The 109,237-nt window shown below is 67.6% G+C and carries 116 protein-coding genes and 3 tRNA genes (1 of these 119 only partly in view); 67 read left to right on the top strand and 52 right to left on the bottom strand.

Annotation, left to right across the window (positions count from 1 at the left end):
• Positions 1–165: 165 nt before the first annotated feature.
• From FCF25_RS04170 to FCF25_RS04155, 4 genes are all read right to left on the bottom strand, one after another.
• The gene (locus tag FCF25_RS04170; RefSeq protein ID WP_137047419.1) at positions 166–369 is read right to left on the bottom strand and encodes a hypothetical protein; all 204 of its coding nucleotides are present in this window, start codon (positions 367–369) and stop codon (positions 166–168) included.
• A 406-nt stretch (positions 370–775) separates the two neighbouring features.
• Positions 776–1,495 (bottom strand): twin-arginine translocase subunit TatC, encoded by a 720-nt coding sequence (locus FCF25_RS04165; protein WP_117594913.1) that lies wholly within the window; start codon positions 1,493–1,495, stop codon positions 776–778.
• A gap of 101 nt (positions 1,496–1,596) precedes the next feature.
• Positions 1,597–2,253, bottom strand: coding sequence for a serine O-acetyltransferase (gene cysE / locus FCF25_RS04160; RefSeq protein WP_137047418.1), 657 nt, complete (start codon positions 2,251–2,253; stop codon positions 1,597–1,599).
• A 62-nt stretch (positions 2,254–2,315) separates the two neighbouring features.
• Complete coding sequence (locus FCF25_RS04155) at positions 2,316–2,948, bottom strand: reverse transcriptase-like protein (protein ID WP_137047417.1); 633 nt, start codon at positions 2,946–2,948, stop codon at positions 2,316–2,318.
• 125 nt (positions 2,949–3,073) lie between these two features.
• Here FCF25_RS04155 and FCF25_RS04150 point away from each other — a divergent pair, with 125 nt between their 5' ends.
• The 6 genes from FCF25_RS04150 to FCF25_RS04125 all read left to right on the top strand — a co-directional run bounded on the left by FCF25_RS04150 (position 3,074) and on the right by FCF25_RS04125 (position 10,427).
• Complete coding sequence (locus FCF25_RS04150) at positions 3,074–4,732, top strand: ABC transporter substrate-binding protein (protein ID WP_137047416.1); 1,659 nt, start codon at positions 3,074–3,076, stop codon at positions 4,730–4,732.
• A 34-nt stretch (positions 4,733–4,766) separates the two neighbouring features.
• The gene (locus FCF25_RS04145) at positions 4,767–5,753 is read left to right on the top strand and encodes an ABC transporter permease (protein WP_137047415.1); all 987 of its coding nucleotides are present in this window, start codon (positions 4,767–4,769) and stop codon (positions 5,751–5,753) included.
• The gene (locus tag FCF25_RS04140) at positions 5,753–6,766 is read left to right on the top strand and encodes an ABC transporter permease (RefSeq protein WP_137047414.1); all 1,014 of its coding nucleotides are present in this window, start codon (positions 5,753–5,755) and stop codon (positions 6,764–6,766) included. The genes FCF25_RS04145 and FCF25_RS04140 overlap by 1 nt, the downstream gene beginning before the upstream one ends.
• Positions 6,767–8,029: an ABC transporter ATP-binding protein gene (locus FCF25_RS04135; protein WP_117594907.1), complete on the top strand. Its 1,263-nt coding sequence runs from the start codon at positions 6,767–6,769 to the stop codon at positions 8,027–8,029.
• Positions 8,022–9,419, top strand: coding sequence for an ABC transporter ATP-binding protein (locus tag FCF25_RS04130; protein WP_137047413.1), 1,398 nt, complete (start codon positions 8,022–8,024; stop codon positions 9,417–9,419). Before FCF25_RS04135 ends, FCF25_RS04130 begins: the two co-directional genes overlap by 8 nt.
• Before the next feature lie 87 nt (positions 9,420–9,506).
• Positions 9,507–10,427, top strand: a complete 921-nt coding sequence (locus FCF25_RS04125) for a DMT family transporter (RefSeq protein ID WP_117594905.1) — start codon at positions 9,507–9,509, stop codon at positions 10,425–10,427.
• A gap of 25 nt (positions 10,428–10,452) precedes the next feature.
• Here FCF25_RS04125 and FCF25_RS04120 read toward each other — a convergent pair whose 3' ends face one another.
• Positions 10,453–10,740, bottom strand: a complete 288-nt coding sequence (locus FCF25_RS04120; RefSeq protein ID WP_137047412.1) for a transcriptional regulator — start codon at positions 10,738–10,740, stop codon at positions 10,453–10,455.
• A 56-nt stretch (positions 10,741–10,796) separates the two neighbouring features.
• On the bottom strand, positions 10,797–11,762 hold the full coding sequence (locus tag FCF25_RS04115; protein WP_137047411.1) for an asparaginase: 966 nt from the start codon (positions 11,760–11,762) through the stop codon (positions 10,797–10,799).
• A gap of 375 nt (positions 11,763–12,137) precedes the next feature.
• Here FCF25_RS04115 and FCF25_RS04110 point away from each other — a divergent pair, with 375 nt between their 5' ends.
• From FCF25_RS04110 to FCF25_RS04095, 4 genes are all read left to right on the top strand, one after another.
• Positions 12,138–12,398, top strand: a complete 261-nt coding sequence (locus FCF25_RS04110; RefSeq protein ID WP_117594902.1) for a hypothetical protein — start codon at positions 12,138–12,140, stop codon at positions 12,396–12,398.
• Positions 12,399–12,720: 322 nt separating this feature from the next.
• Positions 12,721–13,695, top strand: a complete 975-nt coding sequence (locus tag FCF25_RS04105) for an aldo/keto reductase (RefSeq protein WP_117594901.1) — start codon at positions 12,721–12,723, stop codon at positions 13,693–13,695.
• Positions 13,696–13,761: 66 nt separating this feature from the next.
• Positions 13,762–14,334: a DUF1684 domain-containing protein gene (locus FCF25_RS04100; protein ID WP_137047410.1), complete on the top strand. Its 573-nt coding sequence runs from the start codon at positions 13,762–13,764 to the stop codon at positions 14,332–14,334.
• 120 nt (positions 14,335–14,454) lie between these two features.
• A complete protein-coding gene (locus FCF25_RS04095; RefSeq protein WP_117594899.1) occupies positions 14,455–14,646 on the top strand; it encodes a hypothetical protein in 192 nt (63 codons plus the stop codon).
• Positions 14,647–14,694: 48 nt separating this feature from the next.
• Here the strand turns inward: FCF25_RS04095 and FCF25_RS04090 are convergent, their stop codons facing one another.
• The 3 genes from FCF25_RS04090 to FCF25_RS04080 form a co-directional block, all read right to left on the bottom strand.
• A complete protein-coding gene (locus FCF25_RS04090; RefSeq protein ID WP_137047409.1) occupies positions 14,695–15,672 on the bottom strand; it encodes a lamin tail domain-containing protein in 978 nt (325 codons plus the stop codon).
• Between the two features lie 138 nt (positions 15,673–15,810).
• Positions 15,811–16,095, bottom strand: coding sequence for a hypothetical protein (locus FCF25_RS04085; protein WP_232819742.1), 285 nt, complete (start codon positions 16,093–16,095; stop codon positions 15,811–15,813).
• A 615-nt stretch (positions 16,096–16,710) separates the two neighbouring features.
• Positions 16,711–16,860, bottom strand: a tRNA-Met gene (locus FCF25_RS04080).
• A 131-nt stretch (positions 16,861–16,991) separates the two neighbouring features.
• Between FCF25_RS04080 and FCF25_RS04075 the strand changes: the two genes are divergently transcribed.
• Positions 16,992–18,137, top strand: coding sequence for a hypothetical protein (locus FCF25_RS04075; protein ID WP_137047408.1), 1,146 nt, complete (start codon positions 16,992–16,994; stop codon positions 18,135–18,137).
• Positions 18,138–18,182: 45 nt separating this feature from the next.
• Here the strand turns inward: FCF25_RS04075 and FCF25_RS04070 are convergent, their stop codons facing one another.
• Complete coding sequence (locus tag FCF25_RS04070; RefSeq protein WP_232819741.1) at positions 18,183–18,584, bottom strand: DUF5830 family protein; 402 nt, start codon at positions 18,582–18,584, stop codon at positions 18,183–18,185.
• Between the two features lie 161 nt (positions 18,585–18,745).
• On the opposite strand from FCF25_RS04070, the gene FCF25_RS04065 reads away from it, so the two are divergent.
• A complete protein-coding gene (locus FCF25_RS04065; RefSeq protein WP_117594896.1) occupies positions 18,746–19,393 on the top strand; it encodes a TVP38/TMEM64 family protein in 648 nt (215 codons plus the stop codon).
• Positions 19,394–19,531: 138 nt separating this feature from the next.
• Here FCF25_RS04065 and gpmI read toward each other — a convergent pair whose 3' ends face one another.
• The gene (gene gpmI, locus FCF25_RS04060) at positions 19,532–21,046 is read right to left on the bottom strand and encodes a 2,3-bisphosphoglycerate-independent phosphoglycerate mutase (protein WP_137047407.1); all 1,515 of its coding nucleotides are present in this window, start codon (positions 21,044–21,046) and stop codon (positions 19,532–19,534) included.
• 188 nt (positions 21,047–21,234) lie between these two features.
• Between gpmI and FCF25_RS04055 the strand changes: the two genes are divergently transcribed.
• The 3 genes from FCF25_RS04055 (at position 21,235) to FCF25_RS04045 (ending at position 23,612) form a co-directional block, all read left to right on the top strand.
• Positions 21,235–21,888 carry a DUF1405 domain-containing protein gene (locus FCF25_RS04055; protein ID WP_117594894.1) on the top strand — a complete coding sequence of 218 codons (654 nt, stop codon included), beginning with the start codon at positions 21,235–21,237 and terminating at the stop codon, positions 21,886–21,888.
• 146 nt (positions 21,889–22,034) lie between these two features.
• Positions 22,035–22,826, top strand: coding sequence for a hypothetical protein (locus FCF25_RS04050; protein WP_137047406.1), 792 nt, complete (start codon positions 22,035–22,037; stop codon positions 22,824–22,826).
• Positions 22,827–22,955: 129 nt separating this feature from the next.
• Positions 22,956–23,612: a metalloregulator ArsR/SmtB family transcription factor gene (locus tag FCF25_RS04045; RefSeq protein ID WP_117594892.1), complete on the top strand. Its 657-nt coding sequence runs from the start codon at positions 22,956–22,958 to the stop codon at positions 23,610–23,612.
• Positions 23,613–23,631: 19 nt separating this feature from the next.
• On the opposite strand, the gene FCF25_RS04040 is transcribed toward FCF25_RS04045, so the two are convergent.
• Positions 23,632–24,075: a hypothetical protein gene (locus tag FCF25_RS04040; protein WP_117594891.1), complete on the bottom strand. Its 444-nt coding sequence runs from the start codon at positions 24,073–24,075 to the stop codon at positions 23,632–23,634.
• 172 nt (positions 24,076–24,247) lie between these two features.
• Here FCF25_RS04040 and gatD point away from each other — a divergent pair, with 172 nt between their 5' ends.
• A complete protein-coding gene (gatD, locus tag FCF25_RS04035) occupies positions 24,248–25,495 on the top strand; it encodes a Glu-tRNA(Gln) amidotransferase subunit GatD (RefSeq protein ID WP_137047405.1) in 1,248 nt (415 codons plus the stop codon).
• Positions 25,492–26,427, top strand: a complete 936-nt coding sequence (locus FCF25_RS04030) for a GNAT family N-acetyltransferase (RefSeq protein WP_137049352.1) — start codon at positions 25,492–25,494, stop codon at positions 26,425–26,427. The genes gatD and FCF25_RS04030 overlap by 4 nt, the downstream gene beginning before the upstream one ends.
• Positions 26,428–26,457: 30 nt before the next feature.
• Here the strand turns inward: FCF25_RS04030 and FCF25_RS04025 are convergent, their stop codons facing one another.
• From FCF25_RS04025 to FCF25_RS04015, 3 genes are all read right to left on the bottom strand, one after another.
• Positions 26,458–28,686 (bottom strand): amino acid permease, encoded by a 2,229-nt coding sequence (locus tag FCF25_RS04025; RefSeq protein ID WP_137047404.1) that lies wholly within the window; start codon positions 28,684–28,686, stop codon positions 26,458–26,460.
• 144 nt (positions 28,687–28,830) lie between these two features.
• The gene (locus FCF25_RS04020) at positions 28,831–29,283 is read right to left on the bottom strand and encodes a universal stress protein (RefSeq protein ID WP_137047403.1); all 453 of its coding nucleotides are present in this window, start codon (positions 29,281–29,283) and stop codon (positions 28,831–28,833) included.
• Positions 29,284–29,375: 92 nt separating this feature from the next.
• Positions 29,376–29,783, bottom strand: coding sequence for a hypothetical protein (locus tag FCF25_RS04015; RefSeq protein ID WP_137047402.1), 408 nt, complete (start codon positions 29,781–29,783; stop codon positions 29,376–29,378).
• Between the two features lie 111 nt (positions 29,784–29,894).
• On the opposite strand from FCF25_RS04015, the gene FCF25_RS04010 reads away from it, so the two are divergent.
• The 4 genes from FCF25_RS04010 to FCF25_RS03995 all read left to right on the top strand — a co-directional run bounded on the left by FCF25_RS04010 (position 29,895) and on the right by FCF25_RS03995 (position 33,205).
• Positions 29,895–30,512 carry an adenylate kinase gene (locus tag FCF25_RS04010; protein ID WP_117594887.1) on the top strand — a complete coding sequence of 206 codons (618 nt, stop codon included), beginning with the start codon at positions 29,895–29,897 and terminating at the stop codon, positions 30,510–30,512.
• Positions 30,513–30,588: 76 nt separating this feature from the next.
• Complete coding sequence (locus FCF25_RS04005) at positions 30,589–31,515, top strand: DUF106 domain-containing protein (RefSeq protein WP_117594886.1); 927 nt, start codon at positions 30,589–30,591, stop codon at positions 31,513–31,515.
• 237 nt (positions 31,516–31,752) lie between these two features.
• The gene (gene cmk / locus FCF25_RS04000) at positions 31,753–32,331 is read left to right on the top strand and encodes a (d)CMP kinase (protein ID WP_137047401.1); all 579 of its coding nucleotides are present in this window, start codon (positions 31,753–31,755) and stop codon (positions 32,329–32,331) included.
• Position 32,332: 1 nt separating this feature from the next.
• Positions 32,333–33,205: an RNA-guided pseudouridylation complex pseudouridine synthase subunit Cbf5 gene (locus FCF25_RS03995; protein WP_117594884.1), complete on the top strand. Its 873-nt coding sequence runs from the start codon at positions 32,333–32,335 to the stop codon at positions 33,203–33,205.
• Positions 33,206–33,226: 21 nt separating this feature from the next.
• Here the strand turns inward: FCF25_RS03995 and FCF25_RS03990 are convergent, their stop codons facing one another.
• A complete protein-coding gene (locus FCF25_RS03990) occupies positions 33,227–33,754 on the bottom strand; it encodes an NUDIX hydrolase (RefSeq protein ID WP_137047400.1) in 528 nt (175 codons plus the stop codon).
• Positions 33,755–33,917: 163 nt separating this feature from the next.
• Here FCF25_RS03990 and FCF25_RS03985 point away from each other — a divergent pair, with 163 nt between their 5' ends.
• Both FCF25_RS03985 and FCF25_RS03980 read left to right on the top strand, forming a co-directional pair.
• Positions 33,918–34,991 carry a succinylglutamate desuccinylase/aspartoacylase family protein gene (locus FCF25_RS03985; RefSeq protein ID WP_117594882.1) on the top strand — a complete coding sequence of 358 codons (1,074 nt, stop codon included), beginning with the start codon at positions 33,918–33,920 and terminating at the stop codon, positions 34,989–34,991.
• A gap of 117 nt (positions 34,992–35,108) precedes the next feature.
• Positions 35,109–35,179: transfer RNA gene (locus FCF25_RS03980), tRNA-Pro, on the top strand.
• A 301-nt stretch (positions 35,180–35,480) separates the two neighbouring features.
• Here FCF25_RS03980 and FCF25_RS03975 read toward each other — a convergent pair.
• Complete coding sequence (locus FCF25_RS03975; protein WP_117594881.1) at positions 35,481–35,732, bottom strand: hypothetical protein; 252 nt, start codon at positions 35,730–35,732, stop codon at positions 35,481–35,483.
• 425 nt (positions 35,733–36,157) lie between these two features.
• Between FCF25_RS03975 and FCF25_RS03970 the strand changes: the two genes are divergently transcribed.
• From FCF25_RS03970 to FCF25_RS15495, 5 genes are all read left to right on the top strand, one after another.
• Positions 36,158–36,940, top strand: a complete 783-nt coding sequence (locus FCF25_RS03970) for a DUF4129 domain-containing protein (RefSeq protein ID WP_137047399.1) — start codon at positions 36,158–36,160, stop codon at positions 36,938–36,940.
• Positions 36,937–37,518, top strand: a complete 582-nt coding sequence (locus FCF25_RS03965; protein ID WP_137047398.1) for a hypothetical protein — start codon at positions 36,937–36,939, stop codon at positions 37,516–37,518. Before FCF25_RS03970 ends, FCF25_RS03965 begins: the two co-directional genes overlap by 4 nt.
• Positions 37,515–38,768 carry a DUF58 domain-containing protein gene (locus FCF25_RS03960; protein ID WP_117594878.1) on the top strand — a complete coding sequence of 418 codons (1,254 nt, stop codon included), beginning with the start codon at positions 37,515–37,517 and terminating at the stop codon, positions 38,766–38,768. Before FCF25_RS03965 ends, FCF25_RS03960 begins: the two co-directional genes overlap by 4 nt.
• Positions 38,765–39,448 carry a hypothetical protein gene (locus tag FCF25_RS03955; protein ID WP_117594877.1) on the top strand — a complete coding sequence of 228 codons (684 nt, stop codon included), beginning with the start codon at positions 38,765–38,767 and terminating at the stop codon, positions 39,446–39,448. The genes FCF25_RS03960 and FCF25_RS03955 overlap by 4 nt, the downstream gene beginning before the upstream one ends.
• Before the next feature lie 98 nt (positions 39,449–39,546).
• Positions 39,547–39,705: a hypothetical protein gene (locus FCF25_RS15495; protein ID WP_168191202.1), complete on the top strand. Its 159-nt coding sequence runs from the start codon at positions 39,547–39,549 to the stop codon at positions 39,703–39,705.
• A 26-nt stretch (positions 39,706–39,731) separates the two neighbouring features.
• Here FCF25_RS15495 and ilvD read toward each other — a convergent pair whose 3' ends face one another.
• On the bottom strand, positions 39,732–41,501 hold the full coding sequence (gene ilvD / locus FCF25_RS03950; protein WP_137047397.1) for a dihydroxy-acid dehydratase: 1,770 nt from the start codon (positions 41,499–41,501) through the stop codon (positions 39,732–39,734).
• A gap of 129 nt (positions 41,502–41,630) precedes the next feature.
• Between ilvD and FCF25_RS03945 the strand changes: the two genes are divergently transcribed.
• The gene (locus tag FCF25_RS03945) at positions 41,631–43,712 is read left to right on the top strand and encodes a S9 family peptidase (RefSeq protein WP_137047396.1); all 2,082 of its coding nucleotides are present in this window, start codon (positions 41,631–41,633) and stop codon (positions 43,710–43,712) included.
• A gap of 6 nt (positions 43,713–43,718) precedes the next feature.
• Here the strand turns inward: FCF25_RS03945 and FCF25_RS03940 are convergent, their stop codons facing one another.
• A complete protein-coding gene (locus tag FCF25_RS03940) occupies positions 43,719–44,459 on the bottom strand; it encodes a molybdenum cofactor biosynthesis protein B (RefSeq protein WP_137047395.1) in 741 nt (246 codons plus the stop codon).
• A gap of 160 nt (positions 44,460–44,619) precedes the next feature.
• Here FCF25_RS03940 and FCF25_RS03935 point away from each other — a divergent pair, with 160 nt between their 5' ends.
• From FCF25_RS03935 to FCF25_RS03920, 4 genes are read left to right on the top strand one after another with little or no spacing between them, the layout of a single operon-like run.
• Positions 44,620–45,663, top strand: a complete 1,044-nt coding sequence (locus tag FCF25_RS03935; RefSeq protein ID WP_137047394.1) for a zinc-binding dehydrogenase — start codon at positions 44,620–44,622, stop codon at positions 45,661–45,663.
• The gene (locus FCF25_RS16010) at positions 45,650–46,051 is read left to right on the top strand and encodes a hypothetical protein (RefSeq protein WP_394347881.1); all 402 of its coding nucleotides are present in this window, start codon (positions 45,650–45,652) and stop codon (positions 46,049–46,051) included. Before FCF25_RS03935 ends, FCF25_RS16010 begins: the two co-directional genes overlap by 14 nt.
• Before the next feature lie 47 nt (positions 46,052–46,098).
• Entirely contained in the window at positions 46,099–46,503 is a 405-nt protein-coding gene (locus FCF25_RS03925; protein WP_137047393.1) for a DUF4864 domain-containing protein, read from the top strand.
• Positions 46,504–46,505: 2 nt separating this feature from the next.
• Positions 46,506–47,402: an alpha/beta fold hydrolase gene (locus FCF25_RS03920; RefSeq protein WP_137047392.1), complete on the top strand. Its 897-nt coding sequence runs from the start codon at positions 46,506–46,508 to the stop codon at positions 47,400–47,402.
• Positions 47,403–47,427: 25 nt separating this feature from the next.
• Here the strand turns inward: FCF25_RS03920 and FCF25_RS03915 are convergent, their stop codons facing one another.
• From FCF25_RS03915 to FCF25_RS03905, 3 genes are all read right to left on the bottom strand, one after another.
• On the bottom strand, positions 47,428–48,132 hold the full coding sequence (locus FCF25_RS03915) for an SDR family NAD(P)-dependent oxidoreductase (RefSeq protein WP_137047391.1): 705 nt from the start codon (positions 48,130–48,132) through the stop codon (positions 47,428–47,430).
• Positions 48,133–48,241: 109 nt separating this feature from the next.
• The gene (locus FCF25_RS03910) at positions 48,242–48,679 is read right to left on the bottom strand and encodes a desampylase (protein WP_137047390.1); all 438 of its coding nucleotides are present in this window, start codon (positions 48,677–48,679) and stop codon (positions 48,242–48,244) included.
• Positions 48,680–48,685: 6 nt separating this feature from the next.
• A complete protein-coding gene (locus FCF25_RS03905; protein ID WP_117594868.1) occupies positions 48,686–49,288 on the bottom strand; it encodes an NUDIX domain-containing protein in 603 nt (200 codons plus the stop codon).
• A 174-nt stretch (positions 49,289–49,462) separates the two neighbouring features.
• Here FCF25_RS03905 and FCF25_RS03900 point away from each other — a divergent pair, with 174 nt between their 5' ends.
• Complete coding sequence (locus FCF25_RS03900) at positions 49,463–50,158, top strand: PHP-associated domain-containing protein (protein WP_137047389.1); 696 nt, start codon at positions 49,463–49,465, stop codon at positions 50,156–50,158.
• A gap of 30 nt (positions 50,159–50,188) precedes the next feature.
• Here the strand turns inward: FCF25_RS03900 and FCF25_RS03895 are convergent, their stop codons facing one another.
• Both FCF25_RS03895 and FCF25_RS03890 read right to left on the bottom strand, forming a co-directional pair.
• A complete protein-coding gene (locus FCF25_RS03895; RefSeq protein ID WP_254425884.1) occupies positions 50,189–51,166 on the bottom strand; it encodes a diacylglycerol kinase family protein in 978 nt (325 codons plus the stop codon).
• Positions 51,167–51,501: 335 nt separating this feature from the next.
• Positions 51,502–51,921 (bottom strand): Lrp/AsnC family transcriptional regulator, encoded by a 420-nt coding sequence (locus FCF25_RS03890; RefSeq protein WP_117594865.1) that lies wholly within the window; start codon positions 51,919–51,921, stop codon positions 51,502–51,504.
• A 97-nt stretch (positions 51,922–52,018) separates the two neighbouring features.
• Here FCF25_RS03890 and carA point away from each other — a divergent pair, with 97 nt between their 5' ends.
• Together carA and FCF25_RS03880 are read left to right on the top strand one after the other, a co-directional pair.
• Positions 52,019–53,089 carry a glutamine-hydrolyzing carbamoyl-phosphate synthase small subunit gene (gene carA / locus FCF25_RS03885; protein ID WP_137047387.1) on the top strand — a complete coding sequence of 357 codons (1,071 nt, stop codon included), beginning with the start codon at positions 52,019–52,021 and terminating at the stop codon, positions 53,087–53,089.
• Between the two features lie 106 nt (positions 53,090–53,195).
• A complete protein-coding gene (locus FCF25_RS03880) occupies positions 53,196–53,465 on the top strand; it encodes a hypothetical protein (RefSeq protein WP_137047386.1) in 270 nt (89 codons plus the stop codon).
• 81 nt (positions 53,466–53,546) lie between these two features.
• On the opposite strand, the gene FCF25_RS03875 is transcribed toward FCF25_RS03880, so the two are convergent.
• Positions 53,547–54,566, bottom strand: coding sequence for a PHP domain-containing protein (locus FCF25_RS03875; RefSeq protein ID WP_137047385.1), 1,020 nt, complete (start codon positions 54,564–54,566; stop codon positions 53,547–53,549).
• A gap of 159 nt (positions 54,567–54,725) precedes the next feature.
• On the opposite strand from FCF25_RS03875, the gene FCF25_RS03870 reads away from it, so the two are divergent.
• On the top strand, positions 54,726–56,495 hold the full coding sequence (locus FCF25_RS03870) for a Rieske (2Fe-2S) protein (protein WP_137047384.1): 1,770 nt from the start codon (positions 54,726–54,728) through the stop codon (positions 56,493–56,495).
• Positions 56,496–56,510: 15 nt separating this feature from the next.
• Here the strand turns inward: FCF25_RS03870 and FCF25_RS03865 are convergent, their stop codons facing one another.
• Positions 56,511–57,575, bottom strand: coding sequence for an NAD(P)/FAD-dependent oxidoreductase (locus FCF25_RS03865; protein ID WP_137047383.1), 1,065 nt, complete (start codon positions 57,573–57,575; stop codon positions 56,511–56,513).
• A gap of 159 nt (positions 57,576–57,734) precedes the next feature.
• Between FCF25_RS03865 and FCF25_RS03860 the strand changes: the two genes are divergently transcribed.
• From FCF25_RS03860 to msrB, 4 genes are read left to right on the top strand one after another with little or no spacing between them, the layout of a single operon-like run.
• Positions 57,735–58,445 (top strand): HAD family hydrolase, encoded by a 711-nt coding sequence (locus tag FCF25_RS03860; protein WP_137047382.1) that lies wholly within the window; start codon positions 57,735–57,737, stop codon positions 58,443–58,445.
• Positions 58,446–58,492: 47 nt separating this feature from the next.
• A complete protein-coding gene (locus FCF25_RS03855) occupies positions 58,493–59,236 on the top strand; it encodes an aldo/keto reductase (RefSeq protein ID WP_137049351.1) in 744 nt (247 codons plus the stop codon).
• A gap of 4 nt (positions 59,237–59,240) precedes the next feature.
• Positions 59,241–59,624 (top strand): nucleoside triphosphate pyrophosphohydrolase, encoded by a 384-nt coding sequence (locus FCF25_RS03850; RefSeq protein ID WP_137047381.1) that lies wholly within the window; start codon positions 59,241–59,243, stop codon positions 59,622–59,624.
• A 25-nt stretch (positions 59,625–59,649) separates the two neighbouring features.
• On the top strand, positions 59,650–60,054 hold the full coding sequence (gene msrB / locus FCF25_RS03845; RefSeq protein WP_137047380.1) for a peptide-methionine (R)-S-oxide reductase MsrB: 405 nt from the start codon (positions 59,650–59,652) through the stop codon (positions 60,052–60,054).
• Positions 60,055–60,063: 9 nt separating this feature from the next.
• Here the strand turns inward: msrB and FCF25_RS03840 are convergent, their stop codons facing one another.
• Complete coding sequence (locus tag FCF25_RS03840) at positions 60,064–61,077, bottom strand: glycoside hydrolase family 5 protein (RefSeq protein ID WP_137047379.1); 1,014 nt, start codon at positions 61,075–61,077, stop codon at positions 60,064–60,066.
• 72 nt (positions 61,078–61,149) lie between these two features.
• Here FCF25_RS03840 and FCF25_RS03835 point away from each other — a divergent pair, with 72 nt between their 5' ends.
• The 3 genes from FCF25_RS03835 (at position 61,150) to FCF25_RS03825 (ending at position 64,017) form a co-directional block, all read left to right on the top strand.
• Positions 61,150–62,289: an AI-2E family transporter gene (locus FCF25_RS03835; RefSeq protein WP_137047378.1), complete on the top strand. Its 1,140-nt coding sequence runs from the start codon at positions 61,150–61,152 to the stop codon at positions 62,287–62,289.
• 126 nt (positions 62,290–62,415) lie between these two features.
• A complete protein-coding gene (locus FCF25_RS03830) occupies positions 62,416–63,720 on the top strand; it encodes a sodium:proton antiporter (RefSeq protein ID WP_137047377.1) in 1,305 nt (434 codons plus the stop codon).
• A 72-nt stretch (positions 63,721–63,792) separates the two neighbouring features.
• Complete coding sequence (locus FCF25_RS03825) at positions 63,793–64,017, top strand: hypothetical protein (RefSeq protein WP_117594853.1); 225 nt, start codon at positions 63,793–63,795, stop codon at positions 64,015–64,017.
• Between the two features lie 199 nt (positions 64,018–64,216).
• On the opposite strand, the gene FCF25_RS03820 is transcribed toward FCF25_RS03825, so the two are convergent.
• Positions 64,217–64,564, bottom strand: a complete 348-nt coding sequence (locus tag FCF25_RS03820; protein ID WP_117594852.1) for a KTSC domain-containing protein — start codon at positions 64,562–64,564, stop codon at positions 64,217–64,219.
• 124 nt (positions 64,565–64,688) lie between these two features.
• Between FCF25_RS03820 and FCF25_RS03815 the strand changes: the two genes are divergently transcribed.
• The 7 genes from FCF25_RS03815 (at position 64,689) to FCF25_RS03785 (ending at position 70,392) form a co-directional block, all read left to right on the top strand.
• The gene (locus FCF25_RS03815; RefSeq protein ID WP_137047376.1) at positions 64,689–65,354 is read left to right on the top strand and encodes a helix-turn-helix domain-containing protein; all 666 of its coding nucleotides are present in this window, start codon (positions 64,689–64,691) and stop codon (positions 65,352–65,354) included.
• A 96-nt stretch (positions 65,355–65,450) separates the two neighbouring features.
• A complete protein-coding gene (locus FCF25_RS03810; protein WP_137047375.1) occupies positions 65,451–65,846 on the top strand; it encodes a HalOD1 output domain-containing protein in 396 nt (131 codons plus the stop codon).
• Between the two features lie 91 nt (positions 65,847–65,937).
• Entirely contained in the window at positions 65,938–66,261 is a 324-nt protein-coding gene (locus FCF25_RS03805) for a multidrug efflux SMR transporter (protein WP_117594849.1), read from the top strand.
• Positions 66,262–66,325: 64 nt separating this feature from the next.
• Entirely contained in the window at positions 66,326–67,387 is a 1,062-nt protein-coding gene (locus tag FCF25_RS03800) for a nitrous oxide reductase family maturation protein NosD (RefSeq protein WP_137047374.1), read from the top strand.
• Positions 67,388–67,482: 95 nt separating this feature from the next.
• Positions 67,483–67,872 carry a pyridoxamine 5'-phosphate oxidase family protein gene (locus tag FCF25_RS03795; RefSeq protein ID WP_117594847.1) on the top strand — a complete coding sequence of 130 codons (390 nt, stop codon included), beginning with the start codon at positions 67,483–67,485 and terminating at the stop codon, positions 67,870–67,872.
• A gap of 231 nt (positions 67,873–68,103) precedes the next feature.
• Positions 68,104–69,336 (top strand): low temperature requirement protein A, encoded by a 1,233-nt coding sequence (locus FCF25_RS03790; protein WP_137047373.1) that lies wholly within the window; start codon positions 68,104–68,106, stop codon positions 69,334–69,336.
• Between the two features lie 96 nt (positions 69,337–69,432).
• Positions 69,433–70,392, top strand: coding sequence for a QueT transporter family protein (locus FCF25_RS03785; protein WP_217353091.1), 960 nt, complete (start codon positions 69,433–69,435; stop codon positions 70,390–70,392).
• Positions 70,393–70,428: 36 nt separating this feature from the next.
• Here the strand turns inward: FCF25_RS03785 and FCF25_RS03780 are convergent, their stop codons facing one another.
• Positions 70,429–71,640 (bottom strand): S9 family peptidase, encoded by a 1,212-nt coding sequence (locus tag FCF25_RS03780; protein WP_137047372.1) that lies wholly within the window; start codon positions 71,638–71,640, stop codon positions 70,429–70,431.
• 307 nt (positions 71,641–71,947) lie between these two features.
• On the opposite strand from FCF25_RS03780, the gene FCF25_RS03775 reads away from it, so the two are divergent.
• The gene (locus FCF25_RS03775; protein WP_168191201.1) at positions 71,948–72,916 is read left to right on the top strand and encodes an ROK family protein; all 969 of its coding nucleotides are present in this window, start codon (positions 71,948–71,950) and stop codon (positions 72,914–72,916) included.
• Positions 72,917–72,936: 20 nt separating this feature from the next.
• Here FCF25_RS03775 and FCF25_RS03770 read toward each other — a convergent pair whose 3' ends face one another.
• A complete protein-coding gene (locus FCF25_RS03770; RefSeq protein WP_137047370.1) occupies positions 72,937–73,977 on the bottom strand; it encodes a hypothetical protein in 1,041 nt (346 codons plus the stop codon).
• Positions 73,978–74,126: 149 nt separating this feature from the next.
• On the opposite strand from FCF25_RS03770, the gene FCF25_RS03765 reads away from it, so the two are divergent.
• Positions 74,127–75,779, top strand: coding sequence for a spermidine synthase (locus tag FCF25_RS03765; protein WP_137047369.1), 1,653 nt, complete (start codon positions 74,127–74,129; stop codon positions 75,777–75,779).
• 37 nt (positions 75,780–75,816) lie between these two features.
• Here the strand turns inward: FCF25_RS03765 and FCF25_RS03760 are convergent, their stop codons facing one another.
• The 4 genes from FCF25_RS03760 to FCF25_RS03745 form a co-directional block, all read right to left on the bottom strand.
• Positions 75,817–76,095, bottom strand: coding sequence for a hypothetical protein (locus FCF25_RS03760; RefSeq protein ID WP_117594841.1), 279 nt, complete (start codon positions 76,093–76,095; stop codon positions 75,817–75,819).
• 153 nt (positions 76,096–76,248) lie between these two features.
• The gene (locus FCF25_RS03755) at positions 76,249–76,443 is read right to left on the bottom strand and encodes a cold-shock protein (protein WP_117594840.1); all 195 of its coding nucleotides are present in this window, start codon (positions 76,441–76,443) and stop codon (positions 76,249–76,251) included.
• 409 nt (positions 76,444–76,852) lie between these two features.
• Complete coding sequence (gene katG, locus FCF25_RS03750; protein WP_137047368.1) at positions 76,853–79,045, bottom strand: catalase/peroxidase HPI; 2,193 nt, start codon at positions 79,043–79,045, stop codon at positions 76,853–76,855.
• A gap of 262 nt (positions 79,046–79,307) precedes the next feature.
• On the bottom strand, positions 79,308–80,156 hold the full coding sequence (locus FCF25_RS03745; RefSeq protein WP_137047367.1) for a fructosamine kinase family protein: 849 nt from the start codon (positions 80,154–80,156) through the stop codon (positions 79,308–79,310).
• Positions 80,157–80,206: 50 nt separating this feature from the next.
• Between FCF25_RS03745 and FCF25_RS03740 the strand changes: the two genes are divergently transcribed.
• Complete coding sequence (locus tag FCF25_RS03740; RefSeq protein ID WP_137047366.1) at positions 80,207–81,163, top strand: nucleoside hydrolase; 957 nt, start codon at positions 80,207–80,209, stop codon at positions 81,161–81,163.
• 61 nt (positions 81,164–81,224) lie between these two features.
• On the opposite strand, the gene FCF25_RS03735 is transcribed toward FCF25_RS03740, so the two are convergent.
• Entirely contained in the window at positions 81,225–81,830 is a 606-nt protein-coding gene (locus tag FCF25_RS03735; RefSeq protein WP_117594832.1) for a translation initiation factor IF-2 subunit beta, read from the bottom strand.
• Between the two features lie 204 nt (positions 81,831–82,034).
• Here FCF25_RS03735 and FCF25_RS03730 point away from each other — a divergent pair, with 204 nt between their 5' ends.
• Both FCF25_RS03730 and FCF25_RS03725 read left to right on the top strand, forming a co-directional pair.
• The gene (locus FCF25_RS03730) at positions 82,035–83,663 is read left to right on the top strand and encodes a galactose oxidase (protein WP_137047365.1); all 1,629 of its coding nucleotides are present in this window, start codon (positions 82,035–82,037) and stop codon (positions 83,661–83,663) included.
• Positions 83,664–83,774: 111 nt separating this feature from the next.
• Positions 83,775–85,559 carry a galactose oxidase gene (locus FCF25_RS03725; RefSeq protein ID WP_137047364.1) on the top strand — a complete coding sequence of 595 codons (1,785 nt, stop codon included), beginning with the start codon at positions 83,775–83,777 and terminating at the stop codon, positions 85,557–85,559.
• A gap of 30 nt (positions 85,560–85,589) precedes the next feature.
• Here the strand turns inward: FCF25_RS03725 and FCF25_RS03720 are convergent, their stop codons facing one another.
• Positions 85,590–86,054, bottom strand: a complete 465-nt coding sequence (locus FCF25_RS03720) for a hypothetical protein (RefSeq protein WP_137047363.1) — start codon at positions 86,052–86,054, stop codon at positions 85,590–85,592.
• A 96-nt stretch (positions 86,055–86,150) separates the two neighbouring features.
• Positions 86,151–87,239, bottom strand: coding sequence for a deoxyhypusine synthase (locus tag FCF25_RS03715; RefSeq protein WP_137047362.1), 1,089 nt, complete (start codon positions 87,237–87,239; stop codon positions 86,151–86,153).
• A 206-nt stretch (positions 87,240–87,445) separates the two neighbouring features.
• Here FCF25_RS03715 and FCF25_RS03710 point away from each other — a divergent pair, with 206 nt between their 5' ends.
• Both FCF25_RS03710 and FCF25_RS03705 read left to right on the top strand, forming a co-directional pair.
• Entirely contained in the window at positions 87,446–87,919 is a 474-nt protein-coding gene (locus tag FCF25_RS03710) for a hypothetical protein (RefSeq protein WP_137047361.1), read from the top strand.
• Positions 87,920–87,974: 55 nt separating this feature from the next.
• Entirely contained in the window at positions 87,975–88,685 is a 711-nt protein-coding gene (locus FCF25_RS03705) for a DICT sensory domain-containing protein (protein WP_168191200.1), read from the top strand.
• A 168-nt stretch (positions 88,686–88,853) separates the two neighbouring features.
• Here the strand turns inward: FCF25_RS03705 and FCF25_RS03700 are convergent, their stop codons facing one another.
• From FCF25_RS03700 to FCF25_RS03680, 5 genes are all read right to left on the bottom strand, one after another.
• Positions 88,854–89,621, bottom strand: coding sequence for a Nif3-like dinuclear metal center hexameric protein (locus tag FCF25_RS03700; RefSeq protein WP_137047359.1), 768 nt, complete (start codon positions 89,619–89,621; stop codon positions 88,854–88,856).
• Positions 89,622–89,973: 352 nt separating this feature from the next.
• Positions 89,974–90,783 carry an agmatinase gene (speB, locus tag FCF25_RS03695; protein WP_117594824.1) on the bottom strand — a complete coding sequence of 270 codons (810 nt, stop codon included), beginning with the start codon at positions 90,781–90,783 and terminating at the stop codon, positions 89,974–89,976.
• On the bottom strand, positions 90,783–91,157 hold the full coding sequence (locus tag FCF25_RS03690) for a translation initiation factor IF-5A (RefSeq protein WP_117594823.1): 375 nt from the start codon (positions 91,155–91,157) through the stop codon (positions 90,783–90,785). The genes speB and FCF25_RS03690 overlap by 1 nt, the downstream gene beginning before the upstream one ends.
• A gap of 144 nt (positions 91,158–91,301) precedes the next feature.
• Positions 91,302–92,978: an AarF/ABC1/UbiB kinase family protein gene (locus tag FCF25_RS03685; RefSeq protein ID WP_117594822.1), complete on the bottom strand. Its 1,677-nt coding sequence runs from the start codon at positions 92,976–92,978 to the stop codon at positions 91,302–91,304.
• Complete coding sequence (locus FCF25_RS03680) at positions 92,979–93,344, bottom strand: Hsp20/alpha crystallin family protein (protein ID WP_117594821.1); 366 nt, start codon at positions 93,342–93,344, stop codon at positions 92,979–92,981. It abuts the gene before it with no gap.
• Between the two features lie 155 nt (positions 93,345–93,499).
• Between FCF25_RS03680 and glp the strand changes: the two genes are divergently transcribed.
• The 3 genes from glp (at position 93,500) to FCF25_RS03665 (ending at position 97,495) form a co-directional block, all read left to right on the top strand.
• The gene (glp, locus tag FCF25_RS03675) at positions 93,500–94,759 is read left to right on the top strand and encodes a gephyrin-like molybdotransferase Glp (protein ID WP_137047358.1); all 1,260 of its coding nucleotides are present in this window, start codon (positions 93,500–93,502) and stop codon (positions 94,757–94,759) included.
• 79 nt (positions 94,760–94,838) lie between these two features.
• On the top strand, positions 94,839–96,728 hold the full coding sequence (locus FCF25_RS03670; RefSeq protein WP_137047357.1) for a molybdopterin biosynthesis protein: 1,890 nt from the start codon (positions 94,839–94,841) through the stop codon (positions 96,726–96,728).
• 119 nt (positions 96,729–96,847) lie between these two features.
• The gene (locus FCF25_RS03665) at positions 96,848–97,495 is read left to right on the top strand and encodes a HalOD1 output domain-containing protein (protein ID WP_117594818.1); all 648 of its coding nucleotides are present in this window, start codon (positions 96,848–96,850) and stop codon (positions 97,493–97,495) included.
• An 11-nt stretch (positions 97,496–97,506) separates the two neighbouring features.
• Here the strand turns inward: FCF25_RS03665 and FCF25_RS03660 are convergent, their stop codons facing one another.
• The 6 genes from FCF25_RS03660 to FCF25_RS03635 all read right to left on the bottom strand — a co-directional run bounded on the left by FCF25_RS03660 (position 97,507) and on the right by FCF25_RS03635 (position 102,217).
• Positions 97,507–98,142, bottom strand: a complete 636-nt coding sequence (locus tag FCF25_RS03660; protein ID WP_137047356.1) for an HAD family hydrolase — start codon at positions 98,140–98,142, stop codon at positions 97,507–97,509.
• Between the two features lie 215 nt (positions 98,143–98,357).
• Complete coding sequence (lwrS, locus tag FCF25_RS03655) at positions 98,358–98,720, bottom strand: LWR-salt protein (RefSeq protein WP_137047355.1); 363 nt, start codon at positions 98,718–98,720, stop codon at positions 98,358–98,360.
• Positions 98,720–98,995, bottom strand: a complete 276-nt coding sequence (locus FCF25_RS03650) for a 4a-hydroxytetrahydrobiopterin dehydratase (protein WP_117594815.1) — start codon at positions 98,993–98,995, stop codon at positions 98,720–98,722. Before FCF25_RS03650 ends, lwrS begins: the two co-directional genes overlap by 1 nt.
• A 70-nt stretch (positions 98,996–99,065) precedes the next feature.
• Positions 99,066–100,406, bottom strand: coding sequence for a glutamyl-tRNA reductase (hemA, locus tag FCF25_RS03645; protein WP_137049349.1), 1,341 nt, complete (start codon positions 100,404–100,406; stop codon positions 99,066–99,068).
• Entirely contained in the window at positions 100,406–101,077 is a 672-nt protein-coding gene (locus tag FCF25_RS03640) for a bifunctional precorrin-2 dehydrogenase/sirohydrochlorin ferrochelatase (RefSeq protein ID WP_137049348.1), read from the bottom strand. Before FCF25_RS03640 ends, hemA begins: the two co-directional genes overlap by 1 nt.
• A gap of 69 nt (positions 101,078–101,146) precedes the next feature.
• Positions 101,147–102,217: an Lrp/AsnC family transcriptional regulator gene (locus FCF25_RS03635; protein WP_137047354.1), complete on the bottom strand. Its 1,071-nt coding sequence runs from the start codon at positions 102,215–102,217 to the stop codon at positions 101,147–101,149.
• A gap of 127 nt (positions 102,218–102,344) precedes the next feature.
• Between FCF25_RS03635 and FCF25_RS03630 the strand changes: the two genes are divergently transcribed.
• The gene (locus tag FCF25_RS03630) at positions 102,345–103,067 is read left to right on the top strand and encodes a rhodanese-like domain-containing protein (RefSeq protein WP_168191199.1); all 723 of its coding nucleotides are present in this window, start codon (positions 102,345–102,347) and stop codon (positions 103,065–103,067) included.
• A 22-nt stretch (positions 103,068–103,089) separates the two neighbouring features.
• Here FCF25_RS03630 and FCF25_RS03625 read toward each other — a convergent pair whose 3' ends face one another.
• A complete protein-coding gene (locus FCF25_RS03625; protein ID WP_137047352.1) occupies positions 103,090–103,488 on the bottom strand; it encodes a DUF5778 family protein in 399 nt (132 codons plus the stop codon).
• A 154-nt stretch (positions 103,489–103,642) separates the two neighbouring features.
• Between FCF25_RS03625 and uppS the strand changes: the two genes are divergently transcribed.
• Positions 103,643–104,572 (top strand): polyprenyl diphosphate synthase, encoded by a 930-nt coding sequence (gene uppS, locus FCF25_RS03620; RefSeq protein WP_117595314.1) that lies wholly within the window; start codon positions 103,643–103,645, stop codon positions 104,570–104,572.
• A 52-nt stretch (positions 104,573–104,624) separates the two neighbouring features.
• On the opposite strand, the gene FCF25_RS03615 is transcribed toward uppS, so the two are convergent.
• A complete protein-coding gene (locus tag FCF25_RS03615; RefSeq protein ID WP_117594811.1) occupies positions 104,625–105,233 on the bottom strand; it encodes an undecaprenyl diphosphate synthase family protein in 609 nt (202 codons plus the stop codon).
• A gap of 162 nt (positions 105,234–105,395) precedes the next feature.
• Here FCF25_RS03615 and FCF25_RS03610 point away from each other — a divergent pair, with 162 nt between their 5' ends.
• The 4 genes from FCF25_RS03610 (at position 105,396) to FCF25_RS03595 (ending at position 107,914) form a co-directional block, all read left to right on the top strand.
• The gene (locus FCF25_RS03610) at positions 105,396–106,709 is read left to right on the top strand and encodes a DUF92 domain-containing protein (protein WP_137047351.1); all 1,314 of its coding nucleotides are present in this window, start codon (positions 105,396–105,398) and stop codon (positions 106,707–106,709) included.
• Entirely contained in the window at positions 106,706–107,116 is a 411-nt protein-coding gene (locus tag FCF25_RS03605; RefSeq protein ID WP_137047350.1) for an N-acetyltransferase, read from the top strand. The genes FCF25_RS03610 and FCF25_RS03605 overlap by 4 nt, the downstream gene beginning before the upstream one ends.
• Before the next feature lie 87 nt (positions 107,117–107,203).
• Positions 107,204–107,713 (top strand): FxsA family protein, encoded by a 510-nt coding sequence (locus tag FCF25_RS03600; RefSeq protein WP_117594808.1) that lies wholly within the window; start codon positions 107,204–107,206, stop codon positions 107,711–107,713.
• 127 nt (positions 107,714–107,840) lie between these two features.
• Positions 107,841–107,914 (top strand) — tRNA-Ile (locus FCF25_RS03595).
• A 143-nt stretch (positions 107,915–108,057) separates the two neighbouring features.
• Here the strand turns inward: FCF25_RS03595 and FCF25_RS03590 are convergent.
• A complete protein-coding gene (locus FCF25_RS03590) occupies positions 108,058–109,092 on the bottom strand; it encodes a zinc-dependent alcohol dehydrogenase family protein (RefSeq protein WP_137047349.1) in 1,035 nt (344 codons plus the stop codon).
• A 59-nt stretch (positions 109,093–109,151) separates the two neighbouring features.
• On the bottom strand, positions 109,152–109,237 hold the final stretch of the coding sequence (locus FCF25_RS03585) for an amidohydrolase (RefSeq protein WP_137047348.1). 1,330 nt of this gene lie beyond the right edge of the window; 86 of the gene's 1,416 nt are visible here — the last part of the coding sequence; the start codon falls outside the window, past its right edge; the stop codon is at positions 109,152–109,154.

Here is a 109,237-nt window from a genome sequence, read left to right as displayed (position 1 = left end):
GCGGGCGTGGCGGTCGCGGACGCGCAGGAAGAGTAGTAATCGGCCGATAGCGACCGTCGACTCTGGTTTCTTTTCGTTTCTAAACTCCGTCAGACACCGCCGAAACGAGGGGAAGGCTCCGAGTGTCACTGGTGGGATACTACAATCCCGGTCACCGGAAGGCGGTCACTCGGGGCAGTACTTGTAGGTGAAGTGTGTCGAGATGGCCTCCTCGCCGACGGTGAAGACGGCGATACCGCTGTTGTCTCGCTCGCCTTCCCACTTCAGTCGCGCCTCCATCTTCTGGGCTGCGACGGTTATCGTCGGGGTCGCGCCATCGTCGACGATATCCCGTGAAACCCACCGCTCTTCTTCGGGAAGCTCTATCACCCGACGGCTGTCTCCCACGGTCAGCGCGACGGTGACGGCTCCGGGATAGGCAGCATTGCTGATGACGATGTCCGCCGCGCTGTCGAAGTCGAACCACGGTGGCGCTGCACCTCGGTTCCCTCCAGTTCGTGGTCGACAGTACCGGTCTCGGTGGGCATGTCCATCACTCTCGGTAGCAGTCGCGCTTTCGGAGACTGCCGCACCGTCTTCGTTCGAACTCGCAGTGCACCCCGCGAGTGCAGCGCCGCCGGTCGCAGCTACGGACAACAGGCGACGCCGAGAGAGGGAGGGCATCGTTTCCTGTCGTCGTTCCGACTATATAAGCGTCTTCGGTGGTCGACGGTCGGGTGGTGCCCTGTGTCGTTTTCACACCGTGAGACGTGGAGGACTCGCCTTCCGCTACTGATTATCCGAACGTCAGCACGGCCAATCCGGCGACGTAGCCGGCGAAGAGTACGCCGCCGTAGACGACGAACGTCACCGAGTCCGGCGGCGAGTACACCGACGCGTAGCCGAGCACGCCGAGGAGGACGAACCCCCAGTCGCGGTGCAGTACCGACGAGGAGACGATGCCGTCGCCGACGAGCGCGACCATCAGCGGAGGTAGCGAGAGGGCGACGCCGACGGCGACGGGCAGAAACAGCGCCACCTCCGCCAGCCAGTACGGTCGGTACGCCGGGACGAACCCGCTTCTGAGGATGCCGAACTTGAGCAGTTCCAGCAGTGCGGGAACGACGAGCACCGCACCGAGGACGACGCCGAGCAGACAGAGTCCCGCCGACAGGAGATACAGCCGTCTCGTTCGCGTGCCGTGTGGACGAATCTCCGCGCGTGCCTGCCAGAGGAGCGCCGTTCCGGCGACGCCGACGCCCGCGAGCGCTGCGACCTGCAGTTCGACGCCGAGCGAGACCAGCGGGTCGGTCGGGAGCGTCGTCCCCGCGGGCGCGTAGACGCCGAGCGCGGCCTTCTGGAGGTCGACCCCGGTCGCTCGAAACGCGGCGAGCGTCAGCGCGACGGCGACGGAAAACAGGAGGGTGAGTTCGCGTGCCTGCGTGCGGGCAATCCGCAGAAGAACGCCACTCCCTCTGGGTCCGAGCTCCCGCACGCGATCTGCTTCGAGGACCATGCGAGGGGTATGCCCAACCGTGTTATCAATTTTCTCCCCCCGAATCCGCCTCCGCGACTCCCTCCGTCGACATCGTCGACGTCCGCGACTGACCCGGGCTGTCAGGTGTCGTCGGCGTCTGTCACCGAGTCGGAGCGTCGATTTTCGGCTCCGTCCTCGTCGCCCCCTTCGCCGGCGTTCGTCCCGTCGCCCCCTTCGCCGGCGTTCGTCCCGTCACCCCCTTCGCCAGCGTCTGTCCCGTCTCCGAGCGCTCGGGCGGGGTTCCCGACGACGGACGTCTCGGGGGGAACGTCGTCGACGACGACGGAGCCCGCCCCGACGCGGGCGTTCTCGCCGACGGTGAGCGGCCCGATGAGGGTCGCGTTCGCGCCCAAGACGGCGCCGTCCTCGACGGTTGGGTGGCGCTTCGTCCGCTGCATCGAGTTGCCGCCGAGCGTGACGCCGTGGTAGAGTACGACGTCGTCGCCTATCTCGGCCGTCTCGCCGACGACGACGCCCATTCCGTGGTCGATGAACACCCGACGGCCCACCGTCGCCGCCGGGTGGAGTTCGACGCCGGTGAGAAACCGCGAGAGATGAGAGAGCAGTCGAGCGGGGAGGTGCAGCTGTGCGTTCCACAGCGCGTGCGCTAACCGGTGCATCCAGAGCGCGTGGACCCCTGGGTACGTCAACAGAACTTCAGTGTAACTCAGCGCGGCCGGGTCGTTCTCCAGTGCGGCGCGCAGGTCTTCCCGGAGTCGTGTCCACGGTGACGGCATCGCTCGAACTGTCGTCGTCGCGGACGGATAGCTGTGTGCGTTTCGCCCCGGACTCGCCTGTCTCAGTCGCCCGCGGTCCGTTCGGTCCGCGACGGCGGGAGAACGCCGTCGCCGGCGCCGTTCGAGGCTCCCGGCGGTTCGGGGAGCACGCAGCGGTCGGGTTCGCGGTTCACGTGAGCGTACTCGGTGGGCGTGTTCGCCAGCACGTGGGCGGGATTCTCGCGGCTGTCGATGCGCGCCGCGCGGAGGTCGCCGAACCCCGAGATGCGCGCGAGGATGCCGCGCCAGTGGTTCTCGCTCCCGTCCGGGACCGGCGGCGTTCCGGCGGGGTTCCACGACGGGTCGGCGGCCGCGAGCGTCGCGGCGTTGACGTTCGCCGCCAGGTCGTCGTGGTCGACGAGGACGCCGACGCTCGCGGACCTGGGTGCGCGCGCGGCCAGCACGTCCAAGCCGAGGTGAAGCGCACGGTACTCGGCGACGTTGTTGTTCGGGACGGCGTCGGGGAGGGAGACGCGGGCGACCCGTACGCCGTCGCGCGTCTCGATGACGGCCCCGAGTCCGCCCCTGCCGGGACGGTACGACCCGTCGGTCGCGACGTAGAACTGGCGGTGGTGGGTTCGCGGCGGATGCGCGATGTGCGGGGTGGGCGATTGGTCGAACAGATTTCTCAGCGATGACCGGCGGTGTGCGGCCATATCGCACGCTTGGTAATTCCGATACTTAACTGTATGGTCGACGTGTCATACCAGTAGTAACTCGACCACGTGTTGCGATTGGTCATACCATAGCATATATATCGGGGTAACGCCCATGTGCGTTCATGACTGAAGACAGGCAGTCACGTGTTAGCAGACGCCGTTACCTCCAGTTGGCAGGCGGTGCCGCCGCGACGGCAGCACTCGCCGGTTGTTCCGGCGACTCCGACGAGATAAACACCGAGACGCCCGCGGACACCGGGGGCGACGGCGGTGGAAACGACACCGGTAACGACACCGGGAGCTCCGACGGGGAGGACAACCAGGACGGCGGAGAGTTCGCCGTCACCATCACGCAGGGGCAGATGGACTCCGGTCTCGACCCTCACGACCACCGTGAGACGACGACGGACATCATCACCATGCAGATGTACGAGGGGGCGCTCGACCGGAACCGCGAGGGGCAGGTCATCGAGGGCCTCGCCGAGAACTACGAACAGGCGGAACCGGACCGCGTTCGTCTCACGCTCCGCGAGGGCGTCACGTTCCACAACGGCGACGAACTCACCCCCGCGGACGTCGCGTTCAGCATCAACCGCATCGTCAACCCCGACGTCGGCAACCTCGCCAGCCCGCAGAGCGACCAGTTGGCGGGTATCACGGACGCGCAGCCGGTCGAGGGCGAGAACGCGGTCGACGTCGTCTCCGACGGCGTCAACCCGATGGCCGTCGGGCTGCTCGCCAGCTACGGTGACATCATGCAGCAGTCGTGGGTCGAATCGAACGACAACAGCTACATCAACAGCCACGCAAACGGCACCGGACCGTTCCAGCTGTCGAACTACACCCAAGACGAGAGCGTCGAGTACACGAAGTACGAAGGGTACTGGCGCGAACCGGCGGCCGTCGACGCGCTGACCATCACCTCGGCGTCAGAGTCGAGCACCCGCGTCAACCAGCTCGTCAGCGGCGAGACGGACATCGTCGTCAACGTCCCACCACAGGAGGTCAGCCGCATCAACGGCAACGACAACACGAGCGTCGAAGCCGTACCGAGTACGCGCGTCATCTACAACGGAATGCGGTACGACGTCGAGCCGTTCTCGAACCGCGACTTCCGGCGAGCGATGAACCTCGCCATCGACCTCGACACTATCGTCGCGGAGGTGCTCGCGGACTTCTCGGACCCGACGGGTCAGCCGACGCTCGAAGGGTTCGTCGGCTACAACCCCGACATCGACCCGTACCCGTACGACGTCGAGCAGGCCGAACAGCTCGTCGAGGAGAGCGGGTTCGCCGGCGCGACGCTCGAACTGCACACGCCGGTCGGTCGCTACCTGAAAGACCTCGAGATCGCGCAGGCGGTCGTCGGCTACATCAACGAGCTCTCGAACGTCGAAGCCGAGGTGACCCAGCGCGACTTCGGTGACCTCGCCGCGCAGCTCACCACCGGCAACATCGAGGACATGCCCGACTGGTACCTCATCGGCTGGGGCAACGAGACGTTCGACGCGAGTCAGACGCTCATCCCGCTGCTGTCGACCGACGGCGCGCTGTCGAGTTGGAGCAACGAGGAGTTCGACAGCCTACTCGACGAGGCGGGGCAGACCGCCGACGCCGACCAGCGCGAACAGCTGCTTCGGGAGGCGAACCAACTCGCCCACGACGAGGCGCCGTGGATCTTCCTCAACCGGCAGTACAGCGTCTACGGAGCGAGTTCGCGTATCGACTGGCAGCCACGTCGCGACGAGTCCATCAAGGCGTACGAAATCGCCCAGCCGTAACGGACGACTCACGCGGCCTTCTCTCCACTCAATCATGTCATTTGCACGATTCATAATCAAGCGGAGCCTGCAGGGAATCTTCGTCGTCTGGGGTGTCGTGACGGTCGTATTCCTCCTGCGGTTCTCTACGCCGGGCGACCCCGTCAACTTCATCGCCCCGTTAGACGCCAGTCCCGAACTTCGGCAGCGTATCGCCGAGGAACTCGGGTTGAACCAACCACTGTACGTCCAGTACCTCGACTATCTCGCGGGGTTGCTCACCGGCGATATGGGCTACTCGTACATCTCGGGGACGGAAGCGGCGACGCGTATCTTCGCTCGCATCCCGGCGACCGTCGAACTCGCCGTCGCCGCCACCGTCGTCGCGATCATCATCTCGATTCCGCTGGGCGTCGTCAGCGCGACGCGACGGCACGAACCGGCCGACTACGCCGCGACGACGTTCTCGCTCGCGGGTATCAGCACGCCGAACTTCTGGCTCGGCATCATGCTCGTGCTCGTCTTCGCGGTGCAGTTGAACTTCCTGCCGACGAGCCGCCGACCTATCGGATTCACCCCCGCGATGGGGTATCTCGTCGCGGGCAACCCCGCCGGAATCGTCCTCTGGTTGCAGCACATCACGCTCCCGGCCATCACGCTGGGGACGTACTTCACGGCGCTCGTGACGCGCCTGACGCGCAGCGGGATGCTCGACGAGCTCGGCAAGAGCTACGTCGACGCCGCCCGCGCCAAGGGGCTTCCGGAGACGCTCGTCCGGTACAAGCACGCGCTCCGGAACACGCTCATCCCGGTCATCACCGTTCTCGGCCTCCAGCTGGGGACGCTCATCGGCGGCGCGGTCATCACCGAGGCGGTGTTCGCGTGGCCCGGACTGGGAACGCTCGTCATCAACAGCATCAACACCCGTGACTGGCCGCTCATCCAGGGCAGTCTCATCATCATCGGGTCGAGTTTCGTCTTCGTGAACATCGTCGTCGACGCGCTGTACGCGTACGTCAACCCACAGGTGGTGTACGACTGATGGTCGCTCCACGCACGTGGCGGAATCTCCGCCGCGAACTCCGCGGGAGCGCGCTCGCCAAGATCGGCATCGTGCTGGTGTTGGCCATCATCTTCGTGGCGATGTTCGCGCCGTTCATCGCGCCGTACGACCCGTATCAGCAGGATCTACAGAATTCGCAGGTGCCGCCGCTCGGGTTCAGCACGACCGAGAACGAGACGCGCTCGGAGATGGTCAACGGGAGCATCCAGGTCATCGAGGAGGAGGTGACGGTGAACGCGACGATGGCCCACCCGCTCGGCACCGACGCGCTCGGCCGCGACATGCTCTCGCGGACCATCTACGGGGCGCGTACGTCGCTGCTCGTCGGCGTCCTCGGGACGCTGTTGGCGGTGCTCATCGGCGTCACCGTCGGCCTCACCGCCGGCTACTACGGCGGCCGCGTCGACGACGGCCTGATGCGGATGTCCGACATCATGTTGGCGTTCCCGTCGCTCGTCCTGGCTATCGCGCTCATCGGCCTGTTCGGCGGGGTGACGATACGGATACCCGACCCGTTCGTCGCCGTCGGACTCGCGCCCGACATGCCGTCGAACATCGTGTTACCGGGCACCGTCGTGCTCGTCGTGGCACTGGTCAACTGGGTGTGGTTCGCTCGCGTCGCCCGCGGCGAGGCGCTCAGCCTCCGCAGCGAGGAGTACGTGAAAGCCGCCCGCGCGCTCGGCGCGAGCGACGGCTCTATCGTGGCGCGACACATCTTCCCGAACAGCATCACTCCCATCCTGGTGTTGGCGACGATTCAGGTCGCCGCCATCATCCTCCTGGAGAGCTCGCTGTCGTACCTCGGCTTCTCGGGGGCGAACCTCTCGTGGGGGCTCGACATCGCACAGGGCCGTGACTATCTGGCGTCGGCGTGGTGGATCGCGTCGATTCCCGGCGTCGCCATCGTCTTCGCCGTCATCGGGGTCAACCTCGTCGGCGACTGGCTGCGCGACGCGCTCGACCCCGGCATCGAGGGGGAAGGAGGCGTTTAGATGGACGAGATACTCAAAGTCAGAGATCTGAAGACGCGGTTCTTCACGGAGGAGGGACAGGTCAACGCCGTCGAGGGCGTCAGTTTCGACGTTCGAGACGGCGAGATATTCGGCATCGTCGGCGAGTCCGGCAGCGGCAAGTCGGTGACGGCGCTGTCGGTCATCGACCTCATCGAGTCGCCCGGCAGGGTGACCGCCGGCGAGGTCTGGTACCGAAACGAGGCGCTCGCCGACGAGTTCCGCGAACAGAAGCCGGACGCCGTCGACGGCGCGTTCGTCGACCTGCGGCAGTTACCCAAGGGCGTCCGCCGGTCGCTTCGCGGTCCCTCGTTCAGCATGGTGTTTCAGGACCCGATGAGCAGTCTCAACCCCTCCATCACGGTGGGCGAACAGATCGCCGAAGCGGTCGAGGTCCAGCGCCGCGCCCGCGCGAACCCGCGGAGCACCCGCTCGCGGACCCAAGGGTACGGTCTCGCGCAGTACCTCGTCGACAGCGTCGTCCCCGGTCGGGAGTACACGAGCGACGAGAGCAAAGAGCGAGCCATCGAACTGCTCGAACAGGTCGGCATCCCCGACCCGGAGGCGCGCGCCGAGGAGTACCCCCACCAGTTCTCCGGCGGGATGCTCCAGCGGGCGATGATCGCGCAGGCGCTCGCGGGCGAACCCGACGTCCTCGTCGCCGACGAACCGACGACGGCGCTCGACGTGACGATTCAGGCGCAGATTCTGAACCTGCTCAGAGAGCTACAGCGCGAACAGGATATGAGCATCATCATGATAACGCACGACCTCGGCGTCATCGCGCGGATGTGCGACCGCGTCGGCGTCATGTACGCCGGACAGGTCGTCGAACGCGGCACGCTCGAAGACATCTTCGAACGGCCGGTACACCCGTACACGGAGGGGCTGTTGGGGTCGATTCCGGACCTCGAAGACCCGTCACCGCGGCTGTCGCCCATCGAAGGCAACGTGCCGAGTCTGCTCGACTCGGAGATGGGCGGCCGCTGTTACTTCGCGGACCGCTGCCCGAAGGCGATGGAGACGTGTCTCAACCCCATCCCCGAGTACGACACCGACAGCGGCGACGTCGTCGGCGACGGCGCGAACGCGGAGGCGGTTCACACCGCCCGCTGCGTGCTCGCGACCCGCGAGTTCGACCCCGCGGAGGCGCTCGCCGACGACTACTTCCGCGGCGCGGACGAGGCGGCGGACCCGGAGACGCCGGAGGACGCCGCCGAACAGGAGGTGGTGAGCGATGACTGAGAACCGCCGACCGACGGCGACCGACGGCGACCCGCTCCTTCGGGTCACCGACCTGAAGAAGTACTACGGCGAGGAGAGTTCGCTGTTCGACACGCTGCTCGGCCGCGAGTCCGAGAGCGTCAAGGCCGTCGACGGTATCAGTTTCGACGTTCACAAAGGCGAGACGCTGGGGCTCGTCGGCGAGTCCGGATGCGGGAAGTCGACCACCGGCGAGACGCTGCTTCGCCTGCGAGAGGCGACCGACGGCCGCGTCGAGTTCGCCGGCGACGACGTCTACGAGATGGAGGGCGACGAACTGACCGAGTTCCGCCGCCGCGCCCAGATCGTCTTCCAGGACCCCTTCTCCAGTCTCGACCCCCGGATGACCATCGGCGAGATAATCTCGGAGCCGTACCGAATCCACGGACTGCCCGAGGAGTCGCCCGACGACGGGCGCTCGAAGCGCGAGTGGCGCATCGACCGGGCCGCCGAACTGCTCGAACGCGTCGGGCTCTCGGCGAACCACGTCGAGCGCTACCCGCACGAGTTCTCCGGCGGGCAGCGCCAGCGGGTCGGTATCGCTCGCGCGCTCGCGCTCGAACCGGAGTTCATCGTGCTCGACGAACCCGTCTCCGCGCTCGACGTGAGCGTGCAGGCGCAGGTGTTGAACCTGCTGGACGACCTCCAGGAGGAGTTCGGCCTCACATACCTGTTCATCGCGCACGACCTCTCGGTGGTCCGCCACATCTGCGACCGAGTCGCCGTGATGTACCTCGGCAACATCGTCGAACTCGGGCCGACCGACGACCTGTTCGACGACCCGCAGCACCCCTACACGCGAGCGCTGTTGGAGAGCGTCCCGCGGGCCGCAGTCGCAGAGAGCGGCCGCCACGTCGAACCGCTCGCGGGCGACGTGCCGAGCCCGCGGAACCCGCCGAGCGGCTGTCGGTTCCGCACGCGCTGTCCGCGGGTCATCCCGCCCGCCGACGTGACGCTCTCGCAGCGGGCGTACCGCGAGGTGATGGACCTCAGAGACCGCCTCGAACGCGGCGAGTTGAGCGCGGAGTCGGTGTGGAACAACGTCGACGACGAGACCGACAAACCGGGGTTCAAGCGCCACCTCCGAGAGGAGTTCTTCAGTCACGACCTGAGCGGCGACGACGAAGCGGCCGTCGAACGGGCGCTGGAGGCGTTGTCGAACGGCGACACGGAGGAAGCGATCGCCATCCTCCGCGAACGCTTCGAGAGCGTCTGTGAGACCACTCGACCGCTGTTGCAGGAGCGCGAGCACCCGTCGGCGTGCCACCTGTACGAGCAACCGGCGGACGCACCGGTCGACCGCGACCCGGTGCGCGCGCACCCGGAAGCCGACGTCGTCGGCGACGACGAGACGGGCGCGGAGGCCGACTGAGTCGCACGTCGGTCCCGCGGGCGCGTCGCAACCGGCCTCCTCCGCCGCAAACGAAAACTACACGCCCCCCGACCGACCAGTTTCGACGTGACTCAAACACGGGACGCACTGCTGTTTCTCCTCCTGGCCGCCGTCTGGGGTTCGGCGTTCATGGCCATCAACGCCGGATTGGCGTCGTTTCCGCCGGTGCTGTTCGCGGCGCTGCGCTACGACATCGCGGGCGTGTTGATGCTCGGCTACGCCGCGTACGCCGTCGACGACCCGATACCCCGAACCCGCCAGCAGTGGGCCGCCGTCGCCGTCGGCGCGGTCTTTCTCATCGCGGCCTACCACGTCCTGTTGTTCGTCGGCCAGAGCGGGCCGGTGACGAGCGCCGCCGCGGCGGTTCTCGTCAGCCTCAGCCCCGTCTTGACGTCGGTGTTCGCGCGGATGTTCCTCCCGAGCGAGCGACTCACCGCCGCCGGCGCCGCGGGCCTCCTGTTGGGTCTGGTGGGCGTCGCCGTCCTCTCGGACCTGGACCCCACCAACCTGCTCGCGGGCGCGACGGTGTCGAAACTGCTCGTCTTCGGCGCAGCGGCGGCGTTCGCGCTCGGAAGCGTCCTCTCTCAGCGCATCGACGACGGGCTCCCCATCGAGACGATGGAGGCGTGGGCGATGCTCGGCGGCGCGGCGCTGATGCACGTCGTCTCGCTCGGGATGGGCGAGACGCTCGCCGACATCACCTGGACGACGCGAGGTGTCGCGGCGCTGCTGTACCTCTCGCTGGCGGCGAGCGCGCTCGGTTTCCTCGTCTACTTCGACCTCCTGGACCGACTGGGGGCCATCGAGATCAACCTCGTCTCCTACGTCGCGCCCGTCTTCGCCGCGATTTCGGGCTATCTCGTCCTCCAAGAACCGCTGAGCACGGAGACGGCGCTCGGCTTTCTGTTCATCTTCGGCGGGTTCGTCCTGCTGAAACGCGATGCGATACGCGAGCAGTTGGTCGGCCGTTCCGCCGGGCTGTCGTAACCGCCGGCCGTCCGAGGGTCGGGCGCTACTCGACTCGCTCCGTCCGCTCGGCTTCGACCACTTCGCCGACCATCGACCAGCCGTCGTCGTCCGGCCCCTTCCGGCCGAGCAACACGGACTCGTTGTCCTCGCTCGTGATGAGCCGATAGTCGGCGTCGTCGTCCTCGCAGGTGCCCTCGCCCTGGAACTCCCGTTGGAAGAACTGCGTCCCCGAGAAGTGGTAGACGGCGCTCGAACCGTCCGAGAGCGTCAGTCGAACCGGTTCGGGCGAGACGTTGTGGATGCGCTTTGCGATGGGGTTGAGGTCGGCCATTTCGCCCGAAGGGTCGGCGCCGCGGGTAAAGAATCGGTCGGACGGCAGTCGGAAACTCAGTCGAACAGCGCCGCGAGGTCGTCGCCCTCGATACCCGCGGAGAGGGCCAGCAGGAGCTTGATTCGGGCTTTCGAGGTCGGAAGGTCGCCCGAGAACAGCGCGCCGTGCTCGCGGAGCGTGACGCCGCCGCCGCGAGTGCCGTACACCTGGTCGGTCGGGCCGACGTGACAGCGCGAACTGACGACGACGGGGACCGATTCGACCGCGCGCGCGACGGCGTCGCCGAGGCTCCGGGAGACGTTACCGAGACCGGTCCCCTCGACGACGACGCCGTCCGCACCGGCGTCGACCGCTCTGTCGAGTTCGTCGCCGGCGACACTGATACCCGAGTGGACGACCGGAACCGTCGCCGACGCGTCGGCGGCGGCCGCCACCGGGAGCGACGCCGAATCCGAGGACGTACTCTCGGCGGTGCGGTGCAGATGCGTCTCCGACCGAGTGAACGTCGCCACGGGGCCTTTCCCCGGCGATTTGAACGTCGAGAGCGCGTTCGTGTGGGTCTTCTCCACGTCGCGGGCGGCGTGGAGTTCGTCGTCGAACGCGACGAACACGCCCGAAAATCGGGGGGAGGCGGCCGCTCTAACGGCGGTGAGGAGGTTCGCCGGCGCGTCGGTTCCGACCTCGTCGAAGCGGCGCTGCGACCCGGTGACCACGACCGGAACGTCGGCGTCGAGCAGCAGCGAGAGCGCGTACGCCGTGTCCGCGAGCGTGTCCGTGCCGTGAGTGACGACGAACCCGTCGGCGTCGGACGATTCCACCGCCTCTGCGACGGCGGCGACGGCCGAAAACTGCATGTCGAACCCCGGGTACGAGGCGATCTCCTCCGCGGTGACCGTCGCGTACTCGTCGAGTTCCGGCACCGCCTCGACCAGTTCCGCGCCGCGTTTCGCCGGAGCGGCCCCCGTCTCGCTCGGTTCGCTGGCGATCGTCCCGCCGCAACTCAGCACTTGTACGTCTGGCATAGACGACTCTCACGCGCCCGCCGGTTGACTGTTTTGCACGCGGTGGTTTTTGTGCTCCCCACGGTCGAGACGCGACTCAGACGTCGTTCCCCGTCCGGCCACCGCCGCGTTCGACAATGGTCAAAATAGCTATGGGTCAGATCGAGTAGGTTACGTGCTCCAGTTCGTTCAATCGGAGGGAAAACTCCGTTGTGAGAGACACTCACTCCAACGTGGAGACGAAGTATGAGAAGCCTCTATAAACTTTTAGCTCCCCTCTCAGTCCGTCTTGAAAGATCAATTAGGAAACTGGTCAATGCTAAAACTTCCCGAATTCGGCTCAACACTCTACCCCCTATATGACCCCCCGAGTTGTACGAGAAGATGAGAGGTCCCATGTCCAACTCCTCCCCACTCAAGAACGAACGCCCCCGCCAATCGAACAGCCTCGTCGACGAGTTCTCGAACAGTCTCGGCGGCCGCATCCTCGCGCGTCCGGTGCAGTTCACGGCCTTCTGGGCCGCGATCGCGCTGCCGTTCTTCTACATCCCCGTCGTCGCCGGCGAAACGATCTTCGGCGTGGGGATGGAACTGCTTCCGCTGCTCTTCGTCGCGAACATCCTGGCGCTCGTCGTCGGGCACGGTCACAAGCAGTAGCTTCCCGCTCCGGTACGGTTCCCCGCAGCCTCCCACTCCGGTACGGTTCCCCGCAGCCTCCCACTCCGGTACGGTTCCCCGCATCTCTCCGCCGCTGCATCTTCCCGCACTTCCCCACACCATCGCACTGCCTCCCTCGGGACCGGCAGCCCTCCATACATCGTACGCCTCTCTTTACCGTTCCTTCCCCCTTCGATTCCGCCCTCCGAGTTCGTCCCCGTGCCCGCGACCGACTCGTCGTCGCCGGAGTCGAGCCGCGTTCGAGTGTTCGCCGACGACCCGAATCGGGGTACTTTAACGCCCGCTCGTCGCACGTTCTCGCATGTCTCTCGACACGGTTCCGCTCGGCCGCACCGGAACGAAGGTGAGCGAAATCGCGTTCGGCACGTGGCGATTCGGACGGAGAAACGACGACGGGGACCTGGAAGTCGGCCGCGAGCGGGCCCACGAGTTGCTCGACGCGTACGCCGACGCCGGCGGCACGTTCATCGACACCGCCGACATGTACGGCGAAGGGCGCAGCGAGGAGTACATCGGCGACTGGTTGGCCGACCGCGACCGCGAGGAGTTCGTCGTCGCCTCGAAGATTTACTGGCCGACCAGCGACCACGCGAACGGCCGCGGGCTCAACCGCAAACACCTCCGGAACAACGTCGACGAGATTCTCGACCGCCTCGGCACCGACTACGTCGACGTGCTCTACGTCCACCGGTGGGACGACGACACGCCCGCCCGCGAGTTCATGCGGACGCTCGACGAGTTCGTCCGCGACGGGAAAGTGAACTACCTCGGCGCGTCGACGCTCGAACCGAACGCCTGGAAGGTCGCGATGGCGAACGAACTGGCGGACAGGCGCGGTTACGAACCGTTCTCGCTCGCACAGCCGCGGTACAACGTGGCGAACCGGGAGATAGAGGGTAACTACCTCGACATGTGCGAACACTACGATATCGGCGTCGTCCCGTGGTCGCCGCTGGCCGGCGGCTTCCTCACGGGTAAGTACAGTCGAAACGAGAAACCGCCGAAGAAGTCTCGGGCGGCCAACGACCAGCAGTTCGCCGACTCCTACCTGACGCCGGAGAACTTCGACGCGCTCGAAGCCGTCGAAGCCGTCGCCGAGGAGGTCGGCGCGACGCCCGCACAGGTGAGTCTCGCGTGGTTGCTGCACCACGAGCAGGTGACCGCCCCCATCGTCGGCGCGCGGACGACGAAGCAGTTGGAGGAGAACCTCGTCGCGAGCGACATCTCGCTCACCGACGCGCAGTTCCAACGCCTCGCGGGCGCGAAGTCGAACTAAGCGCGCGAACCGCCGAACCGGACCGCGGTCCCAACCGATTTGTGTCGACACCGGCAACGCAATCGCATGAGCGACAGCGAAGCCGAGACCGGAGTCGACGTGGACGAGTGGCGCGCGGAGGTCCAGCACCAGCGCGAACAGAAAGACGAGTTCTTCGCCGACCACCCGCAGTCGCCGATTCCGCCAGAAGAGCGCGAGGCGTTCGACGGCCTCGACTACTTCGACCCGGACCCCGACTACCGCGTCGAGGCGACGGTGACGACGCACGACGAACCCGACCCCGTCGAGATGGAGACGACGAACGGTCCGAACGTCCGCTACCTCCGCGTGGTGACGTTCGACTTCGAAGCCAGCGGCGAGACGCAGACGCTCGCCGGGTACCGCCAGGAGTCCGACGACTCGCGGTCGCTCTTCGTCCCGTTCCGCGACAAGACGACCGGCCAGCAGACGTACCGCGGCGGACGGTACATGGAGTTCGAACCGAACCGAGAACTCGAAGACGACGACGAGGTGGTGCTCGATTTCAATCTCGCGTACAGCCCGTTTTGCGCCTACAGCGAGACGTTCGCCTGCCCGCTCCCGCCCGAGGAGAACTGGCTCGACGTGGTGATTCCGGCGGGCGAGCGGTTCGGAGAGTGACGAGCGGGCGGGGGTCGTCCGACCGAGACGTCGAACCGCCGTCCTGTCGGCACGGCGTCTCGAACCGCCCTCGCGGAACGAAAGCGAAATTCATTATGCGTCCGGCGATATAGCCGAGGTATGGACGTAACACGCAACGGAACTCTCGGCCTGGGAATGATGGTCGTCGGCACGCTCGGCTTCGTACCGACGGCGCTGCCCTCCTCGACGTTCGCCGGCGTCGTCGGCGGCCTCATCCTCGTCGTCGCCGCGGCGCTGCTCACGGCCGGCACCTATCTCGTCGGCACCGACGTGACCGGCCGCGCCGTCTGAGACCCGAGACACCGATTCGATTCTCGTCGATTGCCACCGTGAGAGCGGTCAGTACGACCGCCGAGCGACGACCGCGCCCGATTCGTCTCGGACGACCACCTCGTCGCCGTCGTTGTTCCACACCGGACTGTTCGCGCCCCAGTACAGCGTCTCGTCGGTGTCCTCGCCGTCACCGGTCCGTAGCGTGACCGTCGCACCGGGTTCGAGGGAGAACCCGTCCGGGAACTGGTACTGCTTGCCCGCTTCGTCCGTCACGGTCCACCCCGACAGGTCGAGCGTCTCCTCGCCGCTGTTCCGGAAGACGAGGTACTCGTCGACGAGATTCTGCCGGTCGTCGCCCGCGGCGTCCTCGTGTATCTCGTCGACGACGAGCGACGAGTCGCCGCCGTCGGCCCTCGCCGTCTCCGAACCCCGACCGGTTCCGGCGGACGAGCCGCCGTCGTCGGTCGCACACTCCCACAGCCCGCGTTCCGCCCGCTGTGCCGCTGCTTCGGCGTCGTAGTAGCGCTCGCGGGCGGTGAACTGGCTGTCGTAGACGCGGGCGTAGCCCTCGGCGACGAGGCCGTAGTTGAAGTCGGTGCCGTCCACCACCACGTAGACGAGCAAGCGGTCGTAGTAACCGCGTCGCGGTTCGTTCGCGTCGAACCGGAGCGTGACCTCGCGGTCGAGCAGCGTCTCGGTCGCGTAGTCGGTGGCGCGTTCGCCGTGCTCGTTGAGACACGCCTGCCCCGCCGCGGTGTCGGGGACGCTCTCGAAGTCGGCGGGGTCGCTCTCGCCGTACGTCTCCGGCGTGTCGACGCCGAGCAGACGGGCCGTGTCGCGGGTCCCGTTCGGATACGCTATCTTCACCGTGTCGCCGTCGACGACGTCGACGACCGTCGCGGTTCGACCCGGTCCTTCGCCGGGTAGCGGAGCGTCGCCGGCGGACGGTGCGCCGTCGTCGGGCGACGGGAGCGGCACGCCGACGCAGCCTGCGGTGAGGAGCGACACACTGACGACGAGAACGACCGTTGGTCGGCGAAGCACGTCCACGGGCCGGACAACGAGGTAGCGGTATATCAGTTCCACGTCGTCGGGTCGGGCGTCGGAGCGCCGAGCGGTCTGTTGTTCGCGTCCGCACCGGCGCAGTGGCCGAACCCGTCGGCAGCGAGCCCGCGGACGCCGTCAGGAGAGTCTGCTGTACCAGAACCGGAGCCACTCCGACAGCGGTCCGCGCGTCCCTTCGACGTGGACGCGGACCGTTCCGTCGAGTCGCCAGCGGGCGATTTCGGCGCCCGGTTCCATCCGAAGGGGGACGTCCACCTCCAGTTGCTCGAACCGACACTCGATAGTCTCCTGACGGTCGATCTCGGTGTCGATAACGTCCTCTATGACGTCGAACCACGTCTGCCCGGCCGCCGGCCGACCCACGGGCGTTCGTTCGGCGTCCGTCGCGGTGTTCGGACCCATCGGGTACAGATTACCCGTACCGGGGCTTGTAACTTCGCCCGCAACTCCGAACGCCGAGGGCGAGTGCGAGCCGAATTAGACCGCAGGAGGGCCCGTCACCGACTCGCTCGACGAAGTCGAGCTCGTCCTCTCCCGACGACGAGTTCGCGGTGTACGCGGAGGTCGAGCGCCGAATTCGCCCCGACTTCTGCACCGGACACCGGGTTAGTGACCGCCAAATTCGGCTTAACCGGTGGTTCGGCGCTTTCGCTCGTTCGGTATGGAGTTCAATACTATGGAGGTGTCGCCGGTACGAACTATCAGAGTCGTCGTCCGGACGCGTATCGTCGCGCTACCGGGCGGCGCTCGACGGCGGCCCCGAACCGGTCGCCGTGGTGTGTCAGTGTCCGGGGGTCGCGTCAGCGCCCGGCCGTTTTGTGCTAGTGGGGAGACGGCTCGATGCCGTCGACATCGTTTTCGAGGAGCCACCCGCCGCGAGTCGCGGACTCGCCTCCGATGACGAGCGGGGGCTCCGGGGGCGTGCGGGGCGCTCCGAGGGTGTGCGGGGCGCTCCGAGGGTGTGCGGGGCGCTCCGAGGGTGTGCGGGGCGCTCCGGGGCGAAGTCGAAGTGGAAAATGCCCGGGGTGGGCTCCGAACCCACGATCTCCGCATATCCCAGGTCAGAGGCTCGGCAGGCCCCGTTGGGGCGGAGGCTTCCAAGGCGATACCGCACCGAATCTCAGAACCCTATGAGTGCGGCGCTATGTCCAGCTAAGCCACCCGGGCTCACTCTCATCTTGTCCGATGAGACTCTTGAAGCTTCCCATATCGGTTTACCGTGCGGCGGTTTCTCACCGAGATTCGCGTTCGCCGCCGCACCCCCTGAATTTATCACGCGTGACCGGGACACCCCTGCCATGAGCCTGCCGGAACTCGTCCAGACCGAACTGGACGACGAACCAGTCGCCGCCCAGGTGAGCCTCGGTGGCGAAGACGGACTGTTCGTCACGCCCACGCGAACGCTCATCTACCGCTCCGAGGGGCTGCTCTCGGACGAATCCGTCGAACAGTATCCGCACGACGCCGAACGCATCTCTGTCTCCGAAGGCGGCCGCACCTCGCGGAAAGCGAAGGTGACGCTGGACTACGGCCTCGACGGCGAGCGGTCGTTCTCGATTCCGTCGAAACGCCTCCAAGAGGCGCTGCACCCCGTGCTGGCCGGCATTCTCAGCGCCGCCGGAATAACCGACCCGGGCGAGACGGTGAAGCAGACGTTCCGGTTCAGCGAGCTCACGCTCGTCGTCACGAGCCACCGAGTCGTCAAACACATCGGCGCGCCCGTCTGGGACGAGGAGTACGAGGAGTACCACTACGCCGACGTGACCGACCTCACGTTCGAGGACGGCAGCGTCGCCACCTCCATCGTCCTCACGCTCGGCGGCCGCCAGGAGCGGTTCAAAGCGCCGAACGACGACGCGCGCGCGGTCCGCGAGACGCTGACCGACGCGCTCTGCACTTATCACGAGACGTCCTCGCTCGACGCGTTCCGGAAGGCGAAAGCCAGAGAGTCCGAGTCGGACCCGGCGCAGGACCGCAAGAACGTCTCCTTCGGCGACGGCCCCGCGCCGCTGAAAGCCAACCCCACGGAGTTGCGCGAGAAGCCGAAAAACGCGACGCGGCCGGACGACCCGGTGGACCTCGACGACGGCAGCGGCGACGCGACGAGCGAGGCAGCCGCCGAAACGGCGGTCGAATCGCAGTCGGCGGCGTCGGCCGCGCAGGTGGAGTCCGCGGAGTCGACGACGTTCGAGGGGTCGGGCTTCGAGTCCGCCAGCGACGAGACGGCCGCCGCCGAGGCGGCGGCACCGGCGTCGGCATCGCCGGAGACGGCGGTCCCGGAACCGTCGGACGCCTCGGCGCCTCCCGTCGCCGGCGACGACACCGACGAACTCCGAGCGCAGTTGGCGACGCTGACGGAGACCGTCGAGCGACAGAACGAGGAGCTACGGCGCCAGGCCGAACTCCTCGAGCGACTCATCGACGAACTCAGTCGCGGTCGGTGACGCTCCCGTCTCGGCGTCTCCGCGGCCGGTTCTGCGACCGCGTGCTCACTCGCGACCGGTGACTTTTCGGATACACGAGGAGCCGAACGGACCCAGCTCGCCGGCCTCGAAGCGGATGAAGTGACCCGTCGAAATCGACGCCCCGCAGCGCCGGCAGTCGAACTCGCCCTCGCGCGTGACGACCTGGCTCTCGAAGCGGACGAACGTGCCGCCGCGGCGCGTTCGGATACGCGCGCCGTCGCGTTCGACGATGCCTCGCTTCTCGGCTTCGTCGAGGATGTCGCGGGTCGTCGACGGGTCCGTCGTCACCGTCTCGATGCGGTCGATGACCGCCGGCAGCTCCAGCTCGTCGTGTTCGAGGTGTGCGAGCAGTTCGAGGGCGAGCTCGATGCGCTCGCTGCGGGTCGCGGCGATGCCGGCCCCCTCGTCGGTCGGTCCGTCGGGCACGTTCCGCGAATTTCGCAGCATCGGAGTTAACGGTTCCGTGGTGGGGCGACCGGCCGCGCCGCGTCGGGCACAAGGGGTTTGACGGCGGACGGCGAATCGGTGGTATGGAGTCCGACATCGGCGTCTCTGCCGTCGCAGTCGTCACGGAGCGGTGTTACTGAGTGTCGCGTCGCACCCTCCTCGCCTCGACGGCCGCCGTCGTCCTCGTCGCCGCGCTCGCCGCGTGGCTCGTCTCTCCCGAAACGCTGTTCGAGCGGCTTCGATGGGTCGCCGCCGACCCGGTTCGATTCGTCGCCGTGCTGACGCTCGTCGCGCTCGTCCGCCCGCTGTTGGCGTGGCCGACGACGCTTCTGGCCGTCGTCGTGGGCTACACGCAGCCGCTCACGTGGGCGCCCGTCGCGCTCGCGCTCGTCGTCGTGAGCAGCGTCCCGCCGTACTTCTTCGGCCGTCACATCCGCGGCGACAGCGGCCGGTTCGCGGCCGCGGGCGAGCGGTTCGTCGACACGACCGGCGACGTTCGCAGCGTCGCCGCGAGCCGGCTGTTTCCGGCGCCCTCCGACATCGTCTCCGTCGGGGCGGGAGTCGCCGACGTTCGGCTCCGGTCGTACGTCCTCGGAACCGCGGTCGGCGAGACGCCGTGGGTGGTCGGCGGTGTCCTCGTCGGCGGGTCGCTCGGTGCGCTGACCGCCGACTCGTTGACCGGCCTGTTCGACGTTCGCCTCGTCGCGGGGGCAGCAGCCGTCGGCGTGTTGCTCCTCGCGGGGCCGCTGTACCGCTACGCGTCGAAGCGGAACGTCAAACTCCGATAGCCCACCACCCGAAGTTTATACCGGAGGACGCGGCCAGAGCCCCTCGTGCGCTGAGAGCGGCCGTGACCCGGACGAGGCGGGAGCGCGACGACCCGGTCACGGAGCGATCCGAGGAGCCGTCCGTCGCCTGTTCGCCAGTTACTCCAGAAGCGACTCGCCGGTCATCTCCGGCGGTTGGTCGACGCCGATGAGCGACAGCAGCGTCGGCGCGAGGTCGCAGAGCGACCCGCCCGCCCGAACCGTCCTCCCGCCGGCGTCGCCGGCCGGAGAGAGGTAAAGGAGCGGAACCGGGTTGTAGGTGTGAGCGGTGTGCGGTGTCTCCGGCGTGCCCATGTCGTCGGCGTTGCCGTGGTCGGCCGTGACGAGCGCGTGGCCGCCGGCGGCGAACACGCCGTCGAGCAGTCGGCCGAGCTGCGTGTCGACGGCTTCGACGGCCGCGACGGCGGCGTCGAAGTCGCCGGTGTGACCGACCATGTCGGGGTTCGCGTAGTTGAGCACGAGCACGTCGGGGTCGTCGGACTCGATTATCGACAGCGCGGTGTCGGTCACCTCCTCGGCGCTCATCTCGGGCGTCGCGTCGTAGGTCGGCACGTCCGGACTCTGGACGATGCGTCGAATCTCGCCGTCGAACTCCACCTCGCGGCCGCCGTTGAGGAAGTAGGTGACGTGGGCGTACTTCTCGGACTCCGCGAGCCGTAGCTGCGTGCGGCCGTTCTCGGCGAGCACTTCGCCGAGCGTGTTCCGGGGTTGCTCCGGCGGGAACGCGACCGGGAAGTCGAACGTCTTGTCGTACTGAGTCATCGTCGCCAGGTGAATCTCCGGCGGCGTCGTCTCGAACGCCCACTCGGGGCGGACGTCGCCGAGCATTCTGACGAGCTGTCGCGCTCGGTCCGACCGGAAGTTGAAGAAGAACACCGCGTCGCCGTCTTCGAGCGCCGGGCCGTCGGCGACGAGCGTCGGCTCGACGAACTCGTCGGTATCACCGCGTTCGTAGGAGCTCTCGACCGCCTCGACCGCCGAGAGCGCTTCGTGGTCGGCCTCGCGGTTCACGATGGCGTCGTAGGCGCGTTTCGTCCGCTCCCAGTTCTGGTCGCGGTCCATCGCGTAGTACCGTCCGGAGACGGTGGCGACCTCGCCGGTGCCGTGGTCGGCGACGACGCGTTCGAGCGACGCGAGGTAGTCGGCTCCACCCGTCGGGGAGGTGTCGCGTCCGTCGGTGAACGCGTGAGTCACCGCCTCGACGCCGCGGTCGGCCGCCGCCTCGATGAGCGCGTACAGATGCTCCTGGTCGGAGTGGACGCCGCCGTCGCTGACGAGTCCCATGAAGTGGACGCGGCCGTCGTGTTCGGCGGCGTAGTCGAACGCGTCCGTGAGGACGCGGTTCTCGTAGAGCGAGCCGTCCGTGATGCTGTCGTTGATTCGGGTGTACGCCTGTTTGACCACGCGGCCGCTGCCGATGTTGAGGTGGCCGACCTCGCTGTTTCCCATCTGCCCGTCGGGCAGCCCGACGCGCCGGCCGCTCACGTCGAGTGTTCCGTACGCTCCGCTCTCGCGGAATCGGTCGAAGTTCGGTGTTTTCGCGGCTTTCACGGCGTCTCTCCGGTCGTGGTCTCCGAGCCCCCAGCCGTCGAGAACAACGAGTGCAGCCTGCATACTCCCTGGTTGGCTTTCGACGGTAACTAGCCTTTGCATCGAACAGTTCGCCGTCGTCTCCCGCGTGACCAACAAAGTCACGACGAGCGGTCGGAAAGGCGGACCAAATCGGGGGTCACGTCTATCCGAACTGCGGAGGACTCGCCGTCTCGACAACTTTTACCGCACACCGTCCGTCTCTCCGACGAATGGCGAGCGCACGCCTCATCCCGGACCGCTACGTCGAGTACTACCTCGGCAACGCTCCGAGTCTCGTCTGGTTGCTCGTCGTCAACGCCGCAGCGTTTCTCGTCGGCGTCCGCTACTACGTCGAGACGATGCCGGCGATATCGACGTTTCTGTGGCCGCTGTACGGCGACTCGCCGACCGCGTTAGCGCTGGGGACGCTCTCGTTGGCGACGCTCTTGCCGAACCTCGGCCGAAGTATCGACGACGCACCGCTGAACCGCCCGCTGGTCTACCTCCACACGCTCTCGGTCGTCTGGCTGGTGAAGTTCGGCCTCTGGACGGCCGTGGCGCTGAACCTCCGCCCGGAGCTCTACTTCGGGTTCGGTCTCCCGTCGCTGTGGAGTTACTGGGGTATCCTCCTCACGCATCTCGGATTCGTCGTCGAAGCGTCGCTCGTCGCCCGCATCGGGGCGACGACTCGCGGGGCGCTCGCGTTCGCGCTCGTGTTAGCGTTTGCGAACGACGTGTTCGACTACGCGTTCGGCTACCATCCGCCGCTTCGGTACGAGCCGGGAGTGACCCTCACCGTAGCTAGCGTGGCGATTTCGGTCGTCTCGGTCGGTGTCGCGGCCGTTCTACTCGACCGGTTCCGGGAGCCGACGGTCCGGAAGTAAGAGGTGATTACCGTCTGATTTCACCGTTGCAGGTCCGCGTAGATTCCACCTGCCCGCTTCGAAACACACTGAACAGAACGAACCCGAAGGTGAACGAAACGAACGGAGGTTCGTGTTTATGGGCGTACGCGAGGTAGCGAAATTCGATGAAAGCCGTCTACGCCCTCCTCGTCGCGGTGTTCGTCGTCGTCTCGTCGGTTCCGGCCGCCGCCTCGGTCTCGGCGACGTCGACGACCGACGCCGCGTCGCAGGTCGACACCGACGAGAGCCAACTCGGCGACAACGTGACGACGTTCGTCCAATCGACCGCTGCGGAGACCCGCGGCGTCGTCACGAACGAGAAGTGGGAGGCACAGTTCGAGCGAAACGGCGACAGAGCGGCCGTCAACCGGCGAATCGACCGCCTCGAGAGCGACCTCGCCGAACTCCGTCAGCGCCGCGACGCGCTGTCGGCGGCGGTCGAGAACGATACCCTCTCGGGACCGCGGTATCACGGCCGACTCGGCGAACTCGACGGTGAACTGAGCGCGCTGGCGGTCTCTATCGACGCGACGGAGCGAGCCGCAGAGCAGGTCGGCGCGAACACCAGTCGTCTGTCGACGCTCCGCACCGAGACGAGAGAGACCCACGCCAACGTCGCCGGCCCGACGGCGACGACGCCGCTCGGACCGCCGGCGAACCGCCCCAACGGCACCGGCGAGGGCGACGGAGCAGCCGACTCCCGACAGTTCGTCCACAGTAGCGTCCAGCCCGTCGGCGAGAGCGCCGACGAGGTCGACGGCGTCGGCGACGGCGAGGACCGCTCGGAGAGCCCGAACCCCGGTCAGACGAACGGTGAAGACGACGGAGTTCCGGTCGAACGCAAGTTCACCACGGACGTGACCCAGCCGAACAGTGAAGCGCCCGGAAAGGAGGACGTTCGCGGACGCCACTCGTAACGCTTCGCCCGGCGAGGAGGACGCCGGCGAAAACGAGCACGCGCGGCGCGACTGCGAGCGAGATTCGAGGGCGAGCGAGCGGATTCGGGGGTAGTCAGCCTTTTCAGTTCTGCCGGCCTACCGGTGGGCATGGACTCTGCGGTACTTTTGGATCTCCTCGGCAACGAGAACAGGCGACGTATCCTCCGCTTGCTCTCGCACAAGCCGTGCTACGTCACCGAGATCTCCGAGTACCTCAACGTCAGTCCGAAGGCCGTCATCGACCACCTCCGGAAACTGGAGGAGGCGGGCCTCGTCGAGAGCCGAACCGACGACCAGCGCCGAAAGTACTTCCACATCGCCCAGAACGTCCGTCTGGAGGTGAACGTCTCGCCGTACGGGTTCGGCACGAAGAGCGCGTATCCGGCGAGTCCGACGCTCGAACTGACCGGACGCTGTTCGCACCTGAGCATCGACGCCGAGCCGCGGCAGAACGGCGACGACCTCGAATCGCTGGCGCGGGAGTTCGGCCGCCTCGAAACGATCGAGAACGAGCTCTCGCTCGCCCAGCGGTGGGTCCACGGTCGCATGACCGACGTGCTCGACCGCCTGAACGAGCGCATCGGTACCGACGCCGACAGCCGGTTCTACGCGAAAGTGCTCGCGGCGGTCGCCGGCGGCGCGACGAGCACGCTCGCCGTCGCCAAGGAGGTCAGCGCCCCGCCGGAAGTCGTCGAGCAGGTGCTGGACGCGCTGTACGAGCGCGGACTGCTCGCTCGGAAGAACGACCAGTGGACCGTCCGGTGAGCGTGTCGGAGTCGCCCCGTCAGAGCTCTCGCGTGACGCCGTCGCGGAGGTCGCGGCCGAAGTAGTGCCCGACGAGCGCGACGAACGCACCCACAGCGGCTCCGACGCCGCCGAGTTCGACGCCGTACTGCGAGATGACGTTCACAGCGACGGGGAGAAACGCCCCGAGCGTCGAGAGGACGACGCTGAACACGCCGACGAGCGCGCCGGCGAGCGCGGCCTCGACGTACCGGGGGCGGTCGGCGACGAGGCCGACGACGAACGCGGCGGCGAACAGGCCGAGCGCGCGAAGCAGCAGCGAGACGCCGGGAATCGCGCCGACGAGCGGGACGAGGCCGCCGAGAAACACGCCGAGGAGCGAGAGCACCAGCGCGAGGAGGAACGCCTTCGGCGCGAACAGCCGGCCGAGCCGAGCGGAACCGTCGTCGCCGTCTCTGGAGGAGGGGTTCGTGTGCGAGGACATATCGACCGGTTGGCGTGCATCCGGTATCATTCTTGTGCCGACTCGCGAGCGCGAGACGTCCCGTCGAGCGTCCTCCCGTCGCTCGCCTCCGTCGGTTCCCTCCGCGCGTCGGCCTCCCCGGAGTCGCCCGCGAACGAGTGGATTCAAGTCCGCCGCGAGGGTAGCCGCGGGTATGAACGCAGGCGACCGCATCCGCGTCGAGCGCGGAGGCGTCACGAACGAGGGCGTGTTGATGCCGTCGACGACGGCCGAGCACCTCGTCGTCAAACTCGACGGCGGCTACAACGTCGGCATCGAGCGCGACGACGCCGAGGTCGAAGTGCTCGAAACCGGCGTCTACGACGTGGAGGACGCCCAGTCCGACGAGGGTGACAGCTCCGAAATCGAGTTCGACGACGAGCTTCCGACGGTTTCGCTCATCTCCACCGGCGGCACCATCGCCTCTACGGTCGATTATCGCACGGGGGCGGTGACCGCGCAGTTCGACGCCGAGGACGTGCTTCGCGCCGTACCGGACCTCGCGGGGCGGGCGAACTACCGCGGCCGCGTCGTCGCCAACATCCTCTCGGAGAACATGACGCCCGACGTCTGGCAGGAACTCGCGCGGGCGGTTCACGAGGAGATCGAAGCGGGTGCGGACGGCGTGGTCGTCATGCACGGCACCGACACGATGCAGTTCTCCGCCTCGGCGCTGTCGTTCATGCTCGACACGCCGGTTCCCGTCGTCTTCACCGGCAGCCAGCGCTCGGCGGACCGCCCTTCCTCGGACAACGTGATGAACGCGGTCTGCGCCGTCGAAGCGGCCAAGTCCGACTGCGCGGAGGTGCTCGTCTGCATGCACGGTACCGAGAGCGACGACGTCTGCGCGCTCCACCGCGGCACTCGCGTGCGCAAGAACCACACCTCCCGCCGAGACGCCTTCGAGACGGTCGGCGCGAAACCGCTCGGCGAAGTCGACTACGACACCGAGGAGGTTAGCTTCCGCCGCGAGTACGCCGAGCGCGGCGCGGCGGACCTCGACGTGGCGCCCGACATCGACGGCGAGGTCGAACTCGTGAAGTTCACGCCCGGGATGGACCCGGCGGCGCTCTCCTACCTCGACGGGAAATCCGGCGTCGTAATCGAGGGGACGGGTCTCGGACACGTCCACACCGACCTCATCCCTCGCATCGAGGAGTTAGTCGACGGGGGAACGACCGTCGTGATGACCAGCCAGTGCATCGCGGGCCGCGTCTGCGACCGCGTCTACGACACCGGCCGCGACCTGCTCGACGCCGGCGTCGTCGAGGCGGGCGACACCCTCCCCGGCACGGCGAAGGTGAAACTGATGTGGGCGCTCGCGAACCTCGGCGACCCGGCCGACGCGATGGGGCGGAACCTCGTCGGCGAACTGCAAGAGGAGTCGAAGCCGTGGACCTGACCGTTCGGCAGGCCCGACCCGAAGATTACGACGCGGTCGCGGCGTTCACGAGCGAGACGTGGGCCGACCGCGGCGGCTCCGACTACATCCCGCGCGTCTACCACGACTGGATCGCCGGCGACGGCGACGACCAGCGGACGTTCGTCCTCGACGTCGACGGTGACGAGGAGAGCCCCTCCGAGGAACTCGCCGGCATCTGTCAGGGCGTGCTGCTCTCGGAGTACGAGGCGTGGGCGCAGGGGATGCGCGTCAACCCCGACTACCGGGGGCGGGGCGCGTCGATGCACCTCTCGAAGGCGCTGTTTCGCTGGGCGAGAGAGCGCGGTGCGACCGTCGCCCGCAACATGGTGTTCTCGTGGAACGTCGCGGGTCTCGGCCAGTCGCGCGCGACCGGGTTCGAACCCTGCACGGAGTTCCGGTGGGGGATGCCGACGCCGGACGCCGACGCCGAGCCCGAGCTTTCGACGACGGCCGACCCGAGCGCCGCGTGGTCGTTCTGGACCGGAAGCGACGCCCGCGCGGATCTGAGAGGACTCGCGCTCGACGCCGAGGAGTCGTGGGCGGTGTCGGAACTCACCCGCCGACGGCTCCGGACGGCGGCCGACGAGGACCGCCTGTTCGTCGTGAGCGAAGGCGGTACCCGCGGGTTCACGTTCCGCAACCGGACGTACGACCGACCGAACGACGAGGGCGACCCGGAGACGTGGGCCGAGTACGCCGTCGGCGCGTGGAGCGCCCACGAGGCGGCGCGGGCACTGTATCGGGCGGTTGCCCGCGACGCCGCGAGCGTCGGCGCCGAGCGAGTCCGCGTCCTCGTCCCCGAGGGCGTTCGCTGGGTGAGCGACACCGCCTACGCCCGCGTCGGCGTCTCCGACGAACCCGACTTCGTGATGGCGGCGGACCTGACGGACCCGGCGGTCGTCGATAGCTGATACGGAAAAATCGAACTCGGCCTTTTTGGCTCAGTTGCTGCCGAACAGCCGCTCGCGCAGCGTCCGCATCCGCTTCTTCTCGGCGAGCAGCACCGAGCAGTCAACCTCGTCGACGACGTTCAGCACGAGGCTGTCGGTGAACAGCCGCGAGAGCAAGCCGCGCTCGGTCGCGCCGACGACGAGCATCGTCGATTCCGCCGCGTGGCGGCCGATAGCCGCCTCGACGTCGCCCGACTCGACGACCAGTTCGGCGTCTTCGAGTCCGCGGTCGGCCGCCCACGATTCGAGGAACGCCCGTCCCTCCGACTCGTCGTCGGCGACGTGCAGGAGCTTCACCGTCGAACCGTACTCCGCGCGGAGCATCTTGGCGACGGCCGCCGAGAGGTCCGAGTCCGGGCCGCCCGCCGTCGGGACGAGGACGCGCGAGGCGTCGAAGCCGCGGTCGCGGAGCACGAGGAAGTCGCAGGGGAGCGAACTGGCGAGTTCGTCGATGGCGCTCTCGGCGCGCCCCGGCGACCCGTGGGCGTCGGGCCCCCAGCCCATGACGGTCACGTCGGCGTCGTAGGTCCGCGCGGCGTCGAACACCTCCTCGAACGTCCGGTGCGAGAGAATCGTGTGCGTCTCGACGGGGACGCCGAGCGTCTCGGCGTCGTCGCGGGCGCGTTCGAGGATGCGGTGCGCGGCGTCGTAGTCGCCCTGCCGGCGGGCGGCTTCGAGCGAGGTCTGGTCGGGCACCTGCTGGATGTTGACGGCGACGACGGTGCCGTCCTGTTGTTTGGCGATGGCGCTGGCGAGCGTGATGAGGTCGGTCTGGTGTTCGGGGTTGGCGAGCGGCACCATCACGCGGTACTGGCCGCCGTCGGGTTTGACCGACGTCGCCGCGGAGACGGCGGGTTCGGGCATCTCGTCGGACCGGCTGAGAATGTAGTCGCTGAGGACGCCCTGTTTCGTCGTCCGAGAGCGGGCGTAGAAGAGGTACCAGAGCGCAGCGAACGCGACGAACGCCGCGCTGAACGCGATGGAGGCGCGCGGTTCGATGAACGCGATGAGCGCGAACGAGAGAATCGAGCCGACGATGGGCGTGACCGGGTAGAACGGCACGGTGTAGGAGGGTTCGTACCCCGACGCGTCCGCCTCGCGCATCACGATGAGCGCGATGTTCAACAGGCCGTAGATGACGAGGTGGAGCACGCTCCCCATCGTCGCCAGCGTCTCGATAGGAGCGACGAGGATGAAGAGCAGGATGAACGCGCCGGTGACCGCGATAGAGCGGTACGGCGTGCCGAACCGCTCGTGAATCTCGTTGAGTTGGGGCGTCACGATGGCGTCGCGGCCCATCGCGAAGTTGATGCGCGACGAGGCGAGAATGCTCGCGTTCGCGCTGGAAGCCGTCGCGAGCAGGCCGCCGAACAACATGGCGATCGCACCGGCCGGACCGAGGATGAGCCGGGCGACTTCGACGACGGCGATCTCGCCCGCGAGCTCCTGCTGGGCGATGAAGCCCTGTTCGACGGCGGCGCTCATCACGACGAGCACGAGCGCGTAGATGAGCGTCACGATGACGACGCTGCCGATGACCGCCCGCGGGAGGTTCTTGTCGGGGTCTTTGATCTCTTCGGCGACCGACGTTATCTGGACGAACCCCAGATAGGAGACGAAGATGAGGCCGGTGGTCGTTATCATCGGTCCGAAGCCCCGGCTCTCGGGGATGTTCGCCGGGTCGGCGCGGAACGACCCGACGACGGTGAACACGGCGAGAATCGCGACGAGCAAGACGACGATGACGTTCTGCAGTTTCCCGGTCTCCTTCGCGCCGACGTAGTTGACGAGGACGAACAGCGCCGCCCCCGCGAGGGCGACGACCTTCACCGACGGTTCGACCGTGAAGACGACGAGGTCGATAGTCGGGACGATGGCGACGATGTACTCGCCGAATCCGACCATGTAGAACGCCGAGGCGAACGCCAGCCCCATCCAGTTTGCCCACCCGGCGACGGAGCCGAAAAGCGGCCCCAGCGCCCGGTTGACGTAGAAGTACGCGCCGCCGGAGCGCGGCATCGCGGTTCCGAGTTCCGAGGCGGACAGCGCCGTCAGCAGCGCTATCACGCCGCCGACGACGAACGAGACGATGGCGAACGAACCGGCCTGCTGGATGGCCGTCCCCGGGAGGACGAAGATTCCCGCGCCGATCATCGTACCGACGCCGATGGTCAGTGCGGCCAGCGGTCCGAGGTCTTTTGCGAGTTCCTCGTCAGCCATTGACGTACCAGAACGGTGAGACTGCATGCTGCGCTGTTCCGGAGTATGACATAGCAGGGAGATACGACTGCATCCGTTTAAGTAATTTGGAACGCGCATTCCGCGAATCGGCGCGGTAGTCGGCGCTCGGACAGGCCGAGTCCGTTACTTCGAGGCGGGAAGGACGACGACGGGTCGGTCGGCGTCCTCGACGAGCGAGGAGGCGACGTCGCCGGTGAGCAGTTTCGTCCACTTGCTTCCGCCGCGCGGCGTGAACACGACGGCGGACGCGTCTTCGTCGGCGGCGACGTCGAGAATCGTCCCCGCGACGTCCGTCCCGTACGCGACGCGGGTCGTCACGTCGACGCCCGCTTCGGCGGCCAGTTCGCGGACGACCGAGAACGCCTCTTCGGCGACTTCTTCGCGCTGTTCGACGGAGGCCTTGTCCGGCGCGCCGCCGGCCTTCTCGACGACGTAGAGGGCGAGCATCTCCCCGCCGACCGCCGCGATTCGAGGCAGCGCGGCCCGCGCCGTCGTCTCGGCGTCGTCGACGCCGGCGACGGGGACGACCGGGTGGGCGAGCAGCGACGTGTTACCGGACGAGTTCGGTTCACTCATGGTCGGGAGTACGGAGGGAAGTCGTATATGTTTCAGCATTCGAGTAGGGGCGTACAGAAAGAAAGCGTTCGGCGGACCGCTGGCGGCGGCCCTCAGACGGCGACGACCCACGCCCGGTAATCCTCGCCGTAGCCGTACACCTCGCGGACGGTCCGCTCGAAGAAGTCGGCCAGTCGGTTCGGGTCCGCGCGGGCGGTGATTCGGACGTTCGTCCCCTCGGCTTCTTCGGGCTGTTCGAGTTCGTCGATGCGGAACTCGGGGTAGTCGCCGACGAGCGCCTTCAGTCGGTCGAGTTCGGCGTCGGTGCAGTCGACGTTGACGGTCTGCTGGAAGAACTGCAGCCACGGCGGCGTCGAGTCCTCGACGTCGTCGCGTTCCGGTTCCTCGGCGGCGTCGACCTGAATCGTGAGGAAGTCGCTGGCGCGGGTGCGGTGCGCGGAGACGGCGTCGGCGAACAGTTTTCGACGTTCCGTCGGGTCGTCGGCGTCGAATCGGGTCATGTCTGAGCCGACGGCGGCGGCGGGCAAAAACCCGGGCGATTCGCGCTTTTCGTCGGGGTGGTATCGGCGGCTATCTTCAGTTCTTTATCCCCGGAGGGCGATGGGGGGAGTATGAGCGACAAGAAGGTGCTGTTACTCGGTGCACCCGGCGCAGGCAAAGGAACCCAGAGCAAGCGACTCGCCGAGGAGTTCTCGCTCGAACACGTGACCACCGGCGACGCGCTCCGGGCGAACAAGGACATGGAGACCGAGTACGGCACGCCCCGCGAGTACATGGACGCGGGCGAACTCGTCCCCGACGGACTGGTCAACGAGATCGTCGAAGAGGCGCTCTCGAACGCCTCCGGCTTCGTCCTCGACGGCTACCCGCGGAACCTCTCGCAGGCGGAGTATCTCGACGACATCACCGACCTCGACGCGGTCGTCTACCTCGACGTGAGCGAGGACGAACTCGTGCGACGGCTCACCGGCCGCCGTCTCGACCCCGAGACGGGCGACATCTACCACACGGAGTTCGACATGCCGGAGGACGAGGCGGTCGCAGAGCGACTCGTCCAGCGAGAGGACGACACCGAGGACGTCGTGCGCGAGCGCCTCCGCGTCTACGACGAGAACACCGCGGAGGTCATCCAGTACTACCGCGACAGCGGCGAACTCGTCGAAGTCGACGGCGAACAGACGCCCGACGAGGTGTTCGGGGACGTGAAATCCGTCGTCGCCGACGCCTGAATCGGGCCGCGGTTCGGAGCGCTCCGCCCGAGACGATAGTAAAAGCTTCTTAACCGGTGGTAGCCAATCTCCGGCAATGGCAAGAGTCGAATCGCGGGTGCGTTCGCTCGTCTCCGACAACTCGGAGATGGAGCGAGCGATAGAGGTCGTCTTGGACCGCGCCGAGAACGGCGAAGTTCGGTGGGTCGACGTGCGAGACGACCTTTCGAGCGGCCAGTGGGGCCGCCTCATCGAGCAAGGTATCCTCGTCGACGGCGACGAGGGGTTCCGTATCCAGGACCCCGACGCCGTCCGTGCGGGTCTCAACGGGAGCGCCGACGCGTCGGCGTCGTCCGCGACGGGTTCGTCCTCGTCCACGAGCGGCGACGACATCGAGACGACGAAGTGGTCGAAGTGGGACAAGGGGGCGGCCGTCGTCACCGTCGGGCTGTTCCTCGGCTACTCGGTCGCCGCGGTGCGTAACGTCGTCGGCGGCGCGTTCGACGTGTTCCTCGGACCGTTGGCCGAACTACTGCCCTTCTACGCCGTCGTGATGATTCTCGCGATGGGCACGGGCCTGTACTCGACGATCCTGCAGGCGAACCTGATGGACATGGACAAGATGGGCCAGTATCAGGCGCGGATGAAGGACCTGCAGGACCGCCGCAAGGAGGCACAGGAGAACGACGACGACGCGGCGCTCCAGGAGATTCAGGAAGAGCAGATGGAGGCGATGGGCGAGCAGATGGGCATGTTCAAAGAGCAGTTCCGCCCGATGGTGTGGATCATGTTCCTCACCATCCCGGTGTTCCTCTGGATGTACTGGGCGATCGGCATCGGCGGCGGCACCGAGCACGTGGAGCTCCAGAACATCGTCATCCCGCTGGCCGGCGAGGTGTCGTGGAAAGAGGGCGTCGTCGGACCCATCCAGACGTGGATCGTCTGGTACTTCCTCTGTTCGATGGCGTTCTCCCAGATAATCCGCAAAGGGCTGAACATCAGTACGACGCCGACGACGTCGTAATCTCGCTCTCGTCTTCTCGTTTCGCTGCGCGCCCCACCAGCGACTGCGACGCTTCGCGGTCGACTCGCAGGCGACGACTGCCGCGATGCCCCAAACCGACTCGCGGCCGACCCAACCGCGACGCATCCGGACCGACTCCCGACCGCGACGCATTCGACCCGACTCCCGACCGTGCGACGCGCTCGCGCTGCCGTCGGCAACGATAACACCTTTCAATTTCTCCCGCCGAGAGGGAGTATGTTGCTAACCGTCTCCGGCCCGCCGGGCAGCGGAAAGAGCACCACGGCGGCCGGACTCGCCGAGGCGTTCGGCTACGAACACATCTCCGGGGGCGACATCTTTCGCGCGCTCGCCGAGGAGCGCGGGCTGTCACCCGTGGAGTTCAACGAACTCGCCGAGGAGGACGACCAGATAGACCGCGACCTCGACCGCCGCCTCTACGACATCGCCGCCGAGCGCGACGACGTGGTCCTCGAATCCCGTCTCGCCGGGTGGCTCGCCGGCGACCACGCCGACTTCCGCATCTGGCTGGACGCGCCGCTGTCGGTCCGCGCGGCCCGAATCGCCGACCGCGAGGAGAAATCCGTCGAGACGGCGAGGGAGGAGACCGACCGCCGCGAAGCCAGCGAGGCCAAGCGGTACATGGCGTACTACGACATCCCCATCGACGACCTCTCTATCTACGACCTCGTGCTCAACACCGCCCGCTGGGGTCCGGAACCCGTCCTCGACACGCTCGTCGCCGCCGTCGAGTCGTACGACGCCGACGCCGACGAGGGGAAGTATCCGGTCACCGGCGTCCGGTACGAGTTCTGAGATGACGATGCGCGGCCCACCCCAGGAGCGTTCGGTCGACGAACTGCTCGAGTTCGGCGTCGTCAATCTCGACAAGCCACCCGGCCCCTCGGCCCACCAGGTCTCGGGGTGGGTCCGCGACCTCGCGGGCGTCGACCGCGCCGCCCACGCGGGGACGCTCGACCCCAAAGTGACCGGCTGTCTGCCCGTCCTCACCGGCGACGCGACGCGCCTCGCGCAGGTGTTTCTCGAAGGCTCGAAGGAGTACGTCTCGGTGCTCGAACTCCACAAACCCGCGCCGAGCGACCTCGAATCGGTCGTCGCCGAGTTCGAGGGCGAACTGTACCAGAAACCGCCCCGGAAGAGCGCCGTCTCGCGTCGCCTACGCACGCGCGAGATTTACGAGTTGGAGGTGCTGGAAGCGAAGGACAGACAGGTGCTGCTCCGGATTCGCTGCGAGAGCGGCACCTACGTCAGAAAACTCTGTCACGACATCGGCCTCGCGCTCGGAACGGGCGCACACATGGGCCACCTCCGCCGGACGGCGACGGACCCCTTCGACGACACCGACCTCGTGAGCATGTACGACCTCACCGACGCGCTGGCGTTCGCCGAGGAGGGCGACGAGTCGTTCGTCCGAGAGGCCGTCGCCCCCGCCGAGCGCGCGCTCACGCACCTCCCCTCCCTGACTATCGCCGACAGCGCCGCCGAACAGGTCGCCACCGGTGCCCCCGTCTACGCGCCGGGCGTCGTAGACGCCGACGACGGCATCGAGCGAGACCGACTGCTCGCCTGCTACACGCCCGACGGCGCGGCGGTCTGTCTGGGTCGTCTCGTCGGCGACCCCGACGCGGAACGGGGAATCGTCGTCTCGCTCGAACGCGTGCTCGTCTGAGTCCCCCGGCGACCCTTCGAACTACACCAGCCCTTCGTACCGCGAGAGCAGCAGCGGCAGCAGCGTCCAGTCGGTCACCGGTTGGTGGCGCGCCGCGTCGAGGGCCTCGTCGACGGGCAGGCGACGGACCCGCGTGAACTCGTCGTCGTCGGTCGCTTTATCGCCGGGTGTGAGCCCCGAAGCGAAGACGATTCCGCGGCGCTTCCGGAGCCACGCGACCGGATAGCTCGTCTCCAGCAGGCGGAGCGAGTCGGCGCGGTAGCCCGTCTCCTCGCGGAGCTCTCGGGCGGCCGCTTCGACGAGCGACTCGTCGCCCTCGACCGCACCGACGGGACAGGAGAGCACCGTCTCGCCGAGTCGGGGGCGGTACTCCTCGACGAGAACGATTTCGTCGTCGTGTGCGGCGACCACGCAGACCGAGTCGCGGGCGTCGAGCCAGAATCGGCCTTCGGTCTCGTCGTCGGGTCGGCGCAGACGGTCGTAGCCGAGGCGTGCGTCGTCGCCGCCGACGGAGACGGTGCGGAGGACCGACCACTCGTCCGGAGTCATCGGCTAACCGTCGACGTCCCGCGGTATAGTTAACCGGTGCTTGCGAGCGGGTTCGGACGGGTTTCCCTCGACGGCCCGGCGAACGACGGACCGCAGGGGCTTGGGGCTTCGTCTCGTCTGCCGGCGGACGCAGCCTTTTGACGGTGCCGGGAGACGGGCGGATATGAACGTCGGAACCGCGGAAGCGCGACCCGGAGAGCTGACTCGTGGCTGGCTGAACGCGACCGGACTACCGACCGGCGGCGACGAACGCCTCCCCGTCGTCGTCGCGCGCGGCGAGCGCGACGGGCCGACGCTGTGGCTCACCGGCGGCGTCCACGGCGACGAGGCGACGGGCGTCGCCGTCGCCCAGGACGCGATGCGCGAAGAGCTCCCCGAACTGCTCTCGGGGACCGTCGTCTGCGTCCCGCTGGTCAACCCCGCCGGCCTGCGTCGTAACGCCCGGACGTCGTACTACGCCGACGACGACCCGAACCGCTACTTTCCGGATCCCGAGGGCGACTCTACGCGGCCGCCGAAGACGCAGGAGCGAATCGACCGGCGGCTGTACGAGACGCTCGTCGACTCCGCGGACGCGCTCGTCGACCTGCACACCGCACAGGTCGGATCGATGCCGTTCTCCATCCGCGACCGCGTGCTCTACGGCGAGCGCCGGACCGAGGAGGAAGCCGAGTCGTTGGCCGACGAACTCGCCGCCTTGGTCGACGCGTTCGGACTGCCGGTGCTCACCGAGTACCCCGCCGCGGAGTATCTCGACCAGGGACTGCACCGTTCGACTGCGGGAGCGGCGCTGAACGCCGCCGGCATCCCGTCGTTCACGCCCGAACTGGGCGGCCACAGCGTCGTCGAGGAGGACCTCCGCGCGGCGGGCGTCGCGGGCGTGTACGGCGTGCTCCGCGAACTCGGCATGATAGACGAACTCCCCGCGGGCGTCGACGAACCGGGGACCGGCGTCCCGTCCGCTCCGGTCGAGTTCCCGGTCCGGCGGGCGGTCCACCCGCGGACGGAGACCGCCGGGGTAGTGCGCCACCGCGTCGACGCCGGAGACGTCGTCTCCGCGGGCGACGTCGTCGCCGACATCGTCACGCCGCACGGCGAGCGCGTCGACACCGTGGAGTCCGAACACGACGGCTACGTCATCGGACGGTACGAGGGGTTGGCGGCGTACGAAGGCGACGCGGTGGCGAGCATGGCCGTCCGCGACGACGACGAGTTGGTCGTCCCGCGCGACGAGTGAGGTAACCCGGAGCGTCGAAGCAACGCGCGTGCGACACGCTACCGCGCCGCTGTCACGCGGTTTTCGCTGCCGTCGAAACGAAGGTGTTAAACGAGGGACCGCCGTTAGCCAAACTGCGGGACCGTAGGGTAGTGGTATCCTCTGCCGATGGGGTCGGTAGGACCTGAGTTCGAATCTCGGCGGTCCCACTGTTTTTAGCCGAGCGCAGCGAGGCGTACAACCGTGTCGAACGACGAGATTCGGGCAGACGAGTCGCAGCGTCCGAGCGACAGCGAGGACGACCGTCTCGGGGAGTTCGAATCTCGGCGGTCCCATACTCTTTGATTTGGGTCCTCGTCGTGAGCGGAGCGTAACGACGGCAGTCCCATACTCTTTGATTTGGGAGCACGAAGGCGAGCGGAGCGACTCTTCGGCGGTCCCACTGTTCTGCTCACCGAGCGATAGCGATGCCCCGAGAGTGAAGACGGTATAACGACGACTCGGACGATGTCAGATCAGACCGCGCACCAACACGCCCAGGTCGACGGCCAGACAGAACAGGCCGGCGCCGAGCAGTCCGGCCCCCGACGGTTGTTCGTAGGTGGCGAGAACGTAGAGTCCGCCGAGCGCGACGAACACGTAGAGTCCGCGGAGGAACCACCGCCACCCGACGTTCAGGGTAGCGACGACGGCGGCGAGAACCCCGACCAGAAGCTCCTCGAACAACGAGGCGAGCGCGTCGAAGAACTCGTCGAAAATCACGACAGTGTACACTGTGTTCAGTTCTGTCAGATGAACGTTCCGGTCGGCGGTAGCCGCCGGTGGTCGGCGGAGCCGCCGGTCTCGGACTACTCGAAGTCGACAACCGAACGCGCTGACGCGGTGTCGCGGTCGGTTACGACGCGGCGTCCGATTATCGCCAACCTAAATCGAGAGACGCTCTCACGGGGGTCGAGAGTGTTCACTCCGAGCAGACAACAAACGAATAATGTGTGTTTTAGAGACTGTATAATATGAAGAACAGTAACTATATCCTATCTATTTCGACGTACCGAACAAAATACCTATGAGAGTGGACATCGGAAATTCCTTCGAGTCGGATAACTCGCGTCGTCTAACCATCCCGCACGAGAAGAATATCCAAATATGCGATACGTTACAACTGCCCACTACACCCGCTGTCGACCATGAATCGGGACGGACTGCTCGCTATCGCCGTCGCGGCGTGCTGTCTCTTCTCGCTCGGGACGGCCGCCGGAACGCTCGACTCGTCGATGCAGACCGACCCCGACGACGTTATCGACGTCGACTCGTCGATGCTCCCCGTCGGCTCCGACCAACTCGACGAACTGAAGCAGACGTTGACGGAGCCCTCCGGCGGCGGTGAGGGAGACACCCAACAGCAGCGGCAGAAGAAGACCCAGTCGCAACAACAGCAGCAGGAACAGACGCACGACCAGCGCGAAGAAGAGCCGGCCAACAGCGACTTCAGCCAGGAGTCCGAGACCGGCGACGAGGTCCCGCCCGAAGAGTCGCTCTGGGAGAAACTGCTCGGCCTCCTCGAAGCAGTCCTTCCGTTCGCCGTCCTCGGAGCCGTCCTCCTCGCGGCGCTGACCTACCGTGATCGTCTGGCCGCGCTCCTGCATCGGTGGCTCCCGAGCGGCGACGACGGCGCGTCGGCGGCCGCCGAGCCCGTCGGCGACCCGAAGCCGAAAGACGATATCTCGGCGGCGTGGTGTGAGATGCTCGCGGCCGTCGGCCTCGAACGCGAGACGAAGCTCACGCCCAGAGAACGCGGCGAGAAAGTGGTCGAGCGGCACGAAGGCGGCGGCGACAGCGAGGCGGTCTGGGGCCTCACGTCGCTGTACGAGAGCGTCCGGTACGGCGGCGACGAGGTGACAGACGAGCGCCGAGAACGCGCTCGCGATTACCTCCGTCGGTTCCGCGGGAACTCCGGAGGAGACCGATGAACGTCCGCCGTCTCCTCTTGGCGGGTACCGGGGTGGTCGTCCTCCTCCTCGGCTTCGTGAGCGGCGACCTCCTCCCCACCGACGGTCTGGTCGGTCTGCTCGGCAACGATTACCTGTTGATGGCCGTCTTCGCGGCGGTCGGTCTGCTCGTCGCCGTTTCCGTGCTCGCGTCCGGGCGGAGCGCCCGCCTCGAACAGGCGGAGATGCCCGACGCCGAGAAGCCGGTGTCGGCCCCCTCGCCGGGCGAAGGGTTCGACGAAGCGCTGTCGGACTGGCGGCTCTCGATTCCGATACTCGGACGGCGGCGGCGCGCCGCGCTTCACGACCGCCTCCGGCGCGCGGCTGTCGAGACGCTCCGAACGGCCGAGGGGTACGACCGCGCGGAGGCCGAGCGCCGCGTCGACGAGGGGACGTGGACCGACGACGAGACGGCCGCCGCGTTCCTCCGAACCGAATCGTCGCTTCGCGCGGACGGAGGGAATCCTCCGAATACCGCACCGGCCGCACGCGGTACGCGCGACGCCGCGCGCCGGACGGCCGAGGAGATCGCGCGACTCGCAAGCGAGGGCCGGCAGTGAGCGAGTACCAGACTCACCGCTGGCGCGGCGTCGTCGCGCTCTCGTTCGTCGCGGGCGCGATCGGCCTGTTGGCAGACCGTCCGAACCTCATCGTCCTCGCGGGCGTCGGCGTGCTCTTCGCGACGTATCCGCGGCTCACCTCCTCGCCGACGCCCGTGCTGGAACTCGACCGGCGCGTGAGCGACCGGTCGCCGAACCCCGGCGACGTCGTCGACGTGACGGTGACGCTTCGGAACGCCGGAGAGAACACGCTCGCGGACCTCCGCCTCGTCGACGGCGTGCCGGCGGCGCTGTCGGTCGTCGACGGCACGCCCCGCCGCGGGGCGGCGCTCCGTCCGGGCTCGTCGGTCACCTTCGAGTACAGTATCGAGGCCAAGTCCGGTCAGCACAGTTTCGTCCCGGCGACCGTCGCAGTCCGCGACATCACCGGCGAGCACGAGGTCGAGACGACCGTGAGCGAGGAGACCGAACTCACCGTCACGGGCCGCTCGGACGCGCCCGCGGGCCGCGACGTGACGCTCGACACCGTCGGTCGAGTGCTCTCCTCGAACGAGGGCTCGGGGCTGGAGTTCACGCGGACCCGCGAGTACCGCCGCGGCGACTCGATGAGCCGGGTCGACTGGAAGCGCTTCGCCCGCTCCGGCGAACTGACGACCGTCGAGTATCGAGAGGAACGGTCGATGTCGGTCGTGCTCCTCGTGGACGCTCGCCCGGCGGCGTACCGCGCGCTCGACGACGAACCGAACGCCGTCGTCCGGAGCGTCGCCGCCGCGAAGCGACTGCTCGAACCGCTGTTCGCCGGCCGCAACCAGGTCGGCGTCGCGGCGTTCGGCCGCGAGTTCTGTTGGCACCCGCCCGGCGGCGGGACGAACCAGCGAGTCGAACTCCACCGCCTGTTCGACACGCACCCGGCGTTCGCCCCGACGCCGCCGCGGGACGCTCCGTCGCTCGACGAACAGGTCGAACTGCTCCGGCAGCGGCTCGACTCGAACACCCAGGTGTTCCTGTTCTCGCCGCTCTGCGACGACGACATCGTCACGGCCGCGCGCCGACTCGACGCTTACGGTCACGCCGTGACGGCGGTGAGTCCGGACGTCACCGACGAGACGACGGTCGGCGAACGCCTCGCGGCGACCGAACGCACCGCGCGGGTGTCGACGCTCCGTCGAACCGGCATCCCGACCGTCGACTGGGGGCCGGACGCGCCGCTGGAGTCCGCGCTGGCCAGAAACCGGAGGGCGATGGCGTGAGCGGGACGTTCGTCCGCAAGCCCGCCCTGTTGAGTTCGACGCTGGCGCTGCTCGTCGCCGCCGCCGCGACGGCGCACGTCACGGACGCGACCGTCGCCGCGCTGGCGCTCGTCGTCGGCGGCGTTCTCGTCGTCGGCGTGGGAGCGACGCTCCGAAGTCGGCGAGAGACGGCGCTTCGCTGGAGCGTCGTCGCCGCGGGGGTCGTCGTCTCGCTCGTCGGCGTCGCGCTCGGAGCCAGCGGGGTCACCGGTCCCGGGGCGCTCGTTCGCACGCTACCGGCGCTGCTCGGCGTCCTCGTCGTCGGGTTGGCGCTCGCCCCGGTGCGCAACAGCGGCTCGCGCGGCCTGTTGAAGGCGGGAGCGGCGCTGTTGTTCCTCACCGTCCTCGTCAGTGGGCTCCTCGACCCGGAAGCGCTCGAACCGCTGCTCGTCGGGACGGTGGCGACGGTGCTCGTCTACGACCTCGGCGAGCAGGCTATCAACGTCGGCGAGCAGCTCGGTCGAACCGCCGAGACGAAGAGCCTCGAAGCGACGCACGCCGCCGGGAGCGTCGGCGTCGGCGTCCTCGCGGTGTTTCTCGGGGGCGAGATCACTTCCATCGGGTCCAGCGGACTGTCGCTGTCGGCGCTCGTCCTCGTCGTCGTCGCCGTCCTGCTGCTCGCGGCGGCGCTTCACGAGTGAGCTCCAAGCCGACCCACCGCCTTCTTTGCGAGCCGTCTGACGACGGGCGATAGCGCTCCGGGCCGTACGTTTACGTGGATTCCTCACGTACGAAGCGTATGGACCTCACGCAGTACACCGACGATATCGGACCCGGACTCGTCATCGTCGCCGGACTGATTCTGTTTCTCATCCCCGAACCCGCGACGTCGACGCTCGGCATCGGTCTGATGCTGTTCGGCCTCGCCTTCTGGTTCTACGAGTGGGAACGGCCCTGAACGGCGCGAAAAGTCGAACACACCGCTCAGTCGTCTCGTTTCACCGCCGGGTTCGTGACTGCGCCGTTCGCCGCCGAGTCGAACGATTGGCCGTACTTCGCCAGCACGCCGGCGGTGTAGTTCGACGGCTTCGGCTCCCAGTCGTCGCGGCGCTCGTCGAGTTCCTCGTCAGTCAGGTCGACGGCGAGCGTCCGGTTCGGGATGTCGACGGTCACCTCGTCGCCGTCTTCGAGCAGCGCAATCGCGCCGCCGGCCGCGGCCTCGGGGGCGACGTGGCCGACCATCGGGCCGCGCGTCGCGCCGGAGAACCGACCGTCCGTGAGTAACGCCACGTCGTCCTCGTGACCCTGGCCGACGACGGCGGCGGTGACGCCGAGCATCTCGCGCATACCGGGGCCTCCTCGGGGTCCCTCGTTGCGGATAGCGATGACGTCGCCCGACTCGATTTCTCCCGTCTGGACGTAGCGCATCGCGTCCTCCTCGTTCTCGAAGACGCGGGCGGGGCCGGTGTGGTGGAACGCGTCGTCGCCGGTCGCTTTGATGACCGCGCCGTCGGGCGCGAGGTTCCCTTTCAGAATCTTGATGGCCCCCTCGTCGTAGAACGGCTCGGACACCGGGTTGAGGAAGTCCACGTCGATACCGTCGTCGTCCGGTAGGTCGAGGTGGTCGAGTTCCTCGGCGATGGTTCGGCCGGTGACGGTCATCGCGTCGCCGTGCAGCAGGTCGGCGTCGAGCAGACGGTGGAGGACGACCGGCACGCCGCCGATGTCGTGGAGGTCCTTCATGACGCGCGTGCCGCCGGGTTGCAGGTTCGCTATCTTGGGCGTGCGCCGGGAGATGTCGTCGAAGTCGTCGATGTCGAGGTCGATGCCCGCCTCGGCGGCGAGCGCGAGGAGGTGGAGGACGGCGTTCGTCGACCCGCCCATCGCCACCTGCAGCGCGATGGCGTTCTCGAACGATTCGCGCGAGAGGATATCGGAGGGGCGGCGCTCGTTCTCGACGGCGTCGAGCGCGAGTTCGCCCGCGCGGGCGGCGATGTCGTATCGCTCGTCGGACTCGGCGGGGGCGCTGGCGCTGCCGAGCGGGGCGAGGCCGAGCGCCTCGGAGATAGAGGCCATCGTGTTCGCGGTGAACATCCCGCCGCACGACCCCGCGCCGGGGCAGGCGTGGCGTTCGAGTTCGTCGAGTTCCTCGGCGCTCATCTCGCCCTGCGCGTAGGTGCCGACGCCCTCGAAGACGTTCTGCACCGTCACGTCTCGGCCCTCGTGCTCGCCCGGGAGGATGGAGCCGCCGTAGAGGAACACGGTGGGGAGGTCGGTTCGGATGGCGGCCATCATCATCCCCGGGAGGTTCTTGTCGCAGCCGGCGACGGTGACGAGCGCGTCCAGCCGCTCGCCGAAGGCGACGAGTTCGACCGAGTCGGCGATGACTTCCCGAGAGATGAGCGAGGCCTTCATCCCCTCGGTCCCCATCGAGATGGCGTCGGAGATGGTGATGGTGCCGAACTCGATGGGCATGCCCTGAGCGCTCTCGACGCCCGAGATGGCCGCGTCGGCGACGTCGTCGAGGTGGACGTTACACGGCGTGATGTCGGCGGCGGGGTTGGCGACGCCGACCATCGGCGCGGAGAGGTCGTCGTCGTCGAAGCCCATCGCGCGGAACATCGCTCGGTGCGGGGCGCGCTCTGCGCCCGAGGTGACGCCCGAACTCGGCAGGTCGGGGTCTTTCTCGCCCGCGAAACGGTCCGCGTCGGCTCCTTCCTGACCCTCGTCCGGATGCGGTTGCTGTCGGCTCATGTACCGCACTTACCGCGAGTGGGCTTAAATCGCCGCGACGAAACAATGCTTGCTGTCGAATCGGGGAAGTGACCCGGCGACGCGTTCCGCGACCAGAATCCACATGTGTCGCGATTGAGAGGAGAGGCCATGACAGTCCCGCTCGAACTGGACGACTTCTACGACCTCCGACGAATCCGCGACGTGGCCGTCTCGCCGACTGGCGAGCGCGTCGCGTTTGTCGTCGCCGAGAGCGACCCCGACGCCGACGAGACTCGAACCTCGATTTTCGTCGCGCCCACCGACGGCAGTCGAGCGCCGCACCGACTCACCCGCGCCTCCGACGCGGGGTCGCCCGCGTGGGGACCGAACGGAGAGAAACTCGCGTTTCTCGCGAGTCGTGACCGCGACGTGGCGCTCGAAGTCGGACGGAGTGACGAACCGGCGGACGAAGACGCCGAGGGCGACGACGAGAGTCGAGGCGAGAGCGACGAGGGCGACGAACCCAAACCCCAGGTCTGGCTGTTCGACCTCGCACGCGGCGGCGACGCCCGACAGGTGACCGAGTTCGACGAGGGCGTCCGCGAGTTCGAGTTCTCGCCCGACGGCGAGCGGATGGTCGTCGCCGCGCGCGACCCCACCGACGAGCAGCGCGAGTACCTCGAACGTCGCCGCGACGGCGGCCCGGTCGAAATCACCCGCCTCCAGCACAAGCGCGACGGGATGGGCTTCCTCGACGACGTGCGGAGCTACCTGTTCGTCGTCGACGTGGCGACCGGCGAATCCGAGCGACTCGACGACGCCTACGCGCGCGGCGCGATGAGCACCGGCGGTCTCCACCCTGCGTGGGGCACGAACGGTCGAATCGCGTTCCGGTCGTACCGCGGCGAAAAGCCCGACCACACGTTCGAGCAGGACCTCTACACCGTCTCGGCCGACGGCGAGGACCTCCGGCGACTCACCGACGGCGACATCGGCGTCGCCAACCCGCGGTGGGACGCGGCGGGCGAACGGCTCGCCTTCGACGGCGCGAACCCGACGAACACCTACCACCCGACGGAGGTGTACGTCGTCGCCGACGCCGAAGGCTCGGAGGGAACCGAGGCGCGCTCGGTCTCCGCGTCGCTGGACCGGACTCGCTCGCGGGCCGGTGCGCCCGAGTGGGTCGGGGACGACGAACTGCTCGCGCCCGTCGGCGACGAGGCGCTGACCCGACTCGTCCGTCTCGACGCCGAGGCGGACGACCCCGAGCGCGTCTTCGAGAACCAGGGGACCGACCGAACTATCACGCAGTTCTCCGTCGGCGGCGACTGCGCCGTCGTCTGTCTGAGCCACCCGAACGAGGGCGCGGACCTGTACGCGCTCGACGCAACCGAGTCGGACGGGAGCGACCCGGCTCGGCTGACGCGACTGAACGACGGTTTGCTGACCGACGCCGCGCTGCCGACCTGCGAGCGGGTCCAGTACGAGAACGGCGACGGCGTCGAGGTGGAGGGACTGGCGTACCTGCCCGACGGCTTCGACCCCGACTCGGAGTCGTATCCCGTCATCGCGCACATCCACGGTGGCCCCACCGCCTACGACGCGCCCGAGTTCAGTTTCGACTACAGCTACTGGACCGGCCGCGGCTACGTCGTCTTCAACGTCAACTACCGCGGGTCGACCTCCTACGGCCGCGAGTTCAGCGAGTCCATCCGCGGCGAGTGGGGGCCGCGCAAGGCCGACGACATCGTCTCGGGCGTCGAGGAGCTAGTCGACCGCGGGTGGGCCGACGCCGACCGCCTGTTCATCTCCGGGTTCTCGCAGGGCGGCATCAACACCGCCTACGTCGTCACGCGGACCGATATGTTCGCCGCGGCGGCACCCGAGCACGGCATCTACGACTTCTACTCGCTGTTCGGTACCGCCGATTTACACCAGTGGTACGTCCACGACATCGGCCTGCCGTGGGAGAAACCCGAGGAGTACCGCGCGATTTCGAGCATCCGCGACGTGGGCGAGATAGAGACGCCGCTTCTCGTCACCGCCGGCGGCGAGGACTGGCGCTGCCCCCCGTCGCAGGCCGAGCAGTTGTACGTCAGCGTCCGCCGTCGCGGCGTCGACGCCAAACTCGTCGTCTACCCCGACGAACACCACAACATCGGCGACCCTCAGCGAGCGACCCACCGCCTGCGCGAACTCACCGACTGGTTCGAGCGCCACGACCCCGGCCGCGAGGACGGCTCCGAGTAGCGTCCGCTACTCCCCGGTCGCCTCGGGTTCTTCGTCGGCCTCGTCGTCTTCGTCGACCTCGTCGCTTTTGTCGGCCGCATCGTTTTCGTCGGCCTCGTCGCGTCTCGCCAACCCGGCGAGGTGACCCACCTCGGGGACGATAATCTCCTCCGCGCCGAGGCGGGCGGCGTTCTCGCTCCCGGGGAGACAGAACACCGGCACGCCGTCGGTGACGCCCGCGGTCGCGCGCGTGCCGACGACGCGGGTGCCGATTTCGTCGTACGACAGCGTCCGGAACAGTTCGCCGAAACCGGGCAGTTCCTTCTCCAGAATCGGCTCGACGGCTTCGACGGTCACGTCGTCGGGCGTGACGCCGGTGCCGCCGGCGGTGACGACCACGTCGGTGTCGTCGCGGCTGACGAGTCGGTTGACCGTCCCCTGAACGCCGTCGTAGTCGTCGTTGACGAGTTCGCGCGTGGCGAGTTCGTGGCCGTCCGCCTCGAACGCCGCGGAGATGGCGTCGCCCGCCGAGTCGTCGTCGAGCGAACGTGTCGAGGAGACGGTGACGACGGCGAAGCCGAGCGTCTCGACGTCGTGGTGGTGGTGGTCGTGGTCGTGGCCGTGGTGGTCTCCGGCGTCTGAACTGTGGCCGTGGTCGTCGTCGGTGTGTGAACTGTGGCCGTGGTCGTCGTCGGTGTCCGAATCGTGGTGACTGTCGTCGGTGTCCGACTCATGGCCGTCGCCGTGGTCGCTCTCGTTTTCGTTCATGCACCACGGTTCGCACGGCGGCACCAAAACTTCGGGCGACGGAGGACCGCCGCGCACCACCGCTGCGTTCGAGAGCGAACCTGTTTGATAGAAGATGAACAACCGGCAAGTCGTCGGACGGAAACACACAGTTTTGACGCGCCGGGTGCTGGGTTCCAGCATGAAGGCCGTCCAGTTCACGGAGCACGGCGACCGCGACGTCATCGAGTACGGGGAGTTTTCCGACCCCGACCCAGGCCCCGACGAGGTGCTCGTCGACGTCAAGGCGGGCGCGTTGAACCACCTCGACGTCTGGACGCGAAAGGGGATGCCCGGTATCGACCTGGAGATGCCGCACATCCCCGGCAGCGACGCGGCCGGCGTCGTCGAAGCCGTCGGCGAGAAAGTCACTCGGTTCGAGGAGGGTGACCACGTCGCCGTCAGCGCCGGCGTCTCCTGCGGGCAGTGCGAGTTCTGCCGCGACGGCGACAGAGCGCGCTGCGTCCGCTTCCACATCATCGGCGAACACGTGCGCGGCGTCCACGCCGAGAGAGCCGCCGTCCCCGAACAGAACCTCGTCCCCGTACCCGACCACGTCGACTGGGAAGTCGCCGGGTCCGCGTCGCTCGTCTTCCAGACGGCGTGGCGCATGCTGATCGACCGCGGCGGACTGGAGGCCGGCGAGAAGGTTCTCGTCCTCGGCGCGTCCGGCGGCGTCGGCCACGCGGCGGTCCAAATCGCCGACTACGCCGGGGCGGAGGTGTACGCCACCGCCTCCAGCGAGGAGAAACTGGAGTACGCGAAGGAGTGCGGCGCCGAGTACGTCATCAACTACGAGGGAAACGACTTCGCCGCCGAAATCCGCGAACTGACCGGCAAGCGCGGCGTCGACATGGTCGTCGACCACGTCGGCGAGGAGACGTACGGCGACTCGCTGAAGAGCCTGGCGAAGGGTGGTCGCGTCGTCACCTGCGGGGCGACCACCGGCGGGAACCCCGGTGCGGGACTGAACCGCATCTTCTGGAACCAGCTCTCGGTCATCGGGTCGACGATGGCGACGCCCGGCCAGGTCGACGACGTGCTCGAACTCGTCTGGGACGGCACCTTCGAGCCGCGCATCCGCGAGACGCTGCCGATGAGCGAGGCCGAACGCGCCCACGAGATGATAGAGAACCGTGAGGGCTTTGGCAAGGTGGTCGTAATACCCGACAGTGAGTACGAGTAGCGACGAGGAGACGACAGCGCGGGAGAAGGGGGGTCGCGGCGCCGGCGAGGCGCGAGCGCGTCGGGCGAACTCCGATGGCGGCTTCGACTCGTCGGAGTCGGAGGTCGGTCGGAGTTCGCCCGACCGCGGCTACGTCCACCGACCGAACGGCGAACCCGGCGCGGAGCCGGAGCCGTCGGGGTTCGGCGACCGCGGGTGGGCGCTCGTCGCCGCCGTCGTCCTCTCGTTTCTCGTCGTCCCGGGCATCATCTATCTCGTCCCCAGCGCGCCGGGTGAGCTCGGGCTGTCGTTTTTCGCCACGATGCTCGCGTTGCCGTTGGTTCCGGCGCTCATTCTCGGACTGACGGCGGTGTGGTCGATGACCGCCGCCACGCGCGGCGAGAAGTGACGCGACGCGGCAAACAGCTATTTGGAGGCGTGCGGCGTACGTAGCGCATGAACGAGCAGTATCGACGCCACGGACTGCCGCAGCCGACGCCCCGACTCTCGCCCGAGGAAGTCGTCGAACACCAGTTAGAGAGCCTCCGACGCAACGACGAACCGTATCTCGACAGCGGCATCGAGACGACGTACGCGTTCGCCTCGCCGACGCGTCGGCGCGCGTCGGGCTCGCTCGAACGATTCACCCGCGCGGCGCGGAGCGACGTCTACCGTCCGCTCGTGGACCACGAACGCGCGGCGACGACGCCGGCGGAGGTCAGCGGCGACACCGCGAGACAGGAAGTCGTCGTCGTCACGCCCGACGGCGAGGAGGTCCGCTACGAGTTCCGCCTCTCGCGTCAGCGCGGCGGCGAACGCGACGGCTGTTGGTTGACCGACGACGTCGTCCCGATGGAGTGAGGATGGCGAGCGACGCAGACACCGAAAGCGCACCTGTGACCGAGATACCCGGCGAGTCCGTCTACGTCGAGACCAACGGCGTCCGGTTGCACACGGTTCAGGCCGGACCGGAGGACGGACCGCTGGTCGTCTTGCTCCACGGGTTCCCCGAGTTCTGGTACGGCTGGTGCGACCAGATTCGACCGCTCGCCAACGCCGGCTACCGGGTCGTCGTCCCCGACCAGCGCGGTTACAACCTCAGCGACAAACCCGACGACCTGTCGGCGTACAGAATCGAGGAACTCGCCGCCGACGTCGTCGGCATCCTCGACGCGCTCGACCGCGACACCGCCGCCGTCGTCGGCCACGACTGGGGCGCGGCCGTCGCGTGGTGGGTCGCCCTTCACTATCCGGACAGGGTCGACCACCTCGGCGTCCTCAACGTTCCGCATCCGACGGTGTTCCGTCGGACGCTCAAGCGGAGTTTCGGACAGAAACTCCGGAGTTGGTACATGGGTTTCTTCCAGATACCGCTGGTGCCCGAGCGACTGTCGAAGGCGGGTGACTTTCGACTACTCGTTCGGACGATGCGCCAGTCGAGCGAACCGGGGACGTTCTCGCCGTCGGATTTCGAGCGCTACCGCCAGACGTGGAGGCGACCCGGCGCGTTCACCGGCATGGTGAACTGGTATCGCGCCGCCGCCCGGTCGAGACCGGAACCGGAAAACGGCCACGTCAAACCGCCGACGCTCGTCATCTGGGGAGCGAAGGACCAGTTTCTCAAGAAGTCGATGGCCCGCGAGAGCGTCGACATGTGCGAGCGCGGTCGGTTGGTGATGCTCGACGACGCCACCCACTGGGTCCAGCACGAGGAACCAGTCCGCGTCAGCGAGTTGCTGAAAGAGTTCCTCGCCGAGTAGGCGGCGACGGCGTCGCACCGTCCGACTACCAGTCGATAACCTCCTTGTCGCGCCAGAACTTCCCGGCGGGACTCCCCGGGCGGAAGCGACAGAGCCACAGCGGCGTCTCCGCGCCCTCCTCGACGGGTCGACTCGCGTTCTCGCCGCCCATATCGGTCCGAACCCACCCGGGACAGACCGAGTTCGCCAGCAGCCCGTCGTCGCCGTACTCGCCGTGGAGGTACGCCGTCAGGCCGTTCAGTCCCGTCTTCGAGATTCGGTAGGCGGGCGACCCGCCCGACTGCGGTTCACCGAGCGCGCCCATCCCCGAGGAGACGTTGACGACGCGGCCGCCGGGTTCGGCGGTGAGCGCGGGCAGCGCGTACTTCGTGACGAGCATCGGTCCGCGGAGGTTCGTCGCGAGCGTCCGGTCGAGTTCGGGCGTCCGCGACGCTGCCAGCGACTCGTCGGGGCCGGCGACTCCGGCGTTGTTCACGAGGACGTCGAGTCGCCCCTCGTCGTCGTCGATCGTCGCCATCGCCTCGTGGACGTCGCCCTCCTGAGTCACGTCCAGCAGCACGCGGCGCTGGCCGTCGGGAACGTCGTGGCTGACGCTCCGGACGCCGGCGTACACCGTCGCGCCGAGATCGGTGAGCCGAGCGGCGATCTCCCGGCCGATACCGCGGTTCGCGCCGGTGACGAGCGCTACCTGTCCGTCGAGCGAGTCGTACAGCTCGGGGTCGGGGGTCATCTACCGGCGCTTGGTCGCACGCGCGGTTAGGGGTTTTCGAATCCCCGCCGCGAACGGTTCCGAGCCCCGTCGAGACCCGGTCCGCTCGGAGCGAATCTCTCTCCGCCGGTCAGCCGATGTCGACGTCGAGCGGGTCGAACCGCTCGCCGGTCCAGCGCCACGCGCGCAGTTCGTCGTACGCCGGCGAGACGATGAGGTAGACGTACCCCTCCCACGTCGCCTCCCTCCTGTCGGTCTCGCTCGGCCGCGCCCGACTCTCCGGATGGGAGTGGTAGAAGCCGACCACGTCGTCTCCCGCCGCTTCGGCCGCCTCGATGGCCGCGAGCGTCGCCTCCGGGTCGAGTTCGTACCGCGCTCGTGGCTCCGAGGCGGCGTTCGGCACCCGGCGGATATCGGTCGCGGCGTCGGGCGCGGTTCCGTCGCCTCGGTCGCCGACCAGCACGCCGCACACCTCTCGCGGTCCGCCGTCGTGACTCGCGCCGTCGCGAGCGTGCGAGAGAATCGATTCGGTGGCCGTCGTCGACAGAAGGAGGCGCGACGACGGCATCGGCGTTCAGTCGAGGTCCCGGCGCATGGCGATTTCGAACCACGGGCAGAGCCGGAGTTGGCGGTACCAGTCGGGGTGGTCGTGGAGGTGTTCGTAGTCGACCCAGAGCAGGCCGGCTATCTCGTCCTCGTCGGGGTCGAGCGAGACGTCGTCGAGCGTCACCTTCAGCACCGAGCAGACCTCCCACTCGACGCCGTCGGCACCGGAGACCGAGGGGTAGTAGCGCTTGTACTCGAACTTGTCCGTCACGCGGAGGTCCGAGTACTGGTCGGGCGTGATGCCGAGTTCCTCTTCGAGGCGCTGGCGGGTCGCCTCCTCTTGGCTCTGACCGTCCTCGGGGTGGGAGGCGACGGTGCCGTCCCAGTGAGTGTCCCAGAGGCGTTTCGTGGGTGCGCGCTGACCGAGGAGGATGCGGCCCTGGTGGTCGAAGACGAGCGCGGTGAACGCCCGGTGACGGATACCGTCGCCGGTGTGCGCGGTGAGGCGATTGACGACCTCCCGTCTCTCGTCGTTCTCGTCGACCGCGACGACGTTCTGGCGGGCGTTCTTGTGAACCTCGTCTTCGGCGGTGGTCGCTTCCGACCCCGTGCCGCTCGAATTCGAACTCATACGTGTTCCATCTGCGACAGGGGTCAAGGACTCTTCGATGCGTTCGGCCCCGCACACGGCGCGCGCCGCACCCTCCAGACTACGGGCGGGTGACGGGGTCGGGTCGTCGCCGCGAGTCGACGGCAGGGCGTGACCCGGGGGAAGAACAAAGGGTCTGTAGCGACGTTATACAGTGTGTTCTCCGTCGACCTGCACTCACACAGCCGGTTTTTCCACGGGTGGCGCGGACGCGCGACTCGCTACGACCCGCTCGGGCTGAGACTACACGCGGTGTTCGCCCGACTCCGGGGACTCGACGGGTTCGCCGTGACGAACCACGACTACACCTACTCCGCGGAGGGAAGCTTTCCGACGATACCGGGAAACGAGGTGACGACGACGGAAGGCCACGTCCTCGTCGTCGGGCCGAACCCGCCGAGTCGGACCGAACCGAACGCGCTCACGCCGGGCGAGTTGGTCGATTTGGCTCACGACCGCGGCTGCGCGACGATTCTCGCGCACCCGTTCCGCAACAGTTCCGCGCGCGACTCCGGTGCCGAGTTCGACGCGGTCGAACTCAACGGGAAGAACACCGAGCACATCGCGCGGACGCGTCGACTCGCGGAGGAACTCGACCTACCGCTGGTCGGCGGCAGCGACGCCCACTACCCCATCGAGGTCGGCCGGGCGTACACCGAGATCGACGCCCCCGACCTCTCGCCGGAGTCGGTCGCCGCCGCCATCCGCGACGGGCGGGTCGAACCGGTGGTGAAGCTCAGTCCGCTCGACAAACTGCTGGCCGAGGCGTACAGCCGCATCCACGCGCACAAGAAGTGGCTCGACCCCGCGGACAGGACGCCGACTGCCACCAGCGGGAAATCCGACGACTGAGCCGCGAATGCGGCACCGTTCGCCGTAGACTCAGTCGTCGGGGTCGGGTTCGTAAGCGTCTCCGACGGGAATCTCGACGACTCCGCTCAACGTTTCGATCGTCAGCGACGCCGTCTCTATCATCTCGCCGTCGAGGCTGAACCGGAGCGGCTCCTCAGAGAGCACGTCGAGGTGCATCGCGGGCGTCTCGAAGCGGTCGATGTGTTCGGTGTCGCGGCCGAACAGCCTGGAGGCGGCCGCCTGCCCCATCAGGTCGACGGTCGGTCGCTCCTCGACGACGGTGACGTCCAACTGTCCGTCCTCCATGTCCGCCTGCGTTCGTCCCTCGACGGGGAAGCGACGGCCGTTACCGACGAGCACCGAGACGGCGTCACCGGACCACGGTTCGTGGCGGCCGTGGGTTGCGATGTGCATCCGAACGCCGTCGAACTCCGTCATCACTCGGAGCGTACTGACGACGTAGGCGACGACGCCGAATCGCTCTTTCATCTCCGAAGACGTCTCGCCGCTGGCCTCGGCGGTGAATCCGCCGACGCAGGAGTTGAGGAACGCTCGGGTGCCGCTGTCCTCCCCCGTTTCGCCGCTCTCGACCACCACCCCGCGGGCCGCGGAGGGTTCCTTCGACTCTCGCGCCCACGACGGCTCGTCGCCACCCCACTCGACGATACCGAGGTCGATTCGTCGTCGCTCGCCCGACTCGAACAGCTCGAAGGCGTGTTCGATGCTCTCGATGCCGACGTTCTCGGCGAAGTTGTTGCCCGTCCCGCAGGGGACGACGCCGAAGGTGACCCGCTCGAAGCCGTCGGCGCGACGGATGCCCTCGACGACCTCGTTGAGGGTCCCGTCGCCTCCGGCGGCGGCGACGAACTCGGCTCCGTTCTCGGCGGCGTCGCGGGCGAACCGAATCGCGTCGCCCGCGGCGTCGGTCTCGCGGATCGAAAACCCGTATTCGGTCGCCAAGCGTCGGACTTCGTGGGCGTGTTCGCCGTTTCCGCTCTCGGGGTGCAAGACGAGCGTCCGGTCGCTGTGTGTGGGGTGGCCACCGTCACTTCGCTTCGCTCGTGACGAGGTTCGGCTCACTCCGTTCGACTCGCCACCGTCACTTCGCTTCGCTCGTGACGAGGTTCGGCTCACCCCGCTCGGCTCACCACCGTCACTTCGCTTCGCTCGTGACGAGGTTCGGCTCACTCTGTTCGACTCGCCACCGTCACTTCGCGCACCGCCGTCTGTTCGGACGCACCGGTCGTCGGTCTCGACTGTCGACGGCGGCGAACGTGGACTGTCTGAGGGCGGCATGGGTTCGACGGACGATACGCCAGCGAGCGCGAAAACGTTAGGGGCCGTCACCCCTGCCCGAGACGTTCGTCGAGGATGAGCCGCGTCTTGGTGCTCTTTATCTCCTCCATCTCGCGGGCTCGCGTGATGAGGTCGTTCACCGCGCGCGTGTCGGCGGCGTCGACGATGAGGACGATGTCCTCCTCGCCGGAGACCTGCCAGACGAAGTCGACCGTCTCCCAGTCGGCGAGTTGCTCCGAAACTTCGCTCGTGTTGACGTTCATCTCCACCGAAATCTCGACCATCGCCTTGATGTTGCCCGTCCGGGTGGAGACGGTGAACCGTTCGATGACTCCCTCCGTGGTCATCCGCTCGACGCGGTTCCGAATCGTCCCCTCGGAGGTGCCGACTCGCTCGGCGATCTCGGTGTAGGGCGTTCGTGCATCCCGTCGGAGCACGTTCAGGATGCGGCGGTCCAGGTCGTCCATACACGGACGTGTACTGGTGGCCTTAAACCGATTACGAAATTCGTAGTCTCGCTACGAAAGAAGCACTTATTACCCAGGGTCTCATGTGTTTCTCGTAATGTCGGACGCCTACATCGCGCTGGCCGACGGACGCGTCGTGAAAGGACGCGGTCGTGCGCCAGGACGCGCCCGCGGAGAACTGGTGTTCACGACCGCCTACACAGGATACGAAGAGAGCCTCACCGACCCCTCCTACGAGGAACAGGTTCTCACCTTCTCGTACCCCCTCATCGGAAACTACGGCGTCCGGCGAGAGCGATTCGAGTCCTCTCGCGTTCACCCGCGCGCGGCGCTCGCTCGGGAGTTCACCGACGACGTAGCCGACTGGCTCACCGCCGAGGGCGTCCCCGCCATCGACCACCTCGACACGCGCGACCTCGTCACGACGGTCCGCGAGGAGGGGGCAATGAAATGCGGCATCGCCGTCGGCCCGGACGCCACGGCCGAGGACGCCCGCGCGGAACTGGAGAAGTGCAAAGGAATGAGCGAGCACACCGACATCGGCTCGCAGGTCACCGTCCCCGAAGCGCGCCACTACGAGGGCGACGGTCCGACCGTCGCGCTCGTCGACTGCGGAGCGAAAGGTTCCATCGTCTCCTCGCTGCGCGAACGCGGCGCGGACGTCCACGTGCTCCCGTACGACGTCTCCGAGGACGACGTCGCGGCCATCGACCCCGACGTGCTGTTCATCTCGAACGGCCCGGGCGACCCGGCGAACTTCTCGAACGCGCAGTCGCTCGTCGAAGCGTTCGTCGAGAACGACGGCGTCGCCGTCGCCGGTATCTGTCTCGGCCAGCAGATCGTCGCCCGCGCGCTCGGCGGCGACACCGAGAAGATGGCGTTCGGCCACCGCGGCGTCAACCAACCGGTCCGCGACCTCGAGAGCGGAAAAGTCGTGATGACGACGCAGAACCACGGCTACACCGTCGCCGACCCCGGTGACCTCGACGTGACGCAGGTGAACGTCAACGACGACACCGCAGAGGGGTTGGCCAACGCGGAACTGAACGTCGTCACCCGCCAGTACCACCCCGAGGCGAACCCCGGCCCGAACGACTCGCTGGGCTTCTTCGACGACGTGCTCGAACTCGGCGAGACCGCCGGGAAACACCGGCTCGCCGCCGATTAAAACCGAGCCTCGCGACTTCTCTTTCGCGCTCGAACGGACGGCGTCGAACCCCTCGCACGTCGATTCAGGCGTTCCTTTTTAACAGCTTGTCGTGGTACCCACGTCGATGGCCGACGCACCCGAGATTCAGACCGTCGAATCGGGCGACGACTACTACCACGTCCGTTTCCGCGACCCCGACGAGTTCGACGAGATCAGAACGCCCGACTGGGCGGCGAACGCCGCCCGGTCGGTCGCCGAAGGGAGCGAAGTCCGAACCGGGAAACGGGAGAACAGCGACGAGTGGGAGGTCGAAAGCGTCCTGATCAAGAAGCAAGCCGGCGAGGATACCGCGCGCGACGAGGCGAAGCGAATCGTCGAAAAGATCGAGTCGTGAGCGTCGACGCGCGCCCGGTCAGTCGAGGAGGGCGACTCCGTCCCTGCGACGACGCCGACGTTCGGCGACTCGCCGGGGGCGTCACAGCGACCGCGACAGCGGTGAGAGATTCGAGAGCAGGCGCGCACCTCGCATCGCGCCGAGAACGGCGTACCGCCTGCCGAGCGCGGCGCTCGTCTTCGCCGCCCGACCGCCGAGCAGCGCGCCGGTCTTCGCCACCTTCCCGCTGAGCATCGCCCCCGCCTTCGCCGCCTTCCCGCTGCGGAGCGCACCGAGTTTGGCGTAGTAGCCGCTCTGTCTGGCCGCACCGATGGCGTAGTGGCGCGCGGAGACGGGAATCGGCGTTCGCCGCCCCTGCACCTCCGTCGACCCGCCGCGGATCGCGTCGAGAATCAACGAGGCGTCGAGGTCCGCGCGCGTCGCGTCCGGGATAGTGAGTTCGGTGTACGCCCGCCCGACGAGCGACAGCGAGTGCGCGTCGCTGGCGGCGACGCCGGGGTAGCCGTGGGCGTCCGCGAACCGCCGCGCGCGGCGATTCTTGTAGCCGGTGAACAGCCACGAGTTGTACACCTCGACGGCGTCGGGCGTCCGAACCGCCAGCGCCTCCTCGTCGGCGCCGCCGTCGGCGGTGACCGCCTCGGCGTCGGCGGGGTCGACCGCTTCGGTCGACGCTCCCGGTTCGCCGTCGGCCGCGAGGAGGGCGTCGAGAGCCCGTTTTCTGACGCCGTGGCGACTCCGCTGGAACGGGTGCGGGACGATGGCGACGCCGCCGTGGTCGTGGACCCACTCGATGGTCTCGCCGTAGGGCCGACGTTTGGGCGGCATCTCCTCGACGCCGACGGCGAGAAGGTGTCCCTCGGCGGTGGAGACTTCGACGCCGGGGATGCCGACGAGGCCGTACAGCGGGGCGAGTTCGGCCGCGCGGAGCGACTCCTCGATGACGTCGTGGTCGGTGATGACCACCGCGTCGAGACCGATCTCGGCCGCCTGCTCCAGTATGAGCTCGACCGGGTCGGTCGCGTCGTACGACGCCTCGGAGTGGACGTGCGGGTCGATGTGGAGGGTGAGCGACACGGTTATAGGAACTACGCGCGCTGGCATATAAATCATCGCGTCGCCGAACTGTCTCGGACACCGAACCGGTCTGCGGCACGCTAAACCGTCTCTCGGTCCGATTCACCGCGACCGGTTCGTGACAGATTCGTTGCAAAAATCCGCTCCAGCGAACGGTTTTGTGTCTGCCACTCGTCACCGTCTCCCATGAGCACCGACACGCCGGACGCCGGGTCCGAACTCGTCGAAGTCGGAAGCGAACGCGAACTGGCCGAGACGGGGCGAAAACTCGTGAACGTTCGAGGACGGGCCATCGCCCTGTTCCACCACGAAGGCGAGGTACGCGCCGTCGACAACCGCTGTCCGCACATGGGCTTTCCGCTGACCGAGGGCAGCGTCGACGACGGTATCCTCACGTGCCACTGGCATCACGCTCGGTTCGAACTCTCCTGCGGCGACACGTTCGACCCCTGGGCCGACGACGTAGAGAGCTACCCCGTCGAACTGCGCGACGGGACGGTGTACGTCGACCCGCGACCGACGCGCGACGAACCGCCCGCCGAGCGCTGGGCGAACCGACTGGAGGACGGCCTCGAACAGAACCTCCGACTCGTGCTCGCCAAGTCCGCAATCGGCCTCGTCGACGCGGGCGTCGACCCGAGCGAGCAGGTGGAGACGGGCGTCCTGTTCGGCACGCGCTACCGCGAGGGCGGGTGGAGTTCCGGACTCACGATTCTGACGGCGATGGCGAACGTGCTTCCGAACCTCCGCGACGAGGACGAGAAACGCGCGCTGTACCAGGGTCTCGTCCACGTCGCCGGCGACTGCGCGGACCAACCGCCGAAGTTCGACCAGGAGTCGTTCGAGGCCCGCGACCTCCCCCACTCGCGGCTGAAGTCGTGGTTCCGCGACTGCATCGAGGTCCGCGACGCCGACGGCGCCGAGCGCTGTCTCCGGACGGCCATCGCTTCCGGCGCGTCGCAGGCGGAACTGACCGACGTGCTCGTCTCGGCGGCGACGGACCACCGCTACCTCGATGCGGGCCACACGATGGATTTCGTCAACAAGGCCTGCGAGTCGCTCGACCACGTCGGGTGGGACCACGCCGAGCACGTCCTCCCGAGTCTCGTCGACGGACTCGCCACCGCCGCGCGGAGCGAGGAGCAGTCCTCGTGGCGGCAGCCCATCGACCTCGCCGGGCTGCTCGACGACTCCTTCGCCCGTCTGGACGACCTCCGAGCGGAGGGCGAGGGCGAGGTGTGGACCGAACCGGACGGGTTCACCGAGACGCTCCGCGACGACGACCCCGAGCGCGTCGTCTCGGCGCTCGAAGACGCGATTCGGGGGGGTGCGACGGTCGAACAGCTGGCTCGGGCGGTCGCCTACGCCGCCGCGACGCGCGTCGCGCAGTTCTCGACGGCCAACGAGTTCTCCGATTGGAACACCGTCCACCACACGTTCACCTACGCGAACGCGGTCCACCAGGCGAGCCAGCGCACCGACGCGCCGGAACTCTACAGAGGAGTGTTCGACGCGGCGGTGAACGTCTACCTCGACCGGTTCCTCAACACGCCCGCCGCGCCGATTCCAGAGACGGGAGCCGAAGACGCCGACCCCGACGAACTGCTCGGCGACCTCCGGATGACGTTCGAGATGGAGGGCGAGGTGAACGACGCCGGCCGCGCCGCCGCACACTACCTCGACGCCGGCGGTGAGTTGTCGACGCTGCGGGAGCGGTTGGGCGAGGCGCTGCTCCGCGAGGACGCCGGGTTTCACACGTACCAGGCCCTCGAAGCGGGTTTCTCGCAGATAGCCGAGCGCGAAAACTCGCCCGAGGAAGTTCGGACACTCGTCGTCGCCGTCGCGCGCTACCTGGCGGCGCACTTCCCGACGCGCCGCGAGCGCGAGCAGACGTTCACTATCGCTTCGCGGCTACAGCGCGGCGAGAGGATTCACGAGGGGGTGGGCGGAGACTGACCCGGCCGCGTCCGCTCAGAACGCCGCCGAAATCCGCTCGCCCACCTCGACGCCGTTCCACAGCGCCAGGTGGACGCGCCCCTCGCCGCCGACCCAGTCACCCGCGAAGAAGAGGCCGTCGTCCTCGCCGCGGCGGAGAATCTCCTCGTTCGCCCCGGAGTTCGGTTGCGCGTAGCGCCACCCCTGGTCGTCGCTCCAGTCGAACTCGGCGAGCCGGTCGTCGCCCACCAGTTCGGCGACCTTCCCGGCCACCGTCTCGGCGGTCTCCTCTAGCGGGTCGTCGTAGTGCTCCTCGGACCAGTGCGGAGCCATCTGGACGACGAGGAGGCTCTCGCCGGCGGGGACGTGTCCCCGCTTGCACTCCTCGCGCGAGAGCCACCCGATGTCGTGTTCTCCGTCGGTGTTGACGAGCGCGTAGTACGGCACGTCGACCTCGAAGGGGTAGTGTAGCATCACCGAGCGGACCGTCCGGTAGCGAACTGCGCCGACGACTTCGCGCAGCGCCGGGAGATGTTCGCTGTGCCACTTCGTCTCCGTGAGGAGCGCGGCGGTCTGCGGCGCGGGCGGTGTCAGCACCACCGCGTCGAACGGTCCGTGCGCCTCGCCGTCGGCGGCGACGAGATACCATCGGTCGCCGCTGGCGTCCTCGTCGACGTGTTCGCGGCCGCTCCCCCGCTGGATGCGCTCGATTCTGGTCTCCCGGTGGACCGTCGCGTCCGTCCGCGCGAGCAGTCGCTCGGCGAGCTGCGTGATTCCGTCCTCCCACGTGTACTTCGTCTCCGGGTCGCGGTCGGACTCGGTCACCTCCCCGCCGGCGTCGAACGTCCACACCGGGTCGTCGAAGGCGACGAGGCCGTCGTCACCGAGCTCCTCGACGAGTTCGACGGTGCGCTCGTCGGCGTCTTTCAGGTAGTTCGCGCCGTGGTCGTACCGACAGTCGTTCCGGCGGCGCGTCGCCGCGCGGCCGCAGACGCCGCGGCTCTTCTCGAAAATCGTCACGTCTACGTCGGAATCTCGAAACGCGTACGCCGCGCCGACGCCCGCCGCGCCCGCGCCGACGATACCGACGGTTCGGGTCACCGTCCCTCCCAGTCGGTGTCGACCGTTGTGGACTCCGCCATTGCGAGAACGGTCGGCCGCGAGGCGCTAAAAGATTCGTTTGACGGTGAGTTCGACGGCGGTCCGTCTCGCCCCCGAACGGCGAGTGCTTTTTGACACCTCGCTCGTCAGTTCACGACAGTGTACGACGCAATCATCTTCGACAACGACGGCGTGCTGGTGAGTCTCGTCGAGTTCGCCGTGCTCGAACGCGCGGCCCGTGAGGCGTTCGTCGACTGCGGCGTCGACGACCCCCGCGAAGACCACGTGGACGCGATGACCCTCGGCGTGACGCCGGAGAGCCTGACGCGCGTCGCCGACGCGTACGGCTTCGACGCCGAGACGTTCTTCGCCGCCCGCGACCGCATCGCCTCCCGCGCCCAGCAGGCCGAGATTCGCGCCGGTCGGAAGGCGCTGTACGACGACTTCGACGCGGTGCGCTCGCTCGACCACCCGCTCGGTATCGTCTCCTCGAACCAGCAGGAGACGGTCGACTTCGTCCTCTCGCACTTCGGAGTGACGGACCTGTTCGAGACGGCCTACGGCCGCGAACCCATCCCCGAGAGCGTGACGCGCAAGAAGCCGAGCACCTACTACGTCGACAGAGCTCTCGCCGACCTCGACGCCGACCACGCGCTGTTCGTCGGCGACAGCGACACCGACGTGCTCGCCGCGCACAACGCCGGCCTCGACTCGGCGTTCATCCGCCGCGAACACCGCGCCGAGTATCCCCTCGACGTCGACCCGACGTACGAGATCGAGACGCTCGCGGGTCTGCTCGACATCGACGGCGTCTCGGTCCGCGACCCGGCTCCGGGTGGTTCGACCCCCGAGGGAGGTGCCGACGCGTGAGCGACCACGAGGCGAACACGACGCTCCCGTCGGTCGGTCTCGGGACGATGGGCCTGGACGGCGAGTCGGGCGTCGAGAGCGTCCGAACCGCAGTCGAGATGGGCTATCGCCACCTCGATACGGCCCAAATCTACGACAACGAGGCCGTCGTCGGCCGGGGGCTCGCCGAGAGCGACGTCCCCCGCGAGGACGTCGTCGTCGCCACGAAGGTGTGGGCCGACAAACTCGGCTACCACGACGCGCTGGCGAGCACGACCGAGAGCCTCGAACGGCTGCAAATCGACTGCGCGGACCTCGTGTACGTCCACCGACCCATCGACGCGTACGACCCGGAGCGGACGCTCGCGGCGTTCGACGAACTCGTCGACTCGGGTCGGACTCGCCACGTCGGCGTGAGCAACTTCTCGCTCTCGGACCTCGACGAGGCGCTCGACCTGCTCGACGCGCCGCTTTTCGCCCACCAGACCGAGTTGCACCCGCTGTTCTACGACCCGGAACTCGTCTCCCACGCGCAGGAACACGACTACTATCTCGTCGCGTACTCGCCACTGGCGGCCGGAAAGGTGTTCGACGTTCCGGAACTGAGCGAAATCGCGGAGAAGCACGACGCCGACGAGGCGGCGGTGAGCATCGCGTGGCTGGCGGGCAAGGAGAACGTCGTCACGATTCCGAAAGCGAGCGGCGAGGACCATATGCGGGCGAACCTCGCGGCCGCCGACCTCGAACTGGACGACGAGGACGTACGGAAGATAGAGTCGATAGAACGCGAGGAAGAGCTGTTCCCGGAGTGAGTCGATGGGCGACGAACGCGAGGAAACCGGCGGAGAAGACGCCAGTCGCCAGTACGACAAACTCGTCCGCGACGACATCCCGGCGATAATCCGCGAGAGCGGCGAACGTCCGGTGACGCACGTCGCCGAGGGCGGGGAGTACCGGGAACGACTCGCCGAGAAGTTGGTCGAGGAGGCCGAGGAGTTCGCCGAAAGTCGCGACCCCGAGGAACTGGCCGACGTGCTCGAAGCCGTGGCGGCGGTTCGGAGGCAGTTGGGCGTCGACGCGGACGAGTTGGAGCGCCTGCGGCGCGAGAAACGCGAGGCGCGCGGTGGGTTCGAGGCGGGTGTCGTGCTGGAGCGGGTCGAACCCTCCGGTGCCCGCGAGACCCGCGAGCAGAACCCCTAACCGGCGTCGTCCCTTACTCCAAATCATGAGCGAGCAACAGTCAGACCTCCCCGAATCGGACGACGAGTGGCGCGAGCGACTCACCGACGAGCAGTACCACATCCTCCGCGAGAGCGGCACCGAACCCAGGTTCAGCGGCGAACACGTCGACCGCGACGACGACGGCGTCTACAAATGTGCCGGCTGCGGCGAGGTGCTGTTCGATTCCGAAACCAAGTACGACTCCTCGTGCGGGTGGCCGAGTTTCTACGCCGCCGACGAGGAGAAGATAACGAAACTGGAGGACACCAGCCACGGGATGCGCCGCATCGAGGTCCGCTGTGCGAACTGCGACGGTCACCTCGGCCACGTCTTCTCGGACGGTCCGCAGCCGACCGGAAAGCGGTTCTGTATCAACTCCGTCGCGCTCGACTTCGAGGGGAACGACTGAGCGGTTCGGTCAGTTGCCGCCCGCGTCGAACCCCTTCGGTGGTTTCTGCCGCTCGGTCCACTCGACCGACTCGGGGACGGTGTCGCCGCGTGACTCCGACTGTGGCAGCTTTGCGAGTGCGTTCGCGTCCGCGGCGGAGAACACCGCGCCGTCGGCGTGGAACAGCCCGTTGATGCGACCCTTCTCCCGCTGTTTCCGCATGTACGCCGGTTTGAGCATCAGTTGCCAGAAGAAGTCGCCGTCGAGCGCGCTCTCGCGGATTATCGGCGCGAGCGAGGCGTAGTCCGGCCGGAGCTTCGAGCGCGGACTCCGTCGGAGTCGCTGCCACTCGGTGAGCCACACGGGTTTGCCGTGCGTTCGAGCGAACGTCACGGCGTCTCGAATCTCTCTGCGCGCCCGTTGCTCGGTCGGCGGCAGGTTCATGTGGAACTGGTAGACGTCGAGTTCCGGGTCCGAAAACTGCGTGTTGAGTCGGACGTCCTTACAGCCGACGGTGAGCGGAACGGCGGGGGCCGCTCGGTCCGCGACCCGCAGCATCTCGCGGACGAAGTTCACCCGCGGTTCGTACTCGCCGGGCTCGTTCATGATCTCGAGCGCGAGCACGACGTCGGGGTCGGTGCAGCGGTTCGCGACCCAGCGGGTGAACTCCCGGGGTCCGTCCCACCGCCACGGCCGCCGAACCGTCGCCCCCGAGGGTGACTTCAGCGCCGGTGCGTCTCCGGTCGGCCGTCGGCGAGCGTTCGTCGGTTGTTCGCCGATGCTCTCGAACAGAACCGGAAGCACCCGGATACCGCGATTCTCCGCCCGGAGGAGGAAGTCGTCGAACGCGTCCGCGAAGGCGCGGCGGTTCTCCCGCCACCAGTGGTAACTGAGGACGACGCGAACGGCGTTGAGGTTCAGTCGTTTCGCGTAGTCGAGGTCGTTCGCGGCGACCCGCGGGTCGTAGGCGGCCCACGACTGGTAGTGGTTGTGCGAGCGCGCCGGGAAGTATATCGCGCCGCGGACGCCCGTCAACGATGCCATCGGGAGGTCGTTGGGGGCGAAAGGATAAAATCTCACCCCCACCGGTTTCAACCTCGGCGTCGTATTCGGGGTATGTTCGCCGATATCGACACGTCGCTCTCGCGGACTACCGTCGGGTGGTGGTTACTGACGTTCGCGCTCGCGGCGATGCTGGCGTTCGTCGCGTACTCGTTCGTCGGGACGCTCGTTCTCGGTCTGTTCGCGTACTACGGGACGCGCCCGCTGTACCGACGCGTTCGAACGGTGACGCCGTCCGACGGACTGGCGGCCATCTCGACGCTGCTGCTCACGCTGTTACCGCTGTTTCTCGTCGTCGCCGTCGTCGCCGTCGTCGGACTCAACGAACTCAGTTCGGTCACCGGCGGGCAGATGGAGGCGCTGCTGCAAGCGCTACCGGGGAATCAGAACCAAGAACAGGTGCAGTCGATGCTCGACCAGCCGAGACGCGTCGTCGACGCCGTCCGCGGCGGACAGGTCCAGGGGATGCTCACCGCGAGCGTCGGCGTGCTGGGCGCGGTGGCGAACGGGTTGCTCCACCTCTCGCTCTCCTTCGCCATCGGGTACTTTCTGCTCCGCGACGGCGACCAGGTCGCCGACTGGTTCCGCTCGGACGTCGCCGAACCCGGAACCGCGGCGTACGGATACGTGACCGCCGTCGACAGGGACCTGGAGACGCTGTACTTCGGCAACATCCTGCTCATCTTCGTCGTCGCGGTGCTGGCGACGGGCGTCTACCACGCGTACAACCTCGTCGCACCGGACCCGGTCACGATTCCGCTCGCGGCGCTTCTCGCGCTTCTGACCGGGCTCGCGACGCTCGTTCCCATCGTCGTCGGCAAGCTCGTCTACATCCCGCTCGTGTTGGCGCTTCTCGTCCGGGCGTTTCAGGCGTCAGGCAACCTCGTCGTCTACCCGCTCGGCCTCCTCGTCGTCTCGTTTCTGCTTCTCGACATCCTCCCGCAGACCGTCCTCCGGCCGTACATCTCCGGGCGGAAGATCCACACCGGCCTCGTGATGTTCTCGTACATCATGGGGACGATGCTGTTCGGGTGGTACGGACTGTTCCTCGGCCCGCTCGTGTTGGTGCTGTCGCTGCAGTTGATTCGTATCGCCTTCGCCGAACTGCTTCACGGCGAGTCGGTGTCCCCCGAGACGACGATGGAGGCTCTCGGGTCGAGTCCGGAGACGGACGCCGACGTCAGCGGCGAGTGAGCACGGGCGGCTTCGACGCAGCTTTCGACGAACTTTTCGACGAACTTTTCGACGCACCTTTCGACACTCGTCACCCTTCGAGCGACCGCCCCATCTGTTTTCGTCCTGCTCGATGTACGGAGGGCTATGGCCGTCGAACCGTACGTCGTCGCGGTCACCGTTCTCGGACTCGCGTTGCTCGGCGTCGCCGTCATGCCCAGAGTCGTCTCCGAGCGGCCGGTATCGCTGCCGATGTTCTACGTCGTCTTGGGTGCGGTCGTGTTCTCGCTTCCGGTCGGGTTACCCGCACCCGACCCGCTGGCGTACGGCACCGTCGCGGAGAAACTCACCGAACTCGGCGTCGTCCTCGCGCTGATGAGCGCCGGGCTGAAACTCGACCGCGCGCCGACTCTCAGGGGATGGGCGTCGACGTGGCGACTGCTCGCCGTCACGATGCCGCTGTCCATCGCCGCCGCCGCGTTGCTCGGGTGGGGCGTCGCCGGCTTCGCGATTCCGACGGCCGCGCTGCTCGGAGCGGTCGTCGCGCCGACCGACCCCGTTCTCGCCTCGGAAGTGCAGGTCGAACCGCCCGGCGAGAGCGACGAGGCCGAGATGGCCGAGGGGCAACCGGGAAAGGCCGACGAGGTCCGGTTCGCGCTCACCTCCGAGGCGGGGCTCAACGACAGCTTCGCCTTCCCCTTCACCTACCTCGCCATCGCGCTGGCGACGAAGGGACTCGCACCCGAGAACTGGTTCGGCGACTGGCTTGCCGTCGACGTCGCCTACCGAATCGTCGTGGGGCTGCTCGGCGGCGTAGTCGTCGGCTACCTCCTCGCGACGCTCGTCTTCCGCGTCACCGCCGAGACGCGACTCGCCCAGAGCGTCGAGGGACTCGAAGCGCTCGGCGGGACGCTCCTCGCCTACGGCGTCACCGAGTTGGTCGGCGGGTACGGCTTCCTCGCCGTCTTCGTCGCGGCGCTGGTGCTCCGGGGCGTCGAGCGTCGCCACGACTACAACGACACGCTGCACAGCGTCGCCGAGAAGGGCGAACAAGCGATGATGACCGTCGTCATGGTGCTGTTCGGCGGCGCGCTCGTCACGGGACTGCTCGACCCGCTCACGCTCGTCGACGTCGCCGTCGCACTGGTGGTCGTCCTGCTCCTCCGCCCGCTGGCCGGTGTCGTCGGTCTCCTCGGGTTCAGCCGCGACTGGCGCGAGCGCGCCGCCATTGCGTTCTTCGGCATCCGCGGTATCGGGTCGTTCTACTACCTCGCGTACGCGATGGAGAGCGCCGCGTTCCCCGAGGAGTCGAGGCTGTGGGCGCTCGTCGGCTGTATCGTGCTCGTCTCCGTGGTCGTCCACGGCGTGACGGCGACGCCGGCCGTCGACTGGGTCTCGGACCGTATCGCGGCCCGGAACCGCGGTCCGCACGCCGAAGAGGAGCACGCCTGAGGGCCGCGGAGACGCGGAGGCGACCGCCGTCCGGCCCCGTCGCTTACGTGGCTGGAGGCCGTATCCTGTCGTATGTCGGACGACAATCCAACCGACGGGAAGAGAGGCGGAAGCAGATTCGACCGACTCAACCTCCTGTCGCTGCTCGCCCAGGCGGGACTGGCGTGGAAGCGCGGTAACAAGAAGCGCGCGGGACTGCTCTTGGGTGCCGCGACCATCGCGCGGAAGAGCCGAAAGCTCTCGTACGCGATACAGGGTGCGCTGACGCTCGACAGCCTCCGCAAGCGGATGAAGTAGTCGACGGCCCGTCGCGGCCGCGGTTCCGCCGAGTTCGTCGCGGTCGCGGCTCCGCCGAGTTCGTCGCGGTCGCGGCTCCGCCGAGTTCGTCGCGGTCGCGGCTCCGCCGAGTTCGTCGCGGTCGCGGTTCCAGGCGGGTCCGCCGCGAGTCGAGGGAGGTTGACCCGGGTCGCGACGAGTCGACCGTGAGGCCGCTCACCTACAGAATCCGACGGTAATCGTACTCACCTCGGATGTTGTCGTGGAAGTACCGTCCGCGAGAGGACGCGCGGAGCAGTTCCTCGTACGTCTCCTCGGCAACGCTCTCGTACCGGTAGACGCCGCCGCTGTGAAACGCCAGTTCGAGCGCGCCGGCCTCCTCGTCGTAACCGACGCTCCGCAGACTGCTCGAACTCACCGGCAGGCGCGTCCGCACGACGTGCTTGAGACCGTCGTACGGGACGTACCCCACCTGCCGGTCGTCGCCGTCGTACAACATCACCCCGTGGTCGTGCTCTCTGACCTCGGCGCACTCTACCTCGCGCCCGTCCTTCGTCACCGCTTTCATGTGTCGGGACACGACGCCGAGAGCCGTCAATCGTCGCCCTGACCGCCGTTCGGTTCGGCCCGGAGACTGTCAGATATCAGGGAGAACAGACAACGGTATCTACCCGCGGGTCTACCCGACGGGTATGAGTGTGAACGTCACGTTCACCGTTCCCACGGCCGCTTGCGCGTTGGGGCGTTCGATCGGCGACGACCCGGGAACGCGCATCGAAATCGACAGAATCGTTCCGACGGGGGACACGGTAATACCCTTCTTCTGGCTGCTCGACGGCGACTGCGACGCGTTCACGTCGTCTGCGCGAGACGAACCGGCTATCGACCGGATCAGCGTCGTCGACCGGGTGGACGAGGGAGCGCTGCTGAGCGCGCGCTGGAACCACGGAGCCGCAGGGACGCTCCGCGGCATCGTACAGACCGACGGGACGCTCCTCGAGGCGCGAGCCAACCACGCCGAGTGGCACTTCTCGGTTCGGTTCGACGGAGGCGACGACGCGGCCGCGTTCAGGCAGTTCTGCCGCGAGAACGAGGTTCCCATCTCGCTCACGCGCGTCTCGGCCGCCGCCGACCGACGGAGCGACCCGCTCGGCGAGATGACGGCCGAACAACGCGAGGCGATGGCCGTCGCCTACCGCGCCGGCTACTTCGACGAGCCTCGGCGAGTCACGCTCGACGAACTCGCGGCGAAGTTCGGCATCTCGCCGCGCGCCGTCGCGGGACGGCTCCGACGCGGACAGGCGAAACTCATCGAAGCGACGGGGCTCGCCGACGACACTCGGACGAACCGGGCGTAGGCGGGGGACCCAGCCAGTTTCCCGGCCACACGTATAAATGGCTTCACGAGTGAATGACCAACTCCAACCGGGCTCGACGCTTACCTTCGAGCGACGATGACGCCACCCGACGACGAACCGAACATCACCCAGTCGTCCGGAGGACACGGCGGGAACGACGGCCCGCCGAACTCCTTCCTCGGCGAGTCCGGCTACGGTGCAGCGGCGAGCGTCGACAAACCGCCGACGACCGCCGTCGAGTACGAGATACACGACGGGCAGACGCTGAGTGAGGCCGTCGTCTCGGCCGTCGCCGAAGCGGAGGGTCGCTCGCCGCTCGACCTCCACGAACCGCTGTACGACTGGGTCGACCCGGACGCGCTCGACGCGGTGTTCCGACCGACGAGAGACGACTTACCGACCGACCGACTACTCTCCTTTCGAGCTTACGGCCGCGAGGTGACTATCGTCGACACGCGGACCGTACACGTCTCCGAGCCGCTCGACGCCTGAGCGAAGAGAGAGCGTCGTCGACGGAGACCGACGGGCGCGACGACGGGCCGCGAACGTCAGCGTCATGTGCCGTTCGGTCGGAGATAGACGCATGTCTTGGTTGTTGCTCCTCGTCGCGGGTGCGTTCGAGATAGTGTGGGCGCTCGGACTGAAGTACACCGACGGATTCACCGAGTTCTGGCCGAGCGTCGGCACTCTCGCGGCCATGGGAGTGAGCGTCTACCTGCTCGCACAGGCCGTCGAGAACCTCCCCGTCGGCACCGCCTACGCCGTCTGGACCGGCGTCGGCGCGGCCGGCACCGCCATCGCGGGCATCTACCTGTTCGACGAACCGTTCACCGCCGCGCGCGTCGGCTTCGTCGGGCTCATCGTTCTCGGCGTCGTCGGTCTGCAAGCGAGCGGCGCGGGCCACTGACGACGGGCAAACACTCTTTTTCCCCGTCGTAGACCAGAGCGTATGACCGGGGGTCGGCGCCGCAGTGGCGACTAGCAAAGTCGTTCTCGCCGTCGCCGTCGTCTGTCTCTCGCAGGCGTGTCTCGGCGTCGGTCCGACGCAGGTCGATTCGGGCGCGACGCCGATTAGCGACTGTAGGGAACTCGACGAACCGGGACGGTACGAACTGACGCGGAACCTCACGACCGACGTCGGACAGTGCCTCGTCGTCACCGCGAGCGACGTCGTCGTCGACGGCGGCGGCCACGCGGTGCGCGGCGAGGGCCGGTTCGGCACCGCGGGCGTCGTCGTCGGGTCGTGGGAGCGACAGACGAGAAACGTCACCGTGCGGAATCTCGCCGTCGCGAACTGGGACGACTCGGTTCGCGCGACTCGGGTCTCGAACCTGCGCGTCGACGGCGTCGTGGCACGGGAGAGTCGGGTCGGGTTCGCGCTTCGGGCGGTCACCGAGAGCGTCGTCTCGTCCGCGACGGCGACGCGGAACAGCGTTTACGGCGTCTCGCTGTCGGACCGAAGCCGTTCGAACCGACTGCGAAACGTCGCCGCGACCGAGAACGCGCTGTTCGGCGTCCACCTCGTCGGCGACGCGACGAACACGACGCTGACGGGCGTGCTGACGGCGCGAAACGACCACGGTGTCGCCCTCGTCGGGAGTCGGAACACGACGATTCGAGACAGTCGCGCCGTCTCGAACCGCGTCGCCGGTATCTGGAGTTCCGCCGCGCGGGGGACGCGCGTGACGAACACGACGCTGACGAACCGGCTGTACGGCGTCGCGCTGGCCGACGGGACCACCGAGACGACGCTCGACGGCAACACCGTCGTCGACAACGCCGTCGGGGTTCGACTGCGCGACAGCGACCGCAACCGAGTGCTGAACAACGACGTCCGGAACAACCGCGACGGCGTCCTCCTCATCGAGAGCGACGCCTCGCTCGTCGCCCGTAACGACCTGCGGAACAACAGTCGCGCCGTCACGCTCCTGTCGTCGGACGACGGCCGTGTCGTGGAGAACACGCTGGCCGGCAACGAACGGGGCGTCGTCGTTCGCCGCGGAAGCGAGAACGTCACCGTCGCGGACAACTGAGGAGAACGTCACGGACAACTGAGGAGAACGTCACGAACAACTGAGAGCGGCACGCGACGACGGACTGTTTTCTCGGTGGCGCACCTATCGCCGGTATGAGCGACACGGTTCCGCCGGAAGTCGAGGAACGGATCACCGCGAAGCCGACGATGGCGCACGTCGCGACCTGCGTCGACGGACGACCGCACGTCGCACCCGTCTGGTACCACTACGACGACGGAGCGCTCGAACTGCTGACGACGGGCAAGAAACTCGAAAACGTCCGGCGAAATCCGCGCGTCGCCGTCTCGATACAGGAGGACGACGCCGGCGAGGCGAAGTGGCGCGTCACGCTCCTCGGCACGGCGACGGTGGTCGACGACGACGAGGAGACCGCCGCCGCGGCGCGTCGTATCAATCCGAAGTACGGGGCGGAACCGGACGCGTGGTCCGGGAACACGCTCGTTCGTATCGACATCGGAACGACGACGTACGAGTCGTACTGAGGAGGGAGGGAACGCCGAGGGCGAACGGAGTTCTGGGAGAGAGACGCCGACGCGGAACGGCTGCCGGCGGGATTGGCGGACCACTGGCGGAGGGCGAGCCCGCGCGTGGGCGTTTGCCGCCTCCGAGAGCAATCGCGATGGTGTGAGTGTCCCCCGCGGTAGCCTACGACACGGTTATCTCGGTCGGTAGACTCTAGACGTTAGTCGAAAATCGCTGGACTCCGGACAGCCATGAAGACGAAATTCTCGTTCTCGCGGGGACTGGGGCGGCCGCTCTCAGTGTACACCGACGAGGGCGAGCCGGTGCGGCACGCGACGTGGCTCGAACTGTTCTTCGACCTCGTCTTCGTCGTCGCCATCGCCGAGTTGGCGAGACACCTCCACTCGAACCTGACGCCGCTGGAGGTCGGTCACTTCGCCGTGCAGTTCCTGCTCGTCTGGTGGGTGTGGTTGGCGTACAGCTACTACGCGGACCTCTACGACACGACCGACACGTTCTCGCGGCTGGCGATGATCGTCGCGATGTTCCTCGTCATCTTCCTGTCGGAGACGGTCCCCGGCGGACTCCACGGCGGGTCGTTCACGTTCGCGCTCGCCATCTTCCTCCTGCGGCTGTTCCTGACGGGGCTCTACCTCCGCGCGCGCAGCATGGACATCGAGGCGAAGACGTTCCACAACTACTGGATCGCGTCCGACGCGCTGACGACCCTCGTCTGGGGGCTCTCGCTTCTCGTCCCGCCGCCGGGGCGCTACGGGCTCTGGATCGCCTCGTTCGTCATCAGTATCGCCGGCGTGTTCGTCGTCTACCTCGGGTTCAACGCGGTGCTCGTGCAAGTGTCGCACTTCCCGGAGCGACTGGGACTCATGACGATACTGGTCCTCGGCGAGACCATCATCGCGGTGTCGGTCGGCACCGACCTCCGGACGACCGTCGCCGGGTTCAACCCGATGGGCGTAATCATCGCCGCCTTCGGCTTCTCCATCTCGGTCAGCGCGTGGTGGCTCTACTTCCGCCACTTCGACGAACGCCTCATCGACCGCCTCCTGCGGACCGAGTCCGACGACTGGCTCCGGGCAAGAGAGCGCGGCCTCGTCTACGTTTTCAGCCACTACTTCGTCCACGCGGGCATCGTCGCGGCGGGGGTAGGGGTCGGCGCTGCCATCGAGGCGACGATACACCACCACGCGTTCGGCCTCGGTGGCCTCCTCGCGCTCTGTCTCGGGACGGCGGCGTTCATGCTCGGGAGCGGCGTCTGCCACCGCGCGACGCCGTCCACGATAGACAGTCGAGTGTTCAGAGCGCGAGTCGGGATGACGGCGGTACTCTGTGCGCTCGTCCTCGTCGGCGAGATGTTCGCGCCGGTCGTCCTCGTCGCCGTCATTTCGCTCGTCTTCGTCGCCGCCGTCGTCTTCGAGGAGCGCCAACCGGGGCGAAAAACGACTCCGACGGGGGTGAAGGCGTGAAGGCGACGAGCGTGGCGCGGCGAGAGAGGTGCGAAACGAGTGCAGAAGGGTGTGAAACGAGCGCAGAACGAACGCGGACGACGAGAGTGATTCGAGATGGACGAGATAATCGAGATGTGGAAAGACGTGCGGATGGTGATGCTGACCGTCGTCGTCGCGGCGGTGTACGCGGCGGCGCTGATTCCGTCGCAGGGGTTCGTCATCGTCCCGCACCTGACGACGGTCCGACCGGGGAACGTCTTCCCGGTCGTGTTCAGCCTGCTGTTCGGCCCGGCGGCCGCGTGGGGGTCGGCGTTCGGCAATCTCTTCAGCGACGCGTTCAGCGGCACGCTCACCTGGGGGTCGGCGTTCGGGTTCGTCGGGAACTTCTTCTACGGCTTCGTCGCCTACCGTCTCTGGGGGAATCTCGGGCGACTCTCCAGCGGTGAGGAGCCGACGATGCGCTCGGGGGGACAGCTCGTCGAGTTCCTCCTGATAGCGTTCGCCGCCTCGGCGCTGACGGCGGCCATCATCGCGTGGGGCGTCGACCTGCTCGGACTCGTCCCGTTCTCGGTGTTGGCGGTCATCATCACGCTCAACAACTTCGTCGCCGTCGCGCTGCTGGGACCGCCGCTTCTGTACCTGCTCTACCCCCGGGTCAAAGAGGCGGGACTGCTCTACACCGACTTGTTGGCGAGAGACGACCCCCGGGTCGTCTCGCGGCGACAGCGCACGGCCGCGATGGGGCTCGCCGCCGTCGCCGTCGGGTGGACCGTCACGGGGGTCGCCGTCGGCATCTTCGTCGAAGGGGTTCCGTTCGGGACGATGCTCGGCAGCGAGGCGGCCGTCGGCGGGTCGACGCTGGAGGCAGCGCTCGGGGGTGTGTCCTTCGTTCTCGCCCTCGGATTCGCGGCGCTCACCGTCGAACGACTCTCGGCACTCGGCGGCAACCGAGAGGGTGCACCGGTCGAGGAACTCGTCGAAGCACCCCGCGACGACGTGACTCTCGACGCGTTCGACGACGCCGTCGGCGAGGTCGTCGACGAGTCCGCAGACGAGCCGGGCGACGGGACGTAGAGCGGTACGTCTCGGCTCGCCGCGGGTGCGCGTCTCTCACTCGTTGTCGAGCGTCCCGTCGAGCCAGTCGTACAGTTCGCCGTGTGCAAGCGAGAGATTCCCGACCTGGCAGTGTTCACCCGCGCCTTCCTCGGTGGTGAACACCCGCGTCGTCGTCGGCCCCGCGACGGCGTCGGCGAACTCGTAGACGAGCGAGAGCGGCATCAGGTGGTCGTCCTCGCCCGCGAGCGCGAGCGTCGGGCAGGTGATTCGGTCGGCGACGTCGCGCAGCGAGTACTCCCGGAGCGTCCGCCGGAGGTTCGCGGCGTCGGTACCGAACACCCACCGAGAGTTCTCCATCCGCCAGCGCGAACCGGCGTCGAAGCGCGCGCCGAGCGACGCCATCGCGTTGACGAGCGCCCCGGGGGCGTAGTCGACGAGCGCGGCGAGTCGTTCCTGGCCGTCCGCCGCCGCCGCCCAGAGGTCGAAACAGTGGTCGAAGGCGACCACCGCGGCGATTCGGTCGTCGAACGCCGCCGCCCGCGGCGCGTAGTAGCCGCCCATGCTCGCGCCGACGACGCCGATTCGGTCGGCGTCGACGCGCGGGTCGTCGACGAGCGCGTCGAGAACCGGGCCGAGAACGTTCTCCCAGTCGGATCGCGCTTTCAGGTTCTCCAGGCGGAGCGGCGCGCCCTGGCCTGGGCCGTCGAAGATGAGACAGGCGTACCCGCGTTCGAGCGCGGCCGGGACGCCGCAGAGAAAGTACAGCTCTTCGGCGAGCGAGTCGAAACCGCCGAGACAGACGACGGTCGGCCGTTCGGCGTCGGTATCGTGGTCGTCGGTCGACTGTTCGGGCGCGAACAGGTAGCCCGGCAGCGTCGTCCCCTCGAACGGTATCTCGACCTGTTCGACCGACGTGTCGAGATAGTCGAGCGCGCGTCGAAACGCCTTCCGACCGCGTTCGTACGCCGGGACGCGACGAGCATCGTCGCCGTCCAGAAAGAACTCCGCCGTCCGGTAGTAGTTCTGCGCCCGCAGAAACGCGTCTCGGGCCGTCTCGTCGTGGTCCTGCGCCTCGGCGTACTCGCCGGCGACGGCGACGCGGTCCGCGGTCCGTCGCCACTCCGTGTACCACGCCTCGAAGTCGGTGCCGTCGATTCGTTCGACGGTCGCCAGGCACTCGCCCGGCTCGGCCCCGCGGTACGTCGCGTACGCCATCGTCCGGAGCGTCTGATAGTCGAACGTCGGGTCCGAGAAGTGAACGCGCATGCGGTTGGTACCCAGCAGTGGGTGATAACAGTTCATGCTGACCGTGACGCTCTCCAGAGCGTGACGGAGAGTCGACCTTCGGAGTCCGGACGTGGCAGTCCGACGCCTCTGCCGCACCGACGCGAAGGAGTCGGTCCACACGGTGAGCCCGGATACAGCCCATTCTGCGATATCAATTTCGGCGGTCCGTTTCGACCGGCCGTCTCTCGCCTCGCTGGGGGAAAGGCACCCGCAGTCATCGAGAAACCTCCCCCTTCCCGGCGATAAGTTGCGCATACTGAAACGGACGTGCGTTGCAGTCGAAGTAGTGAGTTCAGCGACCAACCTCGTCGTCGTCGACATCGGGAGTACGCGTCTACGATACGGCAGGGGGACGGAGAGAGGTCCCGTGGCGGTTCGCGCGGAACCGACCCGCGCCGACGCGCTGACCGAGCAGTTGCTCGTCGCCGTCGAGGACGTTCGTGCTCGGTCTCCGGGACCGATTCAGGGCGTCTCGGTCTCGACGACGGGGCTCGTCGACGCCGAGCGCGGCGTCATCGCCGAGTTCGACGCCAACGACGGGACGAGAAGATACGACGTTCGGCTGGCCGAGGCCGTCGAGGACGCGTTCGGCCTGCCGACGGCCGTCCAGAACGACTGTACCGCCGCCGCGCTGGGCGAGTACCGGTTCGGGGAGGGCCGCGGCTACGACTCCGTCGCACACGTCACCTTCGGAACCGGTATCGGCGCGGGGGTCGTCGAAGACGGTCGACCGATACGTGGCGAGCGGGGTTACGCCGCCGAAGTCGGGTTGTTCTCCATTCGCGCCGACGGTGAGTTGTCGAGCACGGGCGTCCGCGGCGCGTGGGAAGCGTACTGCTCGGGGCGGGGGATTCCGAACTTCGCCCGGCAACTGCTCGCCGAAGGCGGAGAGGCGTCGTCGCTGCGCGAACTCGACGAGATAACCGCGCTGGACGTGTTCGCCGCCGCGGACGACGGCGACGACGTGGCCGAGACGCTGCTCGACCGGATTGCCCGCTACAACGCCGCGGGTGTCGGCACGCTCGTCAACGCGTACGACCCGGGGGTCGTGACGCTCGGCGGCTCCGTGGCGCTCGAGAACGCCGAGTGGATGCTCTCGGGAATCCGAGAGCACCTCGACGACTACGTCCTCGCCGCAGACCCTCCGCCGGTGGAACTCACGACGCTCGGCGAGGACATCGAACTGTACGGGGCGACCGCGGAGTTGCTCGGTCCGAGGCCCGAGACGTCGTCGGTCGGACAGGCCGGCGACTGACCGAATCCGGCCACCTCGGGCTACTCTTTGCTCTCGTCGAGCGCTCGGCTGTACTCCTCGTACAGGTCGTCGTCGAGGAGCTCCCGCAGTGTTCCCTCGTCGGCCTCGTCGTCTCCTCCCGCCAGCCCGTACGCGAGGCCGAACCCGCCGCCCAGAATCGCGCCGGTTCGGGACGTTCCGAGGCCGAGGTCGTCGTCCGTCGCACGACCCGCCCCCAGCTCGGCTCCGCGGGCGACGAGGTCGGCGTCGACACCCGCGAGCCAGTGGGCGTACTCCTCGGGGGTCAGCGTCTCGGCGAGGTACGTCGACGCGCCGAGCAGACTGCCGAGTGCGGCACCGTCGAGGTTCGTCCGGTGCGCGTTCGCCGCCGCCATCCCGCGAGAGCGACGAGCCATCTCCAACGGGTCGACGTCGTCGAAAACGGTGTTCTCGTGACTGCTCGCGTACGCGCCGACGGCGCCACCGCCCAGCACCGCCCCCGAGAGCAGGACGGCCGTCGAGTAGCCGGCGGTGAGCGCGGGGTTCGCGAGCGTCACACCGGTCGCCAGGCCCCACAACGCCGCCTGCTTCGGGTCGGCGTTTCGCGCGGTGTACTTCAGTTCGGCCACCCCCGACCGGGCGCGTCCGCGAACGCGAGCGAGCGGCCGTCCGGTCGTGTCGGCGCTCCGCGTCGGGAGGGGCGCGTCGTCGTCGACGTCGGCGGCCGTCTCGTCGGTCGTCTCTACGGGCGGGTCGTCGCCGCGGTCGGCTGACGGCGTTGAGGACTCGACCGCGCCGAGTCCGCTCGCGACCCGATTTCGGAGGCCGCCGACCGTCGACTGGAGGCGGTCGACCGCGCCGCCGTCGTCGGAGCCGAGCGTCACCGGGACGACCTCCTCGTCGTCGTCGAGCTCGGAGATGCCGGGTCGCTCCCCCTGCCGGATGGAGAGTTCGACGAGTCGGGCTCGGAGGTCGGCGGCGTCGGTCGATTCTCTCACCGCGTCGTCGACCGCTTCGCGGCGGTCTGCGGAGAGTTCGCCGAGCAGCGTCGACAGCGTCTCCAGTCGCGTGGTGTCGGTCATCGCCGTGTGTACGGTCTCGCGAGAGGTAAGCGCGGGGGTCGCACGAGCGTCGGCGACCGTGTTCGACCGTCCGTGACCGCGTTCGAGTTCGGGCTGCCCGCGGGCGTACCCGTCGAACAGTTATGGCGACGCGCTCCTTTCGGTGTGTCATGAGCACGTCTCGCTCCTTCGACTCTCTCCGACTCTCGAAGCCGGAACTGGCGGTGTTCGTCTCCGGGGTCGCCAGTATGGGGCTGGAGATTCTCGCCGGACGGATGATCGCACCGCAGTTCGGTAGCAGCATCTACACGTGGGGCGGTATCATCGGCGTCTTCCTCGCCGCACTCAGCTACGGCTACCACCGCGGGGGGAAGCTCGCGGCCCGGCAGGCGACGAACGACCGCATGGCGCGCGTGTTTCTGCTGACGGCGGCGTACGTCGCCGGGCTCATCTTCCTCGGAGACCTGCTGTTGCGGGCGACGTCCGGATTTCCGCTGCCGAGCCGGTTCGCCTCGCTGCCGGCCATCACGCTGCTGTTCGGCCCGCCGACGTATCTACTCGGCTACATCAGCCCGTACGCGGCCGAACTCTCGGCGAAAGAGAGCCTGGGAGAGGCGTCGGGCCACGTCTACGCGCTCGGGACCATCGGGAGCATCGTCGGTGCGTTCGCGACGACGTACTTTCTCATCCCGTCGCTCGGCGTCGAGCAGATAGCGCTCATCTTCGGACTGCTCTCGGTGGCGACGGCGGTCGTCCTCGCCCGTCCCGGTGTCGGTCGGGACCAAGCCGTAGCGAGCGGGTTCGTCGTCGTTCTCCTCCTCGCCGCCATCGGAAGCGGGGCGGCCGGACTCTCCGTCGAGGGCCGCGTCGTCTACGAGACGCAGACGCCGTATCAGGAGCTTCAGGTCGTCGACCTCGGCGACACGCGGACGCTGTATCTCGACGGCCAGCGACACAGCGCGATGGACAAGAGCGACCCCGACCGTCACGTCTTCGACTACACCCGGTACTTTCACCTCCCGCTCCTGATGACCAACGACGTCGACCGCGTGCTGTTCGTCGGCGGCGGTGGGTTCACCGGTCCGAAGCGGTTCGCCGAGGACTACGACGTCACCGTCGACGTGGCCGAAATCGACCCCGAGGTCATCGACGCCGCCGAGCGGTACTTCGACGTCGAGGAGTCCGAGAACCTGAACGTCTACAACACCGGGGGGCGGCAGTATCTCCAGGAGACGAATCGGACGTACGACCTCATCGTCCTCGACGCCTACCAGAAGGACAAGGTGCCGTTCGAGTTGACCACCGAGGAGTTCATGCGACTCGCGGACAGTCGGCTCTCGGAGGACGGCGTCCTGTTCGCCAACGTCATCTCCGCACCCACCGGCCCGGCGTCGAAGTTCTACCGCGCGGAGTACAAGACGATGTCACAGGTGTTCCCGCACGTGTACAGCTTCCCGACGGCCGGGGGCGGAGTCGTCCAGAACATCGAGGTCGTCGCCACGAAGAACGGCTCTGTCGTCACCGAAGAACAGTTGCTCGCGCGAAACGACCGGAGGAACATCGGTATCGACCTCGAAAGCGAGATTCGGAACTACCAGCGGACGACCGAGACGGGCGACGTGCCCGTGCTGCGCGACGACCGTGCACCCGTCGACAGTCTGCTGGACCCGATGGTCGGCCAGCGGTACGTGATTCAACAGTCGAACGAGTCGGGGTCCTCGAACGAGACGCCGTCTCTCGTCGCGAGCGGCCCGGGACGGTACGCGGCCGGCGTGCAGACGCCCTCGGTACTACCGGTCGCCGCCTCGGTTCGGCGGCAGTAGCGAGCGGTCGTTCGGCGGTGGCGAGGACGACGGCACGTCACCGTAAGTTCATCTGTCTGGCCGTCTCCGCGGCGTGTTCCGCGACCTGGTCGATGCTCGCGTCGGACTGTTCGGCGAGCACGCGCGTCAGCATGCCGAGCTGCTGGCTGGCCATCTCCTGCAGTCGCTCCTCGTCGACGTCGTTGGCGAAGTAGAACTCGTTCTCTCCGTCGCCGACGAGGCCGACGTAGAGCGAGACGGCGTCGGTCTCGCGGACGGCCGCCGCCGCCTGCTGTTTTACGCGTTCGAACTCCAGTTCGTCGTTCGCGTCACTCATGGTTTTCGTTGGCGTCGCGCGTCCAAAAGGCTCCGCACCGATAGTCGGGTCCGTCGAAGCGCGCCGAGTCCGCACGGAGCAGTCGCTCGCCGAGCGGAGCGTCGAAAGAAGTGAAGTCAGTTATACCGCCTCGTCGGCGGCGTGAAACCCTCGTTAGTTGCGGACGACGTTCGTCGCGCGCGGACCTTTCGGGGCCTGTTCGATGTCGAATTCGATCTCAGTTCCTTCCGTAAGGTCCTCGCCGCCAACGTCTTCCATGTGGAAGAACACGTCCTCGTCGGAGTCCTCAGTCGTGATGAAACCGTAACCGCCCGTGTCGTTGAAGAAGTCAACCGTACCGTTTGCCATTACGACCAAACACAACCGGAGCACACGGATAAGGGTTGGCATTCGTCCTCCGAAGAACCTCGAATGGAGTCGAGTGTTTCGTAGTTCTCCAGTTTTGTAGCCGTTCGACCACCTATGCGGTCCGAACTCGAAACGGTATTCGATTCGTCACAACGGGTAATGGCTTCCGTAGTATCTCCGGTTCTCAACTTCGGTAACCGACGGCCGGAACCGGGACGTGTAGCGTAACGCAGTAATCGGACGGAAAACAGCGCCCGGCAGGTAGCGACGAGAAGTGGACGAACAGAACCGTCGCAACTCCACTCTTCGACCCGTCTTCACGAGCTGCGTGCGAGTCCGGGGACGAACCGCGACGACACGGTACCGAACCGTCGTCCGCGGTCGCCGACCCGGAGGCTCGCCGCTCGGCTCACTCGAGGTCGAAGCGGTCGTTGGTCATCACTTTGTGCCACGCGTCCACGAAGTCACGCACGAACTTCTCCTCCGCGTCGTCGGAGGCGTACACGTCCGCGATAGCGCGAAGCCGGGCGTTCGACCCGAAGACGAGGTCCACGCGGGACCCCGTCCACTCGACCTCGCCCGTCTCGCGGTCGCGCAGCTCGTACGTCTCCTGGGCGTCCGAGGGCGCTTCCCGCTCCACGATGTCCTCGGACTCGGAATCCTGGGACTCCTCGGTACCCTCCCACTCGTAGTCCATGTCGAGCAGGTTCACGAAGAAGTCGTTCGTCAGCGTCTCCGGTCGGTCGGTGAAGACACCGAGGTCGGACTGCTGGTAGTTCGCGTTCAGTGCGCGCATCCCGCCGACCAGAACCGTCATCTCGGGAGCCGTCAGGTTCAGGAGCTCCGATCTGTCGACCAACAGCTCCTCCGCCGAGCGGTCGTGCTCGTCACCGAGGTAGTTGCGGAACCCGTCGGCCTCCGGTTCGAGCACCTCGAAGGATTCGACGTCGGTCTGTGCCTGCGAGGCGTCCGTACGACCGGGTTCGAACGGGACCGTCACGTCGTAGCCGGCGTCCGCCGCCGCCTGCTCGACGGCCGCGTTGCCACCCAGGACGATCAGGTCGGCGAGCGAAACTCTCGTTCCGTCGGACTGCGAACCGTTGAACTCCTCTCGAATCGCTTCGAGGGTCGAAAGAACCGCCTCCAGCTGTTCGGGTTCGTTCACCTCCCAGCTCTTCTGCGGTTCGAGACGGATACGAGCCCCGTTCGCGCCGCCGCGCTTGTCGCTGTCGCGGTACGTCGACGCCGACGCCCAGGCGGTTTTGACCAGTTGGGAGGTGGACAGCTCCGACGCGAGAATCTCCTCTTTGAGTTCGGCGACCTCCTCGTCCCCTATCAGTTCGTGGTCGACCTCGGGGACGGGATCCTGCCACAGCATCTCCTCGTCGGGGACCTCCGGGCCGAGGAACCGAGACGGCGGGCCCATGTCGCGGTGGATGAGCTTGTACCAGGCCTTCGCGAAGGCCTCCTGGAACTCCTTGGGGTTCTCCTGGAAGCGCTCGAGGACCTCCCGGTAGTCCGGGTCGCGCTTCAGCGCGATGTCGGTCGTCAGCATCATCACGTCTTCTTTCTCCGACGGATTCTCGGTACCCGGGGCCGCGCCGTCGAGTTCGCCGTTCTGCGTGGTCCACTGCCACGCACCGCCGGGCCCTTGTTCGGGCCACCACTTGTACTCGAGCAGGTTGTCGATGTAGCCCATGTCCCACTGAGTCGGCGTGGCGTTCCACGGACCCTCTATCCCGCTGGTTATCGTGTCGCTTCCCTTGCCGGAGCCGTGGCTGCTCTCCCAACCGAGGCCCTGCTGCTCGATAGGGGCCGCTTCGGGCTCCGGGCCGACGTGCTCGTCGGGGTTGTCGGCACCGTGAACCTTCCCGAACGTGTGGCCGCCGGCGATGAGTGCGGCCGTCTCCTCGTCGTTCATCGCCATCTTGCCGAACGACTCGCGGATGTTCTCCGCCGACGCCTCCGGATCCGGGTTCCCGTCCGGACCCTCCGGGTTCACGTAGATGAGACCCATCACGGTGGCGGCGAGCGTCCCTTCGAGCTCGCCGTCGTCGTCGAAGCGCTCGGACGCTTCCCACTCGTCCTCGGGGCCCCAGTCGACGGCGTCGTCGGGCTCGTACACGTCCTCGCGCCCGCCGGCGAAGCCGAACGTCTCGAATCCCATCGACTCCAGGGCGACGTTCCCGGCCAGGACTATCAGGTCGGCCCACGAGAGTTTGCGGCCGTACTTCTGCTTGACCGGCCAGAGCAGTCGGCGCGCCTTGTCGAGGTTCGCGTTGTCGGGCCAACTGTTGAGGGGCGCGAAGCGCTGCGTACCGCCGGACGCGCCACCGCGGCCGTCGCTGGTGCGGTACGTGCCGGCGCTGTGCCACGCCATCCGAATGAAGAGCGGTCCGTAGTGGCCGTAGTCGGCCGGCCACCACTCCTGCGACGTCGTCATCACCGCTTCGATGTCCGCTTTCACCTCGTCGAAGTCGAGTTTCTGGAACTCCTCGGCGTAATCGAACTCTTCGCCCATCGGATCGACCTGACGGGCGTTCTGGTCGAGGATGTTCAGGTTCAACTGGTTCGGCCACCAGTCCTGGTTGGACCTAGTCATCGTCGGGTAGTTACGGCTTTCGCGTGTTAAGATTGTCTATTCGGTAAGGAAATCTTCGCGACTAGCCAAGAACACTATCCAGTTTATGAACTTTTGTCAGCGAGAGGGTTGCATTCGGCACAGAGAGCGGGATAGAGAACTGGCCTCGGCACTCATAGGGTTCGTCACCGTCGGGTGCCACCCCGACTCGGAACGGTGCCGTCGTCATCGGCCGTTCGAAGCTACCCGACGGCGATAGAAGTCTGTTCCCCTCCGTCCCTGCTCAGTATCCCAGTCGCTCGAGCGTCTCCGCCAACTCGGTCGGATACCGTCCGTCGAACAGGTGGACGTGGACCAACAGCGGGTAGAGCCGATAGACGAATCGACGACGCTCGAAGAAGCCAGATTCGATGCCGCGAGACTCCCGATACCGAGTGAAAAACGCGTCGTCGAACGTGTCCGTCCAATCGACGTACGCCAGTTCGACTTCCGGATGTGCGTAGTGGCACGCCGGGTCGAGGAACGCCCGAATCTCGCCGTCTCGGGCGAGCAGGTTCGTCGTCCACACGTCGCCGTGAATCAGCGACGGTCTCTCGGGTTCGGTCAGAAGCGAGTCGAGGTCGTCGACGACCGCACCGACTCGCTCGCGCAGCGACGCCGAGAGCGCTCCCCTCTCGACGGCGAGGTCAGCGACGTGCCGAAGCCGGTGTTCGCCGAAGAACTCCGTCCAGGAGTCGGTCCACGGGTTCGGCTGACGCACCGGGCCGGTGAGCGTGTCGCGGGGGAAGCCGAACGCGTCGGCGCTCACGTCGTGGAGACGACAGAGGTGCTCGGCGGCGTCGCGTTCGGCCGCCGGCGGGAACGCCGACTCGCCGTCGACGTACGAGAGGACCAACAACTCGGGGTCGGCGTACGAGACGTCGGGAACCGGGAGGTCGCTCTCCTCGGCGAGATAGCGGAGCATGAACGCCTCCACGTCGAGCGGGGTGTCGCCGACCTTGGCGACGACGGTCCGACCGTCGTCGAGGTCGACGCGGGACACCGAGCCGATCATGCCTCCGTCGAGTTCGGTCAGTTCGACTGGTTCCGCACCGAGTTCGGCGGCCAACCGGTCGGCGAGCTCCGGGTCCATAGCGCTCGATGTCGCGGGAGCGTTAAGGTCCCACCGACCGACTCGCCGACATGGCACGCCGACTCATCGTCGACACGGACACCGCGGGCGACGACACGCAGGCCATCCTGATGGCCGCGCTGGCCGATTCTATCGAACTGGAGGCGCTCACCATCGTCGCCGGAAACGTCGAGTTCGACTACGAGGTCGAGAACGCCAAGTACACCCTCGACCTCGCTGACGCCGCCGACGAGGTGCCGGTGTACGAGGGGTCGCGCCGGCCGCTCGTCAAGGAGTTCGAGCACGTCGACCACGTCCACGGCGACGGCGGTCTCGGCGGCGAACTCTACCCCGACACCGGAATCCCCTCCGCCGACGGCCACGCCGTCGACAGAATCGTCGAAACGGCGCGCGAGTCGCCGGGCGAGGTGAGTCTCGCCTGTATCGGTCCGCTGACCAACGTCGCGCTGGCGGTCCGCCGCGAACCCGAGCTGAACGAGTTGCTCGACGAGGTGTGGGTGATGGGCGGGGCGGTGAACACGCTCGGCAACGACACCCCCTCCGCGGAGTTCAACTTCTGGGTCGACCCCGACGCCGCGAAGATCGTGATGCACGAACTCGACGTGAACCTCGTCGACTGGGGGTTGACGATTCGACAGGGGTCGTTCGAGGCCGACGAACTGGAGGCGTTCGAGGAAGCCGACACGCCTTACGCCGACTTCTTCACGACCATCACGCGCCACGCCCGCGAGTTCTCGAAGGAGCGTCTCGGCGTCGACGCGACCACTCAACCGGACTCGCTGGCGCTCGCCTGCTTTCTGAATCCGGGGCTCGTGACCGAAGCGGAGACGTACTTCGTCGACGTCGACGAGAGGGAGGGGATGACTCGCGGCTACAGCCTCGTCGACGAACTCGGTATCACCGACGGCGAACCGCGGACGCGGGTCGTCGAAGCCATCGACGAGGCGGCGTTCAAGCGGATGTTCTCCGACATGCTTCTACACGGGAATCCGGAGCGGTCGCTGTAGTCGGTGAACCGGTGAGAGGGCGAAACCGAAGAACCGACCGAACGGGTCGAATCGACGCGGTTCAGACGGGGCGGGCGAACGCCAGCGACCCGCTGATGTTGTAGACGGAGGCCCGCACCGTCTGGCCCTCCTGTGCGCCCGAGACGAAGACGGTGTACTTGCCGACTTCGGCGACGCCGTCGCCCTTCCGGCCGGTACCGGTGATCTCGAACTCGTACGTTTTCCCCTCTTCGAGCGTCGGCGTGTCGCGCGAGCGCGAGGACGTCCGCTTCTGGACGGGCCGGAACGCACCGCAGGCCTCACAGCGCAGCATCTCGACGCCGTCTTCGGTCCGGAGGACGGTGTCCGGCAGGCCGCACTCCGAGCAGATGACGAACTCGTCGGCGTACTCGCGGATGGCGGCGTCGAAGTCGGCGACGTTGAACGAGCCGTTGTATCGGGCGCGCTGGCCGTCGAACTGGCCGTTCGTCGCGAACTGACGCTGAATCGCGCTGTGGAGGTGTTCGGGGTCCCGCGAGAGCGCGTCGGCGATGTCGCCGAGGTTCGTCAGGCGCGTGAACGCACCGTCGGTCTCGCCGACGGGGTCGGGGAATCGCAGTCGCTTGTCCTCGGTCGTCCGCGAGTCGGTGGCGTCCATCGCCCGGTCGAGAGATGACTCGTAGTTCATACACGTTCGAGAGGCCAAGCACGTATAGGCATTCCGAGTACGGTGGCGACGAGGCGCATCCGCCGCGCGACCGGGTTCCGGAGCGACGAGGGGATGTCGAGTCGTGAACTCTGTGGAGATATTCACTTTTCAGAGAATTTATTACGCGTGTGTCGATTAAAATACGGATAGTTTCATAGTGATTCAGAAACGGTACTGTTCGCTATGGGAGAGAACGACGACCGGGTCGGCGAACACGATTCAGGGATGTCGGAGGGCGAGCAGTCCTCGAAGGGTCGCTCTCGGCGGGGTCTGTTGGCGTTGCTCGCGGCCGGAACCGTCGGAGCCGGCCTCGGCGTAGCCGCCCTCAGCGAGCGGTTCGACGGCGAGGGAGACTCACCGCCCGGAGCGGGGACCGACGAGCGCTCCGAGAACACCTCTGCATCCGAATCGGACGAACCGTCGGAGACGACCGGAACGGACGAGCCGTCGGCGACGACGGCCACGACGTCCGGTCTCACCGAGACCGACACACCGACGACCGACACGCCGACGACCGACACGCCGGCGCAGACCGGCGACACGACGGGAGCGGAAACGTCGGCGGAGTCCGATACGTCGTCGGAAAACGGAGCGGCCACCGACACCGAAACTCGGTCGGAGACTGACACGGAGAGTGAAACGTCGACCGAGACAGGCGCGTCGACGACGGCGACGCCAGCAGAGTCGGGGACCGAGACGGCGGCGACCGACGTACCGCCCGAGACCGACGCACCGGAAGGAACAGAGACGCCGACGACGACGGATACCGAGACCTCGACGGGCCCGGCGTCGCAGTGGCGCAGCGAGACCCCTCTCCCGCTGGCGCACAGCGACGCCGGGGGCGGCGTCGTCGACGGGAGACTGCTGTACTTCGGCGGCTTCGACTCCGGGGTCGATACGAACGCGGTCGCTCAGACCTTCACGTACGAACCCGCCGAAGCGGGCGAGGGAACGTGGACGCGCGTCGAGGACCTGCCGAAGGCGGTGTGGGGTCCCTGCGGCGTCACCGTCGAGAACCGCGTGTACAGCTTCGGCGGCGTCTCCAACCCCGCCGAAGGCGAGAACGAACCGACGGACGATATCTTCGTTTACGAGTCCGGGGAGGGGTGGCGAAACCTCACCGCCGAGTCGGGCGTGCGCTGTCCCTACCCGAACTGGGCGATGGGCGGCATCTACGACCCCGAAAGCCGACTCGTCTACTGCGTCGGCGGCGGAACCGGCGACACCGACGCCGAGACGGCGACGAACCACGGCACCGGCGGGACGACTCATTGGTCGTTCGACGAACACCGACTGTGGACGTTCGACCCCGAGGCCGAGGAAGTCGTCGACGACAGCCTCGCACAGCTCCCCGAAGCGAAACGCTGGCCGACCGTCGCCCGCGTCGTCGTCGACGGCCGAACGAAGATTCACGCCCTCGGCGGCGTCAAGAGCACCGCGGGGTCGACCGATTCGAACTTCCGCTACGACCCGGTCGACGACGAGTGGGAAGCGGCGACGCCGACGCCCATTCCGGGACACTACGCGACGACCGACAATCCGGTCATCGACAACCAACTGTACCTCTCACACGGGTTGTTCCGCGAGAACGGCGAATCGTTGTCTGTCGACTCCTTCCGGTCGTTCTGTCACCGCTACGACCCCGTCGCCGACGAGTTCGATACCTCGTTGCCCGACGAAGGAACGCCCCGAGTCGGCTGCGTCGACGCCGTCATCGACGGCCGTCTCTATACGGTGGCGGGTCACGTCAAACGCTACGACCAGCAGGGGTACCACGACTGTATGAGCGTCTCCTCCTCGTTCGAACCGTGAGACGGGCCGGATAACCCAGGCGGACCGGAGTGTCCGGCCTCGACCGTCAGCGCGTTGCGACAGTTGAGATTCGCACAAACTCATATCGTTCTTGAAATCGAACCGTCAGATGTGAGAGAGAACGGTGGCCGAGGCGACGAGCGTGAGGAGTCGGTCGCGGCGGACGAGCAGTCGCCCGGAAACCGTTCCAGACGTGGTGTGTTAGCACTGCTGGCAGCGGGGACCGTCGGAATCGGTCTCGGGACGGCGGCGCTCAGCGACACTCCCGACGAGGGCGAAGCGGACAGCACTATCGAGGCGTCGGCGACCGAGACGACGGGACGACCGGAGACGACCGGAACCGAACCGCCTCCGTCTACGGTGGCGACGAGTTCCGGACTGTTCGAGACGACGGCGACGGCGACACCTGTCGGAACGCAGGTATCGACAGACACCGACGGGGCCGGCGACTCCGAAACCGCCGACCCGTCGGACGCGCCGAGCGACGCCGGTGGGTCTGGTGGGTCGTCGAGTGCAGGCGGGTCGGACGGGTCGTCGGGAGGCGACCCGTCGACCGAGACCGCGCAATCGCCGACCGAAACGACAGTAGAGACCGAGACGACGAGCGAACCGACGACACAACCGCCCACGGAGAACGCGGGGCAGACGGCGACCCCCACCGAGACGTCCACGGAGGCCCCGACCGAGACCACGACCGAACCGCCGACCGAGACACCGTCGCAGACCCCCGCGGAAACGCCGACGCAGACGTCGACGCCGGTCGAAACTCCGACACCGACCTCCACCGCAACGCCAACACAAACCCCGACGGAGACGCCGACGCAGACCTCCACACCCACCGAAACGTCAACCGAACCACCGCCGGAGACGGGGCCGAAGTGGCGTACCGAGACGTCGGTGCCCGTCGAACAGAGCGACGCCGGCGGTGGCGTCGTCGACGGGAAACTGCTGTACTTCGGCGGCTTCGACTCCGGGGTCGAACTGAACGCGCGAACGCGAACGTTCCTCTACGACCCCGCCGAGGGAGGGAGCGGCGCGTGGACTCGCGTCGAGGACATGCCGAAAGCTGTGTGGGGACCCTGTGGCGTCAGCGCGAATGGCCGAGTGTTCAGTTTCGGCGGCGTGCTCACTCCCGCGGAGGGCGACAACGTCCCGACGGACGACATCTTCGTGTACGAACCCGGTGACGGATGGCGAAACCTCACCGCCGAGTCGGGCGTTCGGTGCCCGTACACGACGTGGGCGATGGGCGGCGTCTACGATCCCGAGAGCGGATACATCTACTGCGTCGGCGGCGGGACGGGAGATACGGAGTCGGACACCGCAACGGACCACGGCACCGGCGGGACGACCCACTGGTCGTTCGACGAACACCGCCTGTGGGCGTTCGACCCCGAAGCCGAGGAAGTCGTCGACGACAGCCTCGCACAGATACCCGAAGCCAAGCGTTGGCCCACTGTAGCGCGCGTCGTCGTCGACGGCCGGACCAAGATTCACGCGCTCGGCGGCGTCAAGAGTACCGCCGGGTCGACCGACTCGAACTTCCGCTACGACCCTATCGACGACGAGTGGGAGGAAGCCGCCCCGACGCCCATCCCGGGCCACTACGCGACGACGAACGACCCCGTCGTCGACAACCAACTGTATCTTTCACACGGACTATTTCGAGAAAATGACGAGTCGTTGTCTGTCGACTCGTTCCGGTCGTTCTGTCACCGGTACGACCCCGAGGCCGACGAGTTCGACACCTCGCTCCCGGACGAGGGGACGCCCCGGGTCGGCTGCGTCGACGGCGTCATCGACGGCCGGTTGTACGTTACGGGCGGTCACGTGAAGCTGTACGACGAGCAGGGATACCACGACTGTACGACCGTCGCGTCGTCGTTCCTGCCGTGAAGAGACGCGGAAACCAGAACCCGCGCCGCGTCACGACTGCCGCTCGAACGATTCGCCGTAGACTGGCCGTCCGGTGGGCTTGTCCATGTGGGCCAAATCCACCGACGTAGGGTAGGCGTTCGCGTCGAAGGTGACGGTTCCGACGTAATCGAGGCGCGCGGAGCACGGTTCACAGCCGTCGATATCTCCCTGTGGAACGACCCGGATTCCGACGTCGTCTGCGTGTTCTGACGACTCGGCGGTCAACACACGGAGCCCGAGCGATTCGCACGGCGCGCGGCCGACTATCGACCCGGTGACGACGACTTCGTGCTTTTTCGGAAGAAACGTCGCGCGGGCGACGTGGCTCGGCGCATCTTCGCAGGCGGCTTCGACGACGCTCACCGCGCGCGCGGAGTTCGGCGGGCTGTCGGGAGCGCTCGATAGCGCCGAACAGCCAGCGAACGGGACGAGTGCACACCCGCCAGTGAGTTGGAGGAGTCGGCGGCGTTTCATCGCTCCGTGAACTCACCGTCCAGTGATGTGTTCTTTGATATCAGTGACGGGAAATGACCATCAGGGCGTCTTCGAAGCCCGTTGAATCTCGGACCGCTACCCTTCGATTCGCTCTCGCGCCGCCGCGACGAGCAGCGGCAGGAACACCGTCGCGTCGCCCTGCACGGTGACGTTTCGTGCCTCCTTCGTCAACTTACCCCACGAGCGCGCCTCGTCGAGCGTCGCCCCCGAGAGCCCGCCCGTCGACGCCGGGTCCATCGTAATCTGGACCGCGTAGTCGTACGCGCCGGGCGTGACGAGCATCGTCTGGAGCGTGAAGTTCTTCGGCACGCCGCCGCCGACGAGCAGACAACCCGCTTTGTCGGCGTGGTACGCGAGGTCCGTCAGCGGCGTCATGTCCTTCAGCGCGTCGAGCGTGAAGTCGGAGGTCTGCGAGTACATCCACGCCTGCAGACCGAAGACGGAGTCCTGCACGGCCGGGCAGTAGATAGGCACGTCCGACTCGTAGGCCGCGGCGGCGACGCCCGCGTCTTCCTCGATGCCCTCGCGCTCGTTCACCTCGCTGTTCGCGCGGCCGAGTTCCCGACAGAGGCGCTCGATGCCGACGCTTCCCTCCTCCTCCAGCGGCGGGAACACCTCCGCGCGGAGGTGCGACTCGAACAGCGCGAAGTGTTCCTGCGGCAGGTAGACGTTGTAGATGCGGTCGACCTCCTCGTCGCGCAGCGTCTCGTCGTGCTCGCGGGGCGTCTTCCCCTCGGCGTGCTCCGCGCCGTGGTGGTGTTTCCCGCCGATGGCCTCGATGGAGTCGTGGGTGAGGTTCGCGCCCGTCGTCACGAGCGCGTCGACGTGGCCGTCGCGGACGAGGTCGGAGACGACTTTTCGCATCCCCGTCGGCACCATCGCGCCCGCGAGCGAGAGAAAGACCGTGCAGTCGTCGTCGGCCAGCATCTCGGCGTACACGTCGACCGCTTCGTGGACCGCGGCCGCGCCGATGCCCGCCTTGCCGTACTCGTCGACGAGTTCCGAGACGGTCATCCCGGCGCGGACCTCGGTGTGACCGACGGGGTCGGGGTCGAACTCCTCGCGGTGCGGCGGGTGCCACTCGCCGTGGTCGTCGTGGGCTTCGTCGTCGCCGTGGTCGTCGTGGGCTTCGTCGTCGCTGTGGTCGTGACCGTCGTCGCTCATACACCTCGATGCGTCGGGGGACGGTTTCAAAGGTTCGAGGCAGGATTCCACGGGTCACCCAACCCGGGGTTGTTGACGCACGCGGTCTGTCGGAGCGGGTGACGACGCCGAACGGTGGGCTTCGACGTCGCGTCGCACGTCATCACCGAAGAATCTCCGTCCAGTCGCACGAAAAGGACTTACACGCGCTTCGTCTACCCACGACTGTGGGGAACGTCGACAACAGTCACAGGAGCGCGGACATCTCCCTCGTCCGAGAAGCGACGACTGTCGACGACGAGATGTTTGCGACGCTCTCGGACACGTACCGTCGGTTCGTGCTCTACGCGCTCCTGCAGTTCCAGCAGTTGTCGTTCGAAGAACTCGCCGACATCGTCGCCGGGTGGACGAACGCCGCCGACTGGCGCCCCGTCACGCCGGAAGAGCGCGACGACGTGATGCTGGTGCTTCGACACGTCCACGTTCCGAAACTCGAAGCCGCCGGATACGTGGAGTACGACGACGAGAGCGACGAGCTCGTTCTCGACTCGCTTCCCGCGTCGCTGTACGACCTCTTGACGTACGCTCGGGCGCACGAAGGGGGAAGCGTCTCAGGGGACCGAACGACGCCGTCGGAGGCGGAGGACTCCGACCAGAACGGCGGTAGCGATGCGGCCGACGACTCCGACGAGACGAAGTAGCCGGCGCCGGCCCGAGACGACGCTACCGGTGTCGCTTCCCGGACCGGAGGCACAGATGACACTCAGACAGTTTATCTCCGCGGTGGCCGCAGAGCGCAAACAGCTCATCGTCTACGCGGCCGCCGATGCGTCGGTTCCCGTAGAGCAGTTCGAGACGCGCAACGTCACCGTCGAGCGGCGGCCGCTCCCGGCCGACGGACCGCCCGGGTTCGTCGTCATCCGCGACGAGAGCGGGTTCGCGGGGTCGCTCGGACTGGAGGAACTTCGGCACCTCGTGACGCCGCCGATTCGTCGGCCGTGGTCCGCCGAATCCGAGAGCAGTTTCCGACCGCTGTTCGAGATTCTCGACAACGCCGTCTTCGCCTCCTTCGACAAGCGGCAGATGGTCGCGGCGTCGCGCGAAATCGAAGAGCGAGCGTGGCGCGTCGGGCACGGAACGCTCAGGTGCGGGTTCCAGTCGGCGGATGCGCTCAGAAAGCAGCGGACCGTCTACTCCCGACTCGTCGACGAGACCGACCTCGAAGTTCACGTCTACGTCGCCGGCGACCGAGGGCCGACGACGGTCGACGGCGTCCGGTTTCACCTCGAATCGACCGCCGAGATCGGACGGACGTGGTTCGTCGTCTTCGACGGGAGTACGTACACGAAAGTCGCCTGCGGACTCATCGCCGAGGAGGTCGAAGACGGACTGTTCCGCGGGTTCTGGACCTACGACGGGGAGTTCGTCGACGAGATTCTGTCGTATCTGACCTCGACGTACGGCTGACGTCGCGTTCGTCCGCTACGAACGTGTGTCTCCCACCGCGAGAGTTTATCCCCGAAGACGGGGCCACTCCGCCGCGTGACCTGAACGCCGACGCGGTCCGGGCAGCGCGGGTGTACGACGACCCGGCCGCGTTCGATTCTCCGTCGTCTGTTCGCTACACGACGCTGCTCAGAGCCCGGTCGGGTGGTCGACGAACGTCGTCTCGACGCCCCACTCGTCGAGTCGCTCCGAGAGCGCACGCACGCCGAACGTCTCCGTCGCGTAGTGTCCGGCGAGAAAGACGTGGATTCCGGCCTCTCGCGCCTCGTGGTACGCCTTCTGTTTCCCTTCGCCCGTCACGAGCGCGTCGACGCCCGCGTCGACGGCTTCGTCCAACCAGTCGACGCCGCTGCCGGTGACGACCGCGACGTCTTCGATCTCCTCGGGGCCGAAATCGAGCACCTGCACGCCGCGGCCGCCGGTGTCGAGTTCGGCGTCGAGCGCTGTCGCCACGTCGGTCGGGTCCAGCGGGTCGCTCGTGCGCCCGCGCTGGCCGATGTGTTCGGGCCCGAGCGCGCCGAACGGTTCACGCTCGACGAGACCGAGCACGTCGGCGACGCCGGCGGCGTTGCCCAGTTCCTGGTGACCGTCCAGCGGCAGGTGCGAGACGTACAGCGCGATGTCGTTGTCGACGAGCGGTGCGATTCGTCGGTACTGTCCGCCCGTTATGCGTTCGATGCCGCCCCACGAGAGTCCGTGGTGCGTGACGAGGAGGTCCGCATCTGCCGCCGCAGCGGCGTCGACAGTGGCGACTGCGGCGTCGACGGCGACGGCCGCGCGGGTTACCTCCGCTTCCTCGGGCCCGACTTGGAGGCCGTTCGCGCTCGCGTCGATATCCGCGTACGCGTCGGTTCGAAGAATCTCGTCGAGTCGGTCGGTGAGCGTCGAGAGGCGCATACCGGAACCGAGAACGGCCGGTCGCTTGTATCCCTCGCTACGAGAGCGCCGCCCGCAGTCGTACTCCGAGGTCGCACCGGATAGCATCCGGAGGCCATAGAGATCAACTCCGACGGCGACCGTCCGACTTGCAAGTGCAGCCACCGCGATTATCCGACTGTCTCGTGAACACGCTACTGCGAGCGAAACACGAGGTGACTTACTATGAGTAAGTTCCGCAGTGCGCTTCGCGTCTGGCGTCGACTACCGCGTCGAACCAAACGCAGTATCACGCGCAAGATGCGACGCGTGCTTCGCCGCTGAGACGGCGGCGTCGCTCGCGTTTCTACAGACCGACGAAAGCGAGCGACGGCTACTCGCTCGTCACCGCGTGCTCGTAGACGAACTCTCTGAGCAGTTTTCCGGCGAGCGACGCGGCTTGGCCGTCGTCTCGGTCGTTCACTTCGACCACGTCGAAGCCGTCGGTGGCCGGAGCCACCGCTCGAACCACGTCGCGCATCTCGCGCGGCGTCAGTCCGAACGGTTCCATCGTCCCCGTTCCGGGCGCGAAACCGGGGTCCGCGCCGTCGATGTCGACGCTCAGGTAGACGGAGGTGTCGGCGTCGAACGCGGGTTCCCAGTCGGCGACGTCCTCGGGTGCGACGACGGTCACGTCGTCGCTCTCTGCGCGCTCCCACTCCTCGGGAGAGCCGGTTCGCGCCCCGAGGATGACCGCCTCGTCGGCGGTGTCGAGGACGCGTCTGGTGACGCAGGCGTGGCTCCACTCGTCGCCGGCGTACTCGCTTCTGAGGTCGAGGTGGGCGTCGAGACAGACGAACACGTCCGGGTCGACGGCCCGGACGCCCGCGGCGGTGACGGTGTGCTCGCCGCCGAGGGTGATCGGCACGGCGCCGTCGCGGACCGCGTCGCCGAGTTCGCCGCTCAGGAACTCGACGTACTCGGCGACGTCGCTCCATGCGTGGAGGTCGCCCGCGTCGTGGACCGAGAGGTCCGAAAAGAACTGGTCGGTTCGACGGTCGAAGTCGTCGAACGTTTCGGCGAACCGCCTGATGCGGTCGGGGCCGAAACGGGCCCCTGGCTGAAAGCTCGTGGAGATGTCCAGGGGCGCACCGACGATGACGAAGTTCGCGTCACTGCGTTCGGCGGTCGCCCCGGGGAACATCACACGACCTTTCGGTTGCCTTCGTACTCGAGGTACTCGATTTCGCTCTCCGGCGAGAAGTCCTCGCCGTCGGGGATGCGCATCGTGAACGTCTCGTAGGTGTCGAGGTCCATCACCTGCGCGTCGTCGCCGGTGACGGAGACGACCTGACCCTGTTTCCGGTCGATGATCGGGACCCAGACCTTCGCGTCGACAGGCTGGCTGAGACTGCGTTTCTTCCCGTCGAAGACGCCGCGGCCCTCGACGCGGGCTTTCGCACTGCCGTGCTTACCGGGCTTGGCGGTGCTGTAGTGGTTGATTTTACAGGGGGCGCCGTCCATCATGACGTAGCTGCCTTCCTGCAGTTCGCGAACCTGTTTCTGCTGTTTCGCCATACCACGGAGTTACCGAGGCGCCGGTATAAACGGTTTGGAAACGAATCGTGAGGACGGGTATCTTCGCCGCGAGAGGCGGTTTGGCGACGATAACGCGTGACACGGTTCGGCCGCGAACCCGGACCGGTCGCGACGACACTCGGCTCAGTCGCCGCGCCGTTCGCGCATACTCTGCCGGGTGAACTGCGGCCGAGCGCGAATTCCCTTGCGACGCTTGCGCAGCGACCGGTACAACAGGAACCCTACCGGCAGGGTGATGCCGAGGGCGGCGGCGGCGAAACGCCAGTCGTTGCCGAACGAGTAGAGAATCGACGCCGAGAGCAAGCCGACCGAGAAGAGGAGGCTGTAGGCGATGCGTCGGGAGAGGCGGTCGAACACGTCGTTTTTGTCCTCGATTCGGACGTTGACGGTGACGTTATCGCGTTCGAGTTGGTCGAGCGTGCGGTCGAGTTTCGGCGGGACGGTGACGAGCGCCTCCGAGGTCAGCTGCAGCTGTCGCCCGGCGTCCTGAACCAGCTGTTTGGCCGTCTCCTCTCGATAGCCGGTCTCCGAGAGGTAGTTGGTCGCAACCTCGATGAAGTCGAAGTCGGGGTCGAGCGTCACGCAGACGCCCTCGACGACGGTGGCGACCCGGAGCACCAGCGCCATATTTTGGGGGAGACGAAGCGGGAACTCGTAGATGGTGTCCTCGACCTGCTGGATGACCTGCTGGACGCGGTACTGTTCGATGTTCTCGCCGCGTACGTCGGCGATAGCCAGCTCCATCACGTTCGCCATCACCTCGCGGTCGGCCTCCGGCGAGAGGGTCCCCATCTCGACGAGCGAGTCGAGGATACCGTCGATGTCCTGGTTGGCGACGGCGACGTAGAACTCGACGATCTTGTCCTGGATGTACGCGTCGACCGTGCCGCTCATCCCGAAGTCGTAGAAGATGATCGACCCCGTCTCGTCGACGGCCAGGTTTCCGGGATGGGGGTCGGCGTGGAAGACGCCGTCTTCGATTATCATCTGGAGGTAGATCTCCTGGAGTTTGACCGCCAACTCGTGGCGGTCGATACCCATCTCGTCGAGCCGCTCGACGTCGCTTATCTTCACGCCCGGCTCGTACTCCATCGTGAGCACGCGCGGACCCGAGACGTCGTCTATCGGCCGCGGGATGACGATGTCGCGGTTCTCCTCGAAGTTCGAACGGATCTGGACGAGCATGTCGCGTTCGCGGCCGTAGTCCATCTCCTCTCGAATCGTCTTGGCGAACTCGTCGGCGAGGCTGTCGAGCGAGAACGCCTGACCCTCGCCGACGAACCGCGAGACGAGCGGAATCGACCACTTGATGACCCGGAGGTCGGCGTCGACCAGAGCTTCGATACCCGGACGGCGAACCTTGACGGCGACACGTTCGCCCTCGTACTCGGCGAGATACACCTGTCCGAGGCTCGCGCCGCTGATGGAGTCGCGCTCGAAGGCGTCGAACGCCTCGTCGACGGGCCCGAGTTCGTCCTCGATGACGACCCGGGACTCCTCCCACGGCGCGGGCGGCACGTCGTCCTGCAGACTCGACAGCACGTCGATGTAGGCGGGCGGGAGGATGTCCGGGCGCGTCGACAGCAGTTGTCCGAGTTTGATGAACGTCGGCCCGAGCGTCAACAGCGTGTCGAGCAGCACCTCCGCTCGTTCGACCTGCATCTCGGCTGTGACCTGCCGTGACCGTCCGAACAGGAGAAACCGATTCCGGTCTCTCGTGTAGGCGACGATGAGCGGAAGGAATCGACGAAAGACGACGAAGAACCGCCAGTATGCCCGCAGATTGACCAGTGTGATCACCTACTCCGCGGAGTCGTCCGTTATCGGAATCGACCGCTCGGGAGCGGCCGTCCGCTTGGGGAGGCGGAGTTCGAGAACGCCGCGGTCCATCGACGCCTCGGCACCGTCGCCCGAGGCGTCCGGCGGGAGGGGGAGCTCCGCGTCGAGGAACAGCGACCGGTCCTCTCGGAGGTAGCGGAACTCCTGTGGGAGGCTCTTCTCGCGTCGGGCCTCGATGACGATGCGACCGTCCTCGAATCGCACGTCAGCCGTCTCGGCGGTCACGCCGGGTAAATCGACGACGAGCAGGTACGCCTCGTCGCTCTCCAACAGGTCGGCGAACACCGCTTTGGGCAGTTCCCGCAACGAGTCGCGCAGCGCTGACATGGACGTAGCTACGGGTCGGGGGTCGAAAAACCCGGCGGTCGAACCCCCGGGACGCGGCGAACGGCGCTGGCTCGCCGCCGACGCTCGACGAGCGGGCGAGGCGCGTCGACCGCCCGTAGGTTGAGGCTTTTGTCCCCCCGGTTACAACGAGGCGTATGAGCCACGACGACCTGCGGCGCGCCGGATTCAAAGACCGGACGCGCGTCGCCGACGCCCGCGAGCGGCTGCTCGCGGCAGTCTCCCCGCACGAGCGAACCGAGCGGTTGGCGCTCGAAGCGGCCGACGGCCGAGCGCTGGCCGAGACGGTCACCGCCGCCCGCGACGTCCCCGGCTACGACCGCGCGGCGATGGACGGCTACGCGGTCCGCGCCGAGGACACTTTCGGCGCGTCGGGCCGTTCGCCGTCGGTGCTTCGACTCGCCGAAGGAGCGGAGAACGCCGACGAGCGCGACACCGTCCCCCAGGTGAACCCCGGCGAGGCCGTCCGCGTCCACACCGGGAGCGAACTGCCCGACGGTGCCGACGCCGTCGTGATGGTCGAACAGACCGAGCGGGTCGGCGACGAAGTCGAGGTGTTCGACGCCCTCGCCGAGGGCGAGAACGTCGGCGACGCCGACGAGGACGTCGCGGAGGGCCAGTCGCTGTACGACACCGGCCACCGCCTCCGACCGTCGGACCTCGGCCTCCTGAAGTCGGTGGGCGTCCGCGAAGTCGAAACGTACGAGCGGCCTCGGGTCGCCGTGATTCCGACGGGCGAGGAGCTCGTCCAACGCGACCCCGAACCCGGACAGGTCGTCGAGACCAACGGGCTCACCGTCTCGAAACTCGTCGAGCGGTGGGGCGGCGACGCCAGCTATCGCGACGTGGTGACCGACGACGAGGCCGCGCTCCGCGAGGCCGTCGAGTCGAACCTCGACCACGACGTGGTGGTGACCACGGGCGGCTCGTCGGTCGGCGAACGCGACCTGACGTACGAAGTCGTCGACGACCTCGGCGAGGTGTTCGTCCACGGCGTCGCGCTGAAACCCGGACATCCCGTCGCGCTCGGGGAAGTAGCCGAGACACCGATTGTGATGCTCCCCGGTTACCCCGTCGCCTGCGTCATCAACGCCGTCCAGTTCCTCCGCCCGGCGCTCAAACGCGCGGGTCACCTACCCGACGACCCCTTCCCGACCCGGGAGGCGACGCTCGCTCGGAAGGTTCCGAGCGAACCCGGTGTTCGGACGTTCGCCCGCGTCCGCACGGAGACGCGCGACGACGGGGAGGGCCTCGAAGCGACGCCGACGCGCGCCAGCGGGTCGGGAATCCTCTCGAGTGTCGCGCTCGCCGACGGCTGGGTCGTCGTCCCCGAGGAGCGCGAAGGGCTCGAAGCGGGTGCGACCGTCGCCGTCGAGAACTGGGAGTGGTCGGCGTGAGCGGACACCAGAAGACGTTCCTGCTCCCTTCGGTGCGCGGGCTGCGACTTCCGAGCTCTGTCCTGCGAGGTGAGCTCGCATGACAGAACGCAAAGAGTTCCGCGACCTCGCAGAGCCCGAGGAAGCCCACGCCGCCATCGCGTCGTTGGACCTCGAACCCGAACCGGAGTCGGTGCCGCTCGCGGAGGCGCGCGGACGCGTGCTCGCCGAGCGCGTCGACGCCGAACTCGACGTCCCCGGCTTCGACCGGGCGTCGATGGACGGCTACGCGGTCCGCGCGAAGGACACCTTCGGCGCGGACGAGGCCGACCCTGCGACGCTCGAACTCGTAGGCGAAGTCCACGCGGGCGCGGAACCGGACGTGACCGTCGAACCGGGGACCTGCGCCGAGATATCGACCGGTGCCGTGATGCCGCCGGGCGCTGACGCCGTCGTCATCGTCGAGCGGACGGAGGAGCGGGGGGAGAACGAGATCGAGATTCGAACCGCCGTCGCCCCCGGCGACAGCGTGATGTTCGCCGGGGCGGACATCGCCGCCGGCGCGCGGGCGCTCGGCCCGGGGACGCTCCTGACGCCGCGCGAAATCGGTCTGCTGTCGGCGCTCGGTCGAGACGAGGTCCCCGTCCGCGGCCGTCCCCGAGTGGGAATCGTCTCGACCGGCGACGAACTGGTTCGACCGGGTGAGACGCTGCAGAGCGCCCGCGGCCAGATTTACGACGTGAACAGCTACACCATCGCCGCGGGCGTCGAGGAGGCCGGCGGCGAGGCCGTGCTCTACCCGCACGCCGGCGACGACTACGACGAGATGGAGCGGTTGCTCCTGCGGGCCTCCGAGGAGTGCGATTTGGTGCTCTCGTCGGGGTCGACCTCGGCGTCTGCGGTCGACGTCATCTACCGCGTCATCGAGGACAGGGGCGAACTGTTGCTCCACGGCGTCGCGGTCAAACCCGGGAAACCGATGCTCGTCGGGCGGTTGGACGACAGCGCCTACGTCGGCCTCCCCGGCTACCCCGTCTCGGCGCTCACCATCTTCCGGACGTTCGTCGCGCCCGCGGTTCGCCGCGCGGCGGGCGTCCCGGAACCGCAGACGGCGACGGTGAGCGGGAAGATGGCCGTCCGCGAGCGGTACGGCGAGGGGCGGATGCGACTGATGCCGGTCGGCCTGTTGGAGGACGAGGCCGGCGAGACGCTCGTCTACCCCGTCGACAAAGGTAGCGGCGCGACGACGAGCCTCGTCGAGGCCGACGGCATCGTCGAAGTCCACCCCGACACCGAGTATCTCGGCGAAGGTGAGGCGGTCGACGTGATGCTGTTCTCGCCGGACGTGCGCCCGCCGTCGCTTCTCGGCGTCGGCGAGGACGACCCGCTTTTGAACCGTCTACTCGACCGCCTCGGCGCGCCGCGGTATCTCCCGGTCGGGAGCAGAGAGGGGCTTCGGCGCCTCCGCGACGGCGTCCCGGACGTCGCCGTCGTCGCCGGTCCGGACGACCGAGACGTCGACTCCGTCGACCTCGGCGGCTGGCGACGCGAGTGGGGACTCGTCGTCCCCGACGGCAACCCCGCGAACATCGCCGGCGTCTCCTCGCTCGTCGACGACGACCTCCGGTTCGTCAACCGGGACTCGAACTCCGGACTCCGAGCCAGTTTGGGCGACCAGGTCGCCGACCTCGCCGACGAACGCGGCGTCTCGCGTCGCGACCTCGTCTCCGAGATCGACGGCTTCGACCGTTCGGTGAAGGCCTCCGAGAGCCCGGCCCGACGCGTGCTCGCCGGCGACGCCGACGCCGGTGTCGGGTTGCGGACGACCGCCGACCGACTCGGTCTCGGGTTCGTCTCGCTGGGGTGGCAGGACGTTCGCGTCCGCGCCAACCCCGAGCGAACGGGGAAGCCGAGCGTCGACGCCTTCCGAGCGGTCCTCGACGAAGCGGACGACCGTACGGACGCTCTCTCCGGCTACGAGATGTCGTAGCCACGGGCGCGTCGCGGGGTAGTTTTCCGCGTCGTACCCTCACATATCAAAACAGGTTAGTTATTCACACAGTGAGAATAGCAGAAACGTATTTCAGCTCACTCCCGAAAAGGCGGGCTATGTCAAACAGGGCGAGGGTTCTTCACGTCGACGACGACCCGGACGTCACGGAGCTCACGAACCGTTTGCTCGACCCGGAGGGAGACCGGCTCGAACTGACGAACGCGGAGAGCGGTGAGGAGGGATTGGAGCTGCTCGAAGACGGCGAGTTCGACTGTGTCGTCAGCGACTCGGTGACGCTTCCGGACGGGCGGCTGTTCGCCTCGGTCGTCCGCGAGAGGGACGCGTCGCTACCGCTGGTGTTGTTCTCGGGCAAGTCCAACGCCGCGATTCTCGACGAAGCGCGGCGGACCGACGCGAGCGGCTACGTACAGAAGGCCGGCGTCGAGAGTTTCGAACGCCTCGAACGCGTCGTCGACGAGTCGCTACTCCTGGCCGACGACGGCTGGGAACTACTCGCACACCACGACTGGGACGGAACCCAGGAGTTGGTGACGACCATCGCCTCCGCACTGGAGACGTACAGCGGCGTGGCCGCGACGGAGGGCGCGCCGCTGTTCGAAGCCGTCGACCCCGACGCGCTCGAAGGGCTGCTCGGACCCGCCGCCGACGGGAGCCACCACGAGTCGGTGTCCGTCCGATTCTCGTACCGGGGCCTCGTGTTCGCACTGTTCTGCGACGGGCGCGTTCTCGTCCGCCCGCAGTAATCAGGGCCGGTCTACGTCCCCGACAGTTCCTCGAACGAGCGGATGCGACGGTCGGCGAGCACGCACTGGCCGCGACGCTCAGGGTCGTGTCGCTCGACGTGAATCCCCTCGAGGCCGGCGTTCCAGGCCGCGCCCACGTCGTTGGCTCCGTCGCCGGCGAGGACGCCGCGGTCGGACTCGCCGACGCCGAGTTCCGCCATCGCGTGCGTCACCGGGCCGGGGTCGGGTTTCCAGCCGGTGTCGTCGGTACAGCAGACGACGGCGTCGAACCAGTCGCGGATGTCGAGTCGCTCCAGTACCGGGTCGGCGAGAAACTGCTGACAGTGCGTCACCAGTCCGACCGGCGCGTCGAGGTCGGCGACGAACGCCGCGTCCGGGTGGAGGTACGTCGCCTCCGCGCGGGCCTGCGGGTCTTCGACGGCGTGGAACGCGGGCCAAAACTCCGCCGGGTCGATGCCCCACTCGAGGAGCTGTGCGTCGCGCGCACCCCCGAGGCCGTGCCACAGAATCTCCGCTTCTCGGTCGGAGAACGTCCGGCCGAGACGCTCGCCGACCCGGTCGAACGTCCGTCGCGTGTACCCCCAGTCGGCGTCGATGAGCGTTCCGTCGAGGTCGAACAGCCAGAAGTCGTAGACGTCGGAGACCATATCGGACGATTATCTACCCGACTCGCGGATAAAACGGTTCCGGCGAGCGTCACCGCGCCCCGAACGTCCGGTCCGAACCGAAGCCTGCCGACCGGCGGTAACGGCGGTCGGCGGGAGCAACGGCGGTCGACAGCGGCAACGGCGGTCGACGGCAGCAACGGCGGTCGACGGCGGCAACGGCGCCGACCGACGCGTGTTCTGTCGTTGGCGACCGCTCACCGAACGCGAATCGAACTGCCGAGATACTTGTTCAGGACTTCGCTCACGCTGTCGGCGTTGAATCGTCCGAGGTCGGCGGCGATCTCGCGCTTCAGCGCGTCGAAGTACGCCTCGTCGGTGTCGAGTTCGCTGAAGCTGACGTCGACGACGGGAACCGAGAGCCACGACTCGGCGAGCGAGCGGGCGTGTCGGTCGTCGTTAACGTCGCCGCGCCACAGGTTGCGAAAGAAGAACAGCCAGCCGTCGTCGCCCGGTGCGGAGGCGGGTTTGCGGACGACCGTCTCGAACTCGTCGGGCGCGGCCGTGACTGCCGACGGGTCGAGTCGGAACCGAACCCGGAACACGTACGCCGCGTCCATCAGTACTCGTCGTCGAACAGCGAGGCGACGCGCATATCCTGGTCGGTGATGCCGCCGGCCTCGTGGCTGGTGAGACGGACTTCGACCTCGTCGTAGCGAACGATCATCTCCGGGTGGTGGAACTCCTCGTCGGCGACTTCGGCGACCTGCGTGGCGAACTGCACGCCCGCGAGGTAGTCGTCGAACTCGTAGACGCGGACGATTTCGTCGTCGTCGCGTTCCCAGCCGTCGGGTAGTTGGCGCTCGATCTCGTCGTCGTCCAGTCGTTCGGCCATGCGCTGGAAGTCGTCCGGCGGCTGGTTAACGTTTACCCGCGTTCGCAGTCGACGGAACCGAAAATAGCGGTCAGTCGTCGGAGCACTGCTCGAAGACGTGCGCCGGCGTGTCCTCCTCGTCGGACGCCTCGCTCGTCTCGAACGCCGGCGCGTCGGGGGTCGCGCGGTCGTCGAAGGAAGGGTTGAACAGCTGCATCGCCGTCTGGATGGTCGTCCAGTCGTCGTCGGCGGCGGCGTCGCGCAGCGACTTCGTCGGCGCGGCGAGCAGTTGGCCGACGAGCGCGTCCGCGAGCGCCTCGACGGTCTCTCGCTGTTCGTCGGTCAGTTCGCCCTGCGCGTCGAGCTTCGACAGCGCGGTCTGTACCTCCCGGCGTTTGACCGCTTCGGCGCTCTCGTACATCCCGCTGATCGCGTCGTCGGCGCGCTTGCGTTTGTAGGCGTCGAGCAGGCGCGCGAGTTCGTCGTCGATCATCGCCTCGACCACGTCGGTCTCCGAGCGGCGGCGTTCGCGCGTCTCGGCGGTGACGGTTTCGAGGGCGTCGATGTCGCGGACGACCACGTCTGGGAGCTCGTCGGCCGCGGGGTCGACGTCGCGGGGTTGGGCGATGTCGATGAGCACCGTCTCGCCCGCCCCGGCGAGCGCTTCGGCGTCGAGGACGTAGTCGGTGCTGCTGGTCGCGGTGACGACCACGTCGGCTTCGCCGGCGGCGGCGGCGGCGGCGTCGAGCGCGACGGCCGACGCGTCGGCGGCGACTTCGGCCGCGATGTGTTCGGCGTGGGGAACGGTCCGGTTGGCGACGAGCAGTCGGTCCACGTTCGCCGAATCGAGCGCTCGCGCCGCGAGCGCGCCCATCTCGCCCGCGCCGACGACGAGCGCCGTCGAGCCCTCGACGGCCGTCTCGGTCTCGGCGAGGCGGACGGCGGCGCTGCCGAGCGACACCACGCCCTCGTTTATCTTCGTCTCTGCGCGCGCGCGCTCGCCGACGTGAATCGCCTTGCGGAGGGCGTCTTCGAGCATCGTTCCGACGGCGTCGACGGCGCGGGCCTCGGACTCCGCGCGGCGGAGTTGGCCGAGAATCTGGTCCTCGCCGAGGACGAGCGACTCCAGTCCGGCGGCGACGCGCATGAGGTGGCGCAGACTCTCCTCGTGGTCGAGCGTCACGACCGCACCGTCGCGGACGTCGGGGGCGAAGTCGGCCAGCGCCGCCGCCCCGAGGGCGGGTCGCTCGGTGACGACGTACGCCTCCGCGCGGTTGCACGTCTGGAGGACGTACGCCTCTTCGACGCCGTCGCGGTCGAGGAGGGCCGAGATGGTCGCCCGGACGTCGTCGTGGCAGGCCGCTCCGACCTCGTCGACGGTCGCGTTGACGTGCGAGACGCTCACGCCGGAGATGACGCCGGTTTCTTCCATCACGGGGACTCACCTCTGTTCCGTATCACGCGCTGGGCCTCTCTCCGGGCGTTGGATTCGCCCGTACGTAAAGCCTTCCAAACGGGAGACGAGCCGACGACCGCTCGAACCGCCTCGCGTCGCTCGGTCGGGTCGACGCCCTCGGCTTTCAGTTCCGCGCGAATCTCTCCGGTCAGTTCGGCCATCGCACCCGCACCGTCGAGTTCCGCCTCGATTCGCTCGCGGAGGTGTTTCGAGAGCGCCGGACTCCGTCCGCCCGTCGAGATGGCGACGGTGACGGGGTCGTCGTCGACGGTCGCGGGGACGACGACGCTGCGGGCGTCGCGGCTTCCCGCGCGGTCGGTCCGGTTGACCAGCGCCCCGGCGTCCTTCGCCGCCGTCTCGACCGCCTCGTTCACCGTCTCGTCGTTCGTCGCCGCGACGACGAGCGCCGGGTCGAACCGGTCGACCCAGTCGACGATCTCGTCGGGGGCGGGAGCGGCGCGGACCAGTTCCGCGCCGCCGAACTCGTCGGTGTCGGCATCGCCGTCGCCGCCGCCGCCTCCGAACTCGGGGCTGACGACGACGACGCGGGCTTCGTCGGCGAAGCGTCGCGCCTTCCGCGCACCGACTGCGCCGCCGCCGAAGACGAGCACCGTCTCGTCCGCGAAGTCGTGAAACAGCGGAATCATCTCGCGTAGCCGCGCTCCCGTGAGCCCACTCGGCACACCGCGTACCGAGTGAAGACCTCCGCGAGTTCCTCATTCACTGGTGTTCGCCTCCGCGCGTTCGGCCAGCCTGATTCCGGTCTTCTTCAGAATGCGCGTCGAGAACAGCGAGTCCCAGTCGTCGTCGCCGACCTCCCAGTACTCGCTCATCGTCTCGCGGACCTCCTGGATGCGGCGCTGACTCTCCTCCTCGCTTCGACCGTGGGTCATCGCGAAGAAGTTGTACGGCCAGACGCCCTCGTGGCGGGGGCGACGGTAGCAGTGAGTGACGAAGTCGAGCGAGGCGACGGCGGGACCGACCGTCTCGACCACCTCGTCGGGGACGTTCCAGACGGTCATCCCGTTCTCGGTGTAGCCGAGCGCGTAGTGGTTCGGGATGACGCCGACGCGGCGGACCTTCCCCTCCAGGTCGAACCGCTTGACGGTCTCGACGACCCACTCGGTCTCCGCGCCTATCGCGTCGGCGACGTCGGCGTACGGCGTCGCCGTTATCGGGAGCCCACCCTGTATCTCGACGACCAGGTCGCGCTCGTCCGGCGTGAGCGTCGGCCTGCCCGAGGGTTCCACGTCGGGGCCGAGGTGTGAGAGGTCCACGTCGCCGTCGGGGACCGGCCCGTCGAGCATGAACTTGGCCTCGACGCGGAACTCGTTCATCTTCGGCAGGTTGTACGTCTCCTGGCCCGTCTCGGCCTCGATCTCCGCGAGCACCTCGTCGACGCGGTCCTCGTCCGCGACGCTGACGACGAACCACATGTTGAGGTGCGGATGCTCGCGCTCGTAGTTGTGCGCGACTTCGCGGTGAGCGTTCACCAACTCCGCGACTTCCTCGAAGCGCTCGGGCGGGGCGTGCATGGCGACGAGCGTCGCCGCGCCGCCGATGTTCTCGGCGTTGACGAGCGCGCCGAAGCGCGTGAGGACGCCCTCCTCGTCGAGCGTCTGCACGCGCGCGAGAAGTTCGTCCGCCGTCACGTCGACGCCGCGTTCGCGCAGCGCGGCCGCCGCCGGGTCGAACGGACGTTCGACGACCGGAAACCCGCCCTGAAACGCGTTGATGATGGCGCGGTCGAGTTCCGACAGCGTCGCGTCCGCGTCCGCCTGTCTCATGAGCGACACTCCGAACGGAGGAAGAATAAGCGTCTCGAAGCCGGGACGCGTTCGACGGTCGAACCACGGGAGCGACTCCGACGTGGCGACACGGTTTTATCCGTCCGATAGTTATCTTCGTCCGAAAATGCAGCGTCGCACGTTCCTCGCAGCCGCCGGTACCGCCGGAGCAGCGGCACTCGCCGGCTGTTCGAACTCGTCGTCGTCCGGGACGCCGGACAACAACACCAACGGCTACGAGACCCTGACCGTCGACGGGTCGAACGCGCAGGTCCCGCTCGCGCCGATAGAAGACGTCCACCAGTGGTTCCAGGACGGGTCGGCGAAGTTCGCCGACGCCCGCGGACAGCGACAGTACGACGCCTCCCACATCGAGGGGGCGGTGCTCTCGCCCGCGCCCGACGGCCGGGCGAACGACCCGACGGGCGCGTGGGACGAATCCCAGCGCATCGTCACCTACTGCGGCTGTCCGCACCACCTCTCGTCGATGCGCGCCGCGTCGCTCATCGACTCGGGGTACACGGAGGTGTTCGCGCTCGACGAGGGGTTCTTCGAGTGGCGCGACCGCGGCTACCCGCTACAGGGCGCCGAGGTCGACGTGGAACCGCCGTCGTACACGGTTCGCGGTCAGACCGACGCATCGCTCGCCGGGAAGAACGCCTGGGCGCGACACGAGCAGTCCGAGCAGCGCGAGGCCGGCCCCATCGCCGACGACGGCAGTTTCGAGCTCGTGCTGCACTTCTACGACGTGACCGAGTCCTCGCCCATCGTCGTCGAGACGCCCGAGTACCGCATCGAGCGGCCGCTCGGCGAGCTCGCGGAAACCGTCGTCACGGACGTCGAACGCTGAGAGTCGGGTGTCGACCGCGGGCTCAGTCGCCGCGGACGCCGGTCACGCGGTAGCCCATCTCCTCGATCTCCTCGATTATCGCCTCGTGGTCGGTGTCGGCCTCGTAGTAGAACACGAGGTTGAACGCGCCGTTCCGCAGCAGTTGCTGGCACTCCCAGACGAACTCGTCGTCCTCCAGGGTCAGCCCCTGGAACTGGTTCGAGGCGAAGTCGGTGTCGTCGTTGCCGGCGTAGATGTACGCCTCGCCCTTCCCGGCGTGCTCGGCGATGACGTCGTTCAGGTCGACGGTGAGTTCGTGCATCTCCAGGTCCTCCTGTCCGGAGAGGTCGGTGTGGACGATGACGCCGTTAAGTTGAATCTCGCCCGGTTCCAGCAGCGCTTTCGTCCGCTTGTAGAGGTCGTCGTCGAGCGTCTCGCTCATGGCAACACCGTCGGGGGGCCCGGATAAACCCCTCACGGTTCGCGCGGGCGACTCGATGGTGTCGTCGCCGACCGTGCTGTGTGTCGGCGTAGCGCGGTCGAAGCCGGCGAAACAGGGCACAAGACACATGTGGTGCGAGCGTGACGATGCGTACATGTTTCGGCGGGTCCGCCAGGAGTTCGCATCGGGATACGAGCGGTTGCTACGCGGTGAAGTCGGCGAGGGACCCACGCACGTCGCCATCATCCAGGACGGCAACCGCCGGTACGCGAGGCGGAACGGCGACGACGCGCCGGACGGTCACCAGGCGGGCGCAGAGACCACCGAGCGCGTCCTCGACTGGTGTCAGGAGCTCGGCATCGCCGAACTGACGCTGTACGCGTTCTCGACGGAGAACTTCGCGCGGCCGCCCGAGGAGCGCGAACCGCTGTTCGACCTCATCGAAGCGAAGCTGTACGAGTTCGCCGACGCCGACCGCGTCCACGACAACGAGGTGTGCATCCGCGCCATCGGCGCTATCGAACGGCTGCCCGAGCGGGTGAGGGACGCCGTCGAGTACGCCGAACGGCGGACGCGCGGCTACGACCGGTTCACGCTGAACATCGCGCTGGCGTACGGCGGCCGGGCCGAACTGCTGGAGGCCGCCCGCGACGTCGCCCGCGACGTCGACGCCGGCGACCTCTCGCCGGAGGACATCGACGTGGAAGCGGTCGAGAGCCGCCTCTACCGCCGGCCCGTCCGCGACGTCGACCTCATCATCCGAACCGGCGGCGACGAGCGAACCTCGAACTTCCTGCCGTGGCACGCCAACGGTAACGAGGCGGCGGTGTTCTTCTGTGCGCCCTACTGGCCGGAGTTCTCGAAGGTCGACTTCCTCCGCGGTATCCGGACGTACGAGTCCCGTGAGGCGTCGTGGCAGCGCCACCGCACCAACCGGGCCGTCGCGCTGGTGCGGTCGCTCGCCGAGGTGGAACTGGCGGAGGCCAAGACCGTCGCCAAACGACTCCGCGACCAACTGACGAGCGCCGGTGCCGCCGAGATAGACGAGGCGCTGGCGAACCACGAGACCGAACCGGCCGACTGAGACGGTCGAGAAGATACCACTGCCGCGGCGACGTTTGGGCGCTTGCCGCCGCTCAGCGTCCAAACCGCCGCTTTCGGTCCTGGTAATCCAGCACCGCGCGGAGGTAGTCGCGCTTGCGGAAGTCCCGCCAGTTCACGTCGGTGAAGTACAGCTCCGAGTACACCGACTGCCAGATCATGAAGTCCGAGAGCCGTTCGGCGCCCGTCTTGAGCACCAGGTCCGGTTCGTCGGGGAAGACGAGACGGCCCTCGATGTCGTCCTCGTCGATGTCCTCGGGGTCGAGTTCTCCCGCCTCGACTTCGCGGGCGAGCGAGCGGACCGCCTCGGCGAACTCGTGTTTGCCGCCGAGGCCGATACTCACCTGGATGGGCGCGTCGGCGCGTTCGGTGTCGTCGGGGCCGCGGACGACCAGCGAGCGGGGGGCGTCCACGCCGCGCAGTTCGCGTTCGAGCGTCGCCACGACCGCCGGGTCGAGCACGCTCACGGAGATGGTGACGCGTTCGGCTCCGTACTCGAACGCCCACTCGAGGAACCGTTCGAGCGTCTCGTACGCGCCTTTCTCCAACAGGTCGCGCTCGGTGATGACGACGGCGACGTGTCGGGGGGACTCCGCCGTCGAGCGGCGGTGGCGAAGCGCGAGATACGTGTCGTACAGGGCCACGTCCGAGAGTCGTCGCCGGACTTCAAAAGCCCATCTCTCTGGCGTCCCTCCCGTCCGGGAGCCGAACGGGCGAGCGTGAGTTCGGTCGCCTCCGGCGAGCCGAGACGGAGCAAAGTCCGCGATGTCGGGAGGGTTAAGTGGTCATCGGGGATACCGAGTGGTGTGACTTCGACTCTCCGACGGGCGGCCGGGTTCGCCGCCGTCGGGTCCCTCGCGTTCGCCACGCCGGTTCTCGGCATCGCAGCGGCGGTTCCGTTCGCCGTCGTCGCCGCCGTCGCCGCGTTCGTCGGCGAGGACGGCCGTCTCTTCGAGCTGTTCGCCCGCCCGGGCGACCGACAGGACGGCCGGCTGACCGGCCTACTGGGTTTCGCGCTCGCCGCGGCGGCGCTGGCGGTGCTGGCGACGGTTCCGGAGACGCGGCTGCCCGTCAGCGCGTTCGTCGCCGCCGTCGTCGTCGTCGCCTACGGCAACCTCGGCGAGCAGCTCGCCTCCCGCTGGAACGACGGGGCGTTTCACGCCGTCGCGGGTTTCACTGTCGCCGGCTTTCTGGCGGCCGTCGGCGGACAGGCGCTCGTCGTGTCCGCGACGAACGAGGCGCTCACGGTTCCGAAACTCACGTTTCTGGCGGCCGTCGGTGTGTTCGTCGCCGCGCTGCTCCGCGAGGTACTGCTCAAACACGACGACCCGCTGGTGCTCGTCTCGACCGGGCTGCTGCTGTGGCTGTTCCACGAACTCCCTATCGACGTCTCGCCGCTGGAGGTCGCCGCCGCGCTCGCGCTGACTGTCGTCCTCGGCTACGTCTCGTACGCGCTCGGCACGGCGTCGGTCGCGGGGATGCTCACCGGCATCCTTCTGGGCGTCCTCACTATCGTTCTCGGCGGGTTCGGCTGGTTCGCCGTCCTCATCACGTTCTTCGGCGTCGGCGCGCTCTCGACGAAGTTCAAGTACGAGTCCAAGCGCCGACGCGGCGTCGCCGAGGAGAACGACGGCGCGCGCGGAAGCGGGAACGTGCTCGGCAACGCCGCCGTCGCGATGGCGGCCGTTCTCGGCTACGCCGCGACCGAGCAAGCGGGCGTCGAGTTGCTGTTTCTGTTCGCGTTCGCCGGGTCGCTGGCGACGGCGATGAGCGACACGCTGTCGAGCGAAGTCGGCGGCCTGTTCGACACGCCGCGACTCATCACCACGCTCCGAGAGGTCGAACCGGGGACCGACGGCGCGGTGACCTGGCAGGGCGAACTCGCCGGACTCCTCGGGGCCGTCCTCGTCGCCGCCGTCGCTGCGCTCACGTTACCGTTGGCTCCGCCGCTCGTCGGCGCACTCATCGTCACGCTCGGCGGCGTTAGTGGGATGACGGTCGACAGCCTCCTCGGGGCGACGGTCGAGGGGAACCGCGTCGGCAACCAAGCGGTGAACTTTCTGGCGACGCTGTCGGGTGCGGTCGTGAGCATCGCGCTCGCTGCGTTCTTGCTTCTGTGACCTTGATTCGACCGGCCCGAACCGCGGAGTACCCCGCACTCGCGTCGATACAGACGTCGCTGGCGGAGCCGAGCCCGGAACTGCTTCGCTGGGCCGTCGACGCCGGGAACGTGTTGGTGTCGACCGCCGATGGGCGACCGGTCGCCTACCTTCTCGCCGTGTACGGTGAGTCGGTTCACGTGGCCGAACTCGCGGTCCGGCCCGACCGCCGCCGAGAGGGCCGAGCGAGCGCCCTGTTGTCCCGTCTGGTCTCGTCGCTCGGGGCCGAAACCCGAGTCACCGTCGCCGTCGAACCGGAGAACGGGGCGGCGAGAGCGCTGTACCGTTCGATGGGGTTCGAGCGGGTGAGACGGGACGAGTCGTACTTCGAGGGCGGCGCGGCGCTGATACTCGCTCGACGGACGTGAGTGGCCGTCTACGGGTCGGTACCGGCCGAAAACACGCGACAGGGTCACGTCACAAAGGCTATCAGGCCGGAACTGATAGCGAGAGGTATGCGGACTCGCTGGATAATCGTGCTGCTGTTGCTCATCCCCCTGAGCGACGCGCTGTTGCTCGTCCCCGTCGCAGGCGAGTTGGGCTATCTCCCGACCGTCGCACTCGTCGTACTCACCGGACTCGTGGGGATGATGCTCGTCCGCGCGGAGGGCCGGACGACGCTCGCGCGCATCCAACAGCGACTGGCGATCGGCGAACTCCCGGCGAACCAACTGCTCGACGGCGGCCTGCTCATCGCCGCGGGCGCGTTCCTACTCACCCCCGGTCTCGTGACCGACGTTATCGGGTTCCTGCTGGCGATTCCGGTGACCCGGTACCCGATTCGCACGGTCATCAAGCGCTACGTCGTGAAGCCGTACCTCGACAAGCAGGCCGACGGCTTCGTCTCCGGCGGCGTCTGGACCGGCGGATTCCCGTACCCCGACGAGGAAGACGACGTGTACGACGTCGACTCGAACTCGTATCGGTTCGACGACGACGACGCGAGCACCGACCGGTCGAACTGATTCTCCGGCGAGTGGCGGCAAAATAGACCGCCGATAATCGAAAGACGGCAGTGCCACGGCCTACCGCCGTTGGGCGAAACAGAAACCCTTAAACAAAACACCGCGCAACTACTGAATGCGCTCAGTTGGGCCAATAGCTCAGTTAGGTTGAGCGCTCGGCTGATAACCGGGAGGTCCGCGGTTCAAATCCGCGTTGGCCCATCCCTTTGGCGACGAAGGGCCGCACACTCCCCAGCCAACTAATCTCGTTCCCACACCCGATAGCGACCGTTCTACCGTCCGTAACGCGTCCACGGTACGTCCACGACACATCGACGATACGGGTGCGACCCGTCTCGGCCGTTCTACCGCTGCGGGTACACCATCTTCTTGAGTCCTTCGCGGTTCTCCATCTGGTCGAACGCCGTTCCGAGTTCGTCGAGACCGAACTCGTCGGTGACGAGCGCGTCGACGTCGACGCGGCCGGTCTGGAGCAGCCTCACCGCTCGTGCGAACGTGTCGGGCGTGAGCGAGTACGTCCCGATAACTTCTCGCTCCTCGAAGAACAGGTCGAACGCCGGAAGTTCGACCGTCGCGTCCTCGGGCGGGACGCCGAAAACGAGCGTCCGCCCGCCGGGTCCGGTGAGCGCGTGCGCCTGCTCGACGAGAGCCGGGACGCCGACCGCTTCGATAGCGACGTCGACCGGCCCGACGAGGTCGTCGACCGTCGATTCGAGGTCCCCCTCGGTCGGGTCGACCGCGTGGTCCGCCCCGAGTTCGAGGGCCGCCTCCCGGCGCTCGGCGACCGGTTCGGAGACGACGACGGCTCCGGCACCGCTCGTCCGAAGTAGTCCGACGAGGAGCAAGCCGATAGCCCCGGCCCCGACGACGACGACCGTCTCGCCGCTCGTCAGATCGATCTGGTCGAGACCGTTGATGCAACAACCCAACGGCTCGGCGAACGCCGCGGTCCGGTAGTCGAGGTCGCCGATACGTTCGACGTTCGCCGCCGGCGCACAGACGTACTCGGCGAACGCCCCGTCGACGGTGTGTTTTGCCGCCCCGCCTATCGACGTGAGGTCGGTGCAGAGGTTCTCGCGTCCGGATTTGCACATCCGGCACTCGTGGCACGGAACGGAGGGGTTGATGGCGACGCGGTCGCCCGCCGTGAAGTCGCCGCCGTCGCCGACGTCGTCGCCAACGGCGACGATTTCACCGGCGCACTCGTGACCCGGAACCAACGGGTAATCGACGGAGAGCGAACCGCTGTACATGTGAACGTCGGTCGCACAGACGCCGCAGGCGTTGACCGCGACGAGCAGTTCGTCCGACCCCGGAGTCGGTCGCTGTCCGTCTCTGAGTTCCAGCGTCCGGGTGTCGGTCAGTGTGGCGCTCTTCATGGGTTGTCTACCGAGAGAACAGCGTTGGGCGAGTTAAAACACGGTATCGAGACGCGAACCTACGTCGTCACGTCGAACGGGGGTTCGGCGTCCTCCGGGAGCGGCGTCTCGTAGGCGTCGCCGCCGATCTCCGTCTCGAACTCCT

The organism is Haloprofundus sp. MHR1, assembly GCF_005155585.1.
Classification (GTDB): Archaea; Halobacteriota; Halobacteria; order Halobacteriales; family Haloferacaceae; genus Haloprofundus; species Haloprofundus halophilus.
Note: the sequence above shows the minus strand (reverse complement) of the source record. Positions and strands in the feature narration are given on the sequence as shown.

Excerpts from the sequence above, each read along its gene's own strand:
- FCF25_RS03970 (WP_137047399.1), top strand. The coding sequence starts at position 36,158 with ATGAATCGGGACGGACTGCTCGCTATCGCCGTCGCGGCGTGCTGTCTC.
- cmk (WP_137047401.1), top strand. The coding sequence starts at position 31,753 with ATGTTGCTAACCGTCTCCGGCCCGCCGGGCAGCGGAAAGAGCACCACG.
- FCF25_RS03810 (WP_137047375.1), top strand. The coding sequence starts at position 65,451 with ATGACGCCACCCGACGACGAACCGAACATCACCCAGTCGTCCGGAGGA.
- FCF25_RS03795 (WP_117594847.1), top strand. The coding sequence starts at position 67,483 with ATGAGCGACACGGTTCCGCCGGAAGTCGAGGAACGGATCACCGCGAAG.
- FCF25_RS04025 (WP_137047404.1), bottom strand. The coding sequence starts at position 28,686 with ATGGCTGACGAGGAACTCGCAAAAGACCTCGGACCGCTGGCCGCACTG.
- FCF25_RS03770 (WP_137047370.1), bottom strand. The coding sequence starts at position 73,977 with ATGACCGACACCACGCGACTGGAGACGCTGTCGACGCTGCTCGGCGAA.
- FCF25_RS03590 (WP_137047349.1), bottom strand. The coding sequence starts at position 109,092 with ATGAAGAGCGCCACACTGACCGACACCCGGACGCTGGAACTCAGAGAC.
- FCF25_RS04105 (WP_117594901.1), top strand. The coding sequence starts at position 12,721 with ATGTCTCTCGACACGGTTCCGCTCGGCCGCACCGGAACGAAGGTGAGC.
- lwrS (WP_137047355.1), bottom strand. The coding sequence starts at position 98,720 with ATGGACGCGGCGTACGTGTTCCGGGTTCGGTTCCGACTCGACCCGTCG.
- uppS (WP_117595314.1), top strand. The coding sequence starts at position 103,643 with ATGTTTCGGCGGGTCCGCCAGGAGTTCGCATCGGGATACGAGCGGTTG.
- FCF25_RS03600 (WP_117594808.1), top strand. The coding sequence starts at position 107,204 with ATGCGGACTCGCTGGATAATCGTGCTGCTGTTGCTCATCCCCCTGAGC.
- FCF25_RS03855 (WP_137049351.1), top strand. The coding sequence starts at position 58,493 with ATGGGCCTGGACGGCGAGTCGGGCGTCGAGAGCGTCCGAACCGCAGTC.
- gatD (WP_137047405.1), top strand. The coding sequence starts at position 24,248 with ATGAACGCAGGCGACCGCATCCGCGTCGAGCGCGGAGGCGTCACGAAC.
- FCF25_RS03755 (WP_117594840.1), bottom strand. The coding sequence starts at position 76,443 with ATGGCAAACGGTACGGTTGACTTCTTCAACGACACGGGCGGTTACGGT.
- FCF25_RS03680 (WP_117594821.1), bottom strand. The coding sequence starts at position 93,344 with ATGTCAGCGCTGCGCGACTCGTTGCGGGAACTGCCCAAAGCGGTGTTC.
- FCF25_RS03905 (WP_117594868.1), bottom strand. The coding sequence starts at position 49,288 with ATGAGTTCGAATTCGAGCGGCACGGGGTCGGAAGCGACCACCGCCGAA.
- cysE (WP_137047418.1), bottom strand. The coding sequence starts at position 2,253 with ATGCCGTCACCGTGGACACGACTCCGGGAAGACCTGCGCGCCGCACTG.
- FCF25_RS03805 (WP_117594849.1), top strand. The coding sequence starts at position 65,938 with ATGTCTTGGTTGTTGCTCCTCGTCGCGGGTGCGTTCGAGATAGTGTGG.
- FCF25_RS03745 (WP_137047367.1), bottom strand. The coding sequence starts at position 80,156 with ATGGACCCGGAGCTCGCCGACCGGTTGGCCGCCGAACTCGGTGCGGAA.
- FCF25_RS03890 (WP_117594865.1), bottom strand. The coding sequence starts at position 51,921 with ATGGACGACCTGGACCGCCGCATCCTGAACGTGCTCCGACGGGATGCA.
- FCF25_RS03935 (WP_137047394.1), top strand. The coding sequence starts at position 44,620 with ATGAAGGCCGTCCAGTTCACGGAGCACGGCGACCGCGACGTCATCGAG.
- FCF25_RS03660 (WP_137047356.1), bottom strand. The coding sequence starts at position 98,142 with ATGGTCTCCGACGTCTACGACTTCTGGCTGTTCGACCTCGACGGAACG.
- FCF25_RS03760 (WP_117594841.1), bottom strand. The coding sequence starts at position 76,095 with ATGAGTGACGCGAACGACGAACTGGAGTTCGAACGCGTAAAACAGCAG.
- FCF25_RS04010 (WP_117594887.1), top strand. The coding sequence starts at position 29,895 with ATGAGCGACAAGAAGGTGCTGTTACTCGGTGCACCCGGCGCAGGCAAA.
- FCF25_RS03715 (WP_137047362.1), bottom strand. The coding sequence starts at position 87,239 with ATGAGCGACGACGGTCACGACCACAGCGACGACGAAGCCCACGACGAC.
- FCF25_RS04110 (WP_117594902.1), top strand. The coding sequence starts at position 12,138 with ATGTCCAACTCCTCCCCACTCAAGAACGAACGCCCCCGCCAATCGAAC.
- speB (WP_117594824.1), bottom strand. The coding sequence starts at position 90,783 with ATGTTCCCCGGGGCGACCGCCGAACGCAGTGACGCGAACTTCGTCATC.
- FCF25_RS03870 (WP_137047384.1), top strand. The coding sequence starts at position 54,726 with ATGAGCACCGACACGCCGGACGCCGGGTCCGAACTCGTCGAAGTCGGA.
- FCF25_RS04015 (WP_137047402.1), bottom strand. The coding sequence starts at position 29,783 with ATGACCCGATTCGACGCCGACGACCCGACGGAACGTCGAAAACTGTTC.
- FCF25_RS03965 (WP_137047398.1), top strand. The coding sequence starts at position 36,937 with ATGAACGTCCGCCGTCTCCTCTTGGCGGGTACCGGGGTGGTCGTCCTC.
- msrB (WP_137047380.1), top strand. The coding sequence starts at position 59,650 with ATGAGCGAGCAACAGTCAGACCTCCCCGAATCGGACGACGAGTGGCGC.
- FCF25_RS03765 (WP_137047369.1), top strand. The coding sequence starts at position 74,127 with ATGAGCACGTCTCGCTCCTTCGACTCTCTCCGACTCTCGAAGCCGGAA.
- FCF25_RS03945 (WP_137047396.1), top strand. The coding sequence starts at position 41,631 with ATGACAGTCCCGCTCGAACTGGACGACTTCTACGACCTCCGACGAATC.
- FCF25_RS03840 (WP_137047379.1), bottom strand. The coding sequence starts at position 61,077 with ATGGCATCGTTGACGGGCGTCCGCGGCGCGATATACTTCCCGGCGCGC.
- FCF25_RS03735 (WP_117594832.1), bottom strand. The coding sequence starts at position 81,830 with ATGAACTACGAGTCATCTCTCGACCGGGCGATGGACGCCACCGACTCG.
- carA (WP_137047387.1), top strand. The coding sequence starts at position 52,019 with ATGTCGGACGCCTACATCGCGCTGGCCGACGGACGCGTCGTGAAAGGA.
- FCF25_RS03920 (WP_137047392.1), top strand. The coding sequence starts at position 46,506 with ATGGCGAGCGACGCAGACACCGAAAGCGCACCTGTGACCGAGATACCC.
- FCF25_RS04120 (WP_137047412.1), bottom strand. The coding sequence starts at position 10,740 with ATGGCCGACCTCAACCCCATCGCAAAGCGCATCCACAACGTCTCGCCC.
- FCF25_RS04055 (WP_117594894.1), top strand. The coding sequence starts at position 21,235 with ATGGCGAGCGCACGCCTCATCCCGGACCGCTACGTCGAGTACTACCTC.
- FCF25_RS03925 (WP_137047393.1), top strand. The coding sequence starts at position 46,099 with ATGAACGAGCAGTATCGACGCCACGGACTGCCGCAGCCGACGCCCCGA.
- FCF25_RS04050 (WP_137047406.1), top strand. The coding sequence starts at position 22,035 with ATGAAAGCCGTCTACGCCCTCCTCGTCGCGGTGTTCGTCGTCGTCTCG.
- FCF25_RS04100 (WP_137047410.1), top strand. The coding sequence starts at position 13,762 with ATGAGCGACAGCGAAGCCGAGACCGGAGTCGACGTGGACGAGTGGCGC.
- FCF25_RS03650 (WP_117594815.1), bottom strand. The coding sequence starts at position 98,995 with ATGGCCGAACGACTGGACGACGACGAGATCGAGCGCCAACTACCCGAC.
- FCF25_RS03730 (WP_137047365.1), top strand. The coding sequence starts at position 82,035 with ATGGGAGAGAACGACGACCGGGTCGGCGAACACGATTCAGGGATGTCG.
- FCF25_RS04115 (WP_137047411.1), bottom strand. The coding sequence starts at position 11,762 with ATGCCAGACGTACAAGTGCTGAGTTGCGGCGGGACGATCGCCAGCGAA.
- FCF25_RS03940 (WP_137047395.1), bottom strand. The coding sequence starts at position 44,459 with ATGAACGAAAACGAGAGCGACCACGGCGACGGCCATGAGTCGGACACC.
- FCF25_RS03835 (WP_137047378.1), top strand. The coding sequence starts at position 61,150 with ATGTTCGCCGATATCGACACGTCGCTCTCGCGGACTACCGTCGGGTGG.
- FCF25_RS03910 (WP_137047390.1), bottom strand. The coding sequence starts at position 48,679 with ATGCCGTCGTCGCGCCTCCTTCTGTCGACGACGGCCACCGAATCGATT.
- FCF25_RS03640 (WP_137049348.1), bottom strand. The coding sequence starts at position 101,077 with ATGATTCCGCTGTTTCACGACTTCGCGGACGAGACGGTGCTCGTCTTC.
- FCF25_RS03825 (WP_117594853.1), top strand. The coding sequence starts at position 63,793 with ATGTCGGACGACAATCCAACCGACGGGAAGAGAGGCGGAAGCAGATTC.
- FCF25_RS04040 (WP_117594891.1), bottom strand. The coding sequence starts at position 24,075 with ATGTCCTCGCACACGAACCCCTCCTCCAGAGACGGCGACGACGGTTCC.
- FCF25_RS04045 (WP_117594892.1), top strand. The coding sequence starts at position 22,956 with ATGGACTCTGCGGTACTTTTGGATCTCCTCGGCAACGAGAACAGGCGA.
- FCF25_RS03720 (WP_137047363.1), bottom strand. The coding sequence starts at position 86,054 with ATGAAACGCCGCCGACTCCTCCAACTCACTGGCGGGTGTGCACTCGTC.
- FCF25_RS03690 (WP_117594823.1), bottom strand. The coding sequence starts at position 91,157 with ATGGCGAAACAGCAGAAACAGGTTCGCGAACTGCAGGAAGGCAGCTAC.
- FCF25_RS03705 (WP_168191200.1), top strand. The coding sequence starts at position 87,975 with ATGACACTCAGACAGTTTATCTCCGCGGTGGCCGCAGAGCGCAAACAG.
- FCF25_RS03995 (WP_117594884.1), top strand. The coding sequence starts at position 32,333 with ATGACGATGCGCGGCCCACCCCAGGAGCGTTCGGTCGACGAACTGCTC.
- glp (WP_137047358.1), top strand. The coding sequence starts at position 93,500 with ATGAGCCACGACGACCTGCGGCGCGCCGGATTCAAAGACCGGACGCGC.
- hemA (WP_137049349.1), bottom strand. The coding sequence starts at position 100,406 with ATGGAAGAAACCGGCGTCATCTCCGGCGTGAGCGTCTCGCACGTCAAC.
- FCF25_RS03700 (WP_137047359.1), bottom strand. The coding sequence starts at position 89,621 with ATGCGCCTCTCGACGCTCACCGACCGACTCGACGAGATTCTTCGAACC.
- FCF25_RS04095 (WP_117594899.1), top strand. The coding sequence starts at position 14,455 with ATGGACGTAACACGCAACGGAACTCTCGGCCTGGGAATGATGGTCGTC.
- gpmI (WP_137047407.1), bottom strand. The coding sequence starts at position 21,046 with ATGCAGGCTGCACTCGTTGTTCTCGACGGCTGGGGGCTCGGAGACCAC.
- FCF25_RS03785 (WP_217353091.1), top strand. The coding sequence starts at position 69,433 with ATGGACGAGATAATCGAGATGTGGAAAGACGTGCGGATGGTGATGCTG.
- FCF25_RS04005 (WP_117594886.1), top strand. The coding sequence starts at position 30,589 with ATGGCAAGAGTCGAATCGCGGGTGCGTTCGCTCGTCTCCGACAACTCG.
- ilvD (WP_137047397.1), bottom strand. The coding sequence starts at position 41,501 with ATGAGCCGACAGCAACCGCATCCGGACGAGGGTCAGGAAGGAGCCGAC.
- FCF25_RS03635 (WP_137047354.1), bottom strand. The coding sequence starts at position 102,217 with ATGAGACAGGCGGACGCGGACGCGACGCTGTCGGAACTCGACCGCGCC.
- FCF25_RS03850 (WP_137047381.1), top strand. The coding sequence starts at position 59,241 with ATGGGCGACGAACGCGAGGAAACCGGCGGAGAAGACGCCAGTCGCCAG.
- FCF25_RS04130 (WP_137047413.1), top strand. The coding sequence starts at position 8,022 with ATGACTGAGAACCGCCGACCGACGGCGACCGACGGCGACCCGCTCCTT.
- FCF25_RS03790 (WP_137047373.1), top strand. The coding sequence starts at position 68,104 with ATGAAGACGAAATTCTCGTTCTCGCGGGGACTGGGGCGGCCGCTCTCA.
- FCF25_RS03625 (WP_137047352.1), bottom strand. The coding sequence starts at position 103,488 with ATGAGCGAGACGCTCGACGACGACCTCTACAAGCGGACGAAAGCGCTG.
- FCF25_RS04145 (WP_137047415.1), top strand. The coding sequence starts at position 4,767 with ATGTCATTTGCACGATTCATAATCAAGCGGAGCCTGCAGGGAATCTTC.
- FCF25_RS15495 (WP_168191202.1), top strand. The coding sequence starts at position 39,547 with ATGGACCTCACGCAGTACACCGACGATATCGGACCCGGACTCGTCATC.
- FCF25_RS03780 (WP_137047372.1), bottom strand. The coding sequence starts at position 71,640 with ATGCGCGTTCACTTCTCGGACCCGACGTTCGACTATCAGACGCTCCGG.
- FCF25_RS04140 (WP_137047414.1), top strand. The coding sequence starts at position 5,753 with ATGGTCGCTCCACGCACGTGGCGGAATCTCCGCCGCGAACTCCGCGGG.
- FCF25_RS03990 (WP_137047400.1), bottom strand. The coding sequence starts at position 33,754 with ATGACTCCGGACGAGTGGTCGGTCCTCCGCACCGTCTCCGTCGGCGGC.
- FCF25_RS04020 (WP_137047403.1), bottom strand. The coding sequence starts at position 29,283 with ATGAGTGAACCGAACTCGTCCGGTAACACGTCGCTGCTCGCCCACCCG.
- FCF25_RS03630 (WP_168191199.1), top strand. The coding sequence starts at position 102,345 with ATGCAGCGTCGCACGTTCCTCGCAGCCGCCGGTACCGCCGGAGCAGCG.
- FCF25_RS03830 (WP_137047377.1), top strand. The coding sequence starts at position 62,416 with ATGGCCGTCGAACCGTACGTCGTCGCGGTCACCGTTCTCGGACTCGCG.
- FCF25_RS03875 (WP_137047385.1), bottom strand. The coding sequence starts at position 54,566 with ATGCCAGCGCGCGTAGTTCCTATAACCGTGTCGCTCACCCTCCACATC.
- FCF25_RS03740 (WP_137047366.1), top strand. The coding sequence starts at position 80,207 with ATGGCACGCCGACTCATCGTCGACACGGACACCGCGGGCGACGACACG.
- FCF25_RS03985 (WP_117594882.1), top strand. The coding sequence starts at position 33,918 with ATGAACGTCGGAACCGCGGAAGCGCGACCCGGAGAGCTGACTCGTGGC.
- FCF25_RS03665 (WP_117594818.1), top strand. The coding sequence starts at position 96,848 with ATGTCAAACAGGGCGAGGGTTCTTCACGTCGACGACGACCCGGACGTC.
- FCF25_RS04155 (WP_137047417.1), bottom strand. The coding sequence starts at position 2,948 with ATGGCCGCACACCGCCGGTCATCGCTGAGAAATCTGTTCGACCAATCG.
- FCF25_RS04165 (WP_117594913.1), bottom strand. The coding sequence starts at position 1,495 with ATGGTCCTCGAAGCAGATCGCGTGCGGGAGCTCGGACCCAGAGGGAGT.
- FCF25_RS04085 (WP_232819742.1), bottom strand. The coding sequence starts at position 16,095 with ATGGGTCCGAACACCGCGACGGACGCCGAACGAACGCCCGTGGGTCGG.
- FCF25_RS03880 (WP_137047386.1), top strand. The coding sequence starts at position 53,196 with ATGGCCGACGCACCCGAGATTCAGACCGTCGAATCGGGCGACGACTAC.
- katG (WP_137047368.1), bottom strand. The coding sequence starts at position 79,045 with ATGACTAGGTCCAACCAGGACTGGTGGCCGAACCAGTTGAACCTGAAC.
- FCF25_RS04150 (WP_137047416.1), top strand. The coding sequence starts at position 3,074 with ATGACTGAAGACAGGCAGTCACGTGTTAGCAGACGCCGTTACCTCCAG.
- FCF25_RS03915 (WP_137047391.1), bottom strand. The coding sequence starts at position 48,132 with ATGACCCCCGACCCCGAGCTGTACGACTCGCTCGACGGACAGGTAGCG.
- FCF25_RS03815 (WP_137047376.1), top strand. The coding sequence starts at position 64,689 with ATGAGTGTGAACGTCACGTTCACCGTTCCCACGGCCGCTTGCGCGTTG.
- FCF25_RS04075 (WP_137047408.1), top strand. The coding sequence starts at position 16,992 with ATGAGCCTGCCGGAACTCGTCCAGACCGAACTGGACGACGAACCAGTC.
- FCF25_RS04135 (WP_117594907.1), top strand. The coding sequence starts at position 6,767 with ATGGACGAGATACTCAAAGTCAGAGATCTGAAGACGCGGTTCTTCACG.
- FCF25_RS03670 (WP_137047357.1), top strand. The coding sequence starts at position 94,839 with ATGACAGAACGCAAAGAGTTCCGCGACCTCGCAGAGCCCGAGGAAGCC.
- FCF25_RS03820 (WP_117594852.1), bottom strand. The coding sequence starts at position 64,564 with ATGAAAGCGGTGACGAAGGACGGGCGCGAGGTAGAGTGCGCCGAGGTC.